Origin of the sequence: Paenibacillus tyrphae (assembly GCF_024158745.1) — a bacterium.
In the GTDB taxonomy this organism is placed as follows: domain Bacteria; phylum Bacillota; class Bacilli; order Paenibacillales; family NBRC-103111; genus Paenibacillus_G; species Paenibacillus_G tyrfis_A.
Window position 1 is genome coordinate 57,672 of the sequence record NZ_JAMZAW010000003.1, and the last position, 115,343, is coordinate 173,014.

The 115,343-nt window shown below is 55.0% G+C and carries 105 protein-coding genes and 2 other annotated features (2 of these 107 cut by a window edge); of the genes, 13 read left to right on the forward strand and 92 right to left on the reverse strand.

The window, feature by feature from the left end; all coding sequences use genetic code 11:
- The 10 genes from ruvX to cymR all read right to left on the reverse strand — a co-directional run.
- A protein-coding gene (gene ruvX, locus NI000_RS05450) for a Holliday junction resolvase RuvX (protein ID WP_216796255.1) crosses the window boundary here: on the reverse strand, window positions 1-355 show its 5' portion. It extends 68 nt beyond the left edge of the window; only the first 355 of its 423 coding nucleotides appear in the window; its start codon is at window positions 353-355; the stop codon falls past the left edge of the window.
- Between the two features lie 191 nt (window positions 356-546).
- On the reverse strand, window positions 547-810 hold the full coding sequence (locus NI000_RS05455) for an IreB family regulatory phosphoprotein (RefSeq protein WP_025850272.1): 264 nt from the start codon (window positions 808-810) through the stop codon (window positions 547-549).
- Between the two features lie 79 nt (window positions 811-889).
- On the reverse strand, window positions 890-3,511 hold the full coding sequence (alaS, locus tag NI000_RS05460; RefSeq protein WP_253408495.1) for an alanine--tRNA ligase: 2,622 nt from the start codon (window positions 3,509-3,511) through the stop codon (window positions 890-892).
- 387 nt (window positions 3,512-3,898) lie between these two features.
- Window positions 3,899-4,183, reverse strand: a complete 285-nt coding sequence (locus tag NI000_RS05465; protein ID WP_253408496.1) for a hypothetical protein — start codon at window positions 4,181-4,183, stop codon at window positions 3,899-3,901.
- Between the two features lie 32 nt (window positions 4,184-4,215).
- Window positions 4,216-5,496, reverse strand: a complete 1,281-nt coding sequence (locus NI000_RS05470) for an ArsB/NhaD family transporter (protein ID WP_253408498.1) — start codon at window positions 5,494-5,496, stop codon at window positions 4,216-4,218.
- Between the two features lie 265 nt (window positions 5,497-5,761).
- A complete protein-coding gene (locus NI000_RS05475; RefSeq protein WP_253408520.1) occupies window positions 5,762-6,832 on the reverse strand; it encodes an AI-2E family transporter in 1,071 nt (356 codons plus the stop codon).
- Between the two features lie 197 nt (window positions 6,833-7,029).
- The gene (locus tag NI000_RS05480) at window positions 7,030-7,227 is read right to left on the reverse strand and encodes a hypothetical protein (protein WP_010497085.1); all 198 of its coding nucleotides are present in this window, start codon (window positions 7,225-7,227) and stop codon (window positions 7,030-7,032) included.
- A 10-nt stretch (window positions 7,228-7,237) separates the two neighbouring features.
- Window positions 7,238-7,759 (reverse strand): PRC-barrel domain-containing protein, encoded by a 522-nt coding sequence (locus tag NI000_RS05485; protein WP_253408522.1) that lies wholly within the window; start codon window positions 7,757-7,759, stop codon window positions 7,238-7,240.
- 36 nt (window positions 7,760-7,795) lie between these two features.
- Window positions 7,796-8,947 (reverse strand): cysteine desulfurase family protein, encoded by a 1,152-nt coding sequence (locus tag NI000_RS05490; protein WP_253408947.1) that lies wholly within the window; start codon window positions 8,945-8,947, stop codon window positions 7,796-7,798.
- A gap of 38 nt (window positions 8,948-8,985) precedes the next feature.
- Window positions 8,986-9,408 (reverse strand): cysteine metabolism transcriptional regulator CymR, encoded by a 423-nt coding sequence (cymR, locus tag NI000_RS05495; protein ID WP_010497078.1) that lies wholly within the window; start codon window positions 9,406-9,408, stop codon window positions 8,986-8,988.
- Window positions 9,409-9,581: 173 nt separating this feature from the next.
- On the opposite strand from cymR, the gene mnmA reads away from it, so the two are divergent.
- Window positions 9,582-10,673: a tRNA 2-thiouridine(34) synthase MnmA gene (gene mnmA / locus NI000_RS05500; protein WP_375540943.1), complete on the forward strand. Its 1,092-nt coding sequence runs from the start codon at window positions 9,582-9,584 to the stop codon at window positions 10,671-10,673.
- A 71-nt stretch (window positions 10,674-10,744) separates the two neighbouring features.
- On the opposite strand, the gene NI000_RS05505 is transcribed toward mnmA, so the two are convergent.
- The 6 genes from NI000_RS05505 to NI000_RS05525 form a co-directional block, all read right to left on the reverse strand.
- Entirely contained in the window at window positions 10,745-11,218 is a 474-nt protein-coding gene (locus tag NI000_RS05505; protein ID WP_253408525.1) for a hypothetical protein, read from the reverse strand.
- Window positions 11,215-11,904, reverse strand: a complete 690-nt coding sequence (locus NI000_RS05510; protein WP_253408527.1) for an ABC transporter substrate-binding protein — start codon at window positions 11,902-11,904, stop codon at window positions 11,215-11,217. Before NI000_RS05510 ends, NI000_RS05505 begins: the two co-directional genes overlap by 4 nt.
- A gap of 232 nt (window positions 11,905-12,136) precedes the next feature.
- Window positions 12,137-12,859, reverse strand: coding sequence for a polymer-forming cytoskeletal protein (locus tag NI000_RS05515; protein WP_253408529.1), 723 nt, complete (start codon window positions 12,857-12,859; stop codon window positions 12,137-12,139).
- A gap of 46 nt (window positions 12,860-12,905) precedes the next feature.
- The gene (locus tag NI000_RS05520; protein WP_253408531.1) at window positions 12,906-13,532 is read right to left on the reverse strand and encodes a YhbD family protein; all 627 of its coding nucleotides are present in this window, start codon (window positions 13,530-13,532) and stop codon (window positions 12,906-12,908) included.
- Window positions 13,533-13,719: 187 nt separating this feature from the next.
- A complete protein-coding gene (locus tag NI000_RS36915) occupies window positions 13,720-13,977 on the reverse strand; it encodes a transporter associated domain-containing protein (RefSeq protein ID WP_309247872.1) in 258 nt (85 codons plus the stop codon).
- The gene (locus NI000_RS05525) at window positions 13,964-15,127 is read right to left on the reverse strand and encodes a hemolysin family protein (protein WP_309247873.1); all 1,164 of its coding nucleotides are present in this window, start codon (window positions 15,125-15,127) and stop codon (window positions 13,964-13,966) included. Before NI000_RS05525 ends, NI000_RS36915 begins: the two co-directional genes overlap by 14 nt.
- Before the next feature lie 187 nt (window positions 15,128-15,314).
- On the opposite strand from NI000_RS05525, the gene NI000_RS05530 reads away from it, so the two are divergent.
- Complete coding sequence (locus NI000_RS05530) at window positions 15,315-15,995, forward strand: sensor domain-containing protein (RefSeq protein ID WP_253408533.1); 681 nt, start codon at window positions 15,315-15,317, stop codon at window positions 15,993-15,995.
- 59 nt (window positions 15,996-16,054) lie between these two features.
- On the opposite strand, the gene NI000_RS05535 is transcribed toward NI000_RS05530, so the two are convergent.
- The 12 genes from NI000_RS05535 to NI000_RS05590 form a co-directional block, all read right to left on the reverse strand.
- Window positions 16,055-17,308, reverse strand: coding sequence for a replication-associated recombination protein A (locus NI000_RS05535; protein WP_253408535.1), 1,254 nt, complete (start codon window positions 17,306-17,308; stop codon window positions 16,055-16,057).
- Between the two features lie 133 nt (window positions 17,309-17,441).
- Window positions 17,442-17,906 (reverse strand): hypothetical protein, encoded by a 465-nt coding sequence (locus tag NI000_RS05540; RefSeq protein WP_253408537.1) that lies wholly within the window; start codon window positions 17,904-17,906, stop codon window positions 17,442-17,444.
- 3 nt (window positions 17,907-17,909) lie between these two features.
- Entirely contained in the window at window positions 17,910-18,695 is a 786-nt protein-coding gene (locus NI000_RS05545) for a hypothetical protein (RefSeq protein WP_253408539.1), read from the reverse strand.
- Between the two features lie 128 nt (window positions 18,696-18,823).
- Entirely contained in the window at window positions 18,824-19,576 is a 753-nt protein-coding gene (locus tag NI000_RS05550) for a tRNA threonylcarbamoyladenosine dehydratase (RefSeq protein WP_253408541.1), read from the reverse strand.
- A gap of 32 nt (window positions 19,577-19,608) precedes the next feature.
- On the reverse strand, window positions 19,609-21,396 hold the full coding sequence (aspS, locus tag NI000_RS05555; protein WP_253408543.1) for an aspartate--tRNA ligase: 1,788 nt from the start codon (window positions 21,394-21,396) through the stop codon (window positions 19,609-19,611).
- 25 nt (window positions 21,397-21,421) lie between these two features.
- Window positions 21,422-22,684 carry a histidine--tRNA ligase gene (gene hisS / locus NI000_RS05560; RefSeq protein WP_253408545.1) on the reverse strand — a complete coding sequence of 421 codons (1,263 nt, stop codon included), beginning with the start codon at window positions 22,682-22,684 and terminating at the stop codon, window positions 21,422-21,424.
- Between the two features lie 458 nt (window positions 22,685-23,142).
- Entirely contained in the window at window positions 23,143-25,104 is a 1,962-nt protein-coding gene (locus NI000_RS05565) for an FAD-dependent oxidoreductase (protein WP_253408547.1), read from the reverse strand.
- Window positions 25,105-25,180: 76 nt separating this feature from the next.
- Entirely contained in the window at window positions 25,181-26,719 is a 1,539-nt protein-coding gene (locus tag NI000_RS05570; protein ID WP_253408549.1) for a coproporphyrinogen III oxidase, read from the reverse strand.
- A gap of 201 nt (window positions 26,720-26,920) precedes the next feature.
- Window positions 26,921-27,097: a hypothetical protein gene (locus NI000_RS05575; RefSeq protein WP_253408551.1), complete on the reverse strand. Its 177-nt coding sequence runs from the start codon at window positions 27,095-27,097 to the stop codon at window positions 26,921-26,923.
- Window positions 27,098-27,207: 110 nt separating this feature from the next.
- A complete protein-coding gene (gene dtd, locus NI000_RS05580) occupies window positions 27,208-27,654 on the reverse strand; it encodes a D-aminoacyl-tRNA deacylase (RefSeq protein WP_253408553.1) in 447 nt (148 codons plus the stop codon).
- 41 nt (window positions 27,655-27,695) lie between these two features.
- Window positions 27,696-29,891 carry a RelA/SpoT family protein gene (locus NI000_RS05585; protein WP_253408949.1) on the reverse strand — a complete coding sequence of 732 codons (2,196 nt, stop codon included), beginning with the start codon at window positions 29,889-29,891 and terminating at the stop codon, window positions 27,696-27,698.
- A 134-nt stretch (window positions 29,892-30,025) separates the two neighbouring features.
- Complete coding sequence (locus NI000_RS05590; protein ID WP_253408555.1) at window positions 30,026-31,093, reverse strand: CotH kinase family protein; 1,068 nt, start codon at window positions 31,091-31,093, stop codon at window positions 30,026-30,028.
- On the opposite strand from NI000_RS05590, the gene NI000_RS05595 reads away from it, so the two are divergent.
- The 3 genes from NI000_RS05595 (at window position 31,031) to NI000_RS05605 (ending at window position 32,643) form a co-directional block, all read left to right on the forward strand.
- Window positions 31,031-31,369: a hypothetical protein gene (locus NI000_RS05595; RefSeq protein WP_253408980.1), complete on the forward strand. Its 339-nt coding sequence runs from the start codon at window positions 31,031-31,033 to the stop codon at window positions 31,367-31,369. The genes NI000_RS05590 and NI000_RS05595 overlap by 63 nt on opposite strands.
- 201 nt (window positions 31,370-31,570) lie before the next feature.
- A complete protein-coding gene (locus NI000_RS05600; RefSeq protein ID WP_253408557.1) occupies window positions 31,571-31,927 on the forward strand; it encodes a hypothetical protein in 357 nt (118 codons plus the stop codon).
- Between the two features lie 59 nt (window positions 31,928-31,986).
- A complete protein-coding gene (locus tag NI000_RS05605; protein WP_253408559.1) occupies window positions 31,987-32,643 on the forward strand; it encodes a DUF2642 domain-containing protein in 657 nt (218 codons plus the stop codon).
- An 80-nt stretch (window positions 32,644-32,723) separates the two neighbouring features.
- Here NI000_RS05605 and NI000_RS05610 read toward each other — a convergent pair whose 3' ends face one another.
- The 6 genes from NI000_RS05610 to NI000_RS36920 all read right to left on the reverse strand — a co-directional run bounded on the left by NI000_RS05610 (window position 32,724) and on the right by NI000_RS36920 (window position 39,715).
- A complete protein-coding gene (locus NI000_RS05610) occupies window positions 32,724-33,236 on the reverse strand; it encodes an adenine phosphoribosyltransferase (RefSeq protein WP_253408561.1) in 513 nt (170 codons plus the stop codon).
- On the reverse strand, window positions 33,233-35,686 hold the full coding sequence (gene recJ, locus NI000_RS05615; protein WP_253408563.1) for a single-stranded-DNA-specific exonuclease RecJ: 2,454 nt from the start codon (window positions 35,684-35,686) through the stop codon (window positions 33,233-33,235). Before recJ ends, NI000_RS05610 begins: the two co-directional genes overlap by 4 nt.
- A 23-nt stretch (window positions 35,687-35,709) precedes the next feature.
- The gene (locus NI000_RS05620) at window positions 35,710-36,660 is read right to left on the reverse strand and encodes a cation diffusion facilitator family transporter (protein ID WP_253408565.1); all 951 of its coding nucleotides are present in this window, start codon (window positions 36,658-36,660) and stop codon (window positions 35,710-35,712) included.
- Window positions 36,661-36,756: 96 nt separating this feature from the next.
- Window positions 36,757-37,674 (reverse strand): protein translocase subunit SecF, encoded by a 918-nt coding sequence (gene secF, locus NI000_RS05625; protein WP_253408567.1) that lies wholly within the window; start codon window positions 37,672-37,674, stop codon window positions 36,757-36,759.
- On the reverse strand, window positions 37,664-38,896 hold the full coding sequence (gene secD / locus NI000_RS05630) for a protein translocase subunit SecD (RefSeq protein ID WP_253408569.1): 1,233 nt from the start codon (window positions 38,894-38,896) through the stop codon (window positions 37,664-37,666). The genes secF and secD overlap by 11 nt, the downstream gene beginning before the upstream one ends.
- 111 nt (window positions 38,897-39,007) lie before the next feature.
- Window positions 39,008-39,715, reverse strand: coding sequence for a post-transcriptional regulator (locus NI000_RS36920; RefSeq protein WP_309247874.1), 708 nt, complete (start codon window positions 39,713-39,715; stop codon window positions 39,008-39,010).
- A gap of 182 nt (window positions 39,716-39,897) precedes the next feature.
- Here NI000_RS36920 and spoVB point away from each other — a divergent pair, with 182 nt between their 5' ends.
- Window positions 39,898-41,463 (forward strand): stage V sporulation protein B, encoded by a 1,566-nt coding sequence (gene spoVB, locus NI000_RS05640; RefSeq protein ID WP_253408571.1) that lies wholly within the window; start codon window positions 39,898-39,900, stop codon window positions 41,461-41,463.
- Window positions 41,464-41,476: 13 nt separating this feature from the next.
- Here spoVB and NI000_RS05645 read toward each other — a convergent pair whose 3' ends face one another.
- Window positions 41,477-42,151 (reverse strand): DUF421 domain-containing protein, encoded by a 675-nt coding sequence (locus NI000_RS05645; RefSeq protein WP_253408573.1) that lies wholly within the window; start codon window positions 42,149-42,151, stop codon window positions 41,477-41,479.
- A gap of 176 nt (window positions 42,152-42,327) precedes the next feature.
- Here NI000_RS05645 and NI000_RS05650 point away from each other — a divergent pair, with 176 nt between their 5' ends.
- A complete protein-coding gene (locus NI000_RS05650) occupies window positions 42,328-42,690 on the forward strand; it encodes a TIGR04086 family membrane protein (RefSeq protein ID WP_253408575.1) in 363 nt (120 codons plus the stop codon).
- A gap of 138 nt (window positions 42,691-42,828) precedes the next feature.
- On the opposite strand, the gene yajC is transcribed toward NI000_RS05650, so the two are convergent.
- The 8 genes from yajC to NI000_RS05690 form a co-directional block, all read right to left on the reverse strand.
- A complete protein-coding gene (gene yajC, locus NI000_RS05655) occupies window positions 42,829-43,152 on the reverse strand; it encodes a preprotein translocase subunit YajC (RefSeq protein WP_054976243.1) in 324 nt (107 codons plus the stop codon).
- Window positions 43,153-43,248: 96 nt separating this feature from the next.
- Window positions 43,249-44,388 (reverse strand): tRNA guanosine(34) transglycosylase Tgt, encoded by a 1,140-nt coding sequence (gene tgt, locus NI000_RS05660; RefSeq protein ID WP_253408951.1) that lies wholly within the window; start codon window positions 44,386-44,388, stop codon window positions 43,249-43,251.
- Between the two features lie 33 nt (window positions 44,389-44,421).
- Complete coding sequence (gene queA / locus NI000_RS05665) at window positions 44,422-45,483, reverse strand: tRNA preQ1(34) S-adenosylmethionine ribosyltransferase-isomerase QueA (RefSeq protein WP_253408577.1); 1,062 nt, start codon at window positions 45,481-45,483, stop codon at window positions 44,422-44,424.
- Between the two features lie 82 nt (window positions 45,484-45,565).
- Window positions 45,566-47,698 carry a SpoIID/LytB domain-containing protein gene (locus NI000_RS05670; protein ID WP_253408579.1) on the reverse strand — a complete coding sequence of 711 codons (2,133 nt, stop codon included), beginning with the start codon at window positions 47,696-47,698 and terminating at the stop codon, window positions 45,566-45,568.
- A 45-nt stretch (window positions 47,699-47,743) separates the two neighbouring features.
- On the reverse strand, window positions 47,744-48,748 hold the full coding sequence (ruvB, locus tag NI000_RS05675; RefSeq protein WP_010498666.1) for a Holliday junction branch migration DNA helicase RuvB: 1,005 nt from the start codon (window positions 48,746-48,748) through the stop codon (window positions 47,744-47,746).
- A gap of 71 nt (window positions 48,749-48,819) precedes the next feature.
- Window positions 48,820-49,461, reverse strand: coding sequence for a Holliday junction branch migration protein RuvA (gene ruvA / locus NI000_RS05680; RefSeq protein WP_253408581.1), 642 nt, complete (start codon window positions 49,459-49,461; stop codon window positions 48,820-48,822).
- Window positions 49,458-49,961 (reverse strand): crossover junction endodeoxyribonuclease RuvC, encoded by a 504-nt coding sequence (gene ruvC, locus NI000_RS05685; protein WP_253408583.1) that lies wholly within the window; start codon window positions 49,959-49,961, stop codon window positions 49,458-49,460. Before ruvC ends, ruvA begins: the two co-directional genes overlap by 4 nt.
- A gap of 210 nt (window positions 49,962-50,171) precedes the next feature.
- On the reverse strand, window positions 50,172-50,876 hold the full coding sequence (locus NI000_RS05690; protein ID WP_253408585.1) for a BofC C-terminal domain-containing protein: 705 nt from the start codon (window positions 50,874-50,876) through the stop codon (window positions 50,172-50,174).
- Between the two features lie 135 nt (window positions 50,877-51,011).
- Here NI000_RS05690 and lepB point away from each other — a divergent pair, with 135 nt between their 5' ends.
- On the forward strand, window positions 51,012-51,560 hold the full coding sequence (gene lepB, locus NI000_RS05695; RefSeq protein ID WP_253408953.1) for a signal peptidase I: 549 nt from the start codon (window positions 51,012-51,014) through the stop codon (window positions 51,558-51,560).
- A gap of 48 nt (window positions 51,561-51,608) precedes the next feature.
- Here lepB and NI000_RS05700 read toward each other — a convergent pair whose 3' ends face one another.
- The 6 genes from NI000_RS05700 to NI000_RS05725 form a co-directional block, all read right to left on the reverse strand.
- The gene (locus NI000_RS05700) at window positions 51,609-55,190 is read right to left on the reverse strand and encodes a LysM peptidoglycan-binding domain-containing protein (RefSeq protein ID WP_253408586.1); all 3,582 of its coding nucleotides are present in this window, start codon (window positions 55,188-55,190) and stop codon (window positions 51,609-51,611) included.
- Window positions 55,191-55,559: 369 nt separating this feature from the next.
- Window positions 55,560-56,444, reverse strand: coding sequence for a prephenate dehydratase (gene pheA / locus NI000_RS05705; RefSeq protein WP_253408588.1), 885 nt, complete (start codon window positions 56,442-56,444; stop codon window positions 55,560-55,562).
- Entirely contained in the window at window positions 56,441-57,421 is a 981-nt protein-coding gene (gene thrB / locus NI000_RS05710; protein WP_253408590.1) for a homoserine kinase, read from the reverse strand. The genes pheA and thrB overlap by 4 nt, the downstream gene beginning before the upstream one ends.
- Window positions 57,422-57,438: 17 nt before the next feature.
- Window positions 57,439-58,500: a threonine synthase gene (thrC, locus tag NI000_RS05715; RefSeq protein WP_253408591.1), complete on the reverse strand. Its 1,062-nt coding sequence runs from the start codon at window positions 58,498-58,500 to the stop codon at window positions 57,439-57,441.
- Between the two features lie 5 nt (window positions 58,501-58,505).
- Window positions 58,506-59,792, reverse strand: coding sequence for a homoserine dehydrogenase (locus tag NI000_RS05720; RefSeq protein ID WP_253408592.1), 1,287 nt, complete (start codon window positions 59,790-59,792; stop codon window positions 58,506-58,508).
- A gap of 54 nt (window positions 59,793-59,846) precedes the next feature.
- A complete protein-coding gene (locus tag NI000_RS05725; protein ID WP_054975036.1) occupies window positions 59,847-60,320 on the reverse strand; it encodes an ACT domain-containing protein in 474 nt (157 codons plus the stop codon).
- Window positions 60,321-60,469: 149 nt separating this feature from the next.
- Here NI000_RS05725 and NI000_RS05730 point away from each other — a divergent pair, with 149 nt between their 5' ends.
- Window positions 60,470-60,973 carry an NUDIX domain-containing protein gene (locus tag NI000_RS05730; protein ID WP_253408593.1) on the forward strand — a complete coding sequence of 168 codons (504 nt, stop codon included), beginning with the start codon at window positions 60,470-60,472 and terminating at the stop codon, window positions 60,971-60,973.
- A gap of 84 nt (window positions 60,974-61,057) precedes the next feature.
- Here NI000_RS05730 and NI000_RS05735 read toward each other — a convergent pair whose 3' ends face one another.
- From NI000_RS05735 to NI000_RS05820, 18 genes are all read right to left on the reverse strand, one after another.
- Window positions 61,058-62,119, reverse strand: coding sequence for an anthranilate phosphoribosyltransferase (locus NI000_RS05735; protein ID WP_253408594.1), 1,062 nt, complete (start codon window positions 62,117-62,119; stop codon window positions 61,058-61,060).
- A gap of 289 nt (window positions 62,120-62,408) precedes the next feature.
- A complete protein-coding gene (gene obgE / locus NI000_RS05740; RefSeq protein ID WP_253408596.1) occupies window positions 62,409-63,710 on the reverse strand; it encodes a GTPase ObgE in 1,302 nt (433 codons plus the stop codon).
- 21 nt (window positions 63,711-63,731) lie between these two features.
- On the reverse strand, window positions 63,732-64,367 hold the full coding sequence (locus NI000_RS05745) for a Spo0B domain-containing protein (protein WP_253408597.1): 636 nt from the start codon (window positions 64,365-64,367) through the stop codon (window positions 63,732-63,734).
- Between the two features lie 165 nt (window positions 64,368-64,532).
- Window positions 64,533-64,844, reverse strand: a complete 312-nt coding sequence (rpmA, locus tag NI000_RS05750) for a 50S ribosomal protein L27 (protein ID WP_010498641.1) — start codon at window positions 64,842-64,844, stop codon at window positions 64,533-64,535.
- 14 nt (window positions 64,845-64,858) lie between these two features.
- Complete coding sequence (locus NI000_RS05755) at window positions 64,859-65,197, reverse strand: ribosomal-processing cysteine protease Prp (protein WP_253408599.1); 339 nt, start codon at window positions 65,195-65,197, stop codon at window positions 64,859-64,861.
- Window positions 65,198-65,203: 6 nt separating this feature from the next.
- A complete protein-coding gene (rplU, locus tag NI000_RS05760) occupies window positions 65,204-65,515 on the reverse strand; it encodes a 50S ribosomal protein L21 (RefSeq protein ID WP_010498637.1) in 312 nt (103 codons plus the stop codon).
- Window positions 65,516-65,526: 11 nt separating this feature from the next.
- Window positions 65,527-65,615: a sequence feature (ribosomal protein L21 leader region), on the reverse strand.
- Between the two features lie 52 nt (window positions 65,616-65,667).
- Complete coding sequence (locus tag NI000_RS05765) at window positions 65,668-66,909, reverse strand: Rne/Rng family ribonuclease (protein WP_253408600.1); 1,242 nt, start codon at window positions 66,907-66,909, stop codon at window positions 65,668-65,670.
- A gap of 36 nt (window positions 66,910-66,945) precedes the next feature.
- The gene (locus tag NI000_RS05770; protein WP_375540949.1) at window positions 66,946-67,854 is read right to left on the reverse strand and encodes a site-2 protease family protein; all 909 of its coding nucleotides are present in this window, start codon (window positions 67,852-67,854) and stop codon (window positions 66,946-66,948) included.
- Entirely contained in the window at window positions 67,850-68,818 is a 969-nt protein-coding gene (locus NI000_RS05775; protein ID WP_253408604.1) for a M23 family metallopeptidase, read from the reverse strand. The genes NI000_RS05770 and NI000_RS05775 overlap by 5 nt, the downstream gene beginning before the upstream one ends.
- A 167-nt stretch (window positions 68,819-68,985) precedes the next feature.
- Entirely contained in the window at window positions 68,986-70,140 is a 1,155-nt protein-coding gene (locus tag NI000_RS05780; protein ID WP_253408606.1) for an FtsW/RodA/SpoVE family cell cycle protein, read from the reverse strand.
- 7 nt (window positions 70,141-70,147) lie between these two features.
- The gene (gene minD, locus NI000_RS05785; RefSeq protein WP_025849627.1) at window positions 70,148-70,945 is read right to left on the reverse strand and encodes a septum site-determining protein MinD; all 798 of its coding nucleotides are present in this window, start codon (window positions 70,943-70,945) and stop codon (window positions 70,148-70,150) included.
- 19 nt (window positions 70,946-70,964) lie between these two features.
- A complete protein-coding gene (minC, locus tag NI000_RS05790) occupies window positions 70,965-71,630 on the reverse strand; it encodes a septum site-determining protein MinC (RefSeq protein WP_253408608.1) in 666 nt (221 codons plus the stop codon).
- A 72-nt stretch (window positions 71,631-71,702) separates the two neighbouring features.
- Window positions 71,703-72,230: a rod shape-determining protein MreD gene (mreD, locus tag NI000_RS05795; protein WP_253408610.1), complete on the reverse strand. Its 528-nt coding sequence runs from the start codon at window positions 72,228-72,230 to the stop codon at window positions 71,703-71,705.
- An 8-nt stretch (window positions 72,231-72,238) separates the two neighbouring features.
- A complete protein-coding gene (gene mreC, locus NI000_RS05800; RefSeq protein WP_253408612.1) occupies window positions 72,239-73,087 on the reverse strand; it encodes a rod shape-determining protein MreC in 849 nt (282 codons plus the stop codon).
- A gap of 24 nt (window positions 73,088-73,111) precedes the next feature.
- A complete protein-coding gene (locus tag NI000_RS05805; RefSeq protein WP_054975025.1) occupies window positions 73,112-74,146 on the reverse strand; it encodes a rod shape-determining protein in 1,035 nt (344 codons plus the stop codon).
- 165 nt (window positions 74,147-74,311) lie between these two features.
- Window positions 74,312-75,001 (reverse strand): RadC family protein, encoded by a 690-nt coding sequence (radC, locus tag NI000_RS05810; protein ID WP_025849632.1) that lies wholly within the window; start codon window positions 74,999-75,001, stop codon window positions 74,312-74,314.
- A gap of 260 nt (window positions 75,002-75,261) precedes the next feature.
- A complete protein-coding gene (locus tag NI000_RS05815) occupies window positions 75,262-75,972 on the reverse strand; it encodes a Maf family protein (RefSeq protein WP_253408613.1) in 711 nt (236 codons plus the stop codon).
- A gap of 60 nt (window positions 75,973-76,032) precedes the next feature.
- Entirely contained in the window at window positions 76,033-76,296 is a 264-nt protein-coding gene (locus NI000_RS05820) for a DUF4321 domain-containing protein (protein ID WP_375540944.1), read from the reverse strand.
- A 177-nt stretch (window positions 76,297-76,473) separates the two neighbouring features.
- Here NI000_RS05820 and NI000_RS05825 point away from each other — a divergent pair, with 177 nt between their 5' ends.
- Window positions 76,474-77,808, forward strand: coding sequence for an N-acetylmuramoyl-L-alanine amidase (locus NI000_RS05825; protein ID WP_253408616.1), 1,335 nt, complete (start codon window positions 76,474-76,476; stop codon window positions 77,806-77,808).
- Between the two features lie 99 nt (window positions 77,809-77,907).
- Here the strand turns inward: NI000_RS05825 and NI000_RS05830 are convergent, their stop codons facing one another.
- The 7 genes from NI000_RS05830 to NI000_RS05860 all read right to left on the reverse strand — a co-directional run bounded on the left by NI000_RS05830 (window position 77,908) and on the right by NI000_RS05860 (window position 88,023).
- The gene (locus NI000_RS05830; protein ID WP_253408618.1) at window positions 77,908-79,212 is read right to left on the reverse strand and encodes a hypothetical protein; all 1,305 of its coding nucleotides are present in this window, start codon (window positions 79,210-79,212) and stop codon (window positions 77,908-77,910) included.
- Between the two features lie 177 nt (window positions 79,213-79,389).
- Entirely contained in the window at window positions 79,390-80,769 is a 1,380-nt protein-coding gene (gene murC, locus NI000_RS05835; RefSeq protein WP_253408620.1) for a UDP-N-acetylmuramate--L-alanine ligase, read from the reverse strand.
- Between the two features lie 8 nt (window positions 80,770-80,777).
- Window positions 80,778-82,157, reverse strand: coding sequence for a bifunctional folylpolyglutamate synthase/dihydrofolate synthase (locus NI000_RS05840; protein ID WP_253408622.1), 1,380 nt, complete (start codon window positions 82,155-82,157; stop codon window positions 80,778-80,780).
- Between the two features lie 6 nt (window positions 82,158-82,163).
- Window positions 82,164-84,833 (reverse strand): valine--tRNA ligase, encoded by a 2,670-nt coding sequence (locus tag NI000_RS05845; RefSeq protein WP_253408624.1) that lies wholly within the window; start codon window positions 84,831-84,833, stop codon window positions 82,164-82,166.
- A gap of 188 nt (window positions 84,834-85,021) precedes the next feature.
- Window positions 85,022-85,273 (reverse strand) — a binding site (T-box leader).
- A 119-nt stretch (window positions 85,274-85,392) separates the two neighbouring features.
- The gene (locus NI000_RS05850) at window positions 85,393-86,871 is read right to left on the reverse strand and encodes a LysM peptidoglycan-binding domain-containing protein (protein ID WP_253408626.1); all 1,479 of its coding nucleotides are present in this window, start codon (window positions 86,869-86,871) and stop codon (window positions 85,393-85,395) included.
- A 115-nt stretch (window positions 86,872-86,986) separates the two neighbouring features.
- Window positions 86,987-87,859: an RluA family pseudouridine synthase gene (locus NI000_RS05855; RefSeq protein WP_253408628.1), complete on the reverse strand. Its 873-nt coding sequence runs from the start codon at window positions 87,857-87,859 to the stop codon at window positions 86,987-86,989.
- Window positions 87,856-88,023: a hypothetical protein gene (locus NI000_RS05860; protein WP_253408630.1), complete on the reverse strand. Its 168-nt coding sequence runs from the start codon at window positions 88,021-88,023 to the stop codon at window positions 87,856-87,858. Before NI000_RS05860 ends, NI000_RS05855 begins: the two co-directional genes overlap by 4 nt.
- 271 nt (window positions 88,024-88,294) lie before the next feature.
- On the opposite strand from NI000_RS05860, the gene NI000_RS05865 reads away from it, so the two are divergent.
- Window positions 88,295-89,959 (forward strand): phosphodiester glycosidase family protein, encoded by a 1,665-nt coding sequence (locus NI000_RS05865; protein ID WP_253408632.1) that lies wholly within the window; start codon window positions 88,295-88,297, stop codon window positions 89,957-89,959.
- 90 nt (window positions 89,960-90,049) lie between these two features.
- Here the strand turns inward: NI000_RS05865 and hemL are convergent, their stop codons facing one another.
- The 14 genes from hemL to NI000_RS05935 all read right to left on the reverse strand — a co-directional run bounded on the left by hemL (window position 90,050) and on the right by NI000_RS05935 (window position 107,616).
- Window positions 90,050-91,351 (reverse strand): glutamate-1-semialdehyde 2,1-aminomutase, encoded by a 1,302-nt coding sequence (hemL, locus tag NI000_RS05870; RefSeq protein WP_253408634.1) that lies wholly within the window; start codon window positions 91,349-91,351, stop codon window positions 90,050-90,052.
- Window positions 91,352-91,367: 16 nt separating this feature from the next.
- A complete protein-coding gene (gene hemY / locus NI000_RS05875; RefSeq protein ID WP_253408636.1) occupies window positions 91,368-92,813 on the reverse strand; it encodes a protoporphyrinogen oxidase in 1,446 nt (481 codons plus the stop codon).
- 4 nt (window positions 92,814-92,817) lie between these two features.
- Window positions 92,818-93,762: a ferrochelatase gene (gene hemH, locus NI000_RS05880; protein ID WP_253408638.1), complete on the reverse strand. Its 945-nt coding sequence runs from the start codon at window positions 93,760-93,762 to the stop codon at window positions 92,818-92,820.
- Between the two features lies 1 nt (window position 93,763).
- The gene (hemE, locus tag NI000_RS05885; protein ID WP_253408639.1) at window positions 93,764-94,837 is read right to left on the reverse strand and encodes a uroporphyrinogen decarboxylase; all 1,074 of its coding nucleotides are present in this window, start codon (window positions 94,835-94,837) and stop codon (window positions 93,764-93,766) included.
- 195 nt (window positions 94,838-95,032) lie between these two features.
- A complete protein-coding gene (gene hemB, locus NI000_RS05890; RefSeq protein WP_253408641.1) occupies window positions 95,033-96,025 on the reverse strand; it encodes a porphobilinogen synthase in 993 nt (330 codons plus the stop codon).
- Between the two features lie 3 nt (window positions 96,026-96,028).
- Complete coding sequence (gene cobA, locus NI000_RS05895; protein WP_253408642.1) at window positions 96,029-97,564, reverse strand: uroporphyrinogen-III C-methyltransferase; 1,536 nt, start codon at window positions 97,562-97,564, stop codon at window positions 96,029-96,031.
- Window positions 97,565-97,577: 13 nt separating this feature from the next.
- Window positions 97,578-98,513, reverse strand: coding sequence for a hydroxymethylbilane synthase (gene hemC, locus NI000_RS05900; RefSeq protein ID WP_253408644.1), 936 nt, complete (start codon window positions 98,511-98,513; stop codon window positions 97,578-97,580).
- Window positions 98,514-98,584: 71 nt separating this feature from the next.
- On the reverse strand, window positions 98,585-99,346 hold the full coding sequence (locus NI000_RS05905; protein WP_309247875.1) for a precorrin-2 dehydrogenase/sirohydrochlorin ferrochelatase family protein: 762 nt from the start codon (window positions 99,344-99,346) through the stop codon (window positions 98,585-98,587).
- A gap of 13 nt (window positions 99,347-99,359) precedes the next feature.
- A complete protein-coding gene (ccsA, locus tag NI000_RS05910; protein WP_253408646.1) occupies window positions 99,360-100,184 on the reverse strand; it encodes a cytochrome c biogenesis protein CcsA in 825 nt (274 codons plus the stop codon).
- Between the two features lie 15 nt (window positions 100,185-100,199).
- Window positions 100,200-101,603, reverse strand: coding sequence for a glutamyl-tRNA reductase (hemA, locus tag NI000_RS05915; RefSeq protein WP_253408958.1), 1,404 nt, complete (start codon window positions 101,601-101,603; stop codon window positions 100,200-100,202).
- A 659-nt stretch (window positions 101,604-102,262) separates the two neighbouring features.
- Complete coding sequence (locus NI000_RS05920; RefSeq protein WP_253408648.1) at window positions 102,263-102,793, reverse strand: S-adenosylmethionine decarboxylase; 531 nt, start codon at window positions 102,791-102,793, stop codon at window positions 102,263-102,265.
- Between the two features lie 129 nt (window positions 102,794-102,922).
- On the reverse strand, window positions 102,923-103,324 hold the full coding sequence (gene speD / locus NI000_RS05925; protein ID WP_010494003.1) for an adenosylmethionine decarboxylase: 402 nt from the start codon (window positions 103,322-103,324) through the stop codon (window positions 102,923-102,925).
- A 428-nt stretch (window positions 103,325-103,752) separates the two neighbouring features.
- On the reverse strand, window positions 103,753-104,340 hold the full coding sequence (locus NI000_RS05930; RefSeq protein ID WP_253408650.1) for a non-ribosomal peptide synthetase module: 588 nt from the start codon (window positions 104,338-104,340) through the stop codon (window positions 103,753-103,755).
- A 180-nt stretch (window positions 104,341-104,520) separates the two neighbouring features.
- Window positions 104,521-107,616: an efflux RND transporter permease subunit gene (locus tag NI000_RS05935; RefSeq protein ID WP_446030830.1), complete on the reverse strand. Its 3,096-nt coding sequence runs from the start codon at window positions 107,614-107,616 to the stop codon at window positions 104,521-104,523.
- 44 nt (window positions 107,617-107,660) lie between these two features.
- On the opposite strand from NI000_RS05935, the gene NI000_RS05940 reads away from it, so the two are divergent.
- Entirely contained in the window at window positions 107,661-109,130 is a 1,470-nt protein-coding gene (locus NI000_RS05940) for a hypothetical protein (RefSeq protein ID WP_253408652.1), read from the forward strand.
- Window positions 109,131-109,227: 97 nt separating this feature from the next.
- Here NI000_RS05940 and yihA read toward each other — a convergent pair whose 3' ends face one another.
- The 3 genes from yihA to lonB all read right to left on the reverse strand — a co-directional run bounded on the left by yihA (window position 109,228) and on the right by lonB (window position 114,265).
- A complete protein-coding gene (gene yihA, locus NI000_RS05945; protein WP_253408654.1) occupies window positions 109,228-109,878 on the reverse strand; it encodes a ribosome biogenesis GTP-binding protein YihA/YsxC in 651 nt (216 codons plus the stop codon).
- Window positions 109,879-110,106: 228 nt separating this feature from the next.
- Window positions 110,107-112,437 (reverse strand): endopeptidase La, encoded by a 2,331-nt coding sequence (lon, locus tag NI000_RS05950; RefSeq protein ID WP_253408656.1) that lies wholly within the window; start codon window positions 112,435-112,437, stop codon window positions 110,107-110,109.
- Window positions 112,438-112,558: 121 nt separating this feature from the next.
- A complete protein-coding gene (gene lonB / locus NI000_RS05955; RefSeq protein WP_253408658.1) occupies window positions 112,559-114,265 on the reverse strand; it encodes an ATP-dependent protease LonB in 1,707 nt (568 codons plus the stop codon).
- A 179-nt stretch (window positions 114,266-114,444) separates the two neighbouring features.
- Between lonB and NI000_RS05960 the strand changes: the two genes are divergently transcribed.
- Entirely contained in the window at window positions 114,445-115,185 is a 741-nt protein-coding gene (locus NI000_RS05960) for an N-acetylmuramoyl-L-alanine amidase family protein (RefSeq protein ID WP_253408660.1), read from the forward strand.
- A 58-nt stretch (window positions 115,186-115,243) separates the two neighbouring features.
- Here NI000_RS05960 and NI000_RS05965 read toward each other — a convergent pair whose 3' ends face one another.
- Window positions 115,244-115,343: the final stretch of a divergent polysaccharide deacetylase family protein gene (locus tag NI000_RS05965; RefSeq protein ID WP_253408662.1), read on the reverse strand. It continues 677 nt past the right edge of the window; 100 of the gene's 777 nt are visible here — the last part of the coding sequence; its start codon lies beyond the right edge, outside the window; its stop codon occupies window positions 115,244-115,246.

The window sequence follows — 115,343 nt, forward strand, 5'->3', positions numbered from 1 at the left end:
TGACCTGCTTTCGTTTCTTGCGGCTGACGTCCGCCTCCAGCAGCGTGCGCTGGGCGGAGGCGGTTGTCAGCCTTTCATCCCACAAATGCACCGGCAATTGTAGGGTTTCATGCAGTTGCTCTGAAAATGCGATACAAATTTCTCCACGGGGACCGATCGTGTTGTTCATGTTTTTCGGCAGGCCTACGACGATTTCCGTGACGCCGTATTGCGCGATAATCTCCCGAAGGCGGGCCATATCGCGCTCCTCGGTCGTTCTACGGATCACTTCAAGCCCTTGCGCCGTCCAACCAAGCTCGTCACTGACGGCGACGCCGATCGTCTTGTCCCCGTAATCCAGTCCCATCAAGCGCATGAGGTTCTCCAGTCTGGTGGCTAAGTCCGTTGAATAATAGGCGGCTGCGTGAGCAGATCATTCTTCCGATCACTGTTGTCTCCGGATTCTTTGATCAGATAACCTTTTAAAAGGTTAGAATCCGGAGACAAAGGCGACCGCTGACGCTTCTCCAGAACGATTCTGCCCCCTCCGCAGCATTCACCGGACTTTTAGGATTTATAGTGCTGCAAGTAGGAACGAACCAGTTCCTCGATCAATTCGTCCCGCTCCCGCTTGCGGATGATGCTGCGCGCATTGTTGTGACGCGGAATGTAAGCCGGGTCACCCGAGAGCAAATAGCCTACGATCTGGTTGATCGGATTGTACCCCTTCTCCTGCAGCGCATCGTACACCGCTAGAATGACTTCTTTGGGCGAGGTCTCGATCTCTTCCGCTTTTACGTTGAACTTCATCGTTTTATCCATCGAACTCATTTAGAGGCCCCCCCCCTGCATTTGATCAATACTGACTTATTCGCCACGATCCTAAAAATTCCTGTTTACGGCAAAATTATTATTTTGCCGCGACGAGCTGCTCCACGCTTTGCAGCGCTTCCTGCAGCTTGGAAGCGTCCTTGCCGCCGGCTTGCGCCATGTCCGGACGGCCGCCGCCGCTGCCGCCGCAGCGGGAAGCGACTTCTTTGATCAGCTTGCCGGCATGGTAGCCCTTCGACACCAGATCCGGCGTCACGGCCGCAACCAGATTGACCTTGTCCTCCGCAGCGGCTCCGAGCACGATCACGGCCGAGCCAAGCTTCGTTTTCATCTGATCGACGATATTGCGGAGCGACTCCATATCGCCTGCGCTCACCTGAGCGGCAAGCACCGTTACTCCGTCCACCGTTTTCGCCTGATCGGTGAGCGAGCCCGCTTCAATGCCGCTGAGTTTCGCTTTGAGCGATTCATTCTCGCGCGATACTTCCTTCAGCTGTGCGAACAAGCCGTCGATCCGTTTCGGCACGTCGCCGATGTTCGATTTCAACAGGCTTGCCGCATCGCGCAGCAGTTGCAACTGCCCGTCCAAATATTGATAAGCGTTCCGTCCCGTCGTCGCTTCGATCCGCCGTACGCCGGAGCCGATCCCCGACTCGCTGGCGATTTTGAACAAGCCAATCTGGCTCGTGTTCCGCACATGGCAGCCGCCGCACAGCTCCAGGCTGTAGCCGCCGACTTGCACGACGCGGACGATGTCGCCGTATTTTTCGCCGAAGAGCGCCATCGCTCCCATAGCCTTGGCTTCGGCAATCGGTTTGAGCGAAATATCGACTTCGATGCTCTTCCAAATTTGCTCGTTAACCCGCTGCTCGATATCCTGCAGCTCTTCGGCGGAAATGCTGCCGAAGTGCGAGAAGTCGAAGCGCAGGCGCTCGGGCGCAACAAGCGATCCGGCTTGATTCACGTGCTCGCCGAGCACTTCCTTGAGCGCTTTGTGCAGCAGGTGGGTCGCCGTATGATTTTTAATGATATCTTCACGCACATCCTGCGTTACCGTCGCTTGAACGGTATCGCCCTTGCGCAGCACGCCCGCTTCCACGACAACGGTATGCACATGCTGTCCGTGCGGCGCCTTGCCTACGTCCTCAACCTTGAGCACCGTATCGCCTGCGGTAATATATCCGTAGTCGCTGACCTGACCGCCGCTTTCGGCATAGAACGGGGTTTGGTCCAAAATCACCTGACACGTCTCGCCCGTTCCGACCAAATCGACGAACTGGTTCTCATGCACGACCGCGATCACTTTAGCAGCAGTTACCAAATCAGTATATCCAACAAACTCGCTTTTAACCGTGAAATCGGCCAGCGGACCGCCTTGCACCTTCATGCTGTCGGTCTCTTTGCGGGCCTCGCGGCCGCGTTCGCGCTGCTCCTGCATCGCTTGATCGAAGCCTGCGCGGTCGACCGTCATCCCCTTCTCGGCAGCGAAATCCTCGGTCAGATCGAACGGGAAGCCATACGTATCGTACAACTTGAAGGCGTCCGGTCCGCTGATGACCGTGCTGCCTTCGCTGCTGGCTTTGTCGACCATTTCGGCCAAAATCGCAAGGCCGTCGGACAGCGTCTCGTGGAAGCGCTCCTCCTCGATACGGATGATCTTCTCGATGAATTCACGTTTTTCGACCACTTCCGGGTAGTAGACGCCCATCACCTCGCCGACAATCGGAGTCAGCGTATACAGGAACGGCTTGTCCATGCCGAGCACCTTGCCGTATCGCACCGCGCGGCGGAGCAAACGGCGGATGACGTAGCCGCGGCCTTCGTTGGACGGAAGCACGCCGTCGCCGACGGAGAAGGCAACGGTACGGATGTGATCGGCGATTACTTTCAGCGCCACGTCGTACTCTTCGTTTTGCTTGTAAGTCACGCCGGCAAGCTGGGCCGTCTTTTGAATGATCGGCTGGAACAGATCGGTATCGAAGTTCGAATCGACATCCTGCAGAATGGAAGCGAAGCGCTCCAAGCCGGCGCCGGTATCGATGTTTTTGTTCGGAAGCGGCGTATAGCTGCCGTCCTTGTTATGGTTGAACTGCGAGAAGACCAGGTTCCATACTTCAAGGAAGCGCTCGTTTTCTCCGCCCGGCCAGCACTCGGGATCGCTGAGATCGCCGTACTTGTCGCCGCGGTCGTAGAAAATTTCCGTACACGGGCCGCAAGGACCTTCGCCGATGTCCCAGAAATTGTCCTGCAGCTTGTAGATGCGCTCCTCCGGCAAGCCGATTTTTTTATTCCACAGTTCGAACGCTTCGGTATCTTCAGGATATACCGTGACGGACAACCGGTTCGGATCGAAGCCGATCCACTCGGGGCTCGTCAGAAACTCCCAAGCCCACGTGATCGCTTCTTCCTTGAAATAATCGCCGATGGAGAAGTTGCCGAGCATTTCAAAGAACGTATGGTGACGGCGCGTTTTGCCGACGTTCTCGATATCGTTCGTGCGGATGCACTTCTGCGAGTTCGCGATCCGCGGATTTTCCGGGACGACGCGGCCGTCGAAATACGGCTTCAGCGGCGCCATGCCTGCGTTGATCCACAGCAGCGACGGATCGTTGTGAGGCACGAGCGGAGCGCTGGGCTCGATCGTGTGTCCCTTGCTTTCAAAAAATTTCAACCATTTTTCGCGAATTTCACTTGCTTTCATTGGGTTCATTTTCCTCCCGACACTTCATTTTAATACAAAAAAACGCCCCTGAAACAGGGACGATTTGCTCGCGGTACCACCCTGGTTATTGTGTGGCAGCATGGTTGCGCCTTCACAATCTCCTCTGTCCGGACGATAACGGGTCCGCCCGGCGGACTTTTTGAATCCGCGCTCCGAAATGAGCGTTCGGTCATCCTTCATTAGAAAGGTTTTCCCAGCTGGAGCTGCGAGACTGCAAGCAAGCTTGCCGCGCGATGCCTCCAAAACCTTCTCTCTGGCTAATGGACTATGACGTACTTAAATTTCATCAACGCTTTCATGTGCTTAAAAATAAGCACTATTTATCAAAATTATAGCTTTCGGGCAGCAGACTTGTCAACAGAACGCCTACTGCTCCCAAGCTATGCGCTGGACAAGCCGGTGCCTGAACAGGCTGATGACGAAATCCTCGTAGAAATCGTGCCGGACAATCCATTGATACTCGGCGTCTTCGTGAGCGTAGAATAAGACGTCCGTGATCACGTCGTTATCGTCGAAATAATCGCGAATCCGCTTTACTGCTTTCTCGACACCGGCATCGGGGCGATGGAGCTTCATCCGGAACTCGACATCTTGTCCGTTCGATTGCTCTTCAATGGTCAGAAGCTCACGGTCGTATTCATAGTGTAGCATGGGTGAAGCCTCCTTCGGTTAACCGACTGCTGTTACATCAAATATCTCACATACACGTATACATTTGCAACAGCTATTGAAAGCAGCATGAGCGGAAAGGCGATCACGAAAAATTTCATAAACGAAATCGGATGCCCTTCCCTTGCCGCCATACCGGCTACGATCAGATTCGCGCTCGCGCCGATCAGCGAGCCGTTCCCTCCGAGACAAGCCCCGAGCGCAAGACTCCACCAAAGCGGCTCCAGGTTGCTGACCCCCATCGTGCCCATTTCCTGAATCATCGGAATCATCGTCGCCACGAACGGGATGTTATCCAAAAACGCCGAAGCGATTCCGCTGAGCCAGAGGATCAGAACCGCCGATTTCGTCACATCGCCGCCCGTTACTCCGACCGCGTAGTTCGCCAACGCGGCGATCACGCCGGTTTCGATCAAGCCCGAGACAAGCACGAACAATCCGACAAAGAAGAAGATCGTCGTCCACTCGACCCGCTGAAACGCCTCTTCCAGAAAGTGCTCGCCGGTCAACAGCAGAAGAAGGAATGCACCGGCGAGCGCCACGGTCGCCGACTCCAAATGGACGATCTGGTGGACGAAGAAGCCGATCAGGGTCAATCCAAGCACCGCAAGACATTTTTTCAACAGCACCGGATCGCGGATTTCCGCTTTTTCATTCATTTTCATCAGTCCTAGCCGCAGCTCTTCCGTCGTGCGAATCTGTTTGCGGTAAAATAACACGAAGAAAGGCACGGTGATCGCGAGGACGATCGCCGCAATCGGCGCCAAATTGTTGATGAAGGCCATAAAAGTCAATTCTTTCACTGCGCTGCCGATCATGATGTTGGGCGGATCGCCGATCAGTGTCGCCGTGCCGCCGATATTGCAAGCGAGAATTTGTGACATCAGAAAAGGGACCGGATTCACTCGCAGCTGCCGCGTAATGCTGAATGTTACCGGCACCATCAGCAGCACGGTCGTCACGTTATCCAGAAACGCCGAGCCGATCGCCGTGACCAGCGAAAGCACGATCATGATGCGGACCGGGTGACCTCCCGCCTTTTTGGCCGACCAGACTGCAATATATTTGAACAATCCCGTTTCCGCGGTAATACCGACGATAATCATCATGCCCACCAGCAGGCCAAGCGTGTTGAAATCGATATGATGAAGCGCCGTTTCCTGATTGACGATGCCCAGAACAACCATCAAAATGCCGCCGATCATGGCAACGATCGTCCGGTGAATTTTTTCCGAAACGATAAAACCGTAGGCTACCGCAAACAATCCGATAGCGATAAGAGCTTGTTGATCCATAACGAAATCCTCTCTCCGATGCAATTTTATTGGTGCCGCCAACTCGCGCCGCTCTTCCGCATAACCCTAAAAAAAGCAAAAAGAAGCCCTTGGTGACAGGCTCCTCCGAAAATCAACGCGATTATGTACTTGTCTTATGCAACCGGCAGGCATACGGTCAACGGCCGGATACCGAAGAAACGCCCCCCTGCCGCTGCCAACCTATATATACGCACAAGATGGTCGCTTGGTTTCGCCCGATACAAAATTTTTTTCTAAAAAATTATCACGTCGTCTTCCGGTGAATGTAATACATAAACACATGCTGCAGAATTACTTTCATCACCGCAAAAAACGGAACCGCCAGGATGAGCCCCGTTATTCCGGCAATCTCCCCGCCCACAAGCAGCGCGAAAATGATCACGAGCGGATGCATATTGAGCGAACGGCCGACAACTTGAGGCGAGATTACGTTTCCTTCCAGGATTTGGCACGTGGTGTTGATGAGTCCGACAAACAGCACCATCTTCCAGGAAATCGTGGACGCCACGATTAGCGCCGGTGCCGCCCCGAGAAACGGGCCGAGGTAAGGGATAATGTTGAATACCGCAACGACGCTGGCCAGCAGCAGCGCGTAAGGCATGCCGATCAGCCAATACCCGATGTAGGCGAGCAGCCCGACGATCATGCAAACGGTAAACTGGCCGCGGATATAGTTGCCGAGCGCCATATCGATATCCATGAGCATGGACACGATTTCTTTGCGGTGCGTTTTCGGCACGATGGCCAGCGTCGATTTTTCGATCAGTTGAAAATCTTTCAGGATATAGAAGGAGACAAACGGAATGATGAAGAGAAGAAAGACCGTATTGATGGTGCTGCCGATACCGTTAATGTATTCCGCAATCGCGAGCGAGATTCCGTTCTCCAGCTTGGAAAGCGACTGCTGTATACCCATCCGTACGCTGTCCGGGAGAAAGTTGAGTCCGTTTAAGCCGTTTACAACGCTCTGTGCCTTAAAGGCGACATCGGGCATCTTATCGTTCAATTCCGCGAGCTGCCGCACGAACATCGGAATAAGGTTCATCAACACGACGGTCGCCGAAGTAATGAAAACCGCATAAATGAGCAGCACGGCCATCGTTCGCGGCACTTTGCGGGCGCCAAGCAGCGTCACCACCGGATTCAGCACGTAAGAAATGATCAGCGCGATCGCGAACGGCGTCAAAATTTTTTTCAAAAAATCATACAAGCCCGCAATCATCGGACGGAGCTGCAGCAGCATGTACAAAATGATCAAACCGAGCAGCGTATAGATCATGCCGACGAGCAGCCGTTGTTTCGGGAACCGGTCCATAGCGCCCCCCTTTACCTCTTCTGACTTCTGACGAAGCGTTGGCCTTTTTACAGTATATGTACAAGTCCGGGCTCTTAACCCAGCACATAAAAAAACCGCTTATCCCGAGACGCCTGTTCAAAGCGTCCGGGAAAGCGGCTTGACTATACGATGATGCTCGAGCCGGAACTCCCCTATCGAATCTCTGGAGCATCCTGTCAGTTGGCATGAAGCTCGGGCATTTCCTCTTCAAAAAACAAATCGTCGAGCGAGCTAAGCGTGCCGTCTTCCTCCACTTGGAATACGGACATTTTTTCCCCGTTCACCGTCAGTTCGATAAAACAGCCCCAGCAGTAAAACTGATGGGAGCCGATCTTTCCAATATCCTTGGAATTGCAATTTGGACAACGTAACATCGGTATCACCCTATTCTTCTTTTGGTCCGAAGATTTCTTGAAGCGCTTCGCTGGCGTGAACGGGAACAATTAAGGCGTCGTCGCCGACCTTGACCGCATCCGGCATCGGCAGCCATCTGCGCCCTTCCGTTAGATCCGAGATGAAACCTTCGGTCAATTCGTAACCTATTACCTTTATGCCCCCATCTGCATCCAAATAAACATCCTCGACCACCCCGAGCTGCTGCCCGTTGACGGTAATGACCGGGAGTCCCTTCAGCTTGCGTTCGCCAAACAGCAGCGCCCTGCAAGCGGAGCTTGGATTCAGCGGGCGGACAGCTTGTTCTGCAGCAATCGTAACAGCGTCGTCGCCCATCGCTATCACGTCTTTTCGCTCAATACACGTGGCTTCGGAAAACCAATGCCCCGCTTCGAGCAGCACGGACTCGACCTCCCAGCCTTCGTTCAGCAACAGGTCTTTGGCGCTGCCTACTTGTTTCCCTGTCTCTACGCAAATGACCGGCAATCCGATAACATCGCGCGCTTTTCTCAACGAGCTTCTCTCCCAGCCGGCAAATCGAAATTTGCCCTATCCTTTAGTACGTAATCGGCTGATAATGGTTTCAACGGCCGTAGCGGCAGCAGCCATTTGCCCGGAGTCATTGCCCGGTCCGAAACTGAATCGGATGGCCGATTGCGTCACCTCATCCGGCAGCCTCATCGCCTTAAGCACATGAGAGATTTCCAAGGAGCCGGACGTACAAGCCGAGCCGCTTGAAGCCATCACTCCCGCAAGATCCAGATTCATCAGCATCGTCTCGGTGGAAATGCCGGGGAAGCTGACATTCAAAATGTGCGGAAGCTTCTCTGTAGGATGACCGTTGACGACAAACTGCCCGGGGGCCAGACGCCGTTCCAATTCGGTGACCATTTCTTGACGTAGTTTTTCCATCTTTTGTTGCACTTCATACCTATTCCGGTCAAAAATTTCTACGGCTTTTGCAAAGCCTGCGATGCCTGCCGTATTTTCCGTCGCCGGACGGCGTTTCCGTTCTTGAGCGCCGCCGTAGAGCAGCGGTGTGACGCGAGTGTTTTTGGCTATATATAACGCGCCGACCCCTTTGGGACCGTTCAGTTTATGCGCGGAAAAACTCATCAAATCTACCGGCAGCTCACGAAGATTGATAGGCACGTGAGCCAACGCTTGAACGGCGTCGACATGAAAACAAATGCCGCGCTCCCTGGCAAGTCGTCCGATCGCTTCGACCAGCTGGAGCGTACCGACTTCGTTGTTGCCATACATGACGCTGATCAGGATCGTATCCGGCCGAATGGCCGCTTCCACATCGTTCGGCGAAACTTGGCCGAATCGGTCCACAGGTACATAAGTCACTTCGTATCCAAGCTGTTCCAATCGCTCGCAAGCATGAAGAACGGCATGATGTTCGATCTGTGTCGTTATGATATGCCGGCCGCGTTCCCGGTACGCCTCAGCCGCACCGAACAACGCCATATTGTCGCTTTCCGTTCCGCTCCCTGTGAATACGAGCTCGGACGGCGCGCAGCCGACAAAAGCGGAGATCCGGTCTCGGGCGGCGCTAAGCGCCATTCTGGCTTCCCGACCGGCTTGATGCGTGCTTGAGGGGTTCCCGTACGCCCCGGTCCAATATGGAAGCATCGCTTCCACGACTTCGGGAAGTACGGGCGTTGTGGCGGCGTGATCTAAATAAATGAGCTCCAAAGCTTTCACCACATCTGTTAGGAGGATTTCAAAGCGGTCTAAATGTAAAACATGTAACTGTCATTCTGATTTCCTTCGTCTTTGTAAGAAATCAAATCGTGCAGCGTCGTCGAATCAAGCACCTGCGCAATTCCGTCGCGGATCCGAATCCAGAGCTGGCGCTTGGCCGGATCGTCTTCCTCGGTGAAGTCCACCGGGCTGATCGGACCTTCCAGCACCCGAATCACATCGCCGGAGGAAATGTCTTCGGGCGATTTGGACAAAATATATCCGCCGTATGCGCCACGGATGCTTTTAACGAGACCTGCGTTACGCAGCGGAGCAACCAATTGCTCCAAATAATGCTCGGAAAGCTGATGCTTTTCTGCGATGCTTTTCAGTGAGGTGGGGCCTTCTCCGAACTTCGTCGCGAGCTCCATCATGATCGTGAGTCCGTAGCGGCCTTTGGTGGAAATCTTCAACTTGTAGCACCTCGTTTACATTTCATACATTTTTGTATCGTTTCTATGGTAACATAAAACCTTGTAATTTGGGAGAAAAACCGTGGCATATTCATGAAAAATTTTATTCTTTCCTGATTTGAATGTATAATACTTTTAATGTACGAACGATGTACAGGTATAGAAGCGAGGTAATGATCATGACAACAAAACCGCGAGTCGTTCTCGGGATGTCGGGCGGCGTCGATTCTTCCGTTTCCGCGCTTGTTCTGAAGGAGCAAGGGTACGAGGTCATCGGCGTGTTCATGAAGAACTGGGACGATACCGACGAATTCGGGCATTGCACGGCAGAAGAGGACGCCGAGGACGTGCGCCGCGTCTGCGACCAAATCGGCATTCCCTATTATACGGTAAATTTTGAGAAACCATACATGGATAAGGTGTTCGCCTACTTCCTCGACGAGTACCGCAAAGGACGGACGCCGAATCCCGACGTCATGTGCAACCGGGAGATCAAATTCGGGGAGTTTTTGAACAAAGCGCTCGAACTCGGCGCCGACTATATCGCCACCGGCCATTACGCCCGCGTCGAGGAGCGGGACGGCAAATACCGGCTGCTGCGCGGGGTCGACAACAACAAGGACCAGACGTATTTCCTGCACGCGCTGAACCAATACCAGCTGTCGAAAGCGATGTTCCCGATCGGCCATCTTCCGAAGCCGGAAGTCCGGGCCATCGCAGAAAAAGCGGGACTTGCGACCGCAAAGAAAAAAGACAGCACCGGCGTCTGCTTCATTGGCGAGCGGAACTTCAAGGAGTTCTTAAGCGGCTATCTGCCCGCGAAGCCGGGAGAGATGCGAACGCTGGAAGGCGAAGTAAAAGGACGGCACGACGGCCTCATGTACTATACGCTCGGTCAGCGCCAAGGCCTCGGCATTGGCGGCTCCGGCAGCGGAGAGCCTTGGTTCGTTGCCGGCAAAGACTTGGAAAACAATATTTTGTATGTCGTTCAGGGCGAGAAGCATCCGGCGCTCTACTCGACCGGACTGCTGGCGACGGATTTGAACTGGATCGCTGGCGAACCGCCGAAAGAGCCGCTGCACTGTACGGCGAAGTTCCGGTACCGTCAACCCGACCAAGGCGTCACGGTTCATTTCGGCGAAGACGGCCGCTGCGAAATCGTGTACGACCAGCCGCAAAAGGCGGTGACGCCAGGGCAATCCGTCGTCTTTTATGACGGAGAAGTCTGTCTCGGCGGCGCGGTAATCGACAAAATTTTGCAATGAGGCTGCATATATGTGTAATAAAAGGGAGCTTTCCGGTGTAAGCCGGAAGGTTCCCTCTTTTTATGCCGGCTTTATTTTTTCAACGCTTGATCCAGCTTGAATTGTCCGATTGTATTCAACTCAACCAGCATGTGGTCCAATTCAAGCTCTCCTTCAATCACTCGAGTCATAGATTGTTGAACCTGCTCATAAAACTCGGTTGAAAATTCATAGGGGACGGAAGGCGTATAAGCGTCTTGGGGGGACAGTTTATAAAATGCTTCCATGTTACTATCCTTCTTTTGCATGCTATCTATATAAGTTGGAAGACTGCCATGGATACCTGCCCGACCGTTCATTTTTGAAAGCTTCTCGCTATTTATATACTCCAGCAGCTGCCATGCTCCGTCTATGTTTTTGGAACCGGCATAAATACCGAACAATTCATTGGGAGCAATGGACGTGCTTTGGTTGGGTGCAGCAGGATTTACAGGCTCCGTAACGACTCCCCATTCAAAACTAGCGCCTGAAAGATATCCCAATTCATACGAGTACTCTACCGTCATGGCTGCTCGCCCTTGTGTGAACGGATTTTTGCATCCGTCAAACTTAATCCTTCGGTTTCCGCTACATCTTTAACAAGCCAGAATGCATGGCGGGTGTTATGGTGGTAACCGTACATTTTGCCAGCATTGCGCTCCGATTTCACAAAACGCTCGGCCAGTTGCAACACTTCCACCCAGCTCATATGATCCGTTGGATAAGGTATCCCGAATTGATCGAACAACGTCTTGTTGTAAAATAAGGCTTTGGATTGAAAGGTCGGTGACAGTCCGTATAATCGTCCCCCGCCTTTATTCCTTAAATAAGCGGTCATATTTTTATTCATCCGCTCGAGGTTCACATCTTTTGATTTTTTCAGCAAAGGCTCCAGATCAATTTGCATTCCGTCCTCGACGAAGCTCGGAAGATTAAAATTGAAGATGAGATCGGGCTGTTCTTTTTTTACAAGCTCCCGATACCCTTCCTCGGAAAATCCTTTCTTGTAATAATCATTCAGTGAGACGACTTCGATCTCGACATGAGGGTTTTGAGAAGTAAACAGCTTACCGTAGATGTCATTAAAGCTTCTCTTATCGTGATAAAATACCTTTAGCTTCATTCCTGTATCTTCTGGCTTTATGCCGGAACAACCGGTTGCCAGACAAATAAAACAAAGAAGCAGTTTCAATCGCATGTTATTTCGATTCATTTTGCACGGCTCCCTAATTTACCAATGAGCAGCTTCAATCCATTCACTTTTCCAATTTTGGATATACATACCTATTGTAACATGTTATTAGGGGGATGAGATTTAAAATAATAAAAAACCCGCTGAATGGGCTCAGCAGGCTTTCATACTGCACGATGAAGTTTTTTGTCCAGAATCGGTGCCGGGATGGCGCTGCGGGTTGCCGGCGACGACGAAGCCAAGACGGCTCCCGTTAAATTTGCCGGTGCTCATGGATTTTTGCTCCATTGAACGGGCTCAAGCTTTCCTTGTATTCGACCAGATCGATTTCACAGCCCGGGCCGATCGTAATCCGGCTGCCGCGGACGACTTTGGCCGTCGTATTTTCCAAATAAATCTCGTCCCCTTCGATCGTTTCAGCGTCGAGCTTCGCGTCGAGCATCGGCAGTAACGACTTGAGAAGCGACTTGAAGCCTTTTTTGCGTACCGTGATCACTTCGCCGCCGATTTCCTGCGCGGAGCTGGCACCGTAAAGCGATATATCGATAACGCCCGCATTCAATAATCCGTCGATCCGGAACGCTCCCTTAGCATTGAACGTTTCCGCCTCACAGTCTCCGGCGACGGTCAAATCCCCTTCCAGATCAATCCGGTCGCCGTTCATGTTCCCTTGAACCCGTGCGCTGCCCCGACATTTAAAATCCAGATACGACACGTTTCCTTCCAGCTTGACGTCCCCGTAAACTTTAATTTCTTCGCTCTCGACGCTACCATTCATCGACGACATACCGTTCACTTGAATGAACTTGGCCTTCACTTGGCCGGAGATTTCGCTGACTCCGTTCGTCTTGAACTGCAAGCAATCGATATCGCCATAAACTTTGCCTTCGCCGTTAATTTTCACGTCCCGGTAGCTTCCGCCCGAGGAAGAGCCGCTACCCGAAATAACGAGATCACGGCGGTTGTTGCTGTCCATAGTTATCCCTCCGTACTTGCTGCATTTTATATTTTCGTAAAACGCATTACGATAATTTGATTTTCAATTCCTCTGCGCACTGGCCTATTGAAATCCGCGCCACTATTCTTACCCGCGGTTCGAAATATACTTCGCCCGGACTTGTCGCAATCACGAAGCCTGACATGCCCATCTTGCGAAAAAAGATCAGCTCGGCAGTTTTACCTTGAAGCTTCGGATAATGCTCCGCCATAGTCTGAATCAGGCCTTTCCCTTCCTCCAACGTCATCTCTCCGGTTTGCAGCAGCTTGTCGAGCGCATACATACATATCATGTTTTCAAAATCATAGACCGCGCTTGTTCCCTGCTGTTCGATGTAAAAATCGAGCGTCTCTTTCGTAACAATGTTGCGTTTTTCCAGCTCCGAACGCCCAAGGGCAACTTCGCTCAAATTCGGAGAAAACACATCCGCTAGCTCATCCAGCGATAAATCGTCTTTCATATTCACGATTTTATCGATCCGCGCCAAAATACTCTCCTTTGGAAAAAAGGTCTCCTGTCCCGTAAATGTCGATTTTCGAATAAACCATTCTTCCGGAATGAGATTTTTTCGTTTCCAGCGGTATAATTGGCCGTAAGAAATGCCTGTCAGTTCAAGCAAATCTTTTTTGGAGATTAATTCCCGTTCCGTCACCTTCAACGCCTCCTTACAAAAACAATTGTAACATAACATTGTTACGTTGTAAATTATAGAATAAAAAAAAGCTTCAAAGATCGAAGCCTTTTTTGAGGAAACTATGTAGGGGTTGTTTCATTACGCCATTGCACTCCGATTGCTTCCGCCCTAAGAACGCCCGTCCTTCGTTCGCGTACGCTCCCTTTCATCCTCTGTCTTCGCAGGATGATCCGCCGGTCTGCTCCTGCCGAACAACTAAAATGCGCGTAATCCGCAAATGATCGATCTCCTCGATCATAAACCGGTAGCGGTTTTCCCAGACGACAGACTGCTGCTTCTTAGGCGGCATCTCCACTTGAGAGTACATCCATCCACCGATCGTATTGTAATCGTCGGACGCGATCCCTAGCCCGAAATAGCTGTTGACTTCCTCAATCAGCAGCCGCCCGTCAATCGAGTGCAAATGATCGCCCCGCTTCTCGATCTAGCGGCCGTTCTTCATCGAATTCATCCTGTATCTCACCGACGATTTCTTCCATGATATCCTCAAAGGTGACCAGCCCGGAAGTCCCGCCGTATTCGTCAATGAGCAGCGCCATCTGCGTCTTCTTCTTTTGCATAAATTTCAGCAGCTCGCTTATACGCATCGATTCCGGAACTTTCATGATCCGACGGAGGATCGACCGGATCGTTTCCGGCTGCTCTCCCGCAAGCAACAGATCTTTCATATGTACGAACCCGATAATGCTGTCCTTGTCCGGATCGCATACCGGATAACGCGTATGCATCTCGCTGATCGCTATCGCTTTATTGTCTTCGTAGGAGCGTCCTGCGTACAAGCAGATCATCTCCGTACGCGGAATCATAATTTCACGGGCATACGTTTCGGCAAAGTCGAAAATATTGTCGACCAGCGCCAGTTCGGTATTGTCGATGAACCCGCTGCGGTTGCTTTCTTTCATCAGCCTCCGAATTTCGTCTTCCGTGTGGGCGGGTCGATACTCCATAGATGAAGCGATGCCCGTCATGCGCAGCAGCCAGGTCGAGATGCCGTTCAAACACCGGATCAACGAACGTAGCGCTTTGTAGAAGCCGACAAGCGGCACGGACGACAACCGTGTTATCTGCTCCGATTTACGAATGGCATAGGCTTTGGGAACCTGCTCGCCAAGCGTCATGTGCAGCACAACTATCAACGTAAACGCAATCAAAAAGGCAAGCGTCCCGATGACCGGCTCCGGCAGATGCAAATGTCTGAGCACCGGTTCAAGCAGCGCTGCGACAACCGACCCGCCGATCCAGCCAAGTCCAAGTGAGGTGAGCGTGATGCCTAGCTGGCAGGCCGATAAATGAGCATCTACATTTTGCAGCTGAACCGGACTGACCGAACATGTCTGGATTCCGGGCGCACGCGGGATTCCACACGGCTGTACGTCTCTTTCACCATCGCGAATTCGGCAGCGACAAAAAAAGACGTTCAACGCCACCAGAAGCAGCACAAGGATGACGCCCCAAATAAGCGATAACGGATCGTTAATCAACGCTCCGCCTACCCGCCCGCGTAAGGCGAACAGGCGCACCTCCCCCGGATGTATGCAGGTTATCCGCGGCATGTTTACAGTTTAGGACATACGCGGATCCATTATTACACTATACGCCATGCTCCGAGACTAGAACGAAAAAACAAGGGGGCTTAACCGCAGGCAAGCTATGGGAAGGAAGTCTAAAAATGAAAAACTTGAAGGGGTAAACCAATCACGAACGTCAAAGGGTTCAAAACGATACGAGGATGTGGAACCATTGAATACGCAAAAACTAGGATTTATCGGGGCCTTTTACTATTTGCTATATCTTCTGCCCGCAGGCATCATCGGATTCACGCTGACGATTGTTGGTATCGTCTTGTCCATCGGACTTATGCCATTGTTCGTCGGCTTCCCGCTTATGATTATGACAGCGCGGTTGGCCAAGCACATGATGGTTTTGGATGCAAGGCTGGCCAACCGGCTGCTTAAATTTCCTTCGACTGTCACAGCTTCCTCCCATTCAGAGGACTTCAATTCCGGGCGGCATGGCAGAAGAGGTCTCTTCGCCCAGTTAGGAGCGGAGCTTTCCGACCCGGCAACTTATGTAGGACTGCTGTTCCAAATCGTCAAGCTGCCCTTGGGCATCATTTCGTTTACGCTTGCCGTTACGATCGTAGCCGTTAATTTGGCACTCTTGGCGTCGCCGCTCGTCTATACGATTTTGCTGCAATCGATCGGCATTGATATATTCGAGAGAGAACTATTCGCCCTTTTACTTCCGTCGGATTTCAGTTCGCTCCAAATCTCGCTTATTTATGCAGGCATCGGTCTGCTGCTTCTGCCGGTGACCAATAAACTAATTCGTCTAAGCGCCTTATTCTTCGGACGCATCGCTGTCGAAATTTCCGATCCGGCCGGGGGAAGAGCCGGTGAAGCTCCGCTGCAGCGGGCCTAAGCAAACTTATTTCCCCGGAAATGTTTTACCCTCGACCTCTACCGGGATACCCTGCGGCTTTACTCTGCCGCAGGCTTGTTATATTTCGCGTAAATCTTCGCTTCCACTCCGCTATTTTGCGGCTGATAAAATCGCTTGCCCTTCACTTCCGGAGGAAGATATTCGTTCCGGGCGTTCGGATGATCGATAGGATTCGAATAAGTTCTCGTACCGTCGCGGACATCTGCGGGAACCTCGTAAGCTTTCGTCTGCTTGACGTAATCGAGCGCTCCGTTGATTGCTTTATAGACCGCATTGCTTTTCGGGCTCTCGCAAATGAACACGACAGCTTCGGCGATCGCCATTCGCGCTTCCGGCATACCGACAAATTCGACAGCATCTTTGGCCGCCAATGCGATTTGCAGCGCGGTCGGGTTGGCCATGCCCACATCTTCCGTCGCATGAACGGCGATTCTGCGGCAGATGTATAGCGGGTCCACACCCGAATACAGCATGCGCGCCAGCCAATAGATGGCCGCGTCGGTCTGTCCGCCGCGGAGCGATTTGCAAAAGGCGGATGTCATGTCGTAAAAATCGGTATGGGTTATCGCATTGATCCGGGACTCGAACGATTCCTGAATCGTCTGCAGCTCGATCGTTTGAGATTCATGAAGCGAATAGGCCGCCGTTTCCAAGGCGATCAAAGCATTTCTTACATCGCCATTGCAGACGTCGCATAAATAATCCATCGCTTCCTGTGTAATCCGATATTCCCCGCCTAGCCCTCTTTCGGGGTCCGCCAATGCCTGACGCAAAATTTGCTCCAGATCGTCTTTTTGCAGCGCTTCAAGCCGATACACGCGGCAGCGGCTGACAAGAGGCGGTATGATATCATGTGCGATGCTTTCCGTCGTCGCGCCAATCAGGATAATGGTTCCGTCTTCGACGATCGGCAGCAGCGACTCCTGCACGTTGCTTTTGAGTGCATGAATTTCATCCAAGAACAGAATCGTCCGCTGATTGTACATCTTCAGGTTGTCTTTCGCTTTTCGGGCGACTTCCCGCAGATCCGAAACCGAAAGCGAGACGCCGTTCAATTTCTCAAAATGCGAGCTCGTCATTCCGCTAATGATCGTGGCGAGCGTCGTTTTGCCGCTGGAAGGCGGACCTTGCAAAATCATGGAGCCGATCTTGTCCGTTTCGATGAGCCGGCGCAGCACCTTGCCTTCGCCGAGCAAATGCTTCTGTCCGAAAAATTGTTCCAGATTTTGCGGGCGCATTCTTTCCGCCAGCGGCTTGTATTCGTTCGTCCGGTTAAAATCGAATAAGTCCATGGTTTTCTCTGACCGCCAATCCTGAATATTCGCAAAAAAAGCACAGGCCCCCGACGCCGCATATGTGCCTGCGAACGTATGACCTATGCTTTTATTATAAAAGCACTGTGGACGATTTACAAAGGTTTGGGACTCAGCCCGAGCCAAGCTGGCCGATTCCGATGGCAAGCCAACGCTCCATAATGTGCTGGACATCCGATGCTTGATCGGGGCTGCACTCCACAATCATAATGACGTCCGCGCCATGTTCTCTCCGCTTCCGTTTTTTTCGCCGTTTGAAGTTAATCAGCCAGTCCAATATAAAGCCAACAGCAGCGCCTGCCGCAAGGCCTAGCAGCCCGCCGACAATCGGACCGATGGCCCAGCGGAAGCCCAGCGATGCTCCCAAGACGGAACAGATCGTGCCGACTACAGCAGGGCCGTCCAGCAGGCTAATCCCGTCCGAATGGCGGATCGTATCGAATACCCGCATCTCCTGTGGGGCGTTTTCCTTAAGCGGAACCGCGGCAATCGCTTCGGCAAGGATGCCTTGCCGCTCCAATTCGCAGATTACCAGCTCAAGCTCCGACGAATGACGAAAAGTCGCTACGATATACATCTTCTACCGCTCCGTCGCCCGGCAGAAGCTGAGGCGCAGTGTCCCATAGCTTCGCTCCAGCCATTGCTTCTGGGCCTTATCGAACAATTTATTGTATTCGACCGAATACACATAAGCCTCGTAAGCCGCAAAGCAGTAAAAAGAAGGCATAAACAAGGCCCATTGCGCGTTAATCGAGTGCCACGCCTGTGCGTTACTCCCTGCCATCGTGACGAGTACGATTTCCGCAACACTCGAGAAATACATCAAGCCGATCCAGCCGGCCAGCAGCAAAAAACCGATAGGAATGCGGCGAAGATACAGCTGTCCAAGCCCCGGCATGAGCATGGACCAAGCCATAGCGAGCCAGGGCGAGCTTTTGTCCAAATGATTCAAGCACATTCCGTCCATTTTAAAAGGGACAATGGGCGCACGCTCCCACTCGGCCAATACGCACTCCTTGTTCAGCTCAATCGTTTTACGGTAGCTGTCCCAGACGGCGTAAATATAGACGGGAATATACAGCAGCACCCAACGCGGATTCAGCACCTGCTTCGACAGATCGACCCGTCCCGTAAAAGAGCAAACCATGGACATATTGATTCTTGACTGCATATTGATCCCAATTTCCCACAACATCAAGATAAACCCTTTGATTTGGTTACCGAGAAGCAAATGGCCGAAACCCGGGAATGCGGCCGACCACCAAGCGCTCACCCAAGGCTTGCGCAAATGCAGCACATTGATATTCAAGGTTCCGAAATAAGCCAAATAGCGCCTGTAGTTTCCCGTTTCTGGGCTTCGTTCCATGGTCCGCACTCCGATGAAATAACGTTTGAACTCACTTTTTCTATCTTGCCCCATAAATGACAAAAAAAGCATCCTTTTCGCATTTTCGCTGCAAAGGATGCTTTCTTTATGCCGAATCGCTGACTACGCTACTTCAGTCCGGCCTTAGCCAGCAAGTCGCGGACAGTGACGCTGACCATGATCAGTCCGGCGACCGGTGGAACGAACGCGTTGCTGGCCGGCGGCTGCTGCGCTTTACGAATCTCAGGGGCATTCTCCGGCACGATCCGCTGCGTAACGTCAACTCGCGGCTTGATCGGCTCTTCCGTCGAAAAAACGACTTTGACGCCCTTCTTGATGCCTTCTTTCCGCAGCTTGTGACGAATCACCCGTGCCATCGGATCGACGCTCGTCTTGGAAATATCCGCCACTTGAAACCGGGTCGGATCCATCTTATTCGCGGCGCCCATACTGGAAATGAGCGGAATCTTGCGCAGCAGGCATTGCTTGATCAGATGAATTTTGTAGCTGATCGTATCGGAAGCGTCCAATACATAATCCAACGGATATTGGAACAGCTGCTCATACGTTTCTTCGGTATAAAACATGCGCAGGGCGACGGCATCGCATTCCGGGTTGATTTGCAGGATACGATCTCGCATCAGCTCCGCCTTCGGCTGGCCGACCGTCGTCACCAAAGCATGAATTTGCCGGTTCACATTCGTAATATCGACGACATCCTTGTCGATCATGATGATCCGGCCGACGCCGGTGCGGGCCAACGCTTCGGCGGCGATCGAACCGACGCCGCCGATGCCGAGAACCGCCACCGTACTATTTTTCATTACCTCAAGCCCTTCCGGGCCGATTGCCAGCTCCGTACGGGAAAATTGATGCAGCATGGCTTACTGTCCACACTCCTCTTATTCGGGTCTTAAGCTTTAGCGGAAGGCTGCTTGAGCGCCAACCGAATGGACAGGTCCTCAAGCTGCTTGGCATCCACGGGACCCGGAGCTCCCGTCAACAGGTCCGATGCGCTGGCCGTTTTCGGGAAGGCAATCGTTTCGCGCAGGTTGGTGCGGCCGGTAATCAGCATCACGAGCCGGTCGAAACCGAAAGCAATGCCTCCGTGAGGCGGCGTACCGTATTCGAAAGCCTCCAGCAGGTAGCCGAATTTCTCCTGCACCTCTTCCTTGGGAAGGTTCAGCGTAGCGAACATTTTCTCTTGCACTTCACGCTGATAAATCCGCATGGAGCCGCCGCCGACTTCGTAGCCATTCAGCACAAGGTCGTAGGCCTGCGCACGGATTTGGCCCGGATCGGTGTCGAAGTAATGCATGTCTTCTTCCTTCGGACGGGTAAACGGATGATGCTCCGCCACATAGCGCTTCGCTTCTTCGTCATAGCTGAGCAGCGGGAAGTCCACTACCCACGCAAACTTGAATTTGCTGTCGTCGATCAGGCCCAGCTGACGGCCGATTTTCAATCGAAGGTTACCGAGCACGTCGGCAACGACCTTCTTCGTATCGGCGGAGAACAACAGCAGGTCGCCTTCTTCGGCTTCCAGACGCTGCTTGAGCTGCTCCAGCTCCTGCTCATTGAAGAATTTCACGATCGGCCCTTTCAGCTCACCGTCTTTATACGTCATCCACGCAAGCCCTTTGGCCCCGTAGCGTGCGGCGAATACGCCGAGATCGTCGATTTCCTTGCGGCTCCAAGCGGCGCAACCTTTGGCATTGAGCGCCTTCACCTGGCCGCCCTTTTTAATGATGTTCGCAAATACTTGGACGCCCGATTCGGCGACAATGTCCGAAACGTCCTGCAGCTCCAGGCCGAAACGAAGATCCGGCTTGTCGGAGCCGTATTTGCCCATCGCGTCCGCATAGGTGATGCGTTGGAACGGCGTTTCGATGTCGGCGCCGGCCGTTTCTTTAAACAAGCGTACGACGAGCTTCTCCATCATGTCGAGCAATTGATCCTGCGACAGGAACGACGTCTCGATGTCCACCTGCGTAAATTCCGGTTGGCGGTCGGCGCGCAAATCTTCGTCGCGGAAGCAGCGGGCGATTTGGTAGTAGCGCTCCATGCCGCTTACCATCAGCAGCTGCTTAAAAATTTGCGGCGACTGCGGCAGCGCGAAAAATTCGCCCGGATGGACACGGCTTGGCACCAAGTAATCGCGCGCGCCTTCCGGCGTGCTGTTGATCAAGATCGGCGTTTCCACCTCGATAAAGCCGTTCTCGTCCAAATAATCTCGGAATATTTTGGCCGCTTTGGCGCGCAGCATCAACGTACGCTGCATTTCCGGACGGCGCAGGTCGAGATAGCGGTGCTTGAGACGCAGCGATTCGTCGATTTCAATGCCGTCTTCGATGAAGAACGGCGGATTTTTCGCGGCATTCAAGATTTCGATCTCCTTGATGCGAACTTCGATCTCTCCGGTCGGAAGATTCGGGTTGACAGTCTCCGCATCCCGCTCAACGACTTCGCCGCGTACCGCGAGCACGTACTCGTTGCGCGCCCGGTCGGCTACCGCAAGCGCTTCGCCGGAAAAAGCCGGATTAAATACGATTTGCACGATTCCGCTCCTGTCGCGCAGATCGATGAACAATACCCCGCCCAGGTCGCGGCGGCGCTGCACCCAACCGTTCAGCGTTACCGTCTCTCCCACATTAGCTTTGCTCAAAGTGCCGCAATGATGCGTTTTTAACATCGTCGTCATGGTGTTTGTTACCTCCATTTTATCGTTAAACTTGCCCAGCCCGCTCGCGCAATGTCTGCACGAAATCGGAGAGAGCCAGCGTTTCTTGTTCGCCGGTAGCCATTGTTTTCAAGGTAATTTCGCCCTTCGCGAGCTCGTCGTCACCAAGAATGGCGACATAAGCTGCGTTGTACCGGTCGGCCGATTTCATTTTCGCTTTGATTTTGCGGCCCAGGTAGTCTTTTTCCCCGGATAGTCCCGCCAAACGAAGATTTTGCAGCAGCTTCACACACTCGCGCTCTGCGGCTTCGCCAAGGCCGATCAAGTACACGTCCAACGGTTTAGCCGCCGGAATATCGACTCCTTGCGCCTGCAGAACAAGCAGAATACGCTCCATTCCGAGCCCGAAGCCGACGCCCGGCTGGTCGGTTCCGCCGATTTGTCCGACAAGGCCGTTATAACGTCCGCCGCCCCCGATCGTATCGATTGCGCCAATACCGGCCGCTTTGTACTCGAACGCGGTGTGCGTATAGTAATCCAGTCCCCGCACCAGCCGCGGATTGATGCGGAACGGAATTTCCATCGCAGTCAAATATTGTTGCACCGCTTGGAAATGCGTTTGGCATTCCTCATCCAAGTATTCGAGAATGGTCGGTGCGCCTTCGCCGTATTTCTGATCGACCTTACAGTCGAGAATCCTCATCGGATTGCGGTCGTAACGCGATTGACAGTCCTTGCACAACTTATCCTTCACCGGAGCGAAGAACTGCTGAATTTTCTCGCGGTACACGGCCCGTACGGCCGGGTTGCCCACAGAGTTGATTTCCACCGTGACGTCTTTTAACCCGAGCTCTTTATAGAACGTATAGCCGAGCGCAATAATCTCCGCATCGAGACTTGGGTCTACCGAACCGAACGCTTCGATGCCGAACTGGTGAAACTGGCGGTAGCGGCCGGCCTGCGGCTGCTCGTAGCGGAACATCGGGCCGATGTAATACAGCTTGCTGACATCCGGCTCGCCGTACAGCTTGTTCTCCACATAGGAGCGAACAACCCCGGCCGTCCCTTCGGGACGAAGCGAGATGCTGCGGTCCCCTTTGTCCAGGAAGGTGTACATTTCCTTCTCGACGATGTCCGTTGTCTCTCCTACGCCGCGCTGGAACAGCTCCGTGTGCTCGAACATCGGCGTACGGATCTCGCGAAAATTGAAACGCTGACACAGTTCCCGGGCCTTCGCCTCAATATACTGCCATTTCTCGATTTCGCCGGGCAGCAGGTCTTGCGTGCCCTTCGGTTTTTGAATGCTCATGTAAGCCCAGACTCCTTTCTGTCGCGTTTCAGCACAAAAAACAAAAAACTCCCGCCCCTGAACAAATTCAGGGACGAGAGATTGTACTTACCCAAAAGTCTCCCGCGGTACCACCCACGATTCGAACGAGCTTGCCGCTGCCGAATCCGGCTTAAGCAAAATAACTCGCTCACACTCTTCAAGCGGGTAACGTCCGCCAGCCGCAAACGACTACTATCCGGCACTGGCTATGAACGCCTTCGGCCGGGGTTCCCCGTTCGTCCTCCGGGAGGTCTGTTCGTCCGATTCGCATAAGGAAGCTTGCAGCCTGGGCTTCCCTCTCTGAATACGCAAGGTTCGAATTACTTTGTCCCATCAACGGATCTACAAGATATGACATGGAATTAGAATTTATTCTACCCGCGAAGGTATCCAAAGTCAAGAAAAAACATCCGCTTGCTTGCAAATTTTCATTTGGATTATTTTGCCGCCTTCAGCGCGTTATATACGTCTTTCATCAGCATATACGTATCGCCGTTGGTCAGCTCCTGCTTGTTTGCAATGCCGTCCAATGTCGCAGTAGCAAGGAATCCTTTGCTCTGCAGTGTCTGCAGCGCTTGCTCGGGCGCTGTTTCCACCTTCAGCAGAAGGGCGATCATGTGCGCCGCTTGGTCCAGCGTAACCGGCAGCGTCTTCGGATCGCTGCCTTTGGCGAGCGCCTCTCCCGGGTTCCCTGCCATGGCCTCGGGCTTGAATTTGCGCATGCCCAAGAGGAGGTTGACTAACCGCTGCTGGTTGGACTTGCTGTCCAGCGCAAAGTTGTTGTCGTATCCGCCCGTCGCAAGGCCGAGCGTGACCGCTACCTTCAGTCCTTCGTACGCTTTATGCTCCATGAACGGCTGCGCCTTAATGCTGAACGGCTTCAGTACCATGCCCTGATTATTCAGCGTATCCTGAAGCTTCGTAATGGCTTCCTTGTTGGCGGACATTTGACGGAACGTGCTTCCGGAGTCCGCCGCGATTTTTGCCGCCGCTCCGGCCGCTTCGGCGGCTGCCATGCCGACCGGAATGACGCGCGCGGTCCCGTGCGGGAGCGAATCGAAGCTCGCCGCGCGTCCGACGACCAGCAGCCCGTCCACTTTCAGCGGCACGATGCTGCGGAACGGCACCGCGTATTGCTGAGGCACGGTCACGACCGCACCGGTGTCCGCAGGCGACATGCGCTGAATATCGACCGGATAGGAGCCGAAACCGACGCGATCCCATTGATCGCGGTTTTCGAGCACGTCGATAATGCTGAGGCGGTATTCGCCTTGGATATGACGCGTTTCGCGCACATACAGCTCCGGCGCCGTATCGTCCAAGTCGATGCCGGAAAATTCAGGATATTTTTCCTTCATGTATTTCACAATATTAGGAAGCTCGTCCTTGCCGAGCTTAAATGCTTCTTCACGCGATTTGGGGTCGGTACCGTCGATTCCGAAAATTTGCAGCGCGTTAATCAGCATCGTATCGTTGTTCTGACGCCCGATGTTCAATCCCCGCATCCGCACGCGATCTTTATTAACCGCGGGATAATCCTTCATGTCTTTGTAGCCCCAGGCGCTCATTTCGTTCGCACCTGTTCCGGCGTCGTTATCTCCGTCCAGACGCTTACGGACCTTCTCCCATACGTCTGGCGTGACGTTCTTCAGCCGGAAGACGAGCGTCACGGCCATACGCGCCTTCTTGTCGCCAAGATCTTCGCGTCCCGTCGTATAAGGAACTCCGGCGGCTGCGGCAATGTCCGCATCCTGCGTTGCATCGATGAGCGCTTTGGTCTGGACGGTTTTGACACTGCCGTCGGCCAGCGTCAGCTTCATGCCCGTGATTTTGGAAACCGTACCCGAAGGGGAAGTAATCGGCTCCATCGATTTGACCTTCAGCAGCACGTCGATATTTTTCTCCGCGGCTACCAGCGAATTAAAGGCATTTGCCGCCGTCACGACATCGAACGAATCTCCTTCGATTTTGCCGTACCACTCCGCAAAGATGCCCTTGTTGAGCATTTCCCGTTTATGGAGGACACTTTTGTCCGGTTCATAGTTCATGTCCAAGCTGTTCAACCATCCGAGGGTCATCAGTCCGCCCAAGATCTCGCGGTCTTTTCCGTCAACCAGCAATGTCTTCTGGCCGTTGCGCGCCGCGGAAACGGCTGCCGCCACTCCCTCGGGGTCTGTACCGGCCACGATAAGGTCATAGCTGTCTTTTGGAGCACTTACCGTTTTCACTTCTTCCAGCTTCTGGGCGGCTTTTCGCTCACTGCCCCCCGCTCCGGCTTTTGTTCCTCCTGCTTTCCAGTAATGCCATGCGCCGGCGCCAGCCGCAATTAGAACGATTAGCGCGATTACGAGTACGTATCCTTTTGCGCTGCCTCCGGAATAGTTCGATTTCCCTGCCATAATACACCTCTGCCATGTTATGATTAAAACCTGATCATTCGAAAAATAAGACGAAGCCTGATTCGTTATGCCGCCATTATGACGGCTGGCCGGCCGGAACGCCGTAAGCATCGTTCAACAGCCTGATTTTTTTGTCGACATACTCTTGATATGCCTCGTTGTAGAAGGATGGCTCCTTCGGGTTCGGCAACCGTTCGATGCGCTGCTCGTAGCCGTCCTCATGCTCGACCTTCGGATAAAGCACTTTACTTACCGCGCCGCAGCCGAGTCCGATAATCGTCTGGCGCTCTTCCATCATCAAAATGTTGTACAGACTCTCGAAGCCTTCGAGCGAATAGCCGACGTTCTCCTGATTGCCCAAAATGTTTTTCTGCCGGTACATATAATACGGCTTGTACCCGTGCTGCTCCGTCCACTCGGAGGCAGCCTGGATCATCTCGGCTATTTCATCCCGCTCCGCCACTTCGTACTCGCTTTTGTTCTTCGTCATCTTGGAAGCGCGCTTGAAGGAAAGCGTATGAACCGTCAGCGATTCCGGCAGCAGCTCGGCCGTTTGATCGAGCGTCCTCTGCAGCTCGGCCATTCCTTCGTTCGGCAGCCCGATAATCAGATCCATGTTGATGTTGTTCAGCCCGAGCTTTCGCGCGAGCTTGAACTTCTCGATCGTTTCCGTCACCGTATGGTGCCTTCCGATCGCATCGAGCGTCGCCTGCGTGAAGCTTTGCGGGTTAATGCTGATCCTGTCGACCTTCCAGCGTTTCATCACTTCGATTTTGTCTTCGGTAATCGTATCCGGACGGCCGGCCTCGACGGTCAGCTCGCGGACACGGTCCATCGCCGGGAACGATTCGTGCATCGTGACGAACAACGCATCCATCTGCTCCGACGTAATGCTTGTCGGCGTTCCTCCGCCCCAGTAAATCGTCGTTATGCCGACTCCGGCTTCCCGCATCCAGCGGCCCATCTCGCGAATCTCGTAATGCAGTCCTTCCAGGAACGCCTCGACGGACCCGTTATTCCCCCGAATATCGTAGGCCGGAAATGTACAGTAAGCGCATTTGGTCGGACAAAACGGAATCCCGATATAAATGCTTACTTCCCGGTCCAAATGGAACAAATCAGGGATCACTTTCAGTTGGCGTTCGGCTATGCCGGCGAGCAGTTCCACTTTCGGTTCGGTGACGAGATACTCGTCGCGCAGCGTTTGCTTGCAGCTTTCAATCGGTTGTTTCATCATCATGTTATGCATCAGCTTGGTCGGACGCACACCGGTCAAAATCCCCCATGCCTGCTCCAGCCCGGTATACTCGCGAAGCACCTGCAGCAGTCCATAGCCGACCGTCCGCTTGACGGTGCGTTTATGCCCGGCGTCCCGCGCATCCATCGCCCGCTCATGCTCGTAGTCATAAGCGGCTCCCGTCTCCCGGTCCGTCAGTCGGATCTTGGACCTGATCACACGCCTCGTTTCATCGGCTTCCACCTCGACGCGAACGTGCAGACGCGCATCGTCCGTTCTCTCGCGGCTCGCTTCGACCTCTTCGAAAAAAAGCTTGCATATATGAAACAGCTCATTGGCCTGTTCACCGAAACCGAGACGCTCGAATTCGATTTTCAATGCATTCCATCCTCCGTTATTCGTCTGGTGCGAGTCAGCCGCCGGATGCCGAAATAAATACTTCGTCTCTTTTAAGACGGGACTGCCGCACAAGAAGTTTCAAATTGGAACAAAACTAGCAATAGTTTAGCATATTTGGCTGTCTAATGAAAACAAACGGGCCGCTTTCGCTCAATCCACGAAAACGGCCCTGCTTTTGGGTCAGCGGAACGGTTTGCGCGCCGTCCGCTTCAATTGCTCGCTGGAAGAAGAGAAATCGGCACGGATTTCCGTATCGTCCATGCCGGACGATTGCAATGCCGCCGCCTCCGCCAGACCGCCGGAACCAAGTTGCAGCTCCGGCATCAGTAAGCTTTGTTCTTTCGGCGATCGGTACATAGTAGGCATAGGCTCCTTAGATGTCGGGCAGCCCACAAAATGAGTCGTGCGCAGGCTTATCTCTCATTGTCCCCCGCCTGAGCCTTGCTTATTCGTACCTTTATCGGACTCTAAGCCTGCTTGCTTTCGACGATGAGCGTGACCGGTCCGTCGTTGACGAGTGACACGTCCATCATTTCGCCGAACCTCCCGGTCTCTACATGAAGCCCCGCTTCGCGAAGCATACCGTTAAACCGTTCGTAAAGCGGCTCCGCAAGCTCGGGACGAGCGGCCGCCATGAAATTGGGCCGTCTTCCCTTCCGGCAGTCCCCATATAAGGTGAATTGAGAGATGGACAACACCTGGCCTCCGGTCTCAAGCACCGAATGGTTCATTTTCCCTTGTTCGTCTTCAAATATGCGCAAGCCCGCTATTTTATCGGCAACGTACCGGGCATCCTCCTCGGTATCCCCGTCCGCAATGCCGACGAGCAGCACCAAGCCGTGGTCGATGCGTCCTACCGTTTCGCCGTTCACCGTCACTTGTGCCGCTTTGCTTCTTTGCAGTACCACTCTCATGAACGTCCTGACTCCGTTTCAAAAATAAAATTTCTGGGCCTTTAAGCCTGCATAATGCGCTGTACCGAATAAACGTCCTTGATCCGCTTGATTTTTTCCACGACCGAATGAAGATGATCGATATTGCGGATCAGTATCGTCATGTGGATGACCACCATCTTATTTTTATCCGAGCGGCCGGAAACGGCGGAAATGACCGTTTTGCATTCCGATACGACCTGCAGTACTTCGTTCAGAAGTCCACGCCGGTCGTGACCCGTAATTTCGATCTCGACATTGTAATTCGCCTCGACGTTGTCCGCCCACTCCACCTCGATCACGCGATTCCCTTCGTCGCTGCATTCCGGCGAAGGAATGTTCGTACAGTCCGAACGGTGAACGGATACCCCGCGCCCGCGCGTAATATACCCGATAATCACATCGCCCGGCACCGGATTACAGCAGCGGGCAAACCGCACGAGCAGGTTGTCCACTCCTTTGACCCGGACCCCTCCGGTCGGACGGCCTTTGCGCTCCTTATCCGACACCGGCGCTTTCATTTCCTTAACCTCGGACGTAAGCATCGCCTGCTGCTGGGCTTCCTCCGCTTCTTTGCGAACCTTCTCGGTCAAACGGGTTACGATCTGGGCCGCGGTTATACCGCCGAAGCCGACGGCCGACAGCATGTCCTCAATTTCGTTAAAGTTGAATTTTCGGGCGACCTCCAGCATCTCGTCATCTTTCGTCAGCGCAGGAATGTCGTAACCGAGCCTTTTCAGCTCGCGTTCGATCATTTCGCGGCCCTTGAGCACGTTCTCTTCGCGGCGCTCTTTCTTGAACCATTGACGAATCTTGGTCCGGGCGTGTGACGATTGAGCGATTTTCACCCAGTCCTGACTCGGCCCATACGAGTGCTTGGACGTCAAAATCTCGATGATATCGCCTGTTTTCAGCTTGTGGTCGAGCGGGACGATGCGACCGTTGACTTTGGCGCCGATCGTACGGTTGCCGACCTCCGTATGAATCCGGTAAGCAAAGTCGAGCGGGACCGAGCCCGCAGGCAGTTCGATGACTTCCCCTTTCGGCGTAAATACGAACACCAGATCGGAGAAAAAGTCCATTTTGAGCGATTCGACGAACTCCTGCGCATCTTGCGTATCGTTCTGGAGCTCTAGGATCTCGCGGATAAAATGCATCTTGTCTTCGTAGCTGCCTGACGGGACAGATGTGCCTTCTTTATAGGCCCAATGCGCAGCGACCCCGTATTCGGAGGTACGGTGCATCTCAAACGTGCGGATCTGAACTTCCAACGGCTCGCCTTTCGGACCGATGACCGTCGTATGCAGCGATTGATACATGTTCGGCTTCGGCATGGCGATATAATCTTTGAAACGGCCGGGCATCGGCTTCCACAGCGTATGGATGATCCCTAGCGTGGCGTAGCAATCTTTAATATTGTCGACGATAATCCGCAGCGCCAGCAGATCGTAGATTTCATTGAACTGCTTGCTTTTCACCGTCATCTTCTTGTAAATGCTGTAAATATGCTTGGGTCTTCCCGAGATATCGCCGTCGATCCCCATCTCCTGCAGCTTCTCGCCTACCGACGCAATGACGTCGCTTAAATACTGTTCCCGTTCGGCGCGCTTCTTCTGCATAAGGTTCACGATGCGGTAATACTGCTGGGGATTCAAATATCGCAGGGCGATGTCTTCCATCTCCCACTTGATCGCCGATATCCCCAGACGATGTGCGATCGGGCAAAAGATTTCCAGCGTCTCGTCCGCGATGCGCCGCTGCGCTTCTTCCGACTGGTGCTTGAGCGTTCGCATGTTGTGCAGACGGTCCGCCAATTTAATAAGAATGACGCGAATGTCCTGCGCCATGGCGACGAACATTTTGCGGTAGTTTTCGTTCTGGTGCTCTTCCTTGCTCTTGAATTTGATTTTCTCGAGTTTGGTGAGGCCGTCGACGATCATCGCACAGGTAGCGCCGAACTTTTCATGCACCGTTTCGAGCGATACCGTCGTATCCTCCACCACGTCGTGGAGCAGCGCAGCAATGATGGAAGTCGTATCCATCTGCATATTAACCAAAATATCCGCTACGGCAAGCGGATGCAATATATAGGGCTCACCGGATTTGCGCACTTGGCCGTAATGCGCCTGATCCGCAAATTCATAAGCTTCCCGGATTCGTGTCAGGTCATTTTCTTTCACATATGTGGATGCCTTCGCAAGAAGCTGCTCTATCCCCATCCGTTCATCCATTCCCTTAATTCGATTTTAATCCATTATGCCCTTGAACCGGGGGCTGCGTCAAGAATTTGCGGGACAAACCGACATATTACGCGCAAAACGAACATTTGTATACGCTCCGCGTACGCTGACGGTTACAAATCCCGCAGCGCATCGGCTACCAGCCTTCGGCGTTCTTCAATGTACCTGCGAATCATCCATACTTCGCCCTCGAACTCGGAAACCGGCCATTTGCGAGCCGTATCCCGCACCACATAAGGCCTTATCGCGCTGTGCATGGCGTGGGCGACGGGAATGATTCTTCTTACCGTGAACGGGTCGTTCAGCATAGCCGCAAGCAGTTTTTTATACTTGCTCCGGACGGTTGGAAATTTCAGCAAAGTACGGGTCAGCCGGTTATAACCCGTCACGCGCACCAAATCGCTGCCGCACGGTTTGCCGAAGCAGTTCCTCCCCCAGGTGCCTTCGTAATCCCATGGAATGATTCGGTATTTTTGTGATTTTCGGTGACGGTACATGGCATAGTTCTGGTCGAATCCGTCATAATTTCCGGTTAAAACAGCACCGGTCAGCCAGCGGAGGTAATTGTCGATGTCCAAGCGAAGCAGCAGATAGGATAATAGCGTTTTAGAGCTGTCCGGGCCGAGCGTATTCAGCTTGCGGATAAACAATGTGAACTTGCCCTGGTCATCCGTGGACCCGATCATTTGCTTGTAGCCCGATAACAATGAGGATTTTTTGCGGCTCGAATCGTTCGCATACAAGCTGAAGTTAGCATTGTCGTTTATCGCATAAAATAGCGACTGAACCGAGATTCCCCGTCTTCGGAAAAAATAGTGGTCGACCCCTTCAATCTCCAGATATACCCCTAAATTTTGACCGTTGAGCCGCAGCAAACAATGTCTGGTTTCAGGACAAGGCACGCCGATCCACTCGAAAAAACGAAACGACAAAGCATTCCGAATCAATGAAGGATCGTCGTACTCGGCATTATAATGATACGTTTTCCCGCTGCAAACCACTTCGTAGGAACGTTTCGGGTAGTCGCGCGTATGTCCGCCCCGGTAGCGAACCTTGATCTCCTTTGTTCCTTCGGACACGATGCTTCCTTGAACGAAACGGTTGCTCCAGACATTTTTTTGCAGCTGTTTCAACTGCTGCTCGCCAATTATCATGTGCCGCACAGGCAGTTCCGCAACCATCGACCTTCCGCCTTTCTCTACAAAGCAAAAAGCCTATCCTTGAGGATAGGCTTTTTGTGCTACTTTACGGTATGCGTCCGCAAACGCCTCAGTCACGGCATTCGCCTCTTGACCCGATTCATCCGAATTAAGAGAGAACGTCTGGAACACTTCCTTCGATTCTGTGAATATATCAAAGCAGGCTCGCTGCGTAAAGCGAACATAGACAAACGTAGCTTCTTGAAAAACGTGCTGTTTATCTTGTCCGACATATCTACCAACAGCCTGGCATGGTAGAAGCGGAAATTGCAAATCAACTAGATTTCAGACCATTCCAAACGATGCGAGATACATATAAATAAATTACAAATCACCGCTATCGGCAAATGAAAGGAGGCGGATGGCTATTCGTTAAGTTAGGGATTCAGTGATAAGCTGTCCGCAGGGAATCGATCCATGAGGATGGTAAACAATTATTATTTACGGAGGGAACTATCGATGGCAAAAAGCAGTGCGTTTAAAAGCTCAATCGGTTCGAAAGGAAAAAACAGTCGGAAGGCTCATTTGCGCACTAAAAAAGTCGGACTTAACAATTTGGGCGACAAAAGCAACAACGACATAAAGAACACGCCGAATAATGCCGACAAACATCTCAGCGGCTTACGCAGTGGCGACCACGACGGATATTTCGGCAGCGACGTTAGCAGATATTCGGAAGGCGACCGCAGTAATTTCTCAAGCGGCGACCGCAGCGGATATTCCCCAAGCCATCGCAGCGGCGGAGACGAGCAAAGCTTATTTGGAAACATTTTTACTTTCTTAAGCAGGAGCCAAAAACATGATACGCCGACTTGAGTAGCCCGGAACCCCGATCCATCCTTTTACCCACATGATGATAAGGAGGAGGTATTTATATGAAAACGATGCGCTCGTATATTAACCAATACGTCGAGTTGTCCGTCTCCGGTAAAAAGGATTCTATTCGAGGCTTGTTCATCGATATCGGCAGCGATATCATGGTTCTTCATGATGAAGGACAATTTCTTTACCTCCCGCTTCTGCATCTGCAGCAAATGTCTCTCTCCGTCAAACAAGAGGCGGAATTTTCGGGATTTTCATGGGAACCATCGCAAGATTTGTCATACCGTAAAGTGCTGATGAACGCCAAAGGAATGTTCACCGAACTGTATATTACCGGAAATCAATCGATTCACGGGTACGTAACGAGCATTATGAACGATTTCTTCGTTTTCCAGTCGCCGGTCTTTCATTCCGTTTTAATCGCCATGCGGCATTTAAAATATTTGATTCCGTACGGTCCGAATGCAACGCCTTATGCCATGAATCCGTCTTCTTTTCCGGTCAGCATACCGACCATGGCTCTGGCGAGAACGATCGATCAGCAATTGAAAAAATTAGAAGGGGAGTTTGTCGTATTGAACCTGGGTGAACACCCTGGCAAGATAGGTCTGCTAAAAGCCGCCGACACCCCCATTATCGAACTCATTACTTCCGGCGGCGCGTCGATGTTCATGCATATCGATCATGTCAAAACGGTCCACCGCCCTTAAGCAGCGGCGAGCCTTGGAATAATAGAAAGGCGACCCTAAGGAATTTCTTCCTTAAAGGTCGCCTTTTCTTATGAGCAAGATTAATACTGCACGAGCGAAACTACTTCGATCCCGTTCAGCTTCTCCCGTCCGTTAAGCTCCAAAAGCTCAATCAGGAACGCCGCCCCAACCACTTCTCCGCCCAACTGCTGGACTAGGTTGATCGAGGTTGCAATCGTGCCGCCTGTGGCTAGCAAGTCGTCGGCGATCAGCACTTTTTGGCCCGGAGCAATCGCATCGTTATGCATCGCAAGCTTGTCTTTGCCGTACTCCAGCGCATAATCCGCTTCAATCGTCGTCCCCGGCAGCTTTCCGCTTTTGCGGATCGGCACGAAGCCGACTCCCAGTGCGATCGCGAGCGGAGCGCCGATCACGAATCCGCGCGCTTCCGGTCCGGCGATGCAATCGATCTCTTTATCCTTCAAGAGGCGGGCAAGCTCTTCAATAACGGCTTTGTAGGCTTGGCCGTCTCTCAGCAATGTCGTGATGTCCTTAAAGCTGATTCCCGGCTGCGGGAAGTCTTCGATAACGCGAATATAATCTTTAAAGTTCATACAATTTCCTCCATCATGGAATGGTTTGGTCCCGGTCCCTTCAGAAGCTTCGAACGAAGCTCCTTTGCGGAGCAGTACAGAAGCTCCTGCTCTACGTCCGGCCGTTTCGAACGGCTGCGGTAAAGCAGCGATGCGGATAAATCTTTTTTGTCGGAGGAGGGCACGACCCTGTACCCCTCCCCTTCCGGCTCGATCAAGCCAAGCTCAGTAAAAACGTCCAATATAAAAAGGACGAGATGCGGCGAAAGCGCGCAACGTCTTGCAATTGCCTGAACAACCTGGCCGCCTGCGGACCGATTCGCGGCTTCCGGCCGCAATGCCATGACGGCGCCGTATACGGCTTTGAACATCTCGCGGCCCGGCATGATGCTGCCTTGCTTATCCTCTTCGGTGCCTCCGAACGCAGCGTAATACCGCTGCGCAGAGGACGCTTCGGCGGCCAGCGCGTGCAGCTGCTCCATCCTCTGCGGGAGGGAGTAAATGAACACGTCCGATGTCCCCGATAACGCCGTGAGTCCTGCACGCTCGTTTACAGGCCGAAACCGGCCGTGAATGTCGGCACACCACAGCGCGTATCGGGCAGAAGGCGATTGGAGCGGAGCAGGAACCGCCTCTCCAAACACGATTACGGCAGGCAAAGAGTCATGCTGCCCCGCATGATGCCGTTCAAGCCGTTCGCACAGTTCCGCCAGCTTCTTTTCCGGCTTCGGAGCCCCTCGCCAATCGAACAGCTGTATTTCCGGCACGCGCACGTCCTGGATCATAATTTGCGGACGGCGTACTCCGTTCCATTCGTTGATGGATAGCTCCCCGAGCACTTCAAGTTGTGCCGACGGCGATATCCATTCGGCCAAAGAGGCTTTGCCGAATCCGACCCCATCCATGGCGGCCGCCGTCTCATCCTGCGCAGACCGGAGAGACAGCTTCAAATGCTGCTGCTCCTTGCCCATCGTGCGCATGTCATTTAAAGCAAGATCGCCGAACACAAAACGTGGGGACGGGTTCCCCATCCCGAACGGTCCAAGCCGCTCCAGCTGTCCGATGCTCTCCAAGGTTACGTCGCTGAAATCGCAGACCAGATCCGCCTCCAGCTGCGGTATGTAATCGTCCGGCGTCAGCCATTCTTTCGCCAGCTGCTCCAACCGAAGGCCGAGTTCCGGCAAATGTGCCCTGGCAAGCGTCATGCCCGCCGCCATCGGATGACCGCCGTAATGATCCATGATATCGGAGCAATGCGTTAAGGCGCGGTACATGTCGAAGCTGGCGATCGAACGCGCAGAGCCTTTGGCCATACCGGTTTCCGGATCGATGCCCAAAATAATGGTCGGCCGGTAAAACCGGTCGACGATCTTGGAGGCAACGATGCCGATCACACCGACGTTCCACTCTTCGTGAGCCAGTACGATAGCATCCGGCAGTCCACCGCTCGCCTTGCGTTTTTCGACCATGTCTACGGCCTGCTTGGCCATTTCGTCGACAATGCGCTGCCGTTCCTTGTTCAGCTGATCCAGCTCGAATGCCAGCTGATCCGCTTCCTGTTCGCTCGTCGTTGTCAGCAGCCTGACCGCCGTGTCCGCGCTGAGCAGACGGCCGCTTGCATTGATGCGGGGCGCCAGGGCAAACCCGATATGCGTAGAGGTTACCTCCCGAACCGGAATGCCGGCTATTTCCAGCAGCGATCGAATACCATAATTCGATGTCGATCTCATCCGTTCCAAGCCTTGCTTCACGATGATCCGATTTTCGTCCGTCAGCAGCATGAGATCGGCCACCGTACCGATGGCGGCAAACTCCAGCAGCTCCTCGGGCCAACGGCCGAGCAGCGCTTGTGCGAGCTTAAGAGCGACGCCTACCCCTGCAAGCTGTTTGTAAGGGTATGGAGAACCCGGCTTTTTCGGGTTGATCAATACATAAGCTTCCGGGAGTACCTCCGGCGGTTCATGGTGGTCGGTGACGATGACGTCGATCCCCAGGGCATTCGCATGCGCGATTTCCTTCACGGCGCTAATGCCGGTATCGACCGTCACGATCAGCCCGACGCCCTGCTCCTTCGCCGCGTCAAGCGCAGCGGTATTGAGACCGTACCCTTCGTGAACGCGATGCGGAATGTAATAATCGAACGTGCAGCCGAGCTGCCGCAGCAGATGAACCATCAGCGTCGTGCTGCTGACACCGTCCGCATCGTAATCGCCGTAGATGCGAATATGTTCTCCGGTGTCGATCGCTTTTCGAATTCGTTCTACCGCTTGTTCCATACCATCTAAAAGGAACGGATCGTACGTCTGATCCGTTCCTCCGTTTAAAAAATGAGCGGCTTGCGTGGAATCTGTTATTCCCCGGACAACGAGCAGTCTTGAAATGATCGGCGGCAGATTAAGCTCCTCCGCCAACCTTTCAGCCGCTTTGCCGTCTGCCGCGCCGATATTCCATCTTGCCTTCGCCTGAAGCATGACGGCCGTTCCCCCTATTCCTCTTAATGAAGCACCGTGGGCATATCGTCAGGCTCCGAATCCGCACTCTTATACGGATAACCTGCATCGTACGGATTGACGTGAACGAACACGTCGGAAACGTGCAGAAACCGTTTCATGAGCGTATGCTTGACGATTTTGGCAATATCATGCCCTTCCTGTATCGAGATGCGCGGATTGACGCTGATTTTCACGTCGACAATGACATAATGGCCGTGTTCCCGCGCCCGCAGTTGATCCACGGCAATTACGCCTTTAATGCGCTGTACCGTTTCAAGCAAATCTGCCGCATCTTCTTGATGCAGTACATGGTCCATCGTGCTGTGAACCGAATCCATCAATAAACGGTATCCCATTCGAAGCACCATGACCGCGACGACCAAACCCGCAATCGGGTCCAAGTAATACAGATAAGGATTTCCGAAATAGGAACCGAGCATCGCGCCCCCGACCCCGACAAAAGCGGCAATCGAAGAATACACGTCGGAGCGGTGCTCCCAAGCGTTAGCGATCAGGGCTTGACTAGCCAGTTTTTTCCCAAGCCGGAACTTGTATTGAAACATCGCTTCTTTGACAATGATGGACAAGATGAGCACCGTCAGCGCGAAGCCTTCCGGCGGTTCATGCACGCCGCCATAGATCGATTTCGCTGCCGAAATGCCGATTTCCACGCCGACCACAAGCAGCAGCACCGATAAGACAATGGCCGCTATCGGCTCCGCCTTGCCGTGTCCGTACGGATGATCTTCGTCAGGGGGCCGCTTAGCCGCCCGAAGCCCGACCAGCACCGCAACCGATCCTACGACATCCGACGCCGAATGGAACGCATCGGCCATTAATGCTTTACTGTTGGCCATATAGCCGGTTACGCCTTTCAGAAGGGCCAGGGCAAGATTTCCTGCTATGCCGATCCATGCGCCCGCTGCCGCTTGCTTGTAACGTTCCTCCGTCATGGGCCACTCCTCCATGAGATTGATAGAAAGGCCGCGGAAACTTGCCGTTTCGCGCGGCCGGCCGCAGATGAACCATGGCTTCGGTAAAAGCGGTTCTTACGCTTTCGCTGCAGAGCTCTTTTTCGAGCCGATCGATTTGCTTTTCAGATCGTACCAAAGCGGACCTGCAATAAAGATGGAAGAATAAGCGCCGCTGGTCAGACCGACGATCTTCGCAAGCGCGAAGAGCTGAATGGAAGGACTGCCGAGCACAAGCAAACAAACGGCGGCAATCAATACTGTAAGGACCGTATTGATATTTCTCGTCATCGTCTGCCAAATACTGTCGTTCAATAAGGACGCCAAATCGTCCGGCGTCTTCAGCTTGGCAAAGCGCAGATTTTCGCGGACCCGGTCAAAGACGACGATTTTATCGTTAATCGAATAACCGATCGTTGTGAGCACGGCCGCCATAAACGGCAAGTTCACTTCCAGCCGGAATATCGCAAACACGCTGATGACCAAAAAGGCGTCGTGCAGAATCGCAATAATCGAAGCGATCGCGAACCGCCACTCGAAGCGGATCGTGACATAGAGACAAATGGCCAAGCTGGCTACTCCGATAGCTAGGAGCGCTTTATTGCGAAGCTCCAGCGCCATATCCGGCGTAACAGTATTGACTTCCTGCGATACGCTGTTGCCGTAGGTTGCCTTGAATTTTTCCTGAATCTGTTTCTGGGTCGCTTCGGGCAAGATATCGTTAAATCTCATGGACAGACGGTTGTTGTTGTCCCCGCCAAGGGTCATCACACCGGCTTCGACGCCGACGCTTTTGAGCAGCTCTTCGGCTTTGGCCTTATCCATCGCTTGTCCGGCCGAGATGTCCATCGACGTACCCGCCCGGAATTCTACCCCGTAATTCAGACCGCTGACCGACAATACAACGGCGCCAACAATACAGATAAGAAGCGATATGATATAGAACGTTTTGCGGTGTTTGACAAAATCAAAAAGTATTTTAGTTTTAGAGTTCACGGATTTCCGACTCCTTTACGCCAAAATAGACCGGCTTCTTGAACAAATTGCTTCGGATGAGCAGCAAGGTCAAAAACCGCGCAAAGAAGACGTTTGTGATTACACTAAGCACGATGCTGAGCATCGTCGTAAGCGCAAATCCGCGGATGGCTCCGTTACCGATGTAAAATAATACAAAGCCGGAAATGATGTTCGTAATATTGGCATCCATAATCGTTCTGAACGAATGCTTCGAACCCGCCTTCATCGAGGAAAGAATGCTCTTGCCGCTGCGAATTTCCTCTTTGATCCGCTCTGCAGTAATGATGTTTGCATCGACCGCCATCCCGATACCGAGAATAAACGCCGCGATCCCCGGCAGCGTCAGCGTCGCATGAATCCAGTCGAAGACGACGAGCAGCAGCCAGGAGTAAGTGATGATCGATATCGAGGCAACGAGGCCCGGTATCCGGTAAAAAATCAGCATGAAGAGCAGGATCAGCACGGAACCGACAAGGCCGGCTTTAACCGTTTCCTGCAGGGACAATTGGCCAAGCGTAGCGCCTACGCTCTGCGTATATTTCTCGGTAAGCTTCAACGGAAGGGCTCCGAGGTTGATCGTGTCTTTCAGCTTGTTGGCTTCGTCATACGTATAATTGCCTGAGATCGTTGCTTTGCCGTCGGTCAGCACCTGCTGTACGACCGGCGCGGACAGCTGGGTCTCGTCCAAATAAATGGCAAGCGGTTGACCGAGCAGCTTCTCCGTGACCTTGCGGAATTTCTCTTTATCCTTGACTTCGATCGAAATCATCGGACGGTTCTGTTGGTCGAAACCGACTTTGGCAGCACCCTCTACGAAGTCGCTCCCCAGCATTTCCTTTGTACCGTCCGGCCCGCGGAATGTGAGCTGCGCAGGCTCTTTGATGATCTTTCTAACTTCCTCTTCATTCGACACCCCGGCCAGTTTCACGCGGATTCGGTCGTTTCCCTCGGTTGTTACTTCCGGCTCTGCAATCCCGAGGCTATCGGCCCGTTTCTCCAGACTGATCGCGGTTTGCTTGAGCGACTCGGGGGTAACCGGCTTCCCAGGCTCAATCGGCTCCACAACGTACAGAATCTCAAAGCCGCCTTTCAAATCAAGCCCCAGCTTCACTTGTCTGACAAGCTGCGGACTCGTCACTCCGATCGCGGCAAAGACGATCAGCACGATAGCGAAAAAAGCGACGATTCTTTTGATGTCCATAAAAGTCTCCTTCCATACTCAATATTCCTATTATACCTACGTGCGAAAAACGAGTCAATTTGCCTCTTTTTTCCTTTCTGTAAAGACGCGCGCAAAAAAGAAGCCCGGTCGCTAGCGATGGGCATCTTTATATATGCTCATGGTCATCCAGTTCATGAACTGCGTCGCCTTCAATGATAAAATATCGTTGACGATCCGGTGCAGCGGAGGTACGCCGGTCTTATGGTATTTGTCGCTGACGCATTCCCATATTTCCTCTCCTGTCACCTGCTCGTAACCGATCATGCGGAACTCCTCGGCTTTGCTCCGGCAAATCTCCTCGATTACCCGGCTGAGCTCCTCGTCATTCATGGGCGCTTCTTCCGGTTCGGGGTCGGGGTCCGGCTCCGATTCCATGTGCTTCATCCAAAGCTCCGGCAGATCGCCCACTTCGGGTTCGCACTCCTCGTCGTGTTCCTCAGCCGAGGCCGATCCGCTCTCCTGCTGAGGCTCAACCGGCTTCGGATCGACCGCTCCTTCTTCCTCAAGCACACTCGAGGCCGAAATCGGCTCTTCCGCCGACGAATCCTGCGGGTGATCGCCGTTCTCCCTCTCCGAGTAAAAAAGCTCCATATAAGGGATCGGCTCCGTAAGCGGTTTTTCGGCTGCAGCTTCCCGCGCACCGTCTTCTTCCGGATTCCGAGCCTCCGAACTGCCCGTATGCTCGTTCCCGGCTCCCGGTTCCGTTTCCGGAGCGGAGGCGGCGTGCTCCGATCCCGCTTCCATGGCATCCGGACCCTTGCCGTCGCTGCGATCTTGTTTCCAACTGTCGTTTTCCATCTTGCAACCCTCCCGCGTGCGCAGCCTCGTTATTGTACCTATTCGCTGTACCCGAGCGTTTTCCTGCCGTTTGTGCCTGCGGCGAGCTCTAAAAATATTAGCATGCTCTTGGACAGGTTGTGCATATCCATTAATAACACACAGGAATACAAGCCCATCCAGGAAGAAAGAAGGTCGGTCCCTTGACAAAACAATCGTTTATCCAAGGAACGCTCATCCTCCTCGCAGCAGGCATTGTCAACCGCATCCTCGGCTTCATTCCCCGGATTACGCTTCCGCGGGTGATCGGCCCGGAAGGAATTGGCCTTTATCAAATGGGGTGGCCGTTTCTCATCGTCATTCTTACGATCGTCACCGGAGGCATCCCGGTTGCGGTAGCGAAATTAATCGCTGCGGCCGAAGCCGAAGGCAACGCGGCCCGGGTCCGCACGATCTTTCGGGTAGCGCTTGCCCTGGCGGCCGTCATCAGCTTTGTCTTCACGGCCGTCATCGTCCTCGGCGCCCGCTGGATTACCGACCATCTGTTCACGGACCCCCGGGTATACTACACGTTCCTGTGTATGACGCCGATCATCCCGCTCGTCGGCATATCGGCCGTATTCCGCGGGTATTTTCAAGGCCGGCAGGACATGATTCCGACGGCGCTGTCCCAAGTAGTCGAGACGCTCGTCCGCATTGTTACCGTGCTCGCCTTTGCGTTCATGCTGCTGCCTTACGGCATCGAATTTGCCGCCGCGGGAGCGATGATCGGCGTCATGATCGGGGAACTGTGCGCCCTGCTCGTTCTGGTGCTGCTGTACCGGCATAACCGATCGCAGCGGCTGACGCCTCACCGGGCAAAGACTGGAGCTCGGCGGTCGCTCAACCGCTTCGAGAGTCTGAAGAGTCTTCTGGAGTTGGCCGTGCCCGTCACCGGAAGCAAGCTGGTCGGCTCGGGTTCATATTTTCTCGAATCGATTCTGATTATTCAAAGCCTCGCTGTCGCAGGCGTGGCAACCGGTGTGGCGACGGCACAGTACGGAGCATTGCAAGGCATGATTATTCCGGTGCTGATGCTCCCTAGCGCCCTTACTTTTTCCCTCGCGGTCTCACTCATCCCATCTTTGTCCGAGGCGGCGGCCAAGAACGACATGAAAACGATCCATATGCGGCTGCACCAATCGCTGAAGCTTGCCTTGGTGACGGGCGCCCCCTTTGCCGTATTGATGTATGTGCTGGCAGAGCCAATTTGCCAGTATATGTACGGGCAGCCCGGGGTTGGGGCCATGCTTCGGATGATGGCGCCCGCCGCCCTTTTTATTTATTTTCAGGCGCCGCTGCAATCAACTCTCCAAGCGCTCGAAAGACCCGGAAGCGCACTGATCAATACGCTCGTCGGGTCCATCGTTAAGCTGACGCTGATTTATTTCTTGGCCAGCCGGCCGGAATTCGGTATCTTGGGGGCGGTTGTCGCCATCAGCGTGAATATCATGCTCGTTACCTTGCTGCATTGGAACAGCGTCGTGCGTTTGCTTCAGTTTCGCATGCAAACCGGGGATTTCCTGAAAGTCGGAATAAGTATGGCGGTCGCCGGCTTCGCCAGCTATGTCGTGATGTATACGCCTTGGATTGCCAGCGGCTTTACGCGTTTTTCCTTTTCCTGCCTGACAGGGGTTATCATTTATCTGCTGATCGCCATGCTGCTTAAACTCATTAACCGCGACGACGTTTTCCGAATTTTATGGCTTGGCAAACGGTTTGTGAAATAACGGGGGCGCCAGCTCATCTTTTTTTGTCGATAAACCAGCGGCCCCGATGATCGATGGAACAAAAAAATACGTCCTTGAAATCTTTGACTCCCTTATCCTGAAGCTGGCTCTTGAGCCAAAACCGGGTTTGGCCGAGCTTGGTCAAGTTTTCGTCCTGTACTTTACCGTCCATAATCAGCGGCAAAGGAAGTCCTTCGTAACGAAACGACGCCGGCTCTTCGGCAGACCGTTCCGCCTCTTGTTTTTTTTCGATTACGGTCAGCTTACCGGACGATTCAAGAAGGGCGAATTCCACATCCGCAAGGTTCGTCACTTTGTTCTCTCTTAATTGCAGCAGCAGATCGTCCAAATTGTATAGCTGACGCTTCATTTCCTTCCGATTCAGCTTGCCGTTCTGAATAATGGGAGAAGGCTTGCCTTCAAACAAGCGGCGCAGCTTCTCGTTTTTCAACGAAATAAAAGCAATTGTCAGCTGAATCACGACCAGCGTTGCCATGGGAAGGATGCCTTCGAGCAAAGGCTTCTTCATATCCTCCAGTACGAACACGGCAATTTCCGCGATCATGATGGAAATGACGAGGTCGAAAACCGATAGCTTGCCGATCTCCCTTTTTCCCATAATGCGCAGGGTAAAAAATACGATCGCATAGATCAGGATGGTGCGAAAAAAAAGCGGCAGTAGATCCATGGACTCGGCCTCCCTGAATGCAGTTCAATGCCTATTGTAGCCCCGGGGAACGATTGTCATGCGGGTGAATTGCTGGTAACAAATCGCTGCTTCCACAGTCGAGGAAGCTGTACTATTTCGGTGTACATGCCCATACAATGGAAAATAGAATGGCTTGGAACAGGAGGTCAAGCGGGATGATGAAAAGTTCTCCCTTATTTGCCGGCTTGGTGTATGCCGTGGCGTTCATGCTGGCCGGAACGCTGCTCGCTTCGCTTGTATTGCTGGGAACGAATATTCCGGAGAAATCGTGGCTGGGCGCGACGCTGTTTATTCACGGAGTCGCCATGTTGGTGGGGGGCGCGGTATCGGGCAAACGCAGCGGGAGCAAAGGCTGGTACCACGGGGGACTGCTGGGGGCCATGTATACCGTGGTCGTATGGATGATCGGATTTCTGGCTTATGATGCAGGTTTTTCCAAGGAGATGCTGGGGCTTGCGGTGGTAGCTTTGCTGGCCGGGGCGCTAGGCGGGATGATCGGCATCAATTTGAAGAAATGAACCGGATCGCCGGTCCAAACCAATACGGCTCCCTCCGTACGGAACCGAAACAAAAAAGCGAGATCTCTTGAACCCGCCGGAATCCGGATGGTACGAGACCTCGCTTGTTTGCGTTGCAGCGAAGCGTTAAGGGATGAACTACTTTCCTTCGGAGGCTGCCCCCGAAGACGTTACCGTATTAATCGCCGAACGCTCGAAGGTCAGCTTCGTGACGTCGTTCACCCGCAGGACGACCGTATCGTCCGTAAGCTCCAGGATCGTGCCGTGCAGGCCCCCGATCGTAACGATCTTATCCCCTTTTTTCAAGTTGCTCAGCATCATGTTGCGAGTCTTTTGACGTTTTTGCTGAGGGCGGATAAGTAAGAAATAAAGAACGACGAACATCAGGACGAGCGGGCCGTAAGTCACGAGATATCCCTCGATCCCCGGAGCCGCCGCCGTTTCATTTGCCGCTAACCACATTTGTCTGATTCCCCCCTTTCTACAGACTTTCTCTACGTATACCCATTGGTAAGTCCGGTGAACCCCAAGCGGCTGCGCTCAAGATTCACCGGGCTTTTAGAACCCTTTGCTGTTCTCGTCGATGCCGTATTTCGCGAAAAATTCGTCACGGAAGTCAAGCAGCCGGTCTTCCCGGATCGCTTGACGCACCCCGCGCATTAGCTCCAGCAGGAAATGAAGGTTATGGTATGTCGTCAGCCGGATGCCGAACGTTTCGTCGGCTTTGATCAGATGGCGAATGTAAGCCCGCGAATAGTGACGGCACGTATAGCAGGAACACTCCGGATCAAGCGGACCGAAGTCTTCGGCAAACTTCGCATTGCGGACAACCAGCCGGCCTTCGCTCGTCATGACGGTGCCGTTGCGGGCAATACGCGTCGGCAGCACGCAGTCGAACATGTCAATGCCACGGATCGACCCTTCCACCAAAGCGTCGGGCGACCCTACACCCATCAGATAACGCGGCTTATGGGCAGGCAGATAAGGAACGGTGTAATCGAGCACCTCGTACATCAGAGGCTTCGGCTCGCCTACGCTGAGTCCCCCAATAGCATACCCCGGGAAATCCATGGAAGTCAACTCAAGCGCACTCTGCTTGCGCAAATCCTCGTACATGCCGCCCTGAACGATTGCGAATAACGCTTGGTCGTTCGGCCGGGCATGGGCTTTCAGACACCGTTCCGCCCAGCGGGTCGTCCGTTCGAGCGATTGCTTGGCGTAGCTGTGCTCCGCCGGATAAGGCGGACATTCGTCGAAGGCCATCATGATATCCGAACCGAGCGCATTTTGAATCTCGATCGATTTCTCGGGCGAAATAAACAGCTTGTCCCCGTTTAAATGGGAGCGGAACTGCACGCCTTCCTCGCTGATTTTGCGCATCTCGCTCAAGCTGAACACTTGAAAGCCCCCGCTATCCGTCAAAATCGGACGATCCCAGTTCATGAAGCGGTGCAGTCCTCCCGCCTTCTTCACAATCTCATGGCCGGGACGCAGGAATAAATGATACGTATTGCTCAAAATAATATGCGCATCCATCTGCTTCAGTTCTTCGGGGCTCATCGTCTTCACGGTAGCCTGGGTACCAACGGGCATAAAAGCCGGTGTTTCGATTACCCCGTGAGGCGTATGCACCCGACCCAGCCTCGCGCCGGATTGCTTGCAGGTCTTGATATGCTCATAGGTAACGGCCAATCCAATCACTTCTTTCTTTTCCGGTCAATTTTTCCTTATTTAATGAATGAACATCGCGTCGCCGAAGCTGAAAAAGCGGTACTCCCGCTCGACGGCTTCGCGGTATGCGGCAAGCACGTTCTCCCGCCCTGCGAGCGCGCTGATCAGCATAAGCAGCGTCGATTTGGGCAGATGGAAGTTGGTTAGCAGTGCATCGATGATGCGGAACCGGTAACCGGGATAAATGAAAATTCCCGTCCAGCCGCTTCCCGCTTGCAGCATGCCATCTTCACCCGCTGCCGTTTCCAGTGTCCGGGCCGAAGTCGTCCCTACTGCAACCACCCGTCCGCCTTTTCGCTTGACGGCATTGACAAGATGGGCGGTTTCTGCGGATACTTCGTAATATTCTTCGTGCATCTCATGCTGTTCGACAGTCTCGGCCCCAACGGGACGAAACGTTCCCAGTCCGACATGCAGCGTAACATACGCTAATTGTATCCCTTTTTGTTCCAGCCGATTCAAATATTCCTGCGTGAAATGAAGCCCCGCCGTAGGCGCCGCAGCCGATCCTTGATGCTTCGCATACACCGTCTGGTACCGCTCGCGCTCCGGCAGCTGCTCTTTAATATACGGCGGCAGCGGCATATGTCCCAAGCGGTCGAGAATCTCGTTAAAAATGCCTTCGTAGCTGAAGCGCAGCACCCGGCTGCCCATGTCGCCTTCGGATTCGACGGTAGCGACAAGCAGCGGCGGCTCCGCATCTCCGTCCATTTCAGACGAAGCACCGCCTCCAAAATGCAGCACGGTCCCGGTCTTCAGACGCTTTGCCGGACGGACAAGCGCTTCCCAGCGGTCCCCTTCAAGCTGTTTCAGCAGCAGCACTTCGGCTTTGGCACCCGTGTCCGCTTTCACTCCAAACAGCCTGGCCGGAATGACCCGCGTATCGTTAAGCACAAGCACATCTCCCGCCTCAAGATACCGTTCCAATTGTTCAAACTGATGGTGACCGATTTCCCCCGTTCGTTTATCCAGCGAGAGCAGGCGCGAGGCCATCCGGTCCGGAAGCGGCGTCTGCGCAATGAGCGATTCGGGTAAATGGTAGTCGAACAAGTCCACTTGCATGATACGTTTCATCCTTCTTTAGGTTTCGTATTTAGTTCAACTTTTTATGTTGTTCTGCACCATCGGCATCGTCGGCAGCGCCTCAAGGAGCCGCTTTCTGAATCGAGACGCCCGTGTAATACGTCAGCAAAATTTTCTGGTAATCGTAACCGAGCTCAGCATAGCCTTTGGCGCCCCATTGAGACATCCCCAGCCCGTGACCGTAGCCGGTGCCTTTGAAAATAAACTGCGGGTCCCGCGTAGCCAGCCGCACTTTGCCTTGCGCATTCATCATAAAGAGCTGGTCATCGGTTTGTTTTCCCTTTCCGCCGCTGCCTGCGACAACGACGGGTTGAGAGGCCGAGGTCTGGCTTCGTGTCGCCCCCCCTGCTCCCAATATAGTATAGCGTCCCGTTTCTTCAATATCAAACCGGGTACTGGGCAGGCCGCCGAGCATCGTACGGAGCGAATCCGGATAAGCGGCTTTGAGCGGCTGCCCGTTCGCCGTTACTTCCATCGCGCGGCCGGACGCTCCTCTTTTCGACACTTCAAGGCGGTTTAACGCCCCGCCCGTATAAGACGCGCCAAGTTTTTCCTTTAACTTCGCCGCATCGTATGGGCCGCGGACCCAGGAGTAAGCGTTCGATTCGACCTCTTGATCGATGACGACGAATCGGTCCCCGATGTCCACCTTGAACGTCGTCGGGTTAGTCGCATTGTCCACGTAGGGGGCCGGCCGGACGCTCACGCCGGTTGCCGTCGACTCGTAATAAGGCAAGCCGGCCGGATTTTTTTGCCCCGTCGCCCTTGCGTAGTCGGAGTGAATGTAGCCGGTATTGCCGTTCGGCAGAACGATCCGGTACCACACTTTCTTGCCAGCCTGAGCTCCTTCGTCCGGGGATTTCTGGCTCTTCAAATACGCCACTTCGTTGCCCCATACTTCCGTCGGAGCCGCGGTCATTCCCCCTGCATTGGAGTAATACAGCGGATTGATCAACCCGCTCTTATCTACGATCACTTCGCCTTGCGTCGCTTGCACCGCTTGCTGCGCGGCGGCGAACTCTCCTGCCACCCCTTTATACGCTTGATCCGTGGTCGTGTCGGTGACATGGGCGATCTGGTATTTGACGCCCTGCTTGAGCGCAAACGTGCGCGCAGCGACAGACTGCGCCTTCAGCGCTTCCAAAGGCCATTCTTTACTCATCTCAGAGCCGAGGACCGAAACGAGATACTGCTCAAAAGGCAGCTCGTTGACGACGGCCAGCTTGCCGTTGAACCGGGACAACTCAATCCCCCCGCGGTAGGCGCGATCGAACCGCTCGCGGACCGTTACGCCGCCTTGCGCATCCGACGCCGCGGCCCACAGCTTTGCTCCGCCGCTGAAGGCGAAGGCCGCTAGCGGTCCGCCGGCGCTTTCGCCGCCCATATCAAGCTCGCTGCGCTTCAGCACGTAGGTCTGCGCGGCGTCCACCGGCGTAAGCGCCACGGTCGGCAGCGCGGCCGCGATCTGCGCCTTCAGCGCCTGCAGCGCCGCGTTGTCCGCGGCTTCGCCGACGAACACGGCGTAGCCGGCTTCGGTCAGCGCCACGTCGGCGTCGAAGCCTGCCTGCGACAGCGCTACCGCTTGCGCATTTGCCTCCGCCTCGCCGGCGAAGCTGCCCGCGCTCCAGCGCAGCGGCCCGCTGACGGTAGCGCCGGACTGGCCTGCAGCGGCCGACGCGGCCGCTTCCTTCGTAGCGAATGGGCCCACATAGGCCCGGTACGCCGACTGGCCGCGCTTCACGCGCTGTACTACGCCTGCAGCGGTCCCTCCAGCCGTGAGTTTCTGCGCCTGCGAACGCGCGGCCGTAACGTCGCCCGTCTCGGGCAGCTGTGCATAGTAGCCGTCCGCATAAACGCGAAACGGCGTTTTTGCAGCCGCTTGATGGACGGGTTTCACCCCGGCTGCCCCACGCAAGCCGAGCTGCAGACCGGCGTCTGCCGACAGCGTAACTGCAGCGGCCGGACTAACATATTTGCCCGTATCGATAAATAACGCGACACGAATATTGTCGAGCTTCGGCACCGATACCGCGGCGTAAGCGGCAGGAAGCACGCCTCCTGCCGGTCCCGCCAAACCGATGGCTACCGCAAGCAGCAGCGCGGCCGGCATCTTCATTCCTGATCTTAAGCGACGCGCCGCCCGCCCCATGGGAGCTTGTCCCATCCGGTCGAGCGGCCGTTTCGTTTCATGCATAAACCGCCGATTCCCCTCTCTTGACGGAACCGCCGACGCTTCCGCTTAAGAGCGGCTTGGCATCGGCAGCCCGAGATGTTTGCACGCGCTCGGCGTTACCATTCGTCCCCGGGGCGTCCGCTGCAAAAATCCGATTTGCAGCAAATACGGCTCGTAGACGTCTTCAATCGTTTGACTTTCTTCTCCGATCGATGCGGCAATCGTATCCAGCCCGACCGGACCGCCCTGAAAGCTTAAAATGATGGCCCGCAGCATCTTATGATCGATCTCGTCGAGTCCCAGCGGATCGACTTGAATGCTCGACAGCGCCGCCTGCGTAATGTCGAGTGTAATGATGCCGTCGCCCTTCACCTGGGCAAAGTCGCGCACCCGCTTGAGCAGCCGGTTCGCGATCCGCGGCGTCCCGCGCGAGCGCATCCCGATTTCGCGGGACGCTTCGCCTACGATCTGCACCTGCAGCAGATCGGCGGTGCGGCTCACGATATAAGACAGCTCGTCGACCGTGTAATATTCCAGCCGGCTGACGACGCCGAACCGGTCGCGAAGCGGCGCCGAAAGCAGCCCAACGCGCGTCGTCGCGCCCACCAGCGTAAACGGCGGCAGGTCGAGCCTTACCGAACGGGCGCTCGGCCCTTTGCCGATGATGATATCAAGAGCGTAATCTTCCATCGCCGGATATAGCACCTCTTCTACCGTTCGGTGAAGCCGGTGAATTTCGTCGATGAAGAGCACGTCATTTTCCTGCAGATTGGTCAAGATGGCCGCCAGATCGCCCGGACGTTCGATCGCCGGTCCCGAGGTCGTCCGCAGATTGACGCCAAGCTCGTTGGCGATAATATTCGAAAGCGTCGTCTTGCCAAGGCCCGGCGGTCCGTACAGCAGCACGTGATCGAGCGCTTCCTTGCGCATTTTAGCCGCTTCGATATATATTTTTAAATTTTCCTTCGCCTGGGCCTGACCGATATATTCAGCCAAATACCGCGGACGCAGGCTGAACTCCATCCCTTGATCCTCCATCATCAGATGCGCCGAGATGATACGGTCTTCCATGTTGTGCCTCTCCTTCCTGTCGGCTGTCCGCCAAGGCGGACGCCGCCTGCCGCGTCAAGCTTCCACACGGTTTATTTCATCAGCGACTGCTGGAACAGCGCCTGCAGTGCAAGCTTCGTTACCGCGTCGGCCGTCTCGTCGCCCTTCAGCTTCGGCTTGACGGTTTGCCCCGCCCGATCCGCCTCGGCTTCGGTATAGCCCAGCGCAAGCAGCGCCGCCTTCGCCTCGCCCCAAGCACCGATTGCCGTCGGCCCTGCTGCGGCAATTTCCAGCAAGCCAAAACCGGCACTGTCCGCCTCGGCTGAAGTCCATGCGCCCAGCTTATCTTTCAGGTCGAGCACCATGCGCTGCGCCGTCTTTTTCCCGATGCCCGGCAGCTTGGTCAAGAACGAAAGATTCTCCTGACTGATGGCCGCCGCGATCACTTCGGGGCGGCCTCCAGCCAGTACGCCGATGGCTACCTTCGGCCCGATGCCGTTTACATCGAGCAGCAGCCGGAACAACGACTGCTCATCTCTGGACGAAAATCCGAACAGCAGGTGAGCGTCTTCCCGTACATGGTAGTGGATGTACATCGTCACTTCCGCGCCGTCCTTACCGGCTCCTACCGCATACGGATTGGCGCAAAAAACGCGGTAGCCGACGCCGCGTACGTCCAGCACCACATATTCCGTTTCGCGGTGCGCCACCGTCCCTCTTAAAAAGTCGATCATCGCTTGTAAGCTCCGTTCAATTTTTGTTGTAATCCCGAAGAATGGGCGTGACATATGGCTACTGCCAACGCATCCGCCACATCATCGGGCTTCGGTACGGCAGATAAATGCAGAAACATTTTAACCATTTCCTGGACCTGCTTCTTCTCCGCTTTCCCGTATCCGACAATCGCCTGCTTCACCTGCAAAGGGGTATATTCGGCAATCGGCAGCCCTTGCTGGACCGCCGCCAGCATCAGTACGCCGCGGGCTTGCCCGACGGTCAGCGCCGTCGTGACGTTTCGGTTAAAGAACAGCTTTTCGATCGCGACCGCATCGGGCTTATATTTCTCGATAAGTTGCACCGTCGCTTCGTATACTTGTTTTAGCCGCAGGGCATCTTCCGTACCTGCCTTCGTCTGGATCGATCCGTATTGAACGGGAACCAGCTTATGACCTTGTTTATCGATAAACCCGAAGCCGACGATGGCGATCCCCGGGTCAATGCCTAAAATCCGCAAGACGCGCACTCCCCCATTCGCTTTCCCATACCGCGGCTCTTGGACCGCAAGAAGCGAACATATGTATTCACCTGCCATTATAGCAGATTATCCCTTCCATGAACACGGCAAAAAGTCCGCCCGGCCTCCAATGGCGCAGCGGACTTCATCGCATTTCGTTATAGGACAGGGCTTGTCTGAACCGGTCCCATGGGATTGAGCGCCTCTCCTCTAAGGGGATGGTGTCACTTGCATCGCTTTCTCCGTTTCTTCTATCGCATAATCGCTCAGGGTCGAGAGTACGCTGTTATAATCGGCCAAATCCCTTATCCGAACCCCCTGATAAAGCTGCTTAACCGTCTCCCGGGGCAAGCTGCTTTCCAGATGCCGGATGTTCAGTTGAAAAAACGTTCGCAGCACGTTTTGTCCTCCCGCACTCGGCACCCCTTCGAACAACGACAAATTGCCTTTGGCGTCCAGTCCGAAATAAGCGTTGTTTTTGCACTGCGGGGACAAGTCGTCCACCTTCTCGATGAAATAAACCCGGTTTGCATTCCCGAGACTAACGGTCATCGACGGATGAGCTTTGTGATAGGCCAAAATGTCGGCTGAGTTCATGATGCCGATCCGCTGCAGCTCTTCGCCGCAAACATACGATTTTTTTACAAAAGCATCCCTTTGCCCGTTCATGTTTTTTACCATCGCACGCACTTCTTCCTCCGGCTGCACATAGGCTTCAACGGCGCGGCTGAAGACGGACTGTTCCTGACCCTGCCGGCTACCCTTATCGTATAGCGAGCCGCGCAGCATCCACGCACCCGCAGCGAACAAGCCGGCTGCAAGCAAAACGACAGCCAGATTCAGCCAACGGCGTTTCAGACGCAGCTTTTTTTTCAATTGCTTCTTTAACTGATTCCAAAAGCCGAGCAACATCATGGCGATCCCCTTCTGTCCGTGGTGTTTTGAAATACCTGAAGCCTTTTTACTATTTTTCCCATGGGGATCGACGTTTATACTTTTTCCATGTATACTATGTTGCATACGAACAGCGGAAAGGAAGGGCGGTTGTTTATGCATCCTCTAATCAAAGAAATTTGGGCGTGGGTTCGTTCCATCGCAGCCGCTTTTGCACTGACGCTTGTGATCGGCATCTTCGTGTTTCAACCGACTAATGTGCTGGGCCATTCGATGGACCCTACGCTGCACAACGAACAGCGCATCTACGTATCCAAGCTGTCGCATACGTTCCGCTATGCGCCGAAGTACGGAGAGATCGTCATTATCGACAGCAGGGTGGAACGGGAGCGCACGCTCAAGGACGATGTGCTGGAACACCCATTGCTGAAGTTCATTCGCGGGAGCGAGGACCCGAATATGTACGTCAAACGGGTCATCGGCAAGCCCGGGGATGTCCTGGAGCTCAAAAACGGCAAAGTATACCGTAACGGGGAGCCGCTGGAGGAACCGTACTTGAACGAGCCGATGCAGGTGCTCGGTGAGCACAAATGGACAATCCCCGAAGACCATATCTTCGTTATGGGAGATAACCGAAATCACAGCAAAGACAGCCGGGAAATCGGTTTTATTCCGCTGGACCACGTATTGGGCATCAAGATGTGATGCGATCATAAAAAAACAGCCGGAGCGGTGCATCCGGCTGTTTTTTATTTAGTTCCCCAGCCAAGGCAAGGGTCTTCTCGGTTTCGCCGAGCGGGTCGCCTGCCGGCGATTGCGCTCAATCAAGCTGCTGATCGCGGCACGCGCCGAGCTCTGCTTCTTTTTCCGTTTCGGGGGGCGAGCCGCTTTAGGTTCGGACTGGGTATCGGCTTGCGAAATGACCGCCTTTTCGGAACGAGCGCTCTCTCCCAATTCCCCCTCGCCTTCTCTCCCCCTATCGTCTATCGGCGGCTGCCCCCAAGGATAAGGGGTTCCGTACGGAGATACCGCAGGGCTTACATAGTCCAGATACGACGGAAACCCCGGGTATCGGTGGAACGGAACGGCCGGTTCACAGAATATAGGTCCCGGACCGGTAAACGGCATGAGCGGGTATTCGTCCATCGGGTGGCCATAGGGCTGGAACGGACCGGGGATATACGGCTGCGGCAGAGGCGGCTCGAGCGAAATCGGCGCTGCCTGCGACCATTGAGGCACAAAGGAAGCCTGCTCAGGCATTTGCGCAAATGAAGGCGATTCCGGCGGCAGCGCGTACGGCAAATCCGCCAGCCCCCCTCCGCAGCCGCAGCCGCTTTTAATAACCGGCGGATGACCGGTCGATAAAGACTGGTATGCGGGAGGCGCGGCCGGGGCCGTAAAATAAGGCATCGTCCCCGTGCCGGGCATTTGCGGAATCGGCGGAAGCTCCGGTTCCTTGCCTTTACCGTAGGGCTGCGGCGGCTGCTGGGCCATCGCTGCGACAGCGGGAACATTGTATTGCTGGAATAAAGACGCGGAAGGCTGCGGCGGTTGGTATCCAAGCTGAAACGGTTGGTACCCGGGCTGCGGCTGAGCTACTTGATACGGATTTAGAGCAGGCTCGCTCGGCTTGCCTTTCTGCGCCGCCTGGAACGGCTGTGGTGCCTCGTATGGCTGCGGCTTTTGCGCTGCGCTGAACGGCTGCGACATCGGCTCCGGCTTGCCCTTTTGCGCCGCCTGGAACGGCTGTGGTGCCTCGTATGGCTGCGGCTTTTGCGCTGCGCTGAACGGCTGCGACATCGGCTCCGGCTTGCCTTTCTGCGCCGCTTGGAACGGCTGCGGTGCCTCGTACGGCTGCGGCTTTTGCGCTGCGCTGAACGGCTGCGCCATCGGCTCCGGCTTGCCTTTCTGCGCCGCCTGGAACGGCTGCGGTGCCTCATACGGCTGCGGCTTTTGCGCTGCGCTGAACGGCTGCGACATCGGCTCCGGCTTGCCTTTCTGCGCCGCTTGGAACGGCTGCGGAGCCCCGTACGGCTGCGGAATATTCGGTTGGGCCGCAAACGGCTGCGACATCGGCTCCGGCTTGCCTTTCTGCGCCGCTTGGAACGGCTGCGGTGCCACGTTCGGCTGCGGAATATTCGGTTGGGCCGCAAACGGCTGTGCCATCGGCTCCGGCTTGCCTTTCTGCGCTGCTTGGAACGGCTGCGGTGCCACGTTCGGCTGCGGAATATTCGGTTGGGCCGCAAACGGCTGCGCCATCGGCTCCGGCTTGCCTTTCTGCGCCGCTTGGAACGGCTGCGGTGCCCCGTACGGCTGCGGAATATTCGGTTGGGCCGTAAACGGCTGCGCCATCGGCTCCGGCTTGCCTTTCTGCGCCGCCTGGAACGGCTGCGGTGCCCCGTACGGCTGCGGAATATTCGGTTGGGCCGCAAACGGCTGCGCCATCGGCTCCGGCTTGCCTTTCTGCGCCGCCTGGAACGGCTGCGGTGTTTGGAACGATTGTTGTTCCATTGTGGGCAAAGTTGGCATAGGAGCTATATTGGATGGCAATACGGCATCCTGCTTACCCTGTGGCTTCATCGAAAACGGCGCCACGTTCGGCTGCGGAATATTCGGCTGGGCCGCAAACGACGCTACGTTCGGCTGCGGAATATTCGGCTGGGCCGCAAACGGCGCTACGTTCGGCTGCGGGATATTCGGCTGAGCCGCAAATGGCGCTACGTTCGGCTGCGGGATATTCGGCTGGGCCGCAAACGGCGCTATGTTCGGCTGCGGGATATTCGGCTGGGCCGCAAACGGTGCCACGTTCGGCTGCGGAATATTCGGCTGGGCCGCAAACGGCGCTACGTTCGGCTGCGGAATATTCGGCTGGGCCGCAAACGGCGCTACGTTCGGCTGCGGGATATTCGGCTGAGCCGCAAACGGCGCCACGTTTGGCTGCGGAATATTCGGCTGGGCCGCAAACGGCGCTACGTTCGGCTGCGGGATATTCGGCTGGGCCGCAAACGGCTGCGGCATCGGCTCCGGCTTGCCTTTCTGCGCCGCTTGGAACGGCTGCGGTGTTTGGAACGATTGTTGTTCCATTGTGGGCAAAGTTGGCATAGGAGCTATATTGGATGGCAATACGGCATCTTGCTTACCCTGTGGCTTCATCGAAAACGGCGCCACGTTCGGCTGCGGAATGTTCGGCTGGGCCGCAAACGGCGCTACGTTCGGCTGCGGAATATTCGGCTGGGCCGCAAACGGCGCCACGTTCGGCTGCGGAATATTCGGCTGGGCCGCAAACGGTGCCACGTTCGGCTGCGGAATGTTCGGCTGGGCCGCAAACGGCGCTACGTTCGGCTGCGGAATGTTCGGCTGGGCCGCAAACGGCGCCACGTTCGGCTGCGGAATATTCGGTTGGGCCGCGAACGGCGCCACGTTCGGCTGCGGAATATTCGGTTGGGCCGCGAACGGCGCTACGTTCGGCTGCGGAATATTCGGCTGGGCCGCATAGGGCGCTACGTTCGGCTGCGGGATATTTGGTTGTGCCGCAAACGGCGCCACGTTCGGCTGCGGGATATTCGGCTGGGCCGCAAACGGCGCCACGTTCAGCTGCGGGATATTCGGCTGGGCCGCAAACGGCGCCACGTTCAGCTGCGGGATATTCGGCTGCACCGATAATGGCTCCACTTTAGGCTGCGGGATATTCGGTTGTGCCGCAAACGGCTCCAATTTGGGCTGTGGAATATTCGGCTGAGTCGAAAATGGTGTCACATTCGGCTGCGGGATATTCGGCTGACTCGAAAATGGTGTCACATTCGGCTGCGGGATATTTGAGAGCGGCATGACGTGCGGTATGCCCAAGCTCTGGAGCGGTCCCATATGCGGCGTTTCCATCTCCGGCTGCGAACCCACATTAGGCATACCTACGTTCGGAGCGAGCGGAAGCTCCGAGATTGGAGACGCTTCAACAGGCAGCGGAGCTTGTGGAGTAGCCAGCGGGTAGGGGTTCGGGTTCGAGCCCTTCGGAATGTAGACGACATCTCCGGTCATCAATACATTCGGATTTTTCAGCTGCGGGTTGGCCGCAATCATGTCCGCAAGCGGAACTCCCCACGCTTTGCCCAGCTTCCAAAGCGAGTCCCCCTGAACCACGACATGCTTATACAAATAATCCGTTGGCGGGGGGGCTACCGGCTTCGGCGCATGAGGAATTTTCACCTTCTGCCCGACATCGATGACGTTCGGATCGGTGATTTGCGGGTTGGCCGCGATCAGCTTGTCGAGCTCGACGCCGTACTTTTGGGACAGTCCGTAGAGCGACTCGCCTTTCTTGACGATATGAATCTTCACTGCATAAACCTCCTTCAGTTGTGCGGAAGTCGTATTGACTTAAGAAAACCGCTTGATTTCCGGCCCGGAACCGGCTCCGTGAAGCCCGCTGGCGCTCCGGAACAAAATGACATTACAGTTTATGCAGCAAAGTAGGCATTTGACCATCCGAATCGAAAAAAATGGTACGAAACCACAGCATCTCTCACTATCCACGTTGGAGCGCAACCCCCTCGCATCTAGGCAATACTCCAAAAAAAAGAAACCTGCCACAGGCAGGTTTCTCCCAAATTTTACAGTTTATCACAAGCATCGACGCTCCCGCCGAATTTTCGCATTTCTTTTTGCTGCCGTATTCGCCGTTTAGGTAAGCGACCTATGCCATACGGACTAGACTTTTGCCGTTTCGGTTCCGTAAGAAAACGTAGGGTAGCAGCCCATGAGCCGGACTTGGCAGCCGATGGCCTCGATTTCTTGCAAGGCCGCAGGAAGCAGCACGGAATCCATCGAAGCCTCGATATCGATATAAAAATAATAGCTTCCCAGCTTTTTCTTCGTCGGGCGCGACTCGATTTTGGACAAGTTGATGCGCCTCCAGGCAAACGCCGAGAGCACTTGATGCAACGCGCCTGGAAAATCCTCCGGCAGCGTGACCAGGATGGTCGTTTTCCGGTCGGCCGTCTCTTTGAGCTGCGGCTTTTCGTGACCGATCAACACGAAGCGCGTGAAATTGTTCTGATGGTCCTGTACGCCCGCTGCCAAAGTTTCCAGCCCGTACAATGCCCCGGCGCCGAGCGGCGCAAGCGCAGCAGCGGCAGGATCGCCAAGCTCTCTGACCATGCGCGCCGCTTCGCCGTTGCTGCCGACAGGCTCCAACTCCACATCGGGCAAGTGCGTACGCAGAAACTGTTGGCACTGCGCCAGCGTCACCCCGTGAGAATAAATTTTGCGGATCGCTCCGCAAGCCACCTCCAGCTCGTCCGAACCGCCTGGCCCGCCGGGCAAACGCAGCAGATTGATCGAAATGGGATATACCCACTCCGCCTGAATCGGCAGATCCACATTGTGCACAAGCCAGTCCACATGCAGGCTGACAGAGCCCTCAAACGTATTTTCGATCGGAATCACACTGTAATCGGTCACACCGTTTACCGTCGATTCGAACACATCCGCAATCAATTTGTAATTTACATAGTCAAAAGCGTCCCGACCAAGATAATGATGTGCGGATTCTTCGGTGTACGTTCCAGGTCCGAGGAGCGATATTCGCTTCATGCCCGGTTCTCTCCCTTTATCATTTCAAATAATGTACTTCCGCCGTCCGCAGAGGTCAATCGGTGTGCCTGAACCCCCGCCCTGTCTGGACTCAGCCACATCGTCGAGGCCTCGATCCCTTCTTCCTTCAACGTTCCCCGCATGAACGCCTCAAGCTCCGCCTTCCGGGAGCTGCGGCGGTCGACGAGCGCAAGCATCGTCGGACCCGCGCCGCTAAGCGCGACGCCCAGCGCGCCATGGTCCGTCGCTTCGGCGAGGATCTTGACTAGCCCGGGCACTAGCGGGGCCCGGTACGGCTGATGCAGCGCGTCCTTCATCGCGCGCGCGATCATATCGAGCCGCCCGGTGCACAAGGCGGCTACCAGCACCGACGAGTGGCCGACGTTGAAGACGGCGTTCTCGAGGCTCTGCTCGCGCGGCAGCACCCCGCGAGCTTTGTCCGTCGACAGCTGGAAGTGCGGGATCGCCACCAGCACCTCCAGTTGTTCATGCGGCTCGATGCGGATATGCTCCGCCCGCTTGCCGTCCCAGAAAGCGACGACGATGCCGCCGAACAGCGAGGCCCCGACATTGTCGGGGTGCTGCTCCAGCTCCGTCGCCATTTGAAACAAATCGTCGTCGGTAAACGGACGATCGATCAGTGCGTTAGCCGCAGCCAGCGCGCCGACAATGGCCGAAGCGCTGCTGCCGAGGCCGCGCGTCAACGGAATGTCGCTGTACATCGCAATGTACAGCTCCGGATGGCGGACACCCGCCCGTTCGAACACCATTTGGGCTACTTTGTAAATGAGATTGCTTTTATCCGCAGGCACACCGTTCATCTGGTCGCCAAAAAGCTCAATCTGCGTCGTCTCGGCAAGCCCCATCTCAATCCAAGCATACAAATTCAGTGCCATTCCCAGCGTATCGAAGCCGGGGCCGAGGTTGGCCGTGCTGGCCGGTACCTTGACGCGCACTCTCCTGCTGCCGTTTTCCATAGTTACCCCCGACGCCCCTAACCTTCGAGCTTGCGGATCGCTTCCATGACCGCTTCTTCGGAGTCATGCACGACCATCGGTTCCGCGCTGACGCTCTTGATGGCGATGTTCGGATCTTTAAGACCGTGTCCCGTCAACACGCAGACGACGGATTGGCCCTTCTCGAAGTAACCTTCGCTCTTCAGCTTCATGACGCCTGCGATCGACGCCGCCGAGGCCGGTTCGGCAAAGATCCCTTCGCGCGCGGCAATCGTCTTATAGGCATGCAAGATCTGCTCGTCCGTCACAAAATTGATTTGACCGCCGGAATCTTTGGCTGCCGCCTCCGCACCTTTCCAAGTGGCCGGGTTGCCGATGCGGATTGCCGTTGCGATCGTTTCCGGGTCCGGGATCGGTTCGCCGCGCACGATAGCCGCCGCGCCCTCGGCTTCGAAGCCGATCATCTTCGGCAGCGACTTCGATTTGCCGTTCTCGTAGTACTCCTTGAAGCCTTTCCAATAAGCGGTAATGTTGCCCGCATTGCCGACCGGAATCGCGAGATAGTCCGGCGCTTTGCCGAGTTGGTCGCACACCTCGAACGCAGCCGTCTTTTGCCCCTCGATCCGGAACGGATTGACGGAGTTCACCAGCGTGATCGGATGCTTGGCCGTAATTTCGCGTACGATCTCAAGCGCACGGTCGAAGTTTCCTTCAATGGCGATGACCTTGGCGCCGTAAATAATCGCTTGAGCCAACTTGCCGAGCGCGATGTTGTTGTTCGGAATAAGCACGATGCAGTTCAGCCCGCCGCGCGCCGCATAAGCGGCTGCCGCCGCCGACGTATTGCCTGTGGAGGCGCACATAATCGTGCGGCTGCCCTCTTCCATCGCTTTGGCAACAGCCATCACCATTCCGCGGTCTTTGAAAGAGCCGGTCGGGTTCAAGCCCTCATATTTGAAATAAATGTCGAGGTCGAGCTCGTTCGATAAATTTTCCGCGCGGACGAGCGGCGTGTTGCCTTCCTGCAGGGTGAGCAGCGGCGTGTTGTCGTTCACCGGCAAGTATTGTTTATAGGTCTGCAGCAGTCCCATGTATCTCATTTCGATTAGCCCTCCACTCGGTATACGCTTTTGATCGCATGAACGACGTCCATGGCTTCGAATTGCTTGAGCACCTTGTTCATCGCCGCCTTGTTGGCGTCGTGTGTAATGATGATGATTTCGGCAAGCGGATTCGTGGCATTCGGGTGCTGTAGAACCGACTCCAGGCTAACCCCGTGCTCGGCGAACACTTGTGTGATTTGGGACAGCACGCCCGCTTTGTCGGCGACGTGCAGCAGGATGAAGTTTTTGGAAGCAATCTGTTCGTCGGTTTTCAGCTTCTTCTCTTTATACGGGATGAACCCGCGGCGGCCGTTCACGCCAAGATTCAGATTGCGGACGACAGCCACAAGGTCGGCCACAACCGACGTTGCCGTCGGCATCTCGCCCGCGCCGGGACCGTAAAACATCGTCTCGCCTACCGCTTCGCCATACACGTAGACGGCGTTGAACACTCCGTTGACGGACGCCAGCGGATGCGACGTTTTCACCATCGTCGGTTGAACGCTGATGCTGATATGCTCATCCTGGCGCTCGGCGATGCCGAGCAGTTTCACTTCGTAACCCAAACGTTTGCCGTACGCAATATCCTCTTTGGTTACGCCGGAGATGCCCTTCACTTCCACATCCGCGAGCGCGACGTTAGCGTGGAAGCCGAGCGTGCCGAGAATCGTCATTTTCCGCGCCGCATCGAAGCCTTCGACATCGGAGGTCGGATCGGATTCGGCATAGCCGAGCTCCTGCGCTTCCTTCAGCACATCGGCGTAAGCCGCGCCTTCCTGGCTCATTTTCGTCAAAATATAGTTGGTCGTCCCGTTGACGATACCCATAATCTTCGTGATCCGGTCGGAAGAAAAGCCTTCGATCAACGTGCGGATGATCGGGATACCCCCGGCGACGCTCGCTTCGTAGAAGACGTCGCAGCCTTTCTCGGCGGCTTTCGCCAAAATTTCCGGACCATGTAGCGCCATCAGGTCCTTGTTTGCCGTAACGATGTGCTTGCCGCGCTCCAGTGCGCCGAGCATCAGCTGCTTTGTCAGCTCGATGCCGCCCATCACTTCGACGATGACGTCGATCTCCGGGTTCTCGATGACATCCCAAGGATTTTCCGTCAGCATATCCGGCGATACGTTGATACTGCGGGCTTTGTTTTTGTCCTGCACCAAAATTTTAGCGATTTCGATCGGCGAGCCCGATTGGCTCATCAGATCGTGCTGATGTCCTTCCACGATGCGAACGACCCCGGTACCGACCGTACCGAGACCGAGTAATCCAACTTTGACCGGTTTCATAGGGTTCCTCCTGATTGTAGTAGTGCATAAAGTAGATGGTCCCAAAAATTAGTTCTAGCCTTGCCCCACCAAAGCAGCCCGGCTTACCCCTTCCTGGCTGCGCAGCTTGTCAAGCAGCGAGGCGACGGTTTCGCCCATCATGGACGTTTCCACCGAGATGACAACGTTGGCTACGCCCTGCAGCGGGATCGTCTGGTGGATCGTCAGCACGTTGCCCTCAAGGCCCGCAATCATCGCGAGCACCCGGGACAAAATCGCCGGCCGATGCTCCAAATCCATCGAGATCGTCACGATCCGCTCCCGTTCGAGCTTGCTGAGCGGGAAAATCCCGTCCTTATACTTGTAAAAAGCGCTTCGGCTCAGTTCCACCTGCTCCACCGCTTCGTGAATGGTTTTCACCTCTCCGCGGGCCAGCAGTTCTTTGGCCTGCACCGTCTTAATCAGCGCCTCGGGCAGTATATCTTCACGCACCAAAAAGTAGCGCTCCGTCCCGATCCGGCTATCCTGAACGGCTTGTTTTTCCGGCACTGTAACAGTCCTCTCTAAAAAGACGATTGTTTTTACCTAGTGGACATTATAGCGCAAAGCGAAGACTTCCCGCAATAGGCTTTTTTCGATATTTTGTGATAAAGTGGTATTCAGCAAATCCGCGTTAAGCACAAAGGAGAGGACGAGGCTTGATACGAGCGCGTTTGATGGCTACGGCTGTTTTATTTCACGGAAACGATATGCTGATGATGAAGCGCTCCCCTAACCGGACGCTGTCCCCCGGCTTGTGGGCGTCCGTAGGCGGACATCTGGAGCAGCATGAAATCGGCGATCCGGCGGCGGCGGTGCTTCGGGAAATTCACGAGGAAACCGGACTGCTGGCCGAGCATATCGCAAATCTGCGACTGCAGTACATCTTGATACGCCTTAACCAGCAGGAGGTGCGCCAGCAGTTTATCTACACGGCCGAAACTTTGAAAAGAGACGTCGGCTCGACCGACGAGGGGGAGCTGCATTGGATTCCGCGCCATCAAGTGCTACACCGCGAGATCCCGTTTATTTTTCGCAAGCTGCTGGAGCATTATTTTACCGAAGGGCCGAATCCCCACGTTTGGATCGGAACGGCGGGCTATGACGAAGAAGGTAATTCTGCCGTCCATTGGACGCAGCTCATTGACCCGCAGCAGGTTTGATCTTCTTCCGCGCGTCAAAAACAAAGAGGGCGCCCTCAATGAGCGCCCTCCTTTGAACAATATCGCTTTGGCAGCCCGCGTCCATCAGCCGCTCATTTTCTTCCGTGACAGCTTTCCGCTCCGGCTGATGCCGCTGAGCTCACGCCATTTGACCAGCAGCTTAAACGCTTCTTTGCGCTGCAATAAGGAGCGGGCGAGCTGGAAGCCTTCTTCATACGATCCGACCTTGTCAAACCAATACAATCGCAACCCGGCGTTAAAAACGACATGCTCCCGCTCGTTGTGCAGTTCCGGTGCCTCTTCCCCTTGTATGATGCGCTCCAGCAGCGCAAGCTGGCGTTCTTTGCCGCATTTCTCCAAAGGTGCGCCATGAAAGCCGAACGTCCCGGGATCGATCGTTGTCGCATCGTCGCCCCATGGCGTCACCTTGCGGATCGAGCTGTTTTTGTGAAGCGGCAAATCTTCCGTGCCTTCTATCCCCTGTATGAGATAAGCCGTTTCCACTCCAGATTTCGGCAGCAGCTTCAACAGCCGCTCCATCGCCGTCTTATGACGAACCCCAAGGACGATATTTTGCGAGTGAACCGGATTCATGGCCTGCTCGACCGTGTCAAGCAATGTCCTCAAGCCGACTTGCTCCCGAACCGGGCGCACGCGGCCGAACGGCGGACACATAAGCTCCGTCCAAATAAAGCCGATGCCGAGCTGCAAAAATACCGCTTCCCATTCTCTTGCCCCAAGCACAACTTCAATCCCGAGCCCCTCCAGAAGCGATTTGAGCGATTGCCCCATACGCGTGGAAAGCGATTCGCTGCCGTGCAGCACCTGGGGAAAGCCGACGGATGCCAGCAGCAGACTCACCGGAATCGTCACCGGAAAGCAAGATCGTCCGTCATGAGGACCGGCGCAGTTAAGCGAATGAGAGAACGAACGATAGGGCAAGGAATATTTGCGAAAAACGTCGATAAAGCCCGTCATTTCCTCCTCCGATTCTCCTCTCATCCGCATCGCCATCAGAAATGCAGCGGTTTGCGCATCCGTCGAGTCGCCGCGCGCAATGGCGTGAGCTGCGGCTACCGCTTCGTCATAGCTCAAGTGTCGGGTCCCGGGTTTCCGGCTCCCTACCGCTTTGATCCACTCCTTCAAGACGGAATCACCTCCGGAAAATATTGACCCTCGGCATGCGAATAGTACGACTCCCCAATCAGCATATTCAACGTTAATTTTAATGACACAAACCGAAGAACCGACCTAAGATTCAAGTATTCTCGCTCAATCAACTGCCATAAAACCATAATTTTATGTCATGTTTCATTACATGTTTTTACTATACAATTCAAAGTTAAAAAGTTCAATCCCTTTTTCTTATTGATCCAACAAAAAAAACACCAACCTCACATGTTGATCACACGTTCGATTGATGTTTTTGATTGTTCTATTCCTGTTCTACGAACTCAAATTCGAAATCCCCGATACGAATTGTCTGGCCGTCCTTCGCCCCACGCTCGCGCAGCGCTTGATCGACGCCCTTCTTCCGCAAAATCCGCGCAAACCGCATAACCGATTCATGGGTGCTGAAGTTGGTCCGCTTGATCAGCTTCTCAATGCTCGGGCTATCGACAACAAAAACCTCGTTTTCCCGGCGAATCGTGAAGTCCTCGTCTTCATCGGTCTCCAATCGGTACACCTTACGCTCCGACAATTCAACCAATTCTTCCACCATCGGCATTTCCGGAATGGTCTCCAGCTTATCGGCAACTTTGTACAATAGCTCTTGTACGCCGCTCCGGGAAAGGGCGGAAATCGGATAAATATCCAATTCTTTGCCGATTTCGGCAAGCCTGCGCTTAAATTCGGCAAGCTGCTCCTCCGCATCCGGCATATCCATCTTATTGGCAGCGACGATCTGCGGCCGTTCTTCCAGCTTGGCGTTATAAAGCTTCAACTCGTCGTTAATTTTGACCCAATCTTCAAACGGATCGCGCCCCTCGGTTGCCGCCATGTCCACCACGTGGACAATGATCCGCGTCCGCTCGACGTGCCGCAAAAACTCGTGGCCCAATCCTACTCCCTCATGAGCTCCTTCGATCAAACCCGGTAAATCCGCCATGACGAAGCTGCGGCCGTCGCCTACATCGACCACACCGAGATTCGGAGTCAACGTCGTAAAGTGATACGCCCCGATCTTCGGCTTGGCGCCGGATACGACGGACAATAACGTCGATTTCCCTACGCTCGGAAAACCGACCAGACCGACGTCCGCCATGACCTTCAGTTCAAGCACGACCCAACGTTCGACGCCTTCTTCCCCGTTCTCGGCAATTTCCGGAGCCGGGTTGTTCGGTGTCGCAAACCGGGTGTTGCCGCGGCCTCCCCGTCCGCCCTTAGCCACGACGACTTGCTGACCATGACGCGTCAGATCGGCAATGATCTCCTGCGTATCGTCGTCGATGACGACCGTTCCCGGCGGAACCCGCACGATCATATCATCCGCATTCGCCCCGTGCTGGCTTTTATTGCGGCCCTTTTCGCCGCGCTGCGCTTTAAAATGCTTCTGGTAACGAAAATCAACCAGCGTGCGCAACCCTTCGTCCACGCGGAAAATGACATCGCCGCCATCGCCACCGTCGCCTCCGGCCGGTCCTCCCTCGGGAACGTACTTCTCCCGCCGGAAAGCAACCAGACCGTCGCCTCCGTCACCGCCTTTAACATAAATCTTCGCCTTGTCTACAAACATCAGGTTCACCCTCTTTATGTATCAATGCCGGTAGGACCACCATAACGTCCACACAGCCGTATGTTCGCCGTAATACGTTTCCAAACTTTCGTGTATTTCCTTAAGCGATCTTTCTTTAAGCTGCAGCCGCTGTGCCGCATATTTCCCTTCGTAACGGGCCGTCAGCTTCAAACGATCCTTCAATCGGGCCAACCGTAATTCCAGAACATTCTCTTCGTCTTTGGAATCGCCGGCTTCTTCCCTGAAGCAAGCGATCATTGCCATTACGGCATCGACTGCTTCCTGCGGCTGAGCAAGATCCTGGAGATGAATTTCTTCTTCCAGCGCCATTTCAAGACGCAGCTCTTTAACCTCTGCCTGAAATGCAAGCAAATGCACGACTAAGGAAGGAATCCCAAGCTTGGAGACATAGCTCTCCTGCCTGACCTTCTCTTTTATTTTCTCCATTAACGGAAGTAATTTATCATACTTTTTCAACTGCACGTAGCCCATCAAAATTTGGATATCGTTCATCCAGTCATGCCGGTAATGATTGAATAACCGAAGCAAACGAACGTCCGAATCCGGCCCATCGAGCAAGGCCCCTAACGCCGTCGCCGGCTTTGCCGCATCGTAAAATTGTACATCGTTGGTACGACCTTGTGCGTTCGACGTCACGCTTACCCTCTCCGTTCCGGTTCGTCCTTTATCCTCCCAGTATAGCACGCTGTGCGGCAAAATTCACGGTATCCCTCCATGAACTTACCAAAATATTCCGGATATAACTAAGAAAAAACCCCGGCGAGCATCGTTCGCCAGGGGTTTGGACGTTGATGATGGGAATTAAACTTCCACTGCTGCGGCTACAGGAGCAGCCGACACAGGGTAGACGCTCACTTTCTTACGATCGCGGCCTAAACGTTCGAATTTCACAACGCCTTCAACCTTAGCAAAAAGCGTATCGTCCGAGCCGATTCCCACGTTGTTACCCGGGTGAATTTTCGTTCCGCGTTGACGAACGAGGATGCTTCCTGCCGTCACTTTTTGACCGTCGGCACGCTTAACGCCAAGGCGCTTCGCAATACTGTCACGGCCGTTCTTCGTGGAACCTACACCTTTTTTGGATGCGAACAACTGAAGATTCAATTGCAACATGTCTGTCTACCTCCTTACTCGAATGATGATGTATCTTGCATCGCTATATATGCACCATACGATTGTTCAATAGATCTCAGCATGACGACCATGCTTTCCAGCAGAAGCTGTACTTTTTCGCCGATGTCCGCCTCGAGCTCCACCGGAACCTTGACTTGAAGCAGCCCGTGCTTCATGCGCGTTCCAAGCTGAATTCCCGTCAGCGATTCGACGGCGTTTACCGTTCCTACGGTAACGGCAGATACGCCGGCACAGACAATGTCCTTGCCCGGTTCGTCGTATTGCGCATGTCCGTCAACGGTAAAACGTTCAATCCGCCTGCCCGGCCCCCGTGTTATCGCGACCCGAATCATGGCTTCTTACGCTTGGATCTTTTCGATCACAACTTTAGTGTAAGGTTGACGATGGCCTTGCTTGCGGCGATAGTTTTTCTTCGCTTTGTATTTGTAAACGATGATTTTCTCGCCTTTGCCATGCTTTTCAACTTTACCCGATACGGAAGCGCCGGAAACGACCGGAGCGCCTACCACCAAACCGTTAGCGCCGGATACGGCCAATACGCGGTCAAACGTTACCGCTTCGCCTTCGCCTGCTTCGAGTTTTTCGATGTAAAGAACATCGCCCTCTTGGACTTTGTACTGTTTACCACCAGTTTCAATAATTGCGTACATTGTTGCACCTCCTCATGTCTCAGACTCGCCTAAAGCCAGGTGGTTTGTCCGAGCCGGACAAACGCTTGGAACAACCCGCTTCGTGCGGTTACAGCATGCTATAGCAACATACCAAGTTATATTATCACAAAACGTAGGCAATATGCAACACTTTATTGACTATAGTCAACAAAACCGCTGCCTCCGCAAGTCGGACACGACTTCAGCGCCGCCGCCTCTTTGCTGTCCCGCACTTTTTTGCGCGTCAGCTCTACCAGCCCGAGCTTTGTCCAGCCGACGACGACCGTTTTCGTCCGGTCCTTCTTCGTTTCCCGAATCAGCTCCTCGAGTACCTGCTGGCGGGAGCTTTCCGTTTCCATATCGATGAAGTCGATAATGATCAGTCCGCCGATATCGCGCAGCCGCAGCAATCTCGCAATCTCTCTGGCCGCTTCGAGGTTTGTGTCGAATACCGTCTGCTCCAGATCGATCGAGCCCGTGTACTTGCCCGTATTGACGTCAAAGACGGTCAGCGCCTCCGTCCGGTCTACGATCAAATACCCCCCGTTGTCCAGCCAAACCTTGCGTCGAAGTCCTTGCTCGAGCTGTTTCTCCACCCCGTATTCCGCAATCGGATCGGTATGAGGGCGAAGCTTGACCCGATCGGCAAGTCCCTCGGAACGAGGGGAGGCAATAAGCCCGCGCACCTCCTGCAGCATCTGATCGGAGCCTACAATCAGCTCCTGCACGTCGTCGCGGAACAAATCGCGAAGCAATCGCGGCAGCATTTCCAGATCGCTGTAAATTTTACGGGGCACGTCCCCGTCCGATTGGGACATCTTTTCCATCTGCTGCCAACGGATGCGAAGCTCCTCAAGATTGGCCGCCAGCGCCTCCTCGGGCTCTCCGAGAGCAGCCGTACGCACGATGAAGCCTTCCCCGGGCCGCAGATGGCGCTCCGCCATCCGTTTCAACCGGTCGCGGTCGGCGGCGCTGTCGATTTTGCGGGATACGCCGATGTAATCGGCGAACGGCATATAGACGCCGAAACGGCCCGGAAGCGAGAAATGCGTCGTCACGCGAGCCCCCTTGGTGCCGACAGGCTCCTTGACGACCTGGACCATAATTTGCTGTCCTTCTTTGACCAAATCATGAATAGGCGGCTTTTCCTTCGGCTGCTTATCCATATGAGCCGGCAGCAGATCGTCGATATATAAAAACCCGTTGCGCTCCAGCCCGATATCGACAAAAGCCGACTGCATTCCCTGCAGCACCCGCACCACGCGTCCGATGTATATATTTCCGGCCAATTGCCCCTGATTTCGCTCGCCCTTGTAATATTCCATGAGCTTGCCGTTCTCCTGAACGGCTACCTCGGTATGCTCTTCGTTGCGTTTCACCAATATACGTTTCATGTGCAGCAACACCTCGGCCCTATTGTACCACATTCTTTAGGCGAAAAGCTCGGCAAGCGACTTTCCTCTTTTTGTTTCGTCAAAGTAATGAGCGAGCACTGCACGCTCGGGAACGACATAGCGGATGCGCCCTTTGTCGTCCAGCACGTAAACCAAATGATACCGGTCGCGCATAAACAACCGGACCACCTCGGTCACTTTACGGTTACCCGGCACCACGATCGGTCCCGCAAGCTCTCCTCCTCCATCTCTTATCTCCTTGAATTGTGCTTCGCGATGCACCAAAAAACGCATGAAACGGTAAGGCGCGCTGCGCCATTCGTACCAATTGGAATATAGCAAAAACAGTCCGATCATCAGCCAATTGAGCTGAATGCCGCCTTTTTCGGAGAAAAGGTGCACACCGGCGGCGCTGATCAGCAGCGCGCTTAGCAGCAGGCTGACCCCGGCTGTCACCTGTATCGTACGTTGATAAGGAAGCCACAGCCCGACCAGCACCTGCATAACCTTGCCTCCGTCCAACGGCAGCACCGGAAGGAGATTGAACAAGGCGATCAGCAGATTCGCCTGTACGAAATAGGAGCCCCACGGCTCGGAAAACAGACCGACCGCAGTCAAAAACGAGCCGATGCCCATCATCCAGACGTTCTGTAGCGGACCGGCCAGAGCGACGACAAGCTCCTGAACGGCGGGAACGCCGCCGGGCTCCTCCATCGAGGCGACGCCTCCGAAGGGCAGCAACTGCACTTCCCTGATCCGCCAGCCGAAGCTCCGGGCAGTCGCAACGTGTCCGAGCTCGTGAATGAGAACGATTCCGAACAGCGTTGCCGTTTCGATAAAATATCCGGTCCATACGGATAGCAGCAGCAGGATCGAAAACAGCGGATGAAACCGGTAGCGGATGCCAAACCATTCATTCCACGGCCTGCCTCTCCCTGGTCTAATCAAATGAAATCACGTCCATCGGATTGACAGGCTTACCGTTCTTCGAAACGGCAAAAAAGAGCGTTCCCGCTCCCTGCCCCCCTGCGGGCTCCGCTACCGTACCAATCGACTCGCCTCCTTTGAACCAATCACCCGTCTGCACCTTTCCCGGCTCCAAATGCCCGTATATGGACTCCATACCGTCCGCATGCCGAAGCACCACGGCGAATCCGATATCTTCTTTCGGACCGGCAAACGTGACCAGCCCCGTATCGATGGTCGCCACGGGCGAGCCCGCCGCCGCTTCCACAAGAACCCCGCCCTGCACCGGCGTAAACGGAGCAATGAGCTTTCCGGCGACGGGCGAAAAGTAGTGTTTTGATACAATAGCGACCTTCTGCGCTTCCGTGTGCTTCGCAGGGTTCATCGCCGGAAGAAACGACGGTGCGCTGCCAAATTTGCTCTCGTACCATGAGGCAAGCGCAACCATATCGAACGACTCGGTTAAAGCGGCAGTCACCCACTGTTTGCCCTTATTGGCCCAAGGACGGTCGAGAAGAAACATGCCCCATACGGCAGCAAACAGCATCCCGCTAATCAACAGCCGGACCGCAAGCCGCCCGGTACGGGGGCCCGGACGAAAAAACGATCCTCCGTCGTCCTCCCGGCTCATGCGGGACAGTTCCCGCTGCCATTTGCGGTTCCATTCCTCCTCCGGATCGGCAGGACCATACAAGTCCGGCCTTAGCGGCCCCTCTTGCCGGGAATAAGGTCCGGGCAATCCGCGTGGGTCGTCGGATCGGAACCGCCACTCGTTCTCTATCCCCAAGCTATCCCGGTCCCAGCCCCATTCGCGAATCTCTCCTCTGGACGGAAATTCGATGTGCACATATTCCGTGTCTCTGTCTGGCCGGCGGCCTTTGCCTTCCAGCAGCTTGCGTATTTTTTCGGACCGGCGTTCCCGGACGTTTTTTCTCGTTTCCATCCCCCTGCCCCTCCCGCATTCAAGCTATACTCCATCCTATGAGCTTGTACCCGCAAATATACGGACAAGGAGTGGAACGCATGGATTCGGTGCCGCTGCAAGGTTTACACAAAAAAGCACCCTTCTGCAGGGTGCTTCACTTGGCTTCACTTCGTAATAATCTTTGTTCACTCGTCCTCAAGGAGCTTGTCATCGTGCAGCCGCACGCTCATGACAAGTCCCATCGCAATCATGTTGATCAGCAGCGAGGTTCCCCCATAGCTGATGAACGGCAGCGTTATACCGGTTACGGGCATAATACCGATCCACATGCTGATGTTTTCGAAAATTTGGAAAACCATCATAGAGACAATACCGATAATAATGTAGGTACCGGCGAGGTGGTTGCAATAAATCGAGATGAGAATCATGCGGTAAATCAATACAAAGTACAACAGCAGCAAAACGGAAGCTCCGACAAAACCGAACTCTTCGCCGACAACCACGAATATCGCATCCGTGTAGACGACGGGAATCCGATTGCTGTGGACGGAAGATCCGTTCAAATACCCTTCCCCGATCAGCGAGCCTGAGCCGATGGCGCGGATGGCATTGTCCACCTGCCACTTGTCGTCCTTGCTGGCCGTTTCCGGACTAATAAACGTATTGATGCGGTCCATCCAGTGAGTCGGCCATTTTTGGGCCTGGAAGAACTGCTGAATATCCGTATGATAATGCTGAAACAAATATAGAAACAAATAGGCGGCCCCGGCGATAACCAGTGCCCCAATCAGCAAATAGCTCAGCCTCATGTTGCCGATCCAGTACATTCCGCACAAGATGACAACCAAAATCATCGCGTTCCCAAGGTCCGGCTGGACTGCGACCAGAACAACGGGAAAGAACGTAATCAAGCCGATAGGAACGACATCCTGAAGCAGTTCAAGCGGTTCCCCTTTGCGCCTGGCCATGAACATTGCCAATGTTAGAATCAAAATAATTTTGAATAACTCCACGGGCTGAAAGTCCAGCTTGACGACCGGAAGGGAAAACCAGCCTCTCGCCCCGCCGATCTTTTCGCCGAACAGCAGCACGGCAATGAGAAGGAGCACGCCGAATCCGTATAAATAAAAGGAAACTTTGGTCAGTATCCTGTAGTCGATCAAGGTCGTAACCAAAAAAGCAATAATAGATACGATGTAAATAATGATTATTTTTTTCGGTTCAAACGTAATGACTCTTGAATTCAGCGTCGCGCTGTACACGAGCATCGTGCTGATGACCATGAAGGCGAGAAGTATGACTACGATGGGCACATCGATTTTTTTCAGCTTGTGCAGCACCTGACGTTCATCCTATTCCGAGAAACTTTTTCATTTTATTGAATACCCCGGTTTTCTCTTCCATGGGCATCAGCGGCACCGAATCGCCAAGCATCCGCCGTGCGATATTGCGGTAGGCGATCGCTGCGCGCGAATTCGGATTCATCACGGTAGGCTCTCCGATATTCGCCGCTTTAATGACATACTCGTCATCCGGAACGATGCCAAGCAGATCGATGGCAAGGACGGAGCAAATCTCGTCGATATCGAGCATCTCGCCTTTTTTGACCATGTTCGGACGAATACGGTTGATCACGAGCTTCGGCGACTCGACGTTCGGCTCTTTTTCCAAAAGACCGATGATGCGGTCGGCATCCCGTACGGCGGCGTTTTCGGGCGTTGTGACGACGATCGCCTTGTCGGCTCCCGCTACCGCATTCTTGAAGCCCTGCTCAATTCCCGCCGGACAATCGATAATCACAAAGTCGAAATCGCGCTTGAGCTCAACGACAATTTGCCGAACCGCTTCCGGCGAAATCGCGTGCTTGTCTTTCGTCTGGGCGGCCGGCAGCATGTACAGCTCGTCGAAGCGCTTATCCTTCACAAGCGCTTGTGGCAGTCGGCACCGTCCTTCGGCGACATCGATCAAGTCGTATATAATGCGGTTTTCAAGGCCCATTACGACGTCCAAGTTGCGGAGACCGATGTCCGTATCAACCATGACGACCTTTTTCCCCTGCAGCGCCAAAGCCGTTCCGATATTCGCGGACGTCGTCGTTTTGCCGACGCCCCCTTTGCCGGACGTGATAACGATTGCCTCTCCCATAGGTCCCACTCCTTTACCATCAAGCGTGTACATTCAAGCCGAACTTGTGCAAATGATGGATTTTGTCGATTTCCATTTTGCCGTCCTTCACGTAGGCGAATTCCATATACGTATCGAAACCGTCGCCAAGACCCCATTCGTCGGGAGGACGGCTGATAATTCCCGCGATGCGAAGCTGCGTCGGCCTCATGTGCGAAGCAGCAATAACGGACTTTTCGTCTCCGTCAACCCCCGCATGCGCCATGCCGCGAAGCGAGCCCATCACATATATGCTGCCCGAGCTAATAATAGCTCCGCCCGGGTTAATGTCCCCTAAATATAAAATGTCGCCCTCGTGCGAAAACGTCTGCCCCGATCGGACGATTCCCCGAACGATTTTCACGTCCGGAGTCCCTTGCGGCGCTCGCTCGTGCGAAGGATCTGCCGTCTGCACGGATTGGACAAGCAGGTTGCCCTTTTGACTGATAATACTGCGCACCAGCTCCCGCTGCTCCTCGGTCACCGCCCGGTTGCCGAGCTTGACGTGCACATGAATGATCGGGCCGGTTAAAATTTGCTGGTGCGTTTTCTCCAGCTTGTGTCTCAGCTCGGCGACCACGTCGGAAAACTCGCACGCGTCATCGAGCAAAAACACCAGCCCGTCCTTCACACCTTTGATCGTCACATGATGTTTAGCTGCCGCCATAACCGCTCCTACCTCCTAAGCCTATACAATTCGGCTTGGCGCGGGCGTTCTCCTGCTGCCTTGCGTTAAAAATTATTCCATTTCCTCCGTCTGCTTCACCGGAAGACTCTCGAAAAGCTTGCGGATCGGCACGTAAATGGCAAGCGCAAACAACAGGTTGATCAGCATGCTCGGCAGCATCTGATGAAGGAATACCCACTCAAAGTTCGTATGCGTGACACGAAACAACCGGAACAAGCCGTAGATCGCCGTATCGTAAAACAAATTGCCGAGCCCGATCACGACCATGCTGATCACGATGCTCGAATAAATGCGGCCTTGCAACATGCCGGCCAAATAGCCGGCAAGACCCATCCCGAACGATACCGGCCCGAGCATGGGCGAATGATAGATGAAGTCATGCAGCATACCGAATATAAGGCCGTAAACAAGCGCCGTATGCCGGTTGATATATAATCCGATAAATAAGACGATAACAAGTACAAAATGCGGGTCCACCTGAACCTTCGATTGCCAGGCAACGGGAACGAGCCACGGAAGAAGCGTTCCTTCGAGCAGAAACAAAACGGAGAGAATCAACCATAACTTTTTATGACTCATGGCTCACCTCAACCTTCCGGCACTTCGATGACAAATACTTCGCGAAGATGGTTGAAGGAAGCAAACGGTTCGATGGCAGCGACATGGGTGACAGAGTCGCCCTCGTACCGTTCCACCACTTTGCCGATTTCAATACCGCGCGGGAAGACAAGCCCTTTACCGGCCGTAATGATCGTGTCCCCAACCTGAAGCTTGTCATTAGGATCAATCTTCGTCATGATCAGCTTTTGCTTGTCGGGATCGAAGCGTTCGATCATGCCGAACGACTCGTTTTCTTTTCCTTTTACGGTTGCCGATATCGCCTTGGATTCTACTGCCTTGTCGTCAATTCCCGTAAGGAGCTGGACATCGGAATAAAAATTGGAAACCGAAATAACGCGGCCGAGCAAGCCTTCAACCGATTGAACGGCCATGTTCGGGCGGATGCCGTCTTTTTCTCCCAAATTGATCGTAATCGTCTTGTTCGATTGCTGGAACGTCACCACTTCGGCAATCCGGAAGTTGTACTTGTTCATCGACTTTTGCCGCTCCGTGAATCCGACCGCTGCCTGCAGCCGCTCGTTCTGCAGCTCCAAGTCGTTCAGGCGCGTCGTATCGCGGGCGTATCTGGACAACGTTTCCCGCAGCACCGTATTTTCTTCATGAAGCGTGCGCAGCCGGTTCACATCTTCGAAAACGCCGGCGACAAAGCCGACCGGCTTATAAATCAATCCCTGTGTCCATGCGACGGTATCCTTTATAAACTTCTCCGGCCAAGTTTTATAGCCCAATTGACCGAAGGTCAGCCCCATCAGCGCAATAAAACAGATGAGGCCGAGCATCAAGATCAGCAGTCTTTTATTCCCCAGTAGTTTCAATGGCTACACCTTCCAACCCGAGACTTAGCGCCTGGACCTGCTAGTAGGGCCGGTTCTCGTCTTGAACAAATGAATGTTCTCCAGCGCGCGCCCGGTGCCGATAGCCACGCAATCCAAAGGATTCTCGGCGACCAGGACCGGCATGCCGGTTTCACGGGACAGCAGCTTATCCAGATTGCGGAGCAAACCACCGCCACCGGTCAGTACAATGCCGCGGTCCATAATGTCGGCCGCCAGCTCCGGCGGGCATTTCTCAAGCGTAACCTTGACGGCTTCCACGATGCTGTTCACCGTGTCGCCAAGCGCTTCGGTAATTTCGTCGGACGTCACGGCCATCGTTTTGGGCAGGCCGGATACGAGATCGCGGCCGCGGATTTCAAGACGGGTCGGCGGCTCCAATGGAAGTGCCGAACCGATCTCCATCTTGATCTGTTCCGCCGTGCGCTCGCCGATCATCAAATTGTATGTGCGTTTAATATATTGGATGATCGCTTCATCCATCTCGTCGCCGGCCACGCGGATCGAACGGCTGGTGACGATGCCGCCGAGGGAAATGACGGCGACTTCGGTCGTCCCCCCGCCGATATCCACCACCATGCTGCCGGTCGGCTCCCATACCGGAAGATCGGCTCCGATGGCCGCGGCGAACGGCTCTTCGATCGTGTATGCATCGCGGGCGCCGGCTTGGCGCGTCGCATCTTCTACCGCGCGCTTCTCCACTGCGGTAATTCCCGAGGGAACGCACACCATGACGCTTGGGTGACGTTGGAACAAAACGCGCTGCTTCTGCGCTTGACGGAGGAAATATTTGATCATCGTCGACGTGGTCTCGAAATCGGCAATGACGCCGTCCTTCATCGGGCGGATCGCGCGGATATTGCCCGGCGTTCTGCCGATCATCTTCTTTGCGTCGTTACCTACGGCCTCGATCGTTTTCGTATCCGTGCGAATCGCGACGACAGACGGCTCGCGCACGACGATGCCTTTGCCTTTGACGTAAACTAATGTATTTGCGGTTCCCAGGTCGATACCCAGATCTTTTGTGAATCCTCCGAACATGGTTGGTGCTCCCTTCTCTATTTGAGGCGCTGATCACGCGGAATGGTTTGTTTGATGCGGCTTACGAGGAGCTGCCGCATTGCTGCGGCAACGCATTTGCGGCCTGACGGCCAAGGCTCGTCTGATCTCGAACCTCCTGCCGTCCGGCCCGTTTCTTTCATTATATTACATGAATCCAAGCTCCTTCAAACTTACGTAGCGCTTGTCGCCGATGACGATATGATCCAGCACGTCAATCCCGACAATTTCGCCAGCTTGGACTAATCGCTTGGTAATTTCCACGTCCTCCGGACTCGGCGTAGGGTCGCCGCTCGGATGATTATGGGCGCATACGATCGAAGCGCTGCTGCGCTTGATGGCGGCCCGGAACACTTCGCGGGGATGTACGATGGAGGCGTTCAAGCTGCCCATCGACAAGGTTTCCTGCCCGATGACGTGATTTTTCGTATTTAAGAACAGGCACACAAAATGCTCTTTCTGCAAATAGCGCAAATCCTCCATCAGCAGCGCAGCGACATCCTGCGGCGAGCGAATCGTAACCGTTTCGTTCATCGTGCTTCGCGCCAGCCTTCTCCCGAGCTCGATGCCCGCTTGAATCTGCAGCGCTTTGGCTTCGCCGATGCCTTTGATTTCGGTAAGCTGCTCCATGCTCATGTCCGTCAGCATGCGGAGACCGCCGCATTCGAGAAGCAGTCTCTGGGCAACGTGAACGGCCGATTCCTGGTATGTACCGGTGCGGAGTAAAATGGCCAACAGTTCCGCATTGCTCAGTGCTTGTGCCCCATACAACATCATGCGCTCTCTCGGTCGGTCTTCGCTGGGGACATCGCGCAAGGTCATATTGGGCGATTCCATGCATTCCCTTCTTTCTATGAGATGTCCGAGTTCTCATTATAGCATGATGTTTTGTCAAATGACAGCGACCGACAATACGCGACGAATACCGGACTGATGCACGCAGGCCAAGCGGTAAAACCTATATATCTCTTCGGGAGCCGGAGTCGATTTCAGTCCCTGGACCCGTTGGGAAATGATGGTCGGGACAAAGATCGGGAGGCGCGAAAAGCGCCGGATGAAGGGCGCCTTTCTTGGAGAAGTTTTAGAAGCTTCCGGTTCTACAGCACCCGGATCCCGTGGGCCGCCAACATCTCGGACAACAGGTACATAGGCAAACCGACTACGGTAAAATAATCGCCGTCAATGTTTTGAATCAAGGTGGAGCCCAAGCCTTGGATGCCGTAAGCCCCCGCTTTATCCATCGGCTCCCCCGTTCGGATGTAATTCCGAATTTGCTCGTCCGAGAGCGGCTTCATGCCGACTTTGGTCACGCTGTGCCCGACGGTCATGCGGCAGCTTCCCGTAAGACGATCGACCGATTTTGCATAAACTGCCCCCGGGAGCCGGGTAACCGAAACTTCCGTGCCTCTGGCTTCGCCGTTCGCGGCGCTGTCCGTTCTCAGCTCGATGCAGGCTATCCCGCTGTATACTTCGTGTTCCGTGCCTTGAAGCGCGCTAAGCATCCGAAAGGCGTCCTCTTCGTCCTGAGGCTTGCCGAGCACTTCGCCATGCCATACGACAATGGTATCCGACCCGATAACGATACCGTCCTCCGGCATGGAATCGTCCGCCTTCAAACGCGAAAGTACGGCCAGCGCCTTGCGCCTGGATAGCTCTTCCACGATTTGCGAAGGCGTCAGGCCGGCGTCCGTCGTTTCGTCCGCATCGCTAGCCTGGACGACGAAAGGCAGCTGAAGGAAACGGATAAGCTCCTGGCGGCGCGGAGAAGATGAAGCCAGTATCAAGGTTTTGGATGTCGTGAGCGTCATAAACCGGTCCCTCGTTTCGAATTTTGTAAAGTGGGTCTTTGCCGTCTCCGTCCGATTCGCCTAAAGTTTGCGGTACAGCCAAAAGCCGGCCGCCAGCCCGACGATGCTGATCAGATTCAGCCGAATATGCAGATTCAGATCGTACCGGATGACCAACAAATCGGCTTTGGGCTGCCAGGTCAGCTCTACGGATTTGGTCAGAAAGGACAAGGCCGTATACGGCGAAAGCAGTTGGCCGATGAGCGTTCCGGCGACGAGCCCGAGCAGCAGCATGAGGATGAACGTGAGCGTATTCTTTTTCAAAATATAGGATACCTCTTTCATAAAAAATGCAATCGGCCGCTTCGAAAATGCCACACGTCATTATACCATAACTCGCGAAATAACAAGCGGACTTTTAGTTAACAAAGGACTTCTTCGCGTAGGAATATTTTACCGCTTACCTGATGCAAGAAATACCAATACAATAAAAACCGGATCAAGGAAGGAGTGGACCGGAAGATGCGAAAGCCATGGATGCGGGCCGCTTTGCTTGCGTTCGCCCTTCTGGTGCTGCCGGGGCATGCCTCGGCTGCGAAAATTGTCGTCGATGCGGGACATGGGGGAGCCGATTCCGGGGCCATCGGGGTGAATGGCCTGCAGGAGAAAACGGTGAACCTGGACATTGCCCGCCGGCTGCGGGACCTGCTTGTCCAGCGAGGCTATGAGGTGGTCATGTCCCGGGATACCGACGATTTTATTTCGCTTAAGGGACGCGTCGACTTCACCAATGGACAGCAGCCCGATCTGTTCGTCTCCGTTCATGCGAATTCGTATTTTAATGCGGACGCACGCGGGGCCATGGTGCTTTATTATGACGACGCCTATCCTCAGAGCAGCTACCCTGCCAGCGAAGAGATGAAGGCGCTCACACCCGAGAGCCGCAAGCTGGCACAGCAGGTGCTGGATGCCTTCGTCCAAACGACGGGGCTGGACAACAAAGGGCTCGTTCCCAGTGCGGTATATGTCGTGCGGATGGGAACCGTTCCGAGCATTCTCGTAGAGACGGCGTTTCTCTCGAACGCAGCGGATGCAGAGCTGCTAGCCAGCGAGTCGATGCGCCAGACGATGGCGCTCGGCATTGTCCGTGGCATTGAATCGTACATATCGCCGCAAAACAGCGTGTTCCCCGATCTTCGGGGACACTGGGCTCAGGACGCCGTCCTGCGGCTAAAAGCGCAAGGCGTGGTTGAAGGCACCGGCGGGCGGTTCGAGCCCGGCCGGATGCTGACGAGAGCGGAGTGGGCGACGCTGCTCGGGCGGGTGTTCGACCTGCCGGCGGCGAAGCCGGCAGGGAGCGCCTGCGCCGGTGACGGCACGGTCACCGGCGGGGTTTACGGCGACGGTGGCGGGAGCTGCGGAGCCGCCGGGGCCGGGGCCGGCGCGGGCGCGTATCGAGACGCGAGCGCGGGGTATTGGGCCTTCGCCGCCCTCGACCGGGCGGTGAAGGCCGGCGTGCTGGAGGGCTACCCCGACGGCACGCTGCGGCCCGACCGGCCCGTGACCCGGGCGGAGGCGGCGGCGATGTTTCAGCGGCTGGCGAAGGCGCCGCAGGTTCCGGGTACGCAGCAGCCGTTCCGGGACGTGAAGGCGGACTTCTGGGCCGCGGGTGCCATTGCCGGCCTGAAGCGGGCCGGCTGGATCGACGGCGTCACGGCGGAGCGCTTTGAGCCGGAGCGGCTGATCACGCGCGCGGAAGCCGCCGCGCTGGTTGACCGCTACATGGCGGATCCCGCAACGCCGAAAAAAACTGCCCCTGAACCGCCATCACCCGGCCGGACCTCAATCGGCAAGTAAGCAAATCCTTTATACCCACGGAAAGAGCCGTCCGAATGAACCGAAAGCGGTCCGGACGGCTCTTTCCGTGCGCCCCGTCGGCGGATGTCCGCCTGTGGGTTAAGGAAGTGCAACCGCTTGGAGCAGCTCCTTCTCCGCCACGACGTACTGCATTGCAGCCGTTTGCGCCTGCCACAGGAAGGCTTGGGACGGGTTCTTCTTGTATTCCTCAAGCGACGCCAAAGCCATATTCAAGGAATTGTTCATTTTGGGCAGCGACTTCTTCCCGGCTTCGCCCAGACCGTCGCTGACGGCTGCAGCCGTCTGGGACCAGCTTTGATGCGTCGTCTTGATCGATTGAAGCGCCTTGTCGTCAAGCGCTTCCGGCTTGGCGTCGGCCGCATGGGTGATCGCTTGTGCGGCGACGAGCTTCACAAGCTTATCCCCTTGCGCTATATAATTGGAAAACACATCCGCTTGCTTGCCGTTCCATTTGACTTTTGTCACCGCCGGCAAATCGAGTGTTTTGACAATCACCTCGATGTTTTTTTGTTGATAGGCTTGCGACAGCCCCAGGGCTTCGTCCCGGGTTCCGGCCATTCCTACATAGACCGGGTGCTTGTCTCCCCCATCTACTGCTCCTGCCAGCCCTTTTTTGCGAAAATCCGCAGCCGCGGCCTCCGCTCCCTGCGCGCTGCTGAATACCCCGCCTTGCAGAACGGCATACGATTTCGCCGGGATCTGCACCGCTACGCCGATAGCCGAACCGCTCGCCGGGGCTGCCGAATCCGCAGCGCCCAATTTACCGGCCGTCTCTCCTGTAGAAGCCGCCCCGCCGGCCACGGCTCCCTTCGTCCCTTGCTGGGCTGTCGTCGTGCCTCCCGGAGACGTTGTTTTGCCGGAGTCCGTGCCGCCCGAAAACATCGACAAGACCAAAAAGCCGAACGCAACGCCCGTTACAACCGCACCGGCGACGGAAGCGGTAATACGAATCCAAGAGCCGTTGCCCGGCGTTCTCCTGAAATAGGCCGATTCCTCCTGTGTATAAGGCCGGTGCGTCCGCTCCATGCCGTCGGTCAGATCAGGCCGCTCGACGTAACCCGTTTCCGGATCGAACGATCGCCCGCCGCCCGTTTCGCGGATCAATTGTTCCACGCGGTGCGTCTCGGTCTCAAAGGAGCTCTGCCAACCGCCGAAATCGGTCGTATATTCGTTAAGCGCAGGCCCGGTCCACATCGGTCCTCTTCTTTTTCCGGTCTCTACCGGCAGCTTGTCCGACTCTTCACGGCTTTCGTCAGACCGCTGCTCCACGACGGTATATTCTTCCGATCGAAGGGGGATGACCTGCGGCCCGCTCCCCGTATCCTGCCGTTCTTGCCTCTGCCCGTCCTTGTGGAAACGAAACGTCATCTTGGTCTTGTTCATTGCGCCAGCTCTCCCTTGTCCCATATTCGTATTACTAGACTATGAGAATCGGTCCGCAAATAGAACCGCAGTCAACGCAACAGCCAATGGATAAACGTCACTGCGGTTCCACGAAAAAAAACCTCCGGCTTCGCCGCTCAAAAGAACGGCGTTCCGGAGGTTTCTCGTTTTGTACTGCTAAGCCAAGCGTTTCGTCAATGCCTCGGCAAGACCGGCCGCCGCTTTCCATATGTCTCCTGCGCCCATCGTAATCACCAAATCTCCGGGACGCACCGACTTCAGCAAATAGGTCTGCACCTGCTCCTTGGTCGGGACGTAACGCACGTTGGCGTTGCTGTTCTGACGAATCAGCTCGACGAGCTTCGCGGAATCGATACCTTCGATCTGCTTCTCGCCCGCCGGCGAATAGATGTCGGTAATGATTACTTCGTCCGCCTCGGGAAACGCGCGGCTGAACTGCTCGAACAAAAAGTATGTCCGCGTGTACCGCTGAGGCTGAAATACGGCGACAATCCGTTTGCCGGTCGCTTTGGCCGCTTGGATCGTCGCTTCGATTTCGGTCGGATGATGCGCGTAGTCGTCGATCACCAGAATATCGTTGACTTCTCCGAGCACCTGGAAACGCCGCTTGGCCCCCCGAAACTCGGTAATCGCTTCCGCGATCCGGTCGAAGGACAACCCCGCTTCCATGCAAGTAATCAGCGTAGCAAGCGCATTGTAGACGTTATGCTTGCCCGGTACGGACAGATGAATCGTTCCGAGCGCCTCGTCGCCGCGCATGACATCGAAGGATACTTTACGGTCGCCAAGAACGATGTTCCGAGCCGTAAAATCCGCTTCCGCTTCGATCGCATACGTGAGGACCTCGCTATTCACGCTGGAGATCATCTCTTTCAAGTATTGGTCGTCCAAGCAAACGACGGCCTTGCCGTCCTCTTTCACCTGGCTCAAAAACTGCGCATAGGCTTTTTTCAAATTTTCAAAATTGCCGTCGTAGTTTTCCAGATGATCGGCTTCAATATTATTCACCAAGGCAATGGCAGGTTGGTACTGCAAAAACGAACCGTCGCTCTCGTCCGCTTCCGCGACGACCCAATCGCCTTTACCGGCCTTGGCGTTGCTTCCTACGTTCATAATTTCCCCGCCGATGATGAAGGTCGGGTCCGAACCGCAGCGCTCAAGTACGAGCGCAATCATCGACGACGTGGTCGTCTTTCCGTGTGCGCCCGCAACCGCGATGCCTTTTTTGGCGTTCATCAGTTTCGCCAGCATTTGCGAACGGTGCAGCATCGGAATGTTCAATTCCTCTGCCGCCACCATTTCGACATTATCCTTGGCCAAAGCCGTGGAATATACGACGACGTCCGCGCCTTTCACATTTTGCGCCTCGTGCCCGATGAACACTTGCGCCCCTTTGGCCGCAAGTTTCTCCGTCAGCTCCTGCTGCGCCAAATCGGATCCCGAAACTTGGTAGCCCATTTCCAGCATTACCTTGGCAATCGCACTCATGCCGTACCCGCCGATGCCGATAAAATGGATATGCTCCGATGTATTCACGCCTGCGTTCACCAGCCTTTTTCAGAATCGGATTGATGCTTGATCCAGGAACGGACGTCCCCTATTAGATATAACGTGCCGGAGACGACAGCCAGGTCGTCCTGTGCCGTCAAGCGTTTAAGCCGCTCCAGCCCCGTCTTCCAATCGGGTTCCACGATCACTTCCACGTCGTGCCTCCCGCACTCCGCCAGAAGCGATTTGGCCAGTCCGGCCAGATCTTCGGCAGCGGCCTTTTTCAGCCAATTCGGCTCGGTTAGGATAAGCGTATCCACTATTGGTAGTATATGCCTCAAATAGCCTGTATGATTCTTGTTCGTCAGCATTCCCATCATAAAATGGAGCCTATTATACGAATACGTTTCCTTCAGCGCAGCGGCAAGCGACTCCGCTCCCTCGGGGTTGTGCGCGCCGTCGATCAAAATGCGCGGCTCCTGCGATACCATCTCCAGCCGCCCCGGCCACTGCGCCGCTTTCATGGCGCGAAGCAAGTCCTCGTCTTCCACGATCAGCGCATAATATTGCCGCAGCACCTCAAGCGTCATTAGCGCCACCGCCGCGTTTTTCAACTGGTGCGGGCCGTTCATGGAGATGGCAACGTCCGGAATGTGCCGGAATGTGCCGGTAAACCGAAACGTCTGCTCGTTTTCCTTGGTCGAGATCGTTTCGTAACGGAACTCCCGGTCCAGCAAATAAAGCGTGCTGTTTTTGGCCTTCGCCGCTTCCTCGACGACCCGGACGACCTCCGGCTGCTCCACGGCGCTGACGACCGGGACGCCCGCCTTAATAATAGCGGCCTTCTCGGCCGCGATTTTCTCCAGCGTATCGCCGAGAAACTCCATATGGTCATGGCCGATATTCGTAATGACGGAGACAAGCGGCGTCACGATATTCGTCGAATCCAACCGTCCGCCGAGCCCCGTTTCCCAGACGACGAAGTCGGGATAAGCGGTGCGGGCAAAATATTCGATCGCGACCACGGTCGAGATCTCGAACATCGACGGCTGCCCGAACTCCTCCGCAACCTGATCGACGAGCGGCTTGATTTTATTGATCACCTTCAGCAGATCTTCGTCCGGGATATTGACCCCGTTGAGACGAATGCGCTCGTTATAGCTTTCAATGTAAGGAGAAGTAAACGTCCCGACGTCGTAGCCGCATGTGCGGATCACTTCGGTCAAATAGGCGCAAACCGATCCCTTGCCGTTCGTACCGGCGACATGAATAAATTTGAGACGCCGGTGAGGATGGTCGAGCAGCTCCATTAGCCGCTCCATCCGCTCCAGCCCCGGCTTAATTCCCGCCAGAGGAATAAACCGGATAACCCAGTCGATCGCTTCCCGGGCCGTCCGGAACGGCCCTTCGTTAACGCTTAGCTGTGCTTCGCTCATGATGGCTCATCCTCTCAGTTCGACCAGCCGGGCCGACACTTTATCCCGTTTGTCCGCATAATCGGCGAGCTTGGCTTTCTCCTCGTCGATGACTTTGGCCGGCGCTTTGGCAACGAAGCCTTGGTTGGCCAGCTTCTTCTCGATCCGGTCCACTTCGCCGTGCAGCGTAGTAAGCTCTTTTTCCAGACGCGCTATTTCCTGGGCAATGTCGATCAGCCCCGCAAGCGGCAAGAACAGCTCCACCCCGGTCACGATACCCGTCATCGCTTTGTCCGGCGTTGCGAGCCCAAGCTCGATGGAGAGCGCGGACGTGTTGCAGAAACGCTGCACGTATTCTTCGTTGCGCTTCAGAATAGCCAGCGCCTCTTCGCCGGCCGGCTTCACGAGCAGCTCGACCTTTTTGCTCATCGGCACGTTCACTTCTGCACGAATATTGCGCACTGTCCGGATGATGTCCATCAGCAGCTCCATCTCGCGCACCGCGTCCGCCGCTTCAAAACGCGTCTCAAACGTCGGCCACGCCGCGAGCGTAATCGTCTCGCCTTCATGAGGCAGATGCTGCCAAATTTCCTCGCTAATAAACGGCATGAACGGGTGAATCAAGCGCTGCGTGCGGTCCAGCACGTAGGCCAGAACCGATTTCGTCGTTTTCTTCGCCGCTTCGTCACTGCCGTACAAGGACAGCTTGCTGAATTCGATATACCAGTCGCACAGATCGTCCCAAATGAAATTGTAAAGCAAACGTCCGGTTTCGCCGAATTCATACGCATCGATCAGTCGGGTCACTTCGCGGACGGTTTCGTTCAAGCGGTGCAAAATCCAACGGTCGGCCGTACCGAGCTCGCCGCTCAGATCGATATCCGACGCTTTGAAATCACCCAGATTCATCAGGACGAAGCGCGAAGCGTTCCAAATTTTATTGGCAAAGTTGCGCGCCTGCTCGACTTTTTCCCAGCGGAAGCGGAGATCCTGTCCCGGCGTGGAGCCGGTGGAAATCATAAAGCGCATGGCGTCGGCGCCGTACTTTTCGATCACTTCAAGCGGATCGACGCCGTTGCCGAGCGACTTGGACATTTTGCGTCCTTCCGCGTCGCGGACGAGCCCGTGAATCAGCACGTCTTTGAACGGAATTTGATCCGTATATTCGAGCCCGCTGAAAATCATCCGCGCCACCCAGAAATAAATAATATCGTAGCCCGTCACGAGCAGATCGGTCGGGTAATAACGCTTCAGATCTTCCGTCTGCTCCGGCCAGCCGAGCGTAGAGAACGGCCACAGCGCGGAGCTGAACCAGGTGTCCAGCACGTCGTTATCCTGAGTCAGATGCGTGCCGCCGCAATGCGGACATACGGAAGCATCCTCGCGGGAGACGGTCATTTCGCCGCAATCGCCGCAGTACCAGGCCGGAATGCGGTGGCCCCACCACAGCTGGCGGGAAATGCACCAGTCGCGAATGTTTTCGATCCAATGCAAATAAATTTTTTCGAAGCGGTCCGGTACGAAGTTGGCGCCTTGGCCCGACTTCTGCGCTTCAATCGCGCGCTCGGCGAGCGGCTTCATTTTAACGAACCACTGCGTGGACAAGTACGGCTCCACGACGGCGCCGCTGCGCTCGCTGTGGCCGACCTGATGCACGTGTTCCTCGATTTTGATCAGCACGCCGAGCTCCTTCATGTCCGCCACAATCTGCTTGCGGCAGTCGAAGCGGTCCATGCCCTGATACTTGCCGGCATTTTCGTTCATTTTGCCGGATTCGTCCATCACAAGCACCTGCGGAAGATCGTGGCGTCTGCCTACCTCGAAATCGTTCGGGTCGTGCGCCGGAGTAATTTTCACCGCGCCGCTGCCGAAATCCTTCTCGACATATTCGTCGCCAACGATCGGAATTTCGCGGCCGATGATCGGAAGCACAAGCGTTTTGCCGATCAGGTGCTTGTAGCGCTCATCCTCCGGATGCACCGCGACGGCCGTATCCCCGAGCATCGTTTCCGGACGGGTGGTTGCCACGACGATGAATTCATCGCTGTCCTTCACCGGATATTTCAAATGATACAGCGCGCCCTGCACCTCTTTGTATTCGACTTCAATGTCGGAAAGCGCCGTGCGGGCGGCCGGGTCCCAGTTGATGATATATTTGCCGCGGTAAATCAGCCCTTTTTCGTACAAGCGAACGAATACTTCGCGCACCGCCTTGGACAGCCCTTCGTCCAGCGTGAACCGTTCGCGGGAATAGTCGAGCGAGAAGCCCATTTTGGCCCACTGCTCGCGGATTGTTTCGGCGTAATGCTCCTTCCATTCCCACACCTTTTCCAGAAACTTCTCACGGCCGAGATCGTACCGCGTCACGCCTTCCTCGCGGAGCTTCTGCTCCACCTTGGTCTGCGTTGCGATGCCCGCATGATCGGAGCCGGGAAGCCACAGGGCGTCATATCCCTGCATCCGCTTGGTCCGCGCCATAATATCCTGAAGCGTAAAATCGAGCGCATGGCCGATATGCAGCATTCCGGTAACGTTCGGAGGCGGAATAACCATCGTATACGGCTTCGCATCCTGACGCTGCCCCGCTTTAAAGTATTGTCCTTTGAGCCAGTAATCGTACCACTTTTGCTCGGCTTCCTTCGGATCGTAGGTTGTCGGCATAGCCGTTTCCGGCGCCGCTTGTTTGGTTTCTTCCATCACTGCAACCTCCAAGTGCACATAATTGTGGGTTTGTTTTGAGTGTTCAGCCTTACAGTACCATCGGAGAAATATCACCTGCAGGAGCGCAGCGATCTTCTTTAAATCCGGCTTACCCGGTGCGACAGAGACCGGAGAGATGTTTCTATGCCGGAGAAGTGGCGACAAACAAATAAAAGCCTTCCGCCGCAAAGGACGAAAGGCTCTCGCTTCCGTGGTACCACCTTTATTCCGCCCGTGCTCCGAGAAGCTGAGGCTTCCCTTCGTCCGTGCGGCACTCGAACAGATAACGGCTGTGACCGGCCGAATCTAGAGCTTCCGCTTTCAATTCGACAACTCCGGGGCGACTTCGACAGGTACATCCTGCGGAACCTTCCAGCTCTTGCCGGCTCCGCTCTCTGAAGGGTTCGCTGTCTACTATTCCCTTTCCGCGTTTTTGCTTGCATCTATGCGTACTATGATAAACAATAGTCAGGACAGAGTCAATACAAGTATAACCAAAAACCCCCCCGGTCAAGCCTGTTTTGGCTCGGCCGAGGGAATTTTTGTAAAAACGGCTTCATTTCGGGATATACACGATCTGCCCTTCGGATACTTCATTATCTCCGAGGCGGTTATAAAGCGCGATTTCGCGAGGGTTCAGATCGTAGCGCTTAGCGATGGACTCCAGTGTCTCTTCCTTTTGCACGATGCACAGCCGGAGCCTTTTGAACCCCTGCTCTTCGCCTTTGGAAGTGAGCAGAAGGTTTTTCCATTCCACCTTCTCCGCTATGGACTCCGATTCTTCCCCAAACGTTTCTTCCGGGTCGCGCTTTTCCTTTTGGGAAGACCCAGGGTTAAACAAGTTGGACAGTCCGAACGATTTGTAAAGCGGTGCGGGCGCTGTAGACGGCTCGGGCGTTTTTTTGCTGCCCATGCCTACCTTCAGATCTTTATCCGGCGCCGCAGTCGGGTTAAGATCACCGAAGGATTGGGCGGTCGGAGCTTCTGGCTTTTTTTGCGCTTCCTGCGGCTTGAAAGTCTCCGGACCTTTTGCCGCCTCCTTCACAGACAGCGGAGCCGGATTTACATTCGGCACAGGCTGCGGCACATTCTGCTGGGCTGCCTGGAACATGTTCGGCGTAGGCTGCGGCACGTTCTGCTGGGCCGCTTGGAACATTTTCGGCGTAGGCTGCGGCACGTTCTGCTGGGCCGCTTGAAACACATTCGGCGTAGGCTGCGGCACGTTCTGCTGGGCCGCTTGAAACACATTCGGCGCAGGCTGCGGCACGTTCTGCTGGGCCGCTTGAAACACATTCGGTGCAGGCTGCGGTACGCTCTGCTGGGCCGCTTGGAACGCGTTCGGCGCAGGCTGCGGTACGTTCTGCTGGGCCGCTTGAAACGCGTTCGGCGCAGGCTGCGGTACGCTCTGTGCCTGCGGCCCCGTTGGCAGCTTGCTCGTCGGTCCCACCTTCTCGCTTCGCAGTTCCCAAGATTCCGTTTCATCCGGAGCTTGGTCCGCCGAATCGAAAAAGCTGGAAACGTCCCCGAACGGCTCATCCGCCGCTTCCGCAAGAGTAACCGTATGCGGGGCGCGGGCTTCGTGAACGAACACCACTTCGTTTTCCGTTTCCCGCCAAGCCTCCTGATCCGCCTCCGACACAAGCTCCAGACCGGCAAGCGACAGCACTCCCGTAATGTTCAAGCTGCGGGATGACAGCAGATCGACGTCAAAATTTTCGATTTCGACGGCGATATCCTCCATCCGTTGAACGCGGTTCATCGGCAGCGTAATCTCTACCGGTATCAGATGCTCCAACGTCTGATCGCTGCGGCCCAGCTCATCGATAAAGGTCCCGGTCAAAAACAGATTGCCGCGAAGCAGGGCTTGGTCCCCTTGCGGAATGACCTGAATATGGGGAACAAGCTCCACCCCCTCCAAGTCTTGAATGCCGATCGCCCCTTCGGACAAATGCACGCGCTCGTAAATGTCGAAGCGTAATCCGTTATGCTGCGTCGTCAATGTAAATCCTCCCTCCGTAATTCCTGCCTTTTCCACAGAATCCCGCATCGGCTCCGGCGAGTTCGAAATTCTGATATAACCATAAAAAGAAAGATGGCCCTATGCCTTCGTCTCTACAATTTATATGGCTTCAGGAGGAGGAGCATGACTACTATTTTTTCAATCGCTCATTCAACGCAGCAAAGTCCGGGGGCCACGGGGACTGCACTTCGATGCTTTCGCCGCTCCACGGATGGGGAAACGTCAGCCGCTCGCCGTGCAGCGCCTGTCTATCCATGCCCTCGTTTCGTCCGCCGTACAGCGTGTCGCCGATCAGCGGATGACCCAGATGGCTTAGATGAACGCGAATCTGATGCGTCCGTCCGGTTTCGAGCCGGAGCCGCACAAGCGTCGCGGAACGATAAGACTCCACGACCTCGTAATGGGTAACGGCCCGCTCGCCCCCGGGAGAAACGCGCCGGCGTGTCGCGTGATGCCGGTCCCTGCCGATGGGCGCATCCACACGGCCGCGGTTCGGAGAGAGGCGCCCGTGTACCAGGGCCACATAGGTCCGCTCTATCTTTTTTTCCCGCATCGCTTCGTCCAATCGGACCTGCGCCCATGGACCCTTGGCCATCAGCACCGGACCGGTCGTATCTTCGTCAAGCCGGTGAATGTGCCGGGGCCGGCACGACTGTCCCGTCGACTCCAGATGCCAGCCGACCGCATGGAGCAACGTTCCGCCCTCCGATTCCCCGGTCGGATGCACTTTCATCCCGGCCGGCTTATCCGCCACGAGACAAAAGTCGTCTTCGAACAATACTTCTATCCCCGTCCATTCCGGCATATATTGCAGCGATTCCTCGGGGAACAGCCGCAGCAAAATGCGGCGTCCCTGGATTTCGACGCCCGAGACATTCCAAAGCTTCTTCAGCGTTCGTTCGTCGATCGCATCCGGCAGTAACGCCTTTACTTCCTCCAAAGTCGAAGGCTCGGCGCTCGCCGTCCATTCCAACCACTGGCCTTTGCGGCGCCATGCGGTCATGGCAGCCGCCTCTTGGATTGGCCCGCTTCGGATGCCGCCCGTTTCTTCCGGCGTCCCCATTGCAGCCATGCTGTCAGAACGATTCCTGCAAACAAAATGAAAAACACGCCCGCCACAACGATCAATTCGAGCGTGGTACCGAATAGGCTGTACCGATTTAACATGAGCGCTTCCTCCAAATGTATAGTTTATGGTCATTCTATCAATCCTTCACAGCGAACGCAAAGCGGTTACAATGCCAATTCCGCCGGATCTTACAATCTAGCGAAAGTTGTTAAATCTTCTTTTCGTATGATAGAATAGCATAGGAAAAAAGTAAAAAAAATCGACACGAAATGCCTTAATTTATGCATGGGAGAGGTTAAAACATTGAGCAGGGCTCTGCAAGCGATACGACAATGGAGTGGTTGGAAAAAGGCGCTTTTTTATTTCACGGTGTTGACTTTTTTAACGTCCAGCTTTTTATTTCTGACCCCGCCGGGAGGCCAGATCAGGGAGTGGCTCGCGGAAACGGTCATTACGACGCAGCACCGGAGCTGGGCATGGATTTTCGTCGGCGCGGAGCAGCGTGATTTGATGGTCAAGCGATTGCAGGACTTCAACGAAGAAGCCGCGCGCGAGAAGCAAGACAGCAGCTTGATTAAAATTCGCAATCATCAGGGTAAAGCCCGTTCGATCGATGAACTGATTAAGGTCGAAGATATTTCAGGGAAATTTTGGCAAGGCAAGAAGATGTACGTCTATGATCCCAAGACAATCCGTGTCATGACACCTCCGAAATCCGGGGAAGGCGAGAGAATCACCTCCATGGTAAAGCGGACAGGGGCGGTGGCCGGCGTCAATGGCGGCGGCTTCGACGATCCGGAAGGTCTCGGAAACGGATTTGCGGCGTTCGGCGCCATTATCTCCGGCGGCGAGGTCATTTATACGGATCAGGACGGCAGCATTCCGCAGCACATCGTCGGCTTTACGAAGGAAGGGATTCTCGTTGTCGGAAAATACAATATTTTCGAGCTGCGCGAGATGGGCATCTCGGACGCCGTCTCATTCCACCCGCGTCTGATCGCCAACGGCAAGCCGCTGATCACAAGTGGCGACGGCGGCTGGGGCCGCGGACCGCGAACGGCTGTCGGACAAAAAGCGGACGGCACCGTCATATTCATCGTCATCGACGGACGGCAGGCGCACAGTGTAGGCGCTACGCTCAAGGAAGTGCAGGACCTTCTGTTGGAAGAAGGCTGCGTCAATGCAGGCAACCTGGACGGAGGCGCTTCGTCCGAACTCGTTGTCGACGGGGAACTGCTTACCAAGCCATCGAGCCGCTACGGCGAGCGCAGATTGCCCAACGCGTTCCTGGTCTACGACGATCCGACATCGGTTAAAGCGGACCGCGTCTGGGACGGCATCGACAAAATCGATGCGGGCGGCTCTTACGACCACCCCGACTTCCTGCGCGAGCAGGCCGAAAAGCGGGCCAAGCAGCAGCAAAACCCGACACCGGCTACCAAGACGGATACGGATAAGACGAAGACGGAAACCGATAAAACAAAGACAAAAACCGATACAAAACCGGAAACAAACAAGCCGGCTACGAATAAACCGGAAACGAACGATACGAGTAAGACGGGTACGGAGAAAGGCGAAAACGCGAAATCCGGCGGCAATGCAACCAAAGAGCCGGGTACCGAAAAGCCTGGTGTTCCCGGCACGGGAAATAATTCCGGTTCGGGTACAGGAACGGCAGATCACGGCAAGCCGGACGGCGGCCAGGGCAATACGCCGCCGACGGGCACGGGCAGTGGGTCGGTAACACCGAACGGCGGCACTTCCGGCCAAGGAGGAACCGGCAGCGGAGCTGCCGGCTCCGGTTCTTCCCAAGGCAGCGGTACGGCAGGAGGAGGCGGGAACGGTTCTACGGGAACCGCTCCGAACTCCTCCGCCGGAGCCTCGGCCCCAGGAACTGGAAGCGGCACACCACCCAAGACGACCGAGACGACTGCACCGCCCACAACGCCGACGCCACCCCCTCAGCAAAATCAAACGCAAGCGTCAGGTCAATCAGCCTCGGGTACAACTGTACCGCCAGCCAAAACACCATGATCGTTTACATACATCTGTAGCAACATAAACACAAACAAACGGACGGCACGTTCCCCTCCTTCGGGAGTGGACGTGCCGTCCGTTTTTACCTTATAGCTGCTTGAGCGCTTGGTAATGTGCCTCGATCGTCGCCTCGATATCGTCGTCGGAGTGCGCCGCCGAAACGAACATGCCTTCGAACTGGGAAGGCGGAATGCTGACGCCGTAGTCGAGCAGCAAGCCAAAATACCGGTTGAATTTGTTCAAATCCGATTGTTTGGCGGTTTCGTAATCGGTCACCCGTTGGTCGGTAAAGAACGGACAGACCATGGAGCCGATCCGGTTGATCGTCATCGGAACGCCCAGCTCCCGAGCATTTTGGAGCATTCCTGCTTCCAGACGGGCGGACTTGCGTTCCAGCTCTTCATAAACGCCAGGTGCTCCCAGCAGCTTAAGCGTCGCATACCCCGCAGCCATCGCCAGCGGGTTCCCGGATAACGTTCCAGCCTGGTAAATCGGGCCTGACGGAGCAATCCGCTCCATGATCTCCCGTTTGCCTCCGTATGCCCCGACCGGCAGCCCTCCGCCGATAACTTTACCCAGACAGGTAAGATCCGGCGTAATGCCAAATCGCCCTTGCGCGCTGTTCAAGCCTACGCGGAAGCCGGTCATGACCTCGTCAAAGATCAGCAGACTGCCGTAGGAAGACGTGAGCTCCCGCAATCCTTCCAAGAATCCGGGAAGCGGCGGCACAACGCCCATATTTCCGGCAACCGGCTCCACAATAACGGCGGCAATGTCTTGGCCGAAATGCTCGAAAGCCATCCGTACCGAATCCAGATCGTTGTACGGCACCGTAATCGTGTTGGCCGCTACGCTTTCAGGTACGCCAGGGCTATCCGGCAGTCCAAGGGTGGCCACCCCGGAACCCGCTTTAATCAGCAGCGAGTCGGCATGGCCGTGGTAACAGCCTTCAAACTTCAGGATTTTGCTCCTTCCGGTATAGCCGCGGGCAAGCCGGAGAGCGCTCATCGTCGCTTCCGTCCCGGAGCTGACCATCCGCACGAGTTCGATGGAAGGCATTCTTTCGATAACCAGCTTTGCCATCTCGGTTTCCAGCTCCGTCGGCGCTCCGAAGCTCGTACCAAGCTCCGCGGTCCGTTTGATCGCTTCGACGACCTCCGGGTGGGCATGTCCCATAATGAGCGGGCCCCAAGACCCGATGTAATCGATAAATTCGTTGCCGTCGATATCGAAGACGTGCGAGCCGCTCCCTTTATGCATATACAAGGGAGTCAATCCAACCGATTTAAACGCGCGGACCGGACTGTTAACTCCGCCCGGAATCACTTGCTTCGCTTCCTCGAACGCCCGCGCCGAACGCGCATCGGAACGTTTTCGCTGATCGTTCATCCATTCCACTCCTAACCTATTTTGAGGATAACTGCAGCCGCTCCGTCATTTCCTTGGCCGCTTCCTTGCCTTGACGAATGCAGTCCGGCAGCCCGACGCCATGAAACGCGCCTCCGGTAATCAGCACGCCTGGCATTTTGTCTGCCAAACGCTGCCGTACCCCGCGAATAAGGTCCAGATGACCTACCGGATACTGCGGCATGGAATGCATCAGCTTCGTCATTTCCGTAAACAAAGGCTCTGCCGTAATCCCCATAACTTCCTTCAAATCGTGCCGTACCGCGCGAATGTTCTCATCCTCCGACATGTCCTGCCAACGTTCGTCGCCGGAACGTCCGATATAGCAGCGCATCAGCACTTTGCCGCTTGGTGCGGTGTGCAGCCACTTTTTGGACGTCCACGTACATGCGGTAATGAAACGCCCTTCCCGTCTCGGGACGAGGAAGCCCGAACCGTCAAGCTCGCGTCCAAGCTCTTTCTCGTCAAAGGCGAGAATCACGTTGGCAACGGACACGTACTCGATCCGGTCCAGCTCTTTGACCTCAGGAACCGACGAGCCGAGCAGCTTGGAGATGCCGTGAGCCGGCAGCGCCACGATCACTCCGTCCGCTTCCTCTACCGAACCGTCTTCGCGGATCACGCGGTATACGTCGTCGGTCCGCTCGATCCGGTCCACTCCGCACTGCTTGACGAACCGCACGTTGTCGAGCGCATCGATTAAGCCGTGAACGATCGTTTCAAGCCCTTCCTTATAGGAAAGAAACATCGTATTGCGCGCCACCTCGGGAAGCGTACGGCTTTCTTCTCCGCCTGTCTTGCGGTTCTTCATCATGCCTAGGATCAAGCTGCGATGCTTCTGCTCAATCGCATGAAATTGCGGGAAGGTCGCCCGCAAGCTCAAATTGTACGTATTTCCGGCATAAATGCCCGCCAGCAGCGGCTCAGCGATCTGACCGAGCACTTCCACACCTAGCCGGCGCTCCAGGAAATGCCCGAGCGACTCGTCCTCGGGCGACGTCCGCTTCGGCAGTACCAAATCCATGGCCGCCCTGAGCTTGCCGCCCAATGAAAGCAGTCCCGTGCGCATGAACGGCCCCATTTGGGTCGGTATGCCGAGCATCAGGCCGGGAGGCATCCGGTGCAGCTTGCCGCCGGACAAAATATACGTTTTCCGGGAGTCCGGATTCATACCGGTCAATTGATCCTCTAAACCTAATTCGCGAGTCAGCTCGACCATTGGAAGCTTGCGGGCCAGAAACGAATCCGGCCCCTTCTCAATGACGAACCCGTCGCGCTTCAGCGTTTGAATTTTGCCCCCGAACGAATCGCTCTTTTCCATGATGGTAATTTTCAACGGGGCAGCGGACGTCTCGATGCTTTGCTTTAAGTAAAAAGCGGCGCTCAAGCCCGTAATCCCGCCGCCAACGATAACCACATGTTTCGGACTTCGGTTCTCCTCCATCGTCTCAATCCCTCTCGGTCTGCGCGTAAACGACGTCGCTTAACGTTTCCATATACAGCGGATCGGTATTGAGCGAGCGGGTGCGTTCCAGCCGCAGTCCGAGCTCCCGTGCCGTCTTCTGCGCTTCAATATCGAGATCGTACAGCACTTCCAGATGATCGGATACAAACCCGATCGGACAAATCAGCACATGCTCCGCCTGCTTCTCTTTCTTCACGGTATGCAGGACGTCGAGAATATCGGGTCCAAGCCAAGGTACGCCGGTTTGTCCGGCGCTTTGCCATCCGAACTGCCAATGGGTAATACCGCATCGCTCGGCTATCGCTTTGGACGATTCCAATAGCTGATCGGGATACGGGTCTTTCATTTCAAGAATTTTTTCAGGCAGGCTGTGCGCCGTAAAAATCACTTTGACCGCGTCTTTCGCCACACCCTCGAACCTGTTCAAGCCTTCCTCCACCCGCTGCACAAGCGCTTCGATCAGTGCCGGATGAAGATGATAGCTCTTCACGAAACGAATCGAAAGCCCCAGCGAATCCGCCTTCTCCTGCGCGCGCTTGATGTAGCCGCCCACGCTCATGACCGAATAATGCGGCGCCAGCACGACGCCAACGGCTTCCGTAATCCCATCCTGCACCATCCGCTCCACGCCGTCCTCAATGAACGGGGACGCGTGCTTCAGTCCTTGATAGCATACGAACGTCGTATCCTGGTATTTCTCGTTCAGCCGGGCTTCCAACGCTTGCACCTGCTTATCCGTATTTTCCCGAAGCGGGAAGAAGCCTCCTACAATCGCTTCGTAGCGGTCGGTCAAATCCTTGAGTTGCTCCGGAGTCGGAGGATTCCCGCGACGAATATGCGTATAATAAGCTTCCACTTGATCGAGGCTTTCCGGCGTTCCGTAAGACATGACCAGAACACCGATCCGTTTCTGCTGCGTAACGCTCATGCTATACACCGCTTTCCTGTTTCGTCCAGCCTTGCGCTTTCAGAGCTTGACGAGAATAGTCGTGAATGAAATCCGTCAGTTCTTTCAGCTTCTCCAGCGACGCTTCCGGGAACAGTCCGTGACCCAGATTGAAAATATAGCCCGGTTCCTGGATGCCCTCGTCAATAATCGCCTTGGCCTGCGCCTGAATGACGGACATCGGAGCGGTCAATACGTACGGATCGAGATTGCCCTGCACCGCATAGAACGAGCCAACCCTTCTGCGGCCCTCCGAGATCGATACACGCCAATCGAGACCGATGACATCGGCGTCGATGCCTTGCAGATAAGGCAGCAATTCGCCGGAGCTGACGCCCGGGAAATAAATTTTCGGTTGCTCCAAATGCTTCAGCTCCGCAAAAATGCGGCGGATCGTCGGCAGAACATACGTTTTGAAATCAACGGGAGACAATGCGCCGACCCAACTGTCGAAAAGCTGCACCGCTTTCGCCCCCGAGGCAATCTGCGCTTTCAGATAAGCGATCACCATATCGCCAAGCTTATCCATCAGCTTGAACCATACCTCCGGCTCTTCGTACATTAATCCTTTCGTGCGGATATAGCTTTTGGACGGCCTGCCTTCGATCAGGTAGCTTGCGATCGTAAACGGTGCTCCGGCGAACGTAATCAGCGGCACCTTCAGCTCGGCCGCCAAGATCTCGATCGTCCGCAAAATATGCGGCAGATCCTGCTCTACCTGGATCGGCTTCAGCTTGTTCACGTCCGCCGCCGAGCGGATCGGGTTGTCGATAACCGGACCGACATTTTTCACGATATCAAAATCAATGCCGATGGAAGCGACCGGATTCATAATGTCCGAATATAAGATCGCCGCATCCACACCCAGCTTTTTGACCGGCATCAAGGTAACCTCAGCCGCCAGCTCCGGCTGCTTGCAAATTTCCAGCAGGCTGTATTTCTCTTTAATTTTCCGGTATTCGGGGTCGTAACGGCCGGCTTGACGCATATACCATACGGGCAGCGTTTCGACAGACTGTTTGCGACAGGCTCGAATAAACGTATCGTTATAACTCATTGGTGCATCCTCTTTTCCGTAAACTCCCATAGTCTACTTCCCATTATGCCCTATTTGAAACGAGGTAACAACGTGTGTCAGGCTACAGTTTCCGACAAAAGTTTGACAGTGCCGCTATGCAAAAGACCGCTCCGCTCCGGGAGAAACGCCGGATAGCGGAACGGTCTTCATCATCATCGCGTATCGTGGCGGCAGTTAGTTCCGGAGCCAGCGAGCGATATCTTTGGCAAAATAAGTAATGATCATGTCGGCGCCAGCCCGCTTAAATCCGGTCATCGTCTCCAGAACGATCGATTTCTCGTCGACCCAACCCTGCATGGCGGCAGCCTTAACCAAGGAATATTCCCCGCTGACGTTATACACCACGAGCGGCAGGTTAAAATTGTCGCGGAGCTCGCGGATGACGTCCATATAGGCGAGAGCCGGTTTGACCATCAGCATGTCCGCGCCTTCGGCTACGTCGGATTCCGCTTCGCGCAGCGCTTCCCGCACGTTGGCCGGGTCCATTTGGTACGTTTTGCGGTCCCCGAACTGCGGCGTGGAATGTGCCGCTTCGCGGAACGGGCCGTAGAACGACGAAGCGTACTTCACGGAGTACGACATGATCGGCACCTGCTCGTAGCCGGCTTCGTCAAGTCCTTGACGGATTGCATAAACGAAGCCGTCCATCATGTTCGACGGCGCGATAATGTCGGCGCCGGCTTCCGCCTGCGACACCGCTGTTTTGACCAGCAGTTCCAGCGACTCATCGTTCAACACCTCGGCGCGGCCTTTGGCCTCATCGTAGTGGACGACGCCGCAGTGGCCGTGGTCCATAAACTGGCACAGGCACGTATCGGCAACAATAAGCAGCTCCGGAGCCCATGTTTTGATTAGACGCGACGCTTGTTGAACGACGCCGTTCGGATCGTAGGCCGAGCTGGCATGCGCGTCTTTCTCGTGCGGAACACCGAAGAGTACAATGGCCTGAAGACCCAGGTCGACGATTTCGCGGATTTCCTCTTCAAGCCGGTCAAGCGAGAAATGGTAGACGCCCGGCATCGAGCTGATTTCTTCCTTAATATTCGTTCCGTGCGTCACAAATATCGGATAGAGCAGATCGTGCAGCGTAACGGTATGCTCCCGGACCAAATTCCGAAGCGCAGCCGAGCTGCGCAATCGCCGGTTTCGAACAAGTGGAAAACTCATGGTTTATTCCTCCTTCTCGTATAAGCACTGAACCAGGGAAGCAACGGTCGCTTCCTTGGCTACATAATCGACCTTAAGTCCCGCTTCCTGCGCGGTTGCCGCCGTTCTCGGACCGATACAAGCGATCTTACATCCCTGCAGCAGCTTGAGCGGTTCCGTCTCGCCAAGCTCCTGCAGCGCGCGCAGCAAATTTGTAACCGTCGAGGAACTGGTAAAAGTAACGATATGCAGCATGTTTTGCTTCAGCAGCCCAATAATCTCAGAACCGCCCTCGGTATCCAGCACCGTTTCGTAGATATCGATTTTGGTTACGTTCAAGCCACGCTCCCGCAATTGTTCGGGCAAATACGCTCTGGCGATATCCGCCGTCGCAAGCAGCACATTCTGCCCCGGGCAAAGCTCGGGGGCGATGGCGTCCAGCAAAGCGTCCCCGTCGAATTCAGAAGGGACGACCTCTGCCAGCAATCCGTACTGCGCTAAAGCAGCCGCCGTTTTCGGACCGACAGCCGCCAAGCGGGCATTCCCTAATGCCCGAATGTCGAGCCGCAGCTCCCGCAGCCGCTCCATAAAAAATTCGACGCCGTTCGCACTCGTGAACAGCACCCAATCAAAGGAGGAAAGGCGTTTCAACGCTTCGTCCCGCGCCGCTTGCGCTTCCGGACGGGAAGGTGGCCGGGTACGGATCACCGGAAATTCCACGGCTTCCCCGCCAAGCTCGTCGATTTGCGAGGACAGCTCGCTCGCCTGACTGCGCGCGCGGGTAACCAGAATACGCCGGCCGAACAACGGTTTGCTTTCGAACCAGGCCAGCTTGTCGCGCAGCTTGACCACTTCGCCGACAATGGTGACGGCCGGGGACTGGAAGCCTGCCGCTCTTACCTTGTCGACAATATCCGTTAACGTACCCGCCAGCGTCTCCTGCTCCATCCAAGTTCCCCACCGGATTAGAGCGACCGGCGTTTGCGGCGATTTTCCTCCGCGGATCAGCTCCGTGCAGATCTGCTCCAGATTGGCGACCCCCATCAAAAAGATCAACGTGCCGGAGGCTTGCGCCAAGTTATCCCAATTCACTTGGGAGTACGTTTTATTCTTATATTCATGACCGGTTACGATCGAAAAGGACGAAGTAAAATCACGGTGCGTCACCGGGATACCTGCATAAGCGGGGACGGCGATCGCGGACGTGATGCCGGGCACGATCTCGAAGCGGATTCCGTGCTCCGCGAGCAGTTCCGCTTCTTCGCCTACGCGCCCGAATACGCTCGGATCTCCGCCTTTGAGCCGGGTCACCGTTTTTCCTTGCAGCGCCAAATCGACGAGCAAGCGGCTGATCTCCTCCTGCTTCATCATATGTTTGTCCGGCAGTTTGCCGACAAAAATTTTCTCTGCCCCTGCTTTCATATGTTTGAGCAGACGGGGGCTGGCCAGCCGGTCATAGACAACCACGTCGGCTCGCTGAATCGCTTCTAAGCCTCTCAGCGTAATCAGCTTCGGATCTCCCGGTCCGGCACCGACAAGATAAACGACACCCTTGTTCACAACCGCTTCTCCCCTATTCTTCAGCTAATGCAAGCAGTTCCGCAGCACCTTTCGCAATCAATGCTTCCGCCAGTTGCAGACCCAATTGCTGCGGATCGTCTCCGGTCATCGTCTCTTTCAACACCCGCTTGCCATCCGGCGATCCGACCATGCCGGTCAGTACAATAGACGGGCCGCTTCCTTCCGTCAAATGCGCGTGAGCGCCGATCGGCACTTGGCAGCCGCCGTTCAAACGGCCCAGGAAGCTGCGCTCCGCGGCAACGGCAACGGCCGTCGGCTCGTGCTTGTACTTGGACAACAAGTCGAGCACGAACTCGTTATCGCTACGGCATTCGATGCATAATGCGCCTTGTCCGACCGCCGGCAGGCACAACTCCGGTGGCAGGTAAGCGCTGATGCGGTCCTGCCAACCGATCCGATGCAGTCCGGCGGCGGCGAGCAGGATGGCATCGAAGCCTTCTGTCTCCAGCTTGCGCAGCCGCGAGTCGATATTGCCGCGGATCGATTCGATCTGCAAGTCGGGACGGTAATGCTGCAACTGGGAAGCCCGGCGCAGGCTGCTGGTTCCGACCTTGGCGCCCTGAGGCAAGTCATCGAGCCCGCGGCCGTCTCGCGTGATCAAGCAGTCGCGCGGATCTTCCCGCAGAGGAACGGCGCCGACCATAAGTCCTTCGGGCAGTTCGAAGGGCATATCCTTCATGCTGTGTACCGCGAGATCGATTTCGCCGTCAAGCAGCGCCTGCTCGATTTCTTTCACGAACAGGCCCTTGCCGCCGACTTTCGAAAGCGTAACGTCCAGGATGCGGTCGCCCTTGGTGACGATTTTTTTCAGCTCGAATTCGGCTTCGATGTCGTGCCGCTTGCAAAGCTCGCGCAGGTGATCAATCACCTGTCCGGTTTGCGTCAAAGCAAGCGCGCTTTGTCTGGTGCCTACTACGATGGTGCGCATGCGTGAAGTCAACCCCTTATCTTCTCCCTGCAAAGTCGGAAGTGCTGTATTCTCTATGTACTACTGTATACTCATTCATATCCCAATTGCCGCGCATGTACACGCAGCCAGTCGCCGATCGCCTCCATGCCTCCCAGCGTCGGATCTTGCAGCACTCTGCGCGCCAGCTCGGCGCGCAGCTCCGCCGGATCGACCCTGCCGCTTCGCAGCAGCGGCAGGAGCTCCCACTCCAGCATGCTGCGGAACAGCTCCTGCCGCTCGCCCGTTTCCGGGACGGCCTGCTGTACGATGCCGCGCAGTTCATGGAGCAGCTCTACGTACGGCGCATACTCTTCGCCGAACGCTTCCTCCAGCCTGCGGCGCAGCACCGCGGCTAAACCAGGGCTCGCGCCTGCGGTGGACACCGCAAGCGTCAACCGTCCCCGCCGCACCGCGGCAGGGACGAGAAAACCGCCGCCGGCCCCGTCATCGGCCGCGTTCGCGAACTTGCCGAGCGCCTCGGCCTCGGCGCAGACTTGCGCGTTCACCGACGCATCGTCGGTGGCCGCGAACACCAGCCGCGCCTCGGCCAGCGCGGTCAGCCCGGGCGCGTACCGCTCGCGCAGCGCTCGCACCACGCCCGAGGCCGCCCACGCTTCCAGCTGCGGCGTAAAAACGGGGCTCACGACGGTGACGCGAGCCCCCGCCTCCAGGAGCGCGCGTGCCTTGCGCTCCGCCACTCGGCCGCCGCCGATAACGGCGCAAGGCCGGCCTTCAAGATCGAGCATAGCGGGATAGTAGGATTTGACGCCGGGGGACGGCCCCGAGAGCCTTCCTTCGCCAGCTTTCGTCATTTCCTACGCCCCCTCAATACCATTGGTGGAAGTTCGAATATTGGTTAGCCAACAAAAAGTTGAGCAGCGTAATGACGAACGCGGCCAAATTCCACAACGCCAGCCGGTTGCCTGCCGCTTTCATCACCAACCGTTGAAACAAATAAAAAATATAGGCCAACAGCACGAACCAGGAATTCAGCACCTTCGGATCAAAGAACAGCATGAAATCGCCCTCAAGCGCGATCCAGACAATCCCAAGCGACAGCGTAAGCAGCAATAACGGAGCTCCGATGACGACGGAAACAAACGCATAACGATCCGTATTCTCCAAGCTCGGCAGCCGCAGCATTTGCTGCGACCACTGCTTTTCCTTCAGCTTGCGGTGCAGAAACAAGTACATGCCGGAAAAAATGGCGGATACGACGAATGCCGCATAGCCGGAAACCGCCAGCGTGATATGAATGAATAAAAGCTCGTCGTTAATGTTCCAATGCGCCAAGGTCGGCGCCAGTCCCGGCCGGCTGAAGACGTTAAGCGCAAACGTCGCGAATCCGAACACGTTTACCAAAAACACAAACAGCTCGATCCGGAAAAAGCGGTTCACGATCAGCGAGACGGTCACAAGCAGCCAAGATAAAATAAAAAGCGTTTCGAACATGGAAAACGCCGACAGCTTGCCGTGCGTGACCAAGCTGTAAATTAAGTAGGCGGTTTGCAGCACCCATACAAAAGAAAGCAACCCTGTCCCCATCCGTTTTGCACTTCGGTTCGGACCGACAAAGTCCGAGAAGTAAAACAGGAGGCTCAGGGCATAAATATATAAAATGACATCGTACAACCAGGTTTGAGTGACCATGCTGTTCCTTTCCGGTCAAGCTTTGGCCAGAACGTCAAGCGCTTCGGCAGGCGCCGCGGCCCGCACTTTGGATAGCAGTTCTTCCTTGATCCGATCCTGCGCCGCCTCCGCCTCCTGCTTCCGTACCGCCTGCTCCACCCGTTTTTGCTCAGCCAAAGGCTCTTCCAAAGCAAAAATTTTCGTGAACATGTCCAGCGCGTCATCCCCGTGACGCTCGGCAGCCATTTCTTTAATGCGGACAATGGGATCGCGCAGCATCTGATTGACGATGCTTTTCGTTAATTTGCGAATGACCTTCAATTCGTGTTCGTCCAAATCCGGCAGCTTCTTCATCAAGCTGTCCATCGTTTCCTCGTGAATCGTGGCCGCTTTGGTCTGCAGCGCTTGAATGACCGGGCTGACGCCCAGCGTTTTCGTCCACTGCTCGAAGGCCGCCATTTCCTCACGGATCATTTTCTCAATCTGCACCGCAGCTTTACGCCTCTCTTCCAAATGAGAGTTCACGAGCGATTGAAGATTGTCGATATCGTATAAAAAGACGTTCGGCATCTCGCCAAGCCGCGGATCGAGGTCTCTCGGAACCGCGATATCGATCATGAACAGCGGTCGCGAACGGCGCCGCTGCAAAATACAGGACACCTGCTCGGCCGTCAGCACGTAACCGGCGGCTCCGGTGGAGCTGATCACGATGTCGGCTTCTTCCAGGTGCGCCATCAGCCGGTCCATCGTGCTCGCCACGCCCCGGAACTTGTCCGCCAGCTCTTGCGCCCGGCTGAGCGTCCGGTTCACGACGGTCACTTTGTCCGCTCCGTTCGCGTACAGGTGCTTGACGGTCAACTCGCTCATTTTACCCGCGCCGATAATCAACACTTTCTTATGCGCGTAGCTGCCGAAAATACGCTTACCCAGCTCGACGGCCGCATAGCTGACAGACACCGGATTTTCCCCGATGCCGGTCTCGAAATGGGCCCGTTTGGCCATCGTTACGGCTTGCTTGAACAATGTGTTGAACAAAACGCCGGTCGTCTTCTCGCGCTGAGCCAGCAGAAACGCGTCCCGAACCTGTCCCAAAATCTGCGTCTCGCCGATGACCATCGAGTCGAGGCCGCTCGTTACGCGGAATAAATGCTCGATCGCCTTCTCGTTCTCGTAAACGTACAAATGCTCCTGATACTCTCCGCGCGGCACGCCGAACCATTTCTCGATAAAGCCCCGCAAATAATGGGCACAGGGCTGGCGATCGACCGCCACGTACAATTCCGTCCGGTTGCAGGTGCCCACGACGACGCACTCCATGACGCTCTTCGTTTCCTTGAGCTCCTTCAGCGCCAGCGGCAAATCCCCTTCGGCGAATGCAAATTTTTCTCTGATGGACACCGGTGCTGTGCGATAATTTAAACCCGCCACGACGATATGCATCTGGTTCACCTGCCTCCTCCTCGTAAAGTCAATTTATTATATCACACCATGCGGAACAAGTCCGAGTTTTTGCGACAATAATTTTGAAAGTTTTATTACAGGGAAGGGTTTCCATCCCCCTAAATCCCCCTCAGGGTTTTGCGGAGCAAAACCGGCATCGGAAGCAACAGGGACCCCAGGGGACTTGCCCCCTGGACCCCCGAGCTTCGATGCACAGTTGGTGGAGTGAGCGCTTTTCCTCCTTGTGTTAACCGCCCCTCTCTCCCCTATGGAGAGGGGGCCGGTTAACGCAAGGATACGCTCAATGGCGTGCGGGAACGGGTAAAGAACGTAGGAGGTGCAGAGACGCGTTTAGGTGCTACTTTGGCGCCGGGATCGCGTCTGTTCAGGAGAGGCCGGCTTCCCTCAGGAAGCGGCCGTCTCCTGAACACGCTTCACTGCGATGGGCTCGACTCCCACACACTTCGTTGGGAGCGAGCGGCGAACCCCATATCCCACACCGTCACAATCCGCCGAGAACCACTTATCATTCCCTAACTTCCCACAACATCCTATCACGCCTCGCTAAAGCGGGCTGTGATCGAAATCACGCCCTCTCTTGCCTAAGACTGCCATTTTTAGTTTCCTCCGAAACGCGCAGGCCTATACGACTACCGCGATTATTGCAACAGCTTTTTGCGCAGGAGGTCGGCGATCGCTTTGTCAGATTTCATCAAACGGTCGTTCTGCGAACCGACAATGTCGGCGCCGCTCGACATCAGTTTGCTGTAGGCCTCGTACAAGTCGGCGTATAGCTTCGAAACGTCTCCGAGGGTCTGAGCCTCTTCTGCGCGTAAAGGGCGGGAGCCGCCGACCTGGAGGCGCAGCAAATATTGCATGAGCTGGGCGAGCGAATCAAGCTTCGCCAAGCTGGTGTCGCTGTAGGCAAGCGCCAGATGATCGTGCGCGAATGAAGCCGAGTAAACGGCTTGACGGAGTGCGCTGAGCGAATCGGTATCCTTGAGCTTGCCGGTTTCCTGCAAGTAGCTGCCGAGCAGCTCCATTTGAAAGAGGGATATTTGATACAGCAGTTTTTCCGCTTTTTCGGGCGGTGCCTTATGGCCGATCAATTCCACGATTTGCAGAACGGGCCAGATGATCAGCACGGCTACGATCAGGTACATGAACAGCTTTTTTCTGAATCTTTTCAACCCGGGTCCCCCTCCTCTGCCTGCGGCGGACGGACGCCGCAGGAACCAAGCTCTCTTTGAGAGTGTATGGGCCCGGGGCAAAAGAAATAACCACGGAATCATCCGTGGTTATCGTATATGCGCTTGTAATTATTTTACCAATTCAGCTTGCTTCAATGCCGGTGTTTCCACTTGCAGTTCACCCATACCGCGAACCAGTTTCTTCGCGTGAGACACTTCCGGCTTCAGCACGGACAGCATGTGCTCGATCGCGAGCTGAGGGTCTACCGTCTCGCCGCAAGTATAGCAGTCAAGGGCAGCAAATCCTCTCTCAGGATACGTATGAATGGAGAGATGACTTTCCGACAACATGACCAGAACGGTTGCCCCTTGGGGCTCAAATTGTTTGGATTGTACCGACAACACGGTTGCTCCGCATACCTCAGCAGCTTCTACCATTTGCGCTTGTAACCATTCAGCATTGTTGAGAAGCTCAAAATCTACTCCCCAAGTGTCTACAGCTACGTGTCTTCCGAAAGTTGAATATTCCATCTTCCGGTTCCCCCTTCCTAGGAATAAAATGTTTTGAAAATTTCATCCGCTAGGACCTACGTCATTCACTTCCCGAGGGAATAATCTCTCGCAACATTACATGTCCTGAGTGAATCCTGGTTCCTATTTTGTTTTCAACGAAGATAAAAATAACATCTATTGAACAGAAATGCAACCCTTTTTTTTGCACAGGCCATATTTACCTGCCCGAGGGCGGCACACAACAATAAATTATGCCCGAAGCCCGCCTGGTGTGTAAGCTGCGAAGTGCCGGATAAGCCCAACTTTTCCGTTTTTTTTTTTGTTTTTTCCCAAGGCGAAATATACTCTCTGATGCATAAAAATACAAAAAAACTCTTCCCTGCCCTTTGTATGGGCGATCAGGAAGAGCTTTTTCCGCTATGATCGAGAAGTCTAAAAGATATATGTTAAGCTTCGAGTACGAACAAGCGATGGGTAAGTTTGTGCAAACGCCCGTCGATATGCTCGCGGATGGCGGCTTCTTGCATCTCGTTTCTCATGTCGAGCAGATGATTCACCTGGGCTTTGAGCATTTGGATTTCCTGCTCCACCTCATTCTTATGGAACAGTTGCTCCAATTGTCCGACGGTGTCCCGATATTCGTAAATTACTTTTTCCGCGGCGCCCTTTTTCTCGGTAATTCGGACAACCGCGCCTTGCTTGTACGTATAGACCATCGTATATGCTGCATAAATGCGATGCACGATAGCGTCGCCTTTAAATTCGGCTACGGCTTTGCGCATCAGGTTGACCAAATTTTTGTTGCGGATGCGGCATGTTCCCCGGCATACATACAAGTTCATTTCACGTTCGAACGACAGCACGATTTCTTCGCCGGCGTCGTCCGGCAATACCACCTCTTGATTTCCGTTTTCGAGTACTTTGACTTGCAGAGAGGCTCCGTGATCGACAAACATCCGAATGAACTTGACCATCTCGGCTTCCGTAAGCTGCAGGCAGGTTTTGACGTATTCGGTCGCTAACCTAATTGCCATAAAAATCCCTCGATTCATTTTTTTCAAACCATGTGTCTGTGAGCCTGATTCTATTGTCTATATACATTATACTACATAATTATTTAATATTCCTGCCAGGCAGCCATTGATTTTCGCCGGAAATCAGAAAATTCCGCGTTTTCCTCGCAGAAGGACGGCATAAAAGCTTAAAAACTCGCTTTACCTCCTTTTGTTCCGCAGTTCCCTGCGGCGCTGACGATGAAAAAACAATTCATACATCACCGGCACGATGACCAGCGTCAGCAGCGTCGACGTAACCAAGCCCCCGATCACGACGACGGCAAGCCCTTTGGAAATCAAACTGCCCTCCGATTCGGTCAACGCCAAAGGAATCAACGCGCAGACGGTAGCGAACGCGGTCATCAGAATAGGGCGCAGCCGCGTTTTGCCCGCTTCGATAAGCGCCTCGCGTATGTTTAACCCGCTATCGCGGTTTTGACGCACCCGGTCGATCAGCACAATCGCGTTCGTCACGACGATGCCGACCAGCATCAGCAGGCCGATCATGGCGCTGACCGACAGCGGCTCTCCGGTCAAATACAGGCCGAAGGCCGCACCGACCGGTACGAACAGCAGCGAAGACAAGATGATGAACGGAACGCGCGCTTGGCCGAAGGTGACGAGCATAACCAAATAAACCAACCCGATGGCCGCGGCAATCGCCACGCCCAGATCCTTAAACGTCTTCTCCGTCTCGTCGCTGCCGCCGCCGAAGTCGAGCGTAACACCCTCTGGCAGCAGGACAGCAGAAGCCGCGTCTTTCACCTCTTGCGTCGTTTGACTGATATTGTTTCCGGTCAGCTCCGCGCTGACTGCGGCATAAGGCTTGCCGTCCAACTTCTGAATCGCGGATACGGTATCGGATGCTTCGACGGCCGCGATATCGCGAAGCAGCACCGGGCCTTTTTTGCCGAACAGCGGCATTTGCTCGAGCTCAGCGGCATTGGCTGGGCCCGCCGTATAGGTGGCCTGCAGCTTTTTCGGCTTGCCGTCCAGCTTGTACGTGCCGATCTCGACCGGCCTGGTTCGGTCCGAGACGAGTCCGAGCACCAGTTGGGGGTCGACTCCTGCCGCGGCGGCTTTCCCGGGATCAATGCGGACGGTCCACTGCCGCTGCTTTTCGCGGAAATTGTTTTTGACCGAGCGCAGATAAGGCACCTGCTTCAGCCGATCCTCCATCCGCTTGGCGGCTTCCCCCAGCCGGTCCGGTTGGCTGCCGAACAGCCGAACTTCGACACTTGTCCCGGTCATGGGTCCTCCTGAGCTCATTTCCTGCACCGTTACGGTTCCCCCCGGCGAGCTCTTTTTAACGATGGCATCCATCTTGACCGCGAGCGTCTTCACGACGGCTTCAATATCGGCCGAACGTTTCACGCTCATCATGTACTGCGCCTGATTCGCCTGCTTGAGACCGGAACGGTAATCGAGCCCGCCGATCGTTGTAAATACGTATTCGAAGACGTCCGGCTGTTCGCGGAGCATCTTTTCAATATCTTTGGATATTTCGTTCGTTTTCTGAAGCTGGGAAGCGGGCGGCAGCTGCACTCCGGCGGCGACGATCCGCTGCTTCTCGTTCGGCAAAAAAATAAAGCCGAGCTTCGGCACCAGCAGAAGCGACCCGGCAAGCACCGCCAGCGAAACGGCGATGACGGTCCATTTGTGCCGCAGCGCCGAGGCGAGCACTGCCGCATACCCCCGCTGCAGCGCGCTTTCCCGCTCCTCCGTCTCCCGGATGCGGCCGAACGAAGCTTTGGCCAAAATCGGGACGAGCGTAACGGCAACAAGCAGCGAAGCGACAAGCGCAAAGACGACGGTCAGCGCAAACGGCTTAAAAAACGTCCCGGTAATTCCCCCCACGAAGCCGAGCGGCAAAAACACGACGACGGTCGTCAAGGTGGACGATGTGATCGCGCCCATAATCTCTTTGGTCGCTTCTAATGTAATTTGCGTCCGGTCTTGTCCGGATTTTCTTTGGCTCATGCGCCTATAAATATTTTCGATCACCACGATGCTGTCGTCGACCACCCGCCCTACCGCAACGGCCATGCCGCCCAGCGTCATGATGTTCAAGGTGATGTCCATGCGATTCAAGACGATCGATGCGATCAATAAAGACAAAGGGATGGATAAGACGGCGATGAGCGTCGCTCTTAGATTCCTCAGAAACAGCAGCACCGCCAAAGAGGCGAACAGCGCTCCGTACAGCCCTTCTCTCTGCAGGCTTTCGACCGACTTTTTGATCCCTTCCGACTGGTCGAAAGCGAGCGCGTAATCGATCCGGTCCCGGTGCTTATTCAACACGGCGAATGCCTGATCGGCGATTTGGACCGTATTGGCATCCTGTTTTTTGGAAATGGATAGGGCCAGGGCGCTTTTGTCGTTGTAACGAACGAGCTCAGACGCTTCCTCTATCGGCTGCACAGCGGCGATATCTTCCAGAGCGATCTCGGCGGGGACAGGCGGGAAACCCGTCTGGACATCCAGCGCAAGCCGCTTCAATTCCTGAATGCCCGCGGCGCGCTGCTCGACCCGGACCGGAATGACCAGCTCGTTCTCAACCACGGAACCGGCCGGGAAGGACAAAAATAGCCCCTGCACTTTTTGCTGAATTTGGGTTAAGGTTAGATTATACGCTTTGGCTTTGGCGGGATCGACGGCAATTCGGATATAGCTTTCCTTTAAACCGCCTGCCGCCACGCTGCTGACGCCTGGGATTTTTTCCAATTCCGGCTGAATGTCCTGAACGATAAGCTCTTCAATGGAATCGCTCTGCTTCGAGAATACGGCCAGGTTCAGGATAGGCAGCGCGCTGAAATTCAATCGCGTCACTTTGGGCGTCACGCCCTCGGGAAGCTTCAGCCCCTTGAACGCGTCTTCTGCCTGACGGGAAGCCAGCTCCATATCTGTCCCGATCGGGTACTTCATCTGCACCACGGCGAAGCTTTCCATCGATTGGCTCGTTAACGATTCGAGGCCGCTGAGCGCTTTCAAGCTTCGTTCCAGCTCGCGCGTTACCCGCTCCTCCACATCGGTCGGAGATGCCCCGGGGTACACGGCTTGCACCGTTAGCGTGGGCAGTTCCACATCCGGCAGCAAGTCCACTTTCAGGGACGTGAAAGCGTATATTCCGCCGAGCAAAAGCAGGATGGAGCCTAACAAGATGGCGGCCGCATTTTTTAAGCTGAAACGGGTTAAGAGGTTCAATTCGCTCTGACGCTCCTCGCTCAGGATGGAAAACAAAGTCTCTTGCTCCAAGTTTGGGGTAAAAGGCGGAAGATTATACGAAGGAGGATCGCTGGATGAAAAATCATCGCATTCGTTTACGCCATACCGTCGGTGGGCTGGTCGCCGGGATATTGCTTGCACTTGCCTCCGGCGCCCCCGCACAAGCCGAAGAACCGTCCGTCCCGCTCCAGCTTCCTTCGTTCCCGGTTCAAGTGAACGGTCTAAAGATCGATAACGAGCGAAGCCCTTATCCCGCATTGATGTATAAAAACATGGTTTATCTTCCGGCGAAGCATTTCGAGGACACCCTCGGGTTGAAAGTGGCTTGGGACGCCGCCCGCGGGCTTAAGATTAGCCGCCGCGAGCGCCCTTCGGGGATACGGCCGACGGCCGAGTCGAAGGATAAAGCATTCGTAAGCCGGCGCTATGAAGCCATACTGCCCGGATTTCCTATCGAAGTGAACGGAAAATCCATCAACAATGCCGGCGAGCCTTACCCGCTGCTGCTGGTGGACAACGTCTCCTATTTGCCGATGACCTGGCGTTTTACTCATAACGAGTTCGGCTGGCGGACGGATTGGAGCGCACAGGAAGGATTTCAGCTTATAACGGAGCAGCAAAAGGTGCTGCACCGCATTATCGCCGAGGATACGGAAGCGCTCTATGTGGAGGCCGAGTCGAACCGGATGCTGAAGGTGAACAAAGATTTGAAAGGCGATCCGTCCCCGATAGACGACAAAGCGAAGGCTGGTATAAATCAATTAGCGGAAAAGCGGAAGCCCGGCGTGCCTTTTGCCGGAGAGCCGGATCGGACGGCCGTGCGTCTGGGAGATTCGGTGTATTACGACAACATCGAATTGATGTCGCTCAAGCCGATTCTGGAAAAAGCCGCAGCCTTCTACGCATCGCAAACAGAATATGAGAATAAGGGACTGGACGTGCAATCCAAAATCATGAAGCTCGACGACCGAACGGTGCTCGCCGTCATCTCGATCTCAAGCTTTCTGCACATCCCAGCTCCTTACACACCCTATACGCACGAGGCTTTCATTCTTCGGGACGGGAAAGCTTCATCCGTGCCGGATTTAACACAAGTGCCCACGCGGGTGGTCCGCAACCCGAACGGTTCGTTCTGGATTGCCAGCGAAGCGGCCGACCGGATGACAAGCCGGACGCCGAACGTATACGGTCAGCTCGCGCTGTTGGATGTATCGGGACAGCTCCATGGCATGAACACGAAGCTTGGGGAAAAAGACATCGATCTGTTGGCTTCCACCAACGACGGATTGACGGTCAAAGCCTACAGCGACCGTTTTAAAGCTTATCATGATAGTTTCATTCCGCTTGATGCAGAGGAACGGGAGACGTACTATCATCTGGACCTGCAGGGGAAAGAAACGCGGTTGTTTTTGTACAAAGGAGCAGGCAGAGGCTATGTAGACAGCAAAGGGCACATTTATGTCGTGGACCGTCAGGTGAACCGCATTTCTGACCTGACGTCCGGCCAGAGCCGGATGTGGTGGGATTATGAGCTTAAGCGGTAAAATCAAGCTTAAAAAGGCTACTCCCGTTTACCGGCACAAGAGACCGGAGATCGGGAGATAGCCTTTTTGGTTTCCGCCCCCTTCGGAGGGCAGCGTATTAATATTCTTGCTCGGCGGATTCGGGCTGCGTCTCGGACTGTCCCTCCACTGCCGTATCGGCGCCATAGCCGATCTTCTGTTCGATGATCTGCCACAGCTCGTCTTTCCCGAGTCCCAATTCGGACGAAAATAGGACGACCGGGTCCGACTTGTCCGCTCCCAGCGTTTCCTTGACGATCTTCAGATGCTGCTGCCACTTGCTGCGCGGAATTTTATCCGCTTTCGTCGTCACGATACAAAGCGGCGTGCCGTGATGCTTCAGCCACGAATACATGGCCTGATCGTCTTTGGACGGCGGGTGGCGAAGATCGATCACGAGCAGCACGAGCTTCAAAAATTCCCGGTGGAGCAAATAATTTTCGATAAATTTGCCCCATTTTTCACGTTCGCTTTTGGACACCTGCGCATACCCATACCCCGGCAAATCGACGAAGAACAAATCGGAATTAATTTTGTAATAGTTCAACTGCTGGGTTTTGCCGGGCTTGGAGCTGGTACGGGCCAAGTTTTTACGGTTGATCATCCGGTTGATCAGCGAAGACTTCCCTACATTGGAACGCCCTGCCAGAGCAATCTCCGGCAAGGCATCCGTAGGGTACTGGCTCGGACCAACCGCGCTGATGATGAATTCAGCTTGATTGACCTTCATACGTTTCACTCATTTCTTGATGGGGCGTAGGGCTGGATGAAATTGCGTTTATTTCTTCCGGCTGAACCGGAAGGTCTTTCCACTCCACCGCTCTTGAAATTCAAGTTGTCTTTATTATCCTTTGCGGATACAACTTGATTTCAAAGGCGGCCGTAAACTTTCCGTGGAAACACCTTCCTCGCTTTGGAGTAAAATAAAATGCAAAACCGATCCACCCAACGCCTGTTATTATACGCCTACAGGCTTGACCAGAGCGTGTTCGAGAACTTCATCCATATGCGCGACCGGGATGAACGTCAGCTCGGAGCGTACGCTCTCGGGAATTTCTTCGATGTCTTTGGCATTATCCTTCGGCAGCAGCACCGTGCGGATGCCGGCGCGGTGAGCGGCCAGGCATTTTTCCTTCAGACCGCCGATCGGGAGCACGCGGCCGCGAAGCGTGATCTCTCCCGTCATCGCGACGTGACGCGAGACCGGGATATTGGTCAAGGCCGAGATGAGCGCCGTGCCCATCGCAATGCCGGCGGACGGGCCGTCCTTCGGGATGGCGCCTTCCGGCATGTGCACATGGACATCGTATTTTTCATGGAAGTCCGGCTGAATTCCGAATTGCTCGACCCGCGAACGGGTGTAGCTGAAAGCCGCCTGAGCGGATTCCTTCATGACGTCTCCGAGCTTTCCGGTAAGCGTCAGCTTGCCGCTGCCGGGCATCACCGTCACTTCGATAACGAGCGTGACCCCGCCGACCTCCGTCCAGGCAAGCCCGGTCACCGCGCCGACCTGATCCCGCTCCTCCACCATGCCGTAGCGGAATTTCGGCTGGCCGAGATACTCCTTCAGGTTGTCAGCTTTCACATGTACGGCAGCCGCCCCGCCGACGATTTCCTTGGCCGCCTTCCGACAGATGGACGAAATTTGCTGCTCCAGGTTGCGAACGCCCGCCTCGCGCGTATATTCGCGCACCGTACTCATGAGTGCGTCTTCGTCTACGACGAGTTGGCCGTCCTGCAGCCCGTGGTTTTCCTGCTGCTTCGGCAGCAAGTAGTTGCGCGCGATATGCAGCTTCTCGATTTCCGTATATCCCGGAATGTACAGCACTTCCATCCGGTCGAGCAGCGGCCGCGGGATGTTGTGTATGGCGTTGGCCGTCGTTACGAACATGACGTTGGACAGATCGAACGGCACTTCGACGAAGTGGTCGCTGAACGTGCTATTTTGTTCCGGGTCCAGCACCTCAAGCAGAGCGGAAGCCGGGTCGCCGCGAAAATCCATCGCCATTTTGTCGATTTCGTCCAAGAGGAAGACGGGGTTATTTGTTCCCGCGCTTTTCATCCCTTGAATAATCCGGCCCGGCATTGCACCCACATACGTGCGGCGGTGTCCGCGGATTTCCGCTTCGTCGCGCACGCCGCCCAAGGAAATGCGCATGAACTGCCGGCCGAGCGACCTGGCAATCGAACGGGCGATCGACGTCTTCCCGACCCCGGGGGGGCCGACAAGGCACAGAATCGGTCCTTTGAGCTTCTTGACCAGCTTCTGTACGGCCAAATATTCAAGCACGCGCTCTTTCGGCTTCTCCAAGCCGTAATGATCCTGATTCAGAATTTCCTCGGCCTTGCGGATATCGAGGTCATCTTCGGTCGATTGGGACCAAGGCAAGCCAAGCAGCCAATCGATGTAGTTGCGGATGACCGAGCCTTCGGCGGAAGTCGCCGGCATCTTCTCCAGCCGGTCGATCTCCTTCTCGATCTTCTCCTTCACCTTCTCGGGCACGTCGCTTTGCGCAAGCTGGTTGCGCAGCTCCTCGACCTCGCCGGCCCGCCCCTCTTTATCCCCGAGCTCCTTCTGAATCGCCTTCATTTGCTCGCGCAAGTAATATTCCTTCTGCGTCTTCTCCATCTGCTTCTTGACGCGCTGACTGATCTTGCGTTCGAGCTCGAGCACTTCGCGCTCGTTGTTCAGGATGCCGAGCAGCTTTTCAAGCCGGAGCCGAACATCGACGGTCTCCAAAATTTCCTGCTTGTCTTTAATTTTTAACGATAAATGACTGCAAATCACGTCCGCGAGCCGCCCCGGTTCGTCAATATCGGATACGGCAGCCAACGTCTCCGGGGTCACTTTTTTCGAAAGATTGATATAATGTTCGAATTGGTTCAGCACCGTGCGCATCAGTGCGTCGATTTCGGGGTCGGACGTTTCCTGCTCGGGGAGCTCCCTGACATGAACCTCGTAGTATTCGTCGTTAACCAGAAACTCGGCAATTTCGGCGCGAACGACGCCTTCCACAAGCACGCGGATCGTTCCGTTCGGCAGCTTGAGCATTTGCCGCACTTTCGATATCGTGCCGATCCGGTAAATATCCTCGGTTTTCGGCTCCTCGATGTTCACCTCGGATTGCGAGCACAGCAGGATCATGCTGTCTTCGACCATAGCCTTCTCCAGGGCACGTACCGACTTTTCCCTGCCCACGTCCAAATGCAGAACCATGCTCGGATACACCAGCAGCCCCCGGAGCGGAAGCAGCGGCAAGCGGCGCAATTTCTGTTTGCTCGTTCCCATCCGCGAGCACCTCCAGACTATACTTACATGCATGTGATTTACATTTTATCAAAATTGATTTTAAAACACCAATCGGGGGTCGCCGGTTTCCGCTCTTACGAACAAAGAGACGCCAACCGCTCTATTCGAGCGCATCGGCGTGCAGAATCGTAACGGAAGCGCCGCTGACTGTCTCTTGAGGCATGGCAGAAGGTTCGGCAGCCAGATGGGCGCTTTCAATACCCAGGGCGTGATGAAGCAGTTCCTCCACCGAGTCGACCGGAATGACTTCCAATCCGTGAAGCCCCGCAAAAACTTCTTGCCAGTTTTCCTTCGGAATAATAACTTTGGTTGCTCCTGCCTGAAAAGCAGCCTCGACTTTGGCAATAACGCCCCCTACCGGCTTCACCTTGCCGTGAATGCTGATTTCGCCGGTCATCGCCAGATGGTTGTCGACCGGAATCCGTTTGATGGCGGAAGCAATCGCTACGGCCATCGATACGCCGGCCGACGGTCCGTCGATCGGAATGCCGCCCGGAAAATTGATGTGCATATCGTAGTCGTATGGGTGCAAGCCGAGGCGCCGCAGGACGGTAAGCACGTTCTCGACGGAGCCGCGCGCCATGCTTTTGCGACGCAGCGTCCGCGAGCCACCGCCCATCTCTTCCTCGTCGACGACACCGGTAATCGTAAATTGGCCCATCCCTGGTTGGGTCGTCGGAATGGCGGTCACTTCGATGTCAAGCAGCATGCCGAGATTCGGTCCGTATACGGCCAATCCGTTAACCAGCCCGATTTCCGGACGCTGGGGAACCTTTTTCTCCGGCCTCGGCGGAATTTGCGAGCTGTTGACAACCCATTCGATGTCAGCGGCCGATAGCTCTCTGCGCTGATCGGTTAGCGCCATCCCTGCCGCCAGCTGAATAATATTTACCGCTTCGCGGCCGTTTGTCGCGTATTTCTTAACGACCTCAATAGCGGAAGGACAGTCGGGAAATCCGATTTTTTTCAGCGCTTTGGCGGCAATCGAGCCGACTTCTTCCGGCAGCAGCGGACGGAAATAAATTTCCATACAGCGCGAGCGGATCGCCGGAGGCAGTTCCTGCGGGTTGCGCGTCGTTGCCCCTACGAGCCGGAAATCCGCAGGCAGGCCGTTCTGAAACACATCGTGAATATAACTCGGCACATTCGTGTCTTCGGAATTGTAATACGCGCTTTCCAAAAATACTTTGCGGTCTTCAAGCACCTTTAATAATTTATTCATCTGATGCGGATGCAATTCACCGATCTCGTCAATGAACAAAATCCCGCCGTGCGCCTTCGTCACCGCCCCGGGTTTCGGCTGCGGAATGCCGGCAACTCCCATAGCTCCCGCTCCTTGATAGATCGGATCGTGTACCGAGCCGATTAACGGGTCGGCAATCCCCCGCTCATCAAATCGCGCCGTCGTCGCATCGATCTCGGTAAATTTGGCGTCCGGACGAAACGGCGATTCCGGATTTTTCTTCGCTTCCTCCAAAACGACGCGAGCGGCGGCGGTTTTGCCCACGCCGGGCGGGCCGTAGATGATCACGTGCTGCGGATTCGCGCCGCACAGCGCCGCTTTCAGGGCACGCAGCCCTTCCTTTTGCCCTACGATGTCCTCCATGGTATTCGGTCTTGTTTTTTCGGCTAACGGTTTATTTAAAGAGACGGATCGCAACCTGCGCAGCTTCTCCAGCTCTTTCTTCGATTCCTTGTCGACGGCAGAACGGTTCGTCTGTTGATTGCGCAGCAAATTCCAAAAATACATACCGATAACGATGGCAAAAAACAACTGGATAACCATCAAAACCACGCTGATATTCAATCTAATCCCTCCTGTTGCTCACGGCCGCCTGAACGGCCGCTACGGCATTCATATAATTGGTAGTATTGCCCTGTCATGGTAGCATTAATCGCTGCGCTTTAAGAAACTTTTTGGGGAATGCTAAAACCTATGATACGAAAGAAGCTGCGGACGATTTTACGCGAAAGGAGAGGCAGCGAATGTCATGGCCGAATCAATGGAATCGGGCGATGAAACTTGCCGTTGCCGCAATGCTGGCGCTGACCGCCTTGACTTTCCAAGCCGGACAAGCGGAAGCATCGGTGCCCGAATCCTGGTACTTGCCGGAGCTGAAGTCTGCCAATCCCGCCATATCGAGCGTCGATGTCTTAATCGACGTAGGGCACGGCGGAATCGACGGGGGCACGGCGTACGGCGACTTGCTGGAGAAAGATATCAATTTGGCGATCGCCAAAAAAACGTACGAGACTTTGCGCAGAAAAGGGTACGTCGTCTTAATGAACCGGATGGACGATTACGCGCTAAGCGGAGAAAATTTATGGTTGAAAAGCCGTTCGAGACATATCAAGGATTTGGCCCAACGCAGCCATCTGTGCAATGAGGTTAAGCCGAAAATTATGATCAGTCTGCACGTGAATTCTGGCCGCAATTCCGCCAAACGAGGAGCGATCCTCATTCATCAAGCGAAACCGCAAAGCCAGCAACTCGCCAAAGCATTGCAGGAATCACTGAACGCACTATACGGTACGGGCGACAAGCCTGTGCCGGGCCGCACGTTTTATTTGCTGAAGCATTCGAAGGCGCCTACGGTTATCGTCGAAATGGGTTTTATTACGAATGCCGAAGACCGCCGGATGTTAACTGAAGTCCAGTCCCAGCAGCGCATTGCGGATGCAATCACTGCGGGCGTCGAACAGTATTTGCAGCAGCAAAAAAAGTAAAAGACCGCGTCGACAAGCCGATTTCATGTGGCGCGCGGTCTTTTTTACATGGGGACCATTATTTCATCAATTGCGATGCCCGTACAAAATGTCCGCCAAGCTGCTGCAAGGTCGGAATCGATTGCTTTAAAATTTCGGAGGTATGCTTCCCCGGCGGA

Excerpts from the sequence above, each read along its gene's own strand:
- NI000_RS05515 (WP_253408529.1), bottom strand. The coding sequence starts at position 12,859 with ATGGACAGCAACAACCGCCGTGATCTCGTTATTTCGGGTAGCGGCTCT.
- NI000_RS05815 (WP_253408613.1), bottom strand. The coding sequence starts at position 75,972 with ATGACGCTCACGACATCCAAAACCTTGATACTGGCTTCATCTTCTCCG.
- rplU (WP_010498637.1), bottom strand. The coding sequence starts at position 65,515 with ATGTACGCAATTATTGAAACTGGTGGTAAACAGTACAAAGTCCAAGAG.
- NI000_RS05565 (WP_253408547.1), bottom strand. The coding sequence starts at position 25,104 with ATGGCAGGGAAATCGAACTATTCCGGAGGCAGCGCAAAAGGATACGTA.
- NI000_RS05755 (WP_253408599.1), bottom strand. The coding sequence starts at position 65,197 with ATGATTCGGGTCGCGATAACACGGGGGCCGGGCAGGCGGATTGAACGT.
- NI000_RS05470 (WP_253408498.1), bottom strand. The coding sequence starts at position 5,496 with ATGGATCAACAAGCTCTTATCGCTATCGGATTGTTTGCGGTAGCCTAC.
- NI000_RS05830 (WP_253408618.1), bottom strand. The coding sequence starts at position 79,212 with ATGAACAAGACCAAGATGACGTTTCGTTTCCACAAGGACGGGCAGAGG.
- radC (WP_025849632.1), bottom strand. The coding sequence starts at position 75,001 with ATGGAATCGCCCAATATGACCTTGCGCGATGTCCCCAGCGAAGACCGA.
- NI000_RS05610 (WP_253408561.1), bottom strand. The coding sequence starts at position 33,236 with ATGAACTTTAAAGATTATATTCGCGTTATCGAAGACTTCCCGCAGCCG.
- yihA (WP_253408654.1), bottom strand. The coding sequence starts at position 109,878 with ATGAAGGTCAATCAAGCTGAATTCATCATCAGCGCGGTTGGTCCGAGC.
- ruvB (WP_010498666.1), bottom strand. The coding sequence starts at position 48,748 with ATGGAAGACCGTATCATCTCGGCGCATCTGATGATGGAGGATCAAGGG.
- NI000_RS05775 (WP_253408604.1), bottom strand. The coding sequence starts at position 68,818 with ATGGAAACGAGAAAAAACGTCCGGGAACGCCGGTCCGAAAAAATACGC.
- NI000_RS05620 (WP_253408565.1), bottom strand. The coding sequence starts at position 36,660 with ATGACGGAGGAACGTTACAAGCAAGCGGCAGCGGGCGCATGGATCGGC.
- hemY (WP_253408636.1), bottom strand. The coding sequence starts at position 92,813 with ATGGAGGAGAACCGAAGTCCGAAACATGTGGTTATCGTTGGCGGCGGG.
- thrC (WP_253408591.1), bottom strand. The coding sequence starts at position 58,500 with ATGAGATACATGGGACTGCTGCAGACCTATAAACAATACTTGCCGGTG.
- minC (WP_253408608.1), bottom strand. The coding sequence starts at position 71,630 with ATGGCGGCAGCTAAACATCATGTGACGATCAAAGGTGTGAAGGACGGG.
- hisS (WP_253408545.1), bottom strand. The coding sequence starts at position 22,684 with ATGAGCATTCAAAAACCGAAGGGCACGCAAGACCTGCTGCCCGGCGAA.
- NI000_RS05605 (WP_253408559.1), top strand. The coding sequence starts at position 31,987 with ATGAAAACGATGCGCTCGTATATTAACCAATACGTCGAGTTGTCCGTC.
- lepB (WP_253408953.1), top strand. The coding sequence starts at position 51,012 with ATGCATCCTCTAATCAAAGAAATTTGGGCGTGGGTTCGTTCCATCGCA.
- NI000_RS05535 (WP_253408535.1), bottom strand. The coding sequence starts at position 17,308 with ATGGACTTATTCGATTTTAACCGGACGAACGAATACAAGCCGCTGGCG.
- pheA (WP_253408588.1), bottom strand. The coding sequence starts at position 56,444 with ATGAAGCGAATATCGCTCCTCGGACCTGGAACGTACACCGAAGAATCC.
- queA (WP_253408577.1), bottom strand. The coding sequence starts at position 45,483 with ATGCAAGTGGACTTGTTCGACTACCATTTACCCGAATCGCTCATTGCG.
- obgE (WP_253408596.1), bottom strand. The coding sequence starts at position 63,710 with ATGTTTGTAGACAAGGCGAAGATTTATGTTAAAGGCGGTGACGGAGGC.
- hemA (WP_253408958.1), bottom strand. The coding sequence starts at position 101,603 with ATGCATATCGTCGTGGCGGGTTTAAATTATCGCACAGCACCGGTGTCC.
- NI000_RS05550 (WP_253408541.1), bottom strand. The coding sequence starts at position 19,576 with ATGCTGCATCAATTTTCCCGTACGGAGCTGGCAATCGGCCCGGAAGGG.
- hemL (WP_253408634.1), bottom strand. The coding sequence starts at position 91,351 with ATGAACGATCAGCGAAAACGTTCCGATGCGCGTTCGGCGCGGGCGTTC.
- NI000_RS05670 (WP_253408579.1), bottom strand. The coding sequence starts at position 47,698 with ATGCATGAAACGAAACGGCCGCTCGACCGGATGGGACAAGCTCCCATG.
- hemC (WP_253408644.1), bottom strand. The coding sequence starts at position 98,513 with ATGCGCACCATCGTAGTAGGCACCAGACAAAGCGCGCTTGCTTTGACG.
- NI000_RS05455 (WP_025850272.1), bottom strand. The coding sequence starts at position 810 with ATGAGTTCGATGGATAAAACGATGAAGTTCAACGTAAAAGCGGAAGAG.
- hemE (WP_253408639.1), bottom strand. The coding sequence starts at position 94,837 with ATGAGTTATAACGATACGTTTATTCGAGCCTGTCGCAAACAGTCTGTC.
- mreD (WP_253408610.1), bottom strand. The coding sequence starts at position 72,230 with ATGAGTCATAAAAAGTTATGGTTGATTCTCTCCGTTTTGTTTCTGCTC.
- yajC (WP_054976243.1), bottom strand. The coding sequence starts at position 43,152 with ATGTGGTTAGCGGCAAATGAAACGGCGGCGGCTCCGGGGATCGAGGGA.
- alaS (WP_253408495.1), bottom strand. The coding sequence starts at position 3,511 with ATGAAAGCAAGTGAAATTCGCGAAAAATGGTTGAAATTTTTTGAAAGC.
- NI000_RS05545 (WP_253408539.1), bottom strand. The coding sequence starts at position 18,695 with ATGGAACGAAGCCCAGAAACGGGAAACTACAGGCGCTATTTGGCTTAT.
- NI000_RS05540 (WP_253408537.1), bottom strand. The coding sequence starts at position 17,906 with ATGTATATCGTAGCGACTTTTCGTCATTCGTCGGAGCTTGAGCTGGTA.
- NI000_RS05645 (WP_253408573.1), bottom strand. The coding sequence starts at position 42,151 with ATGGATCTACTGCCGCTTTTTTTTCGCACCATCCTGATCTATGCGATC.
- NI000_RS05525 (WP_309247873.1), bottom strand. The coding sequence starts at position 15,127 with ATGCCGCGGATAACCTGCATACATCCGGGGGAGGTGCGCCTGTTCGCC.
- aspS (WP_253408543.1), bottom strand. The coding sequence starts at position 21,396 with ATGACGACGATGTTAAAAACGCATCATTGCGGCACTTTGAGCAAAGCT.
- recJ (WP_253408563.1), bottom strand. The coding sequence starts at position 35,686 with ATGCTTCAGGCGAAGGCAAGATGGAATATCGGCGCGGCAGACGGCAAA.
- NI000_RS05820 (WP_375540944.1), bottom strand. The coding sequence starts at position 76,296 with ATGAAAGAGGTATCCTATATTTTGAAAAAGAATACGCTCACGTTCATC.
- NI000_RS05690 (WP_253408585.1), bottom strand. The coding sequence starts at position 50,876 with ATGATGTTGCTCGGCTTTTGGAATCAGTTAAAGAAGCAATTGAAAAAA.
- mnmA (WP_375540943.1), top strand. The coding sequence starts at position 9,582 with ATGATCATGACAACAAAACCGCGAGTCGTTCTCGGGATGTCGGGCGGC.
- NI000_RS05465 (WP_253408496.1), bottom strand. The coding sequence starts at position 4,183 with ATGCTACACTATGAATACGACCGTGAGCTTCTGACCATTGAAGAGCAA.
- secD (WP_253408569.1), bottom strand. The coding sequence starts at position 38,896 with ATGGACATCAAAAGAATCGTCGCTTTTTTCGCTATCGTGCTGATCGTC.
- NI000_RS05600 (WP_253408557.1), top strand. The coding sequence starts at position 31,571 with ATGGCAAAAAGCAGTGCGTTTAAAAGCTCAATCGGTTCGAAAGGAAAA.
- NI000_RS05840 (WP_253408622.1), bottom strand. The coding sequence starts at position 82,157 with ATGAGCGAAGCACAGCTAAGCGTTAACGAAGGGCCGTTCCGGACGGCC.
- NI000_RS05590 (WP_253408555.1), bottom strand. The coding sequence starts at position 31,093 with ATGGTTGCGGAACTGCCTGTGCGGCACATGATAATTGGCGAGCAGCAG.
- NI000_RS05845 (WP_253408624.1), bottom strand. The coding sequence starts at position 84,833 with ATGGAAGAAACCAAACAAGCGGCGCCGGAAACGGCTATGCCGACAACC.
- hemB (WP_253408641.1), bottom strand. The coding sequence starts at position 96,025 with ATGAGTTTTCCACTTGTTCGAAACCGGCGATTGCGCAGCTCGGCTGCG.
- NI000_RS05860 (WP_253408630.1), bottom strand. The coding sequence starts at position 88,023 with ATGTTAAATCGGTACAGCCTATTCGGTACCACGCTCGAATTGATCGTT.
- NI000_RS05805 (WP_054975025.1), bottom strand. The coding sequence starts at position 74,146 with ATGTTCGGAGGATTCACAAAAGATCTGGGTATCGACCTGGGAACCGCA.
- NI000_RS05650 (WP_253408575.1), top strand. The coding sequence starts at position 42,328 with ATGATGAAAAGTTCTCCCTTATTTGCCGGCTTGGTGTATGCCGTGGCG.
- NI000_RS05510 (WP_253408527.1), bottom strand. The coding sequence starts at position 11,904 with ATGAATCGAAATAACATGCGATTGAAACTGCTTCTTTGTTTTATTTGT.
- hemH (WP_253408638.1), bottom strand. The coding sequence starts at position 93,762 with ATGAGCGTTACGCAGCAGAAACGGATCGGTGTTCTGGTCATGTCTTAC.
- NI000_RS05575 (WP_253408551.1), bottom strand. The coding sequence starts at position 27,097 with ATGTACCGATCGCCGAAAGAACAAAGCTTACTGATGCCGGAGCTGCAA.
- NI000_RS05940 (WP_253408652.1), top strand. The coding sequence starts at position 107,661 with ATGAAAAATCATCGCATTCGTTTACGCCATACCGTCGGTGGGCTGGTC.
- NI000_RS05825 (WP_253408616.1), top strand. The coding sequence starts at position 76,474 with ATGCGAAAGCCATGGATGCGGGCCGCTTTGCTTGCGTTCGCCCTTCTG.
- NI000_RS05855 (WP_253408628.1), bottom strand. The coding sequence starts at position 87,859 with ATGACCGCATGGCGCCGCAAAGGCCAGTGGTTGGAATGGACGGCGAGC.
- dtd (WP_253408553.1), bottom strand. The coding sequence starts at position 27,654 with ATGAGAGTGGTACTGCAAAGAAGCAAAGCGGCACAAGTGACGGTGAAC.
- NI000_RS05930 (WP_253408650.1), bottom strand. The coding sequence starts at position 104,340 with ATGGCAATTAGGTTAGCGACCGAATACGTCAAAACCTGCCTGCAGCTT.
- NI000_RS05480 (WP_010497085.1), bottom strand. The coding sequence starts at position 7,227 with ATGTTACGTTGTCCAAATTGCAATTCCAAGGATATTGGAAAGATCGGC.
- speD (WP_010494003.1), bottom strand. The coding sequence starts at position 103,324 with ATGGAATATTCAACTTTCGGAAGACACGTAGCTGTAGACACTTGGGGA.
- ccsA (WP_253408646.1), bottom strand. The coding sequence starts at position 100,184 with ATGGTCACTCAAACCTGGTTGTACGATGTCATTTTATATATTTATGCC.
- lon (WP_253408656.1), bottom strand. The coding sequence starts at position 112,437 with ATGGGAACGAGCAAACAGAAATTGCGCCGCTTGCCGCTGCTTCCGCTC.
- NI000_RS05765 (WP_253408600.1), bottom strand. The coding sequence starts at position 66,909 with ATGAAACGTATATTGGTGAAACGCAACGAAGAGCATACCGAGGTAGCC.
- NI000_RS05505 (WP_253408525.1), bottom strand. The coding sequence starts at position 11,218 with ATGACGGTAGAGTACTCGTATGAATTGGGATATCTTTCAGGCGCTAGT.
- minD (WP_025849627.1), bottom strand. The coding sequence starts at position 70,945 with ATGGGAGAGGCAATCGTTATCACGTCCGGCAAAGGGGGCGTCGGCAAA.
- NI000_RS05720 (WP_253408592.1), bottom strand. The coding sequence starts at position 59,792 with ATGAAACCGGTCAAAGTTGGATTACTCGGTCTCGGTACGGTCGGTACC.
- NI000_RS05585 (WP_253408949.1), bottom strand. The coding sequence starts at position 29,891 with ATGGGGATAGAGCAGCTTCTTGCGAAGGCATCCACATATGTGAAAGAA.
- NI000_RS36920 (WP_309247874.1), bottom strand. The coding sequence starts at position 39,715 with ATGGAAAACGACAGTTGGAAACAAGATCGCAGCGACGGCAAGGGTCCG.
- thrB (WP_253408590.1), bottom strand. The coding sequence starts at position 57,421 with ATGGAAAACGGCAGCAGGAGAGTGCGCGTCAAGGTACCGGCCAGCACG.
- ruvA (WP_253408581.1), bottom strand. The coding sequence starts at position 49,461 with ATGATCGACTTTTTAAGAGGGACGGTGGCGCACCGCGAAACGGAATAT.
- NI000_RS05905 (WP_309247875.1), bottom strand. The coding sequence starts at position 99,346 with ATGACGAAAGCTGGCGAAGGAAGGCTCTCGGGGCCGTCCCCCGGCGTC.
- rpmA (WP_010498641.1), bottom strand. The coding sequence starts at position 64,844 with ATGTTGCAATTGAATCTTCAGTTGTTCGCATCCAAAAAAGGTGTAGGT.
- NI000_RS05475 (WP_253408520.1), bottom strand. The coding sequence starts at position 6,832 with ATGGACCGGTTCCCGAAACAACGGCTGCTCGTCGGCATGATCTATACG.
- NI000_RS05960 (WP_253408660.1), top strand. The coding sequence starts at position 114,445 with ATGTCATGGCCGAATCAATGGAATCGGGCGATGAAACTTGCCGTTGCC.